This window comes from Streptomyces chlorus (assembly GCF_042655885.1).
In the GTDB taxonomy this organism is placed as follows: domain Bacteria; phylum Actinomycetota; class Actinomycetes; order Streptomycetales; family Streptomycetaceae; genus Streptomyces; species Streptomyces chlorus.
Genome location: NZ_JBHSOA010000061.1, coordinates 1 through 115343, shown reverse-complemented (window position 1 = coordinate 115343; position 115343 = coordinate 1). Strand labels below are relative to the sequence as shown.

Here is a 115343-nt window from a genome sequence, read left to right as displayed (position 1 = left end):
GTGCGGGCCCGGGTGCTCGACGCGGTGGCGCAGGAGATCGGGCTGATGCTCGACGAGGGTGTCGTCGCCGAGGCCCAGGACATCGACCTGTGCCTGATCACCGGCGCCGGCTGGCCCTTCCACCTGGGCGGCATCACGCCGTACCTGGACCGCGAGGGTGTCTCCGAGCGCGTCAACGGCAAGCGGTTCCTGGCCCCGGGTATGGCGAGCGTCCCCGCCTGACCGGCAGGCCCTGAAAGGGGGCGGGCCGCACGGAGACGATCCGTGCGGCCCGCCCCCTTTTCGTTCCGTGGGAGCCTGGCCGCATGGAGAACAACGCCGCCCTCCTCGTGATCGTCGATTCCGCGAACGTCGTCGGATCGGTGCCCGACGGGTGGTGGCGGGACCGCCGGGGCGCCGCGGAGCGGCTGCGGGACCGGCTGGCGGAACGTGGGCTCCCGGGCCGTACGGACCCGGCGGACCCGGCGGACCCGGCGGAGATCGTCCTGGTGGTGGAGGGCGCCGCGCGGGGCGTGGAGTCGGTGCCGGGAGTGCGGGTGGAGTCGGCACCGGGCAGTGGCGACGACCACATGGTCGGCCTGGTGGCCGACGCGGGTGAACGGCCGGTCCTGGTCGTCACCGCCGACCGCGAGCTACGGCGCCGGGTGACCGCCCTCGGCGCGACGGTGGCCGGCCCGCGGACGATCCATCCCTAGCCTTCCGCCTGCGCCCCTCGGCGGGCCCTCGGCGCGACGGTACGGGCCCTCCGCGCGACGGTAACCGCCCCACGGACGATCCCGTCCCCAACCTTCCGCCTGCGCCCCTCGGCGGGCCCTCGGCGGCCCTCTGACCGGGTCCTCTCTCCTCCCTCGTTGGCCCAACCGATCCTCCCCGGCCCCGTGGCCGCGTCGAGGCGGTCGCACGGGGCGGGGGCGGGAGCCAGGAGCGCTACCGGGAAGCCGGGCCCGACGGTTCGGCGGGTTCGGCGGGTTCGGCGGGACCGGCCCCCTCACCGCGGCCCAGGCGGCTGTGGCTTCGGCTGTAAAGGAAGTAGACGACGACGCCGATCACCATCCAGGCACCGAACCGCAGCCAGGTCTCGGCGGGCAGGTTCAGCATCAGCCACAGCGAGGCGGCGACCGACAGGACGGGCAGGAACGGCACCCACGGGGTGCGGAAGGCCCGGGGCAGGTCGGGGCGGGTCCGGCGCAGGATGATCACGCTGAGCGCGACGATGACGAAGGCGAACAGCGTGCCGATGTTCACCAGCTCGGCGAGTTCCGTCAGCGGGGTGAAGCCCGCGACGATCGCGATGATGACGCCGAGCAGGATGGTCGGCCGGTGCGGGGTCCTGAACCGGGGGTGGACGCGGGAGAAGAAGCGCGGCAGCAGTCCGTCCCGGCTCATCGCGAAGAACACCCGGGTCTGGCCGAGCAGCAGGATCATGCAGACCGTGGTCAGGCCGACGGCGGCGCCGAAGCTGATGAAGCCCGCGTACCAGGGATGCCCGGTGGCCTTGAACGCGTCCGCGAGCGGGGCGTCCACGGACAGGTCTCTGTAGTTCTGCATACCGGTGACGACGATCGACACGGCGACGTACAGCGCGGTGCAGATGAACAGGGAGGCGAGGATGCCGCGTGGCATGTCCCGCTGCGGGTTCCTGGTCTCCTCGGCGGCCGTGGCGACGATGTCGAAGCCGATGAAGGCGAAGAAGACCACCGAGGCCGCGGTGAAGATGCCCATCACGCCGAAGTTGGACGGCGCCCAGCCGAAGATCAGCTGGATGAGCGGTGAGTGGAGCCCCTCACCGGCGGCGACGGGCTGCGCCTTGGGGACGAACGGGTCGTAGTTGTCGGCGGTGATGAAGAAGGCGCCGGCGATGATGACGACGAGGACGACGGCCAGTTTGATGGCGACGACGACCGTGGTGACCCGGGCGGACAGCTTCATGCCGAGGACGAGGATGCCGGTGAGGATCAGCACCAGGGCGGCGGCGAGGATGTCGAACCCGAAGACCTTGGCCCCGTCCCGGATGCCGAGTTCGGCAGGCAGGTGCCAGCCCGCGTTGTCCAGCAGCGAGTGGATGTACCCGGACCAGCCGACGGCCACCACCGCCGTGCCGAGCGCGAACTCCAGGATCAGGTCCCAGCCGATGATCCACGCGGGCAGTTCGCCCAGGGACGCGTACGAGAAGGTGTAGGCGGAGCCCGCCACCGGGACGGTGGAGGCGAACTCGGCGTAGCAGAGCGCGGCGAGCGCGCAGACGACACCGGCCACCACGAAGGCCAGGGCCACCGAGGGCCCGGCGTTGTCCTTGGCGACCGTACCGGTGAGGACGAAGATGCCGGTGCCGATGATGACGCCGACGCCGAAGACGGTCAGGTCCAGCGCGGACAAGGACTTCTTGAGCGCGTGCTCCGGTTCCTCGGTGTCACGGATGGACTGCTCGACCTTCTTCGTCCGGAAGAGGGTGTTGCTCACGGATACCTCCCACGCTGTGTCGTCCTCGACATGGTCGAGAGGGGGCCAGGGCCTGCCGTTCGGATCATGCCGGGCTCGCGGGCCCTGGCACCGCAGTCCGCTTGCTGATCCGTCATGATCCAAACGGAAGACCCTAGACCGTGTGCCCCGGCGCGGGCGCCCTCACGCGAACGGGTCGCCCGTACCACTCTTCACAGTGGTACGGGCGACCCGTTCGGGCGTATCGGCGGGAGGTGTCGGTTCAGTCGCGGACCGGTTCCACCGAGTCGGCGGCGGAGCGCGCGTATCCGCCGTCCAACTTCGAGACCAGGCCGGTGACCTGGCGGGCGATGTCGGGGGCGGTGAGGCCGATCTCCGCCATCACCTCGGCGCGCGAGGCGTGGTCGAGGAAGCGCGGCGGAATGCCGAAGTCGCGCAGCGGCACGTCGACGCCCGCGTCGCGCAGGGCCTGCGCGATCGTCGAGCCGACCCCGCCGACGCGGGAGTTGTCCTCGACGGTGACGACGACGCGGTGCTTCTCGGCGAGCGGGGCCATGGCCTCGTCGACGGGCTTGACCCAGCGCGGGTCGACGACGGTGGTGGAGATGCCCTGCCGGTCGAGCAGGGCGGCGATCTCCAGGCACATCGGCGCGAGGGCGCCCACGGAGACCAGCAGCACGTCCGGGGTGTCGGTGCCGGGCTCGCGCAGGACGTCCATGCCGCCCACGCGGCCCACGGCCGGTACGGCGGGCCCGACGGCGCCCTTGGAGAAGCGGACCACGGTCGGCGCGTCGGTGACCTGCACGGCCTCGCGGAGCTGGGCGCGGACCTGGTCGGCGTCGCGCGGGGCGGCCAGCCGCAGTCCGGGGACGACCTGGAGGATCGACATGTCCCACATGCCGTTGTGGGAGGCACCGTCGGTGCCGGTGATGCCGGCCCGGTCCAGGACGAAGGTGACGCCGCACTTGTGCAGGGCCACGTCCATCAGCACCTGGTCGAAGGCGCGGTTGAGGAAGGTGGCGTACACGGCGAAGACGGGGTGGACCCCGCCGTGGGCCAGGCCCGCCGCGGAGACGGCGCCGTGCTGCTCGGCGATGCCGACGTCGTAGACCCGGTCGGGGAACCGCTTGGCGAACCGGTCGAGGCCGACGGGCTGGAGCATGGCCGCGGTGATGGCGACGACGTCCTCGCGCTCCTCGCCGATCCTGAGCATCTCCTCGCCGAAGACGGACGTCCAGTCGGCGCCGGAGGAGGCGATCGGCAGGCCCGTGTCGGGGTGGATCTTGCCGACGGCGTGGAAGCGGTCGGCCTCGTCCGCCAGGGCGGGCTGGTAGCCGCGGCCCTTCTCGGTGAGGCAGTGCACGATCACGGGGCCGCCGAAGCCCTTGGCACGGGTGAGGGCGGACTCCAGGGCCTCGATGTCGTGGCCGTCGATGGGGCCGACGTACTTCAGGCCCAGGTCCTCGAACATGCCCTGCGGGGCGATGAAATCCTTCAGGCCCTTCTTGGCGCCGTGCAGGGTGTCGTAGAGCGGCCGGCCGACGACCGGGGTGCGCTCCAGGAGCTCCTTGGTGCGGGCCAGGAAGCGCTCGTAGCCGTCGGTGGTGCGCAGGGTCGCGAGATGGCTGGCGAGGCCGCCGATGGTGGGCGCGTAGGAGCGCTCGTTGTCGTTGACGACGATGACGAGCGGGCGGTCCCTGGCGTCGGCGATGTTGTTCAGCGCCTCCCAGGCCATACCGCCGGTGAGGGCGCCGTCACCGATGACGGCGACGACGTGGTCGCCGGTCTTCCTGAGCTGGTTGGCCTTGGCGAGGCCGTCGGCCCAGCCGAGGACGGTGGAGGCGTGGCTGTTCTCGATGACATCGTGCTCGGACTCGGCCTGCGAGGGGTAGCCGGAGAGGCCGCCCTTCATCTTCAGTTTGGAGAAGTCCTGCCGGCCGGTCAGCAGTTTGTGCACGTAGGACTGGTGTCCGGTGTCCCAGAGCACCTTGTCCTTGGGGGATTCGAAGACGCGGTGCAGGGCGAGGGTGAGTTCCACCACGCCCAGGTTGGGGCCGAGGTGGCCACCGGTCTTGGAGACCGCCTCGACGAGGAAGGTCCGGATCTCCTCGGCCAGCCGGTCCAGCTCCTCCAGGGTGAGCCGGTCCAGATCACGCGGTCCCCTGATACGGGTCAGCAGCGGCACCCGTGCCTCCTTGCAGTAGAGCTGATCGAGCTGTTGCCGGGCTCGACGAGTCTAATGTTCCGGTCCGGCGCCCTGCGTCCGGGCGGTGCGTCGTATGTCACGCCATCGGCCTTACCCATGATCGGACCGGGCCGGGGCCTGTCCGGCACAGGCCCGTCGTCCGTCCGGAGGGCGGGCTCAGCGTGCGTGCCGGACGCCGCTGAGCAGGCGGGGATGTGTCGGACAGGCCCTACGACACGGCTGTGCCCGGTACCGCGCGGGTACCGGGCACAGAGTTTCGCGGACGGTGCCGCGAGGGGGTGGTGCTAGGCGCGGCCCGCGGTCTTCTGGGTCTTGCGGGTGATGGCGTCGATGACGACGGTCGCCAGCAGGACACCACCGGTGATCATGTACTGGACCGGCGAGGCGATGCCCTCGAGGGCGAGGCCGTACTGGATCGAGACGATCACCAGGACACCGAGGAGCGCATTCCAGGTGCGGCCACGGCCACCGAAGAGGGACGTACCGCCGATCACGGCCGCGGCGATGACGTTCATCAGGAACTCACCGGTGCCCGCGCCCTGGTTGGCGGAGGCGATCTTCGAGGCGACGAAGAGGCCGCCGATCGCGGCGAAGGTGCCGGCGATCGCGAAGACCGAGATCCGGACCATCTCCACGTTGATACCGGCACGGCGGGACGCCTCGACGCTGCCGCCGAGCGCGAAGACCTTGCGGCCGTAGGCGGTGCGGCGGAGCAGGAAGTCGGTGAGCACCAGCACCGCGAGGAAGATCACCACAGCGAGCGGCAGGCCCTTGTGCTGGTTGTAGACGAGCGCCACCACGAAGGCGACGACGGCCAGCAGCACGGTGCGCACGATGATGTCGTTCAGCGGGCGCGAGGGGATCCCGGCCGCCTCGCGGCGGCGGTTGCCCAGGAACGAGGTGAGGAAGTACGCGACGACGGCCACGACGGCGAGGCCGTAGGCGGCCGCGACATCGGTGAAGTAGTAGCTGGTGAACTTCCCGACGATGCCTTCGCTGTCCAGGTTGATGGTGCCGTTGCTGCCCAGGATCTGCAGCATGAAGCCCTGCCAGAACAGCAGGCCGGCCAGGGTCACGGCGAAGGCGGGGACGCCGATGCGGGCGAAGACGAAGCCGTGGATGATGCCGGCGACCGTGCCGGTGAGGATGGCCAGCACCAGGGCCAGCAGCTCGTTCATCCCGTGCGTGACGTTCATGACCGCGAAGGCCGCGCCCGCGACACCGCTGACCGAGCCGACCGACAGGTCGATCTCGCCGAGCAGCAACACGAAGACGACGCCGACGGCGATCATGCCGGTGCCGACCATGGCGACGGACATGTCGGAGAAGTTGCCGGCGGTGAGGAAGTTGGAGTTCAGGCCGGTGAAGATGGCCCAGATGATCACCAGGCCGATGACGACGGGGACGGACCCGAGGTCGCCGGCCTTCATCTTGCGCTTGAACTCGCCGAGGTAGCCGGCGAAGCCCTGTTCGCGCACCAGCAGCCGGGGGTCGACGGCGGTGACCGCCGCGGCGGCCGCCTCGGTGTTCTCGACCGTGCCGTTCGCGGGCCTCGAGGTCTTTTCGGTGCTCACTTGCCGGCCTCCCCATTGGTGCGCGCCGCACGACGGGTCACGGCGTTCTCCGTGGCGCCGGTGATGGCGGAGATGATCTCTTCCTGCGAGGTCGACTTGACCTCGAAGATGCCGTTGTTGCGCCCGAGGCGCAGGACGGCGACCTTGTCCGCCACGGCCTTGACGTCGGCCATGTTGTGGCTGATGAGGATGACCGCGTGACCGCGCTCGCGCAGCCGCTCGACCAGGTCGAGGACCTGTGCGGTCTGCTCGACGCCGAGGGCGGCGGTGGGCTCGTCAAGGATCACCAGCTTGGGCTCGCCGAGCATGGACCGGGCGATCGCCACGACCTGGCGCTGACCGCCGGAGAGCGAGGCGATCGGGATGCGGACGCTGGGTATGCGGATCGACAGGGTGTCGAGGAGCTCGAGGGAGCGGCGCTCCATCTCCACCTCGTCCAGGACGCCGCGCTTGCGGATCTCCCGGCCCAGGTAGAGGTTGCCGACGACGTCGATGTTGTCGCACAGCGCGAGGTCCTGGTAGACCGTCGCGATGCCCAGGTTCTGGGCGTCGTACGGCCTGTTGATCTGGACGGCCTTGCCGTCCCACTCGATGACGCCCTCATCGATGGGGTGCACGCCGGCGATCGTCTTGACCAGCGTGGACTTTCCGGCGCCGTTGTCGCCCACCAGGGCGACCACTTCACCGGCACGGACCTCAAGCTCTACGTCGGTGAGCGCCTGGACGGCACCGAATCGCTTGGAGACCCCGCGCAACGCCAGCACGGGCGTAGCGGACACGTGAACCATCTCCTTCGCCGCCTGACCCGGCGGGAGGTTGTGCAGAAGTATGGGGGGTGTTCCGACCGGCGCCCCGCGCAGCTTGCGGGGCTGGTGTGTGCGGGGCGCCGGCGGAGCTCATGGCAGTCGGTCCCTTACGGGAGCCCGGTGCGGACTCCCGTTCAGCTCGGGGGACCGGTGACTGCGGACCGCGAAGCGGTCTACTTGAGACCGATCTTGTCGCAGGCGGCCTTGTACTTGGCCGTGCAGATCTCCTCGACGGTGTAGATGCCGTCCTTGATCACGGTGTCGTTGATGTTGTCCTGAGTCAGCGACACGACCGGGACGAGCACCGAGGGGATGCCCTTGGTGGTGGCGCTGTCGGCCGTGTCCTTGGCGATGGAGTCCAGCGACTTGCCCTGGGCGAGCAGGACGGCCATCTCCGCGGCGACGTTCGCCTCCTGCGGGTACGACTTGTAGACGCTCATGTGCTGCTCACCGGTCACGATGCGCTGCACACCCGCGAGTTCGGCGTCCTGGCCGGTGACCGGGATGTCGTCGATGCCGGCGGCCTTCAGGGCGGTGATGATGCCGCCCGCCATGCCGTCGTTGGCGGAGTAGACGCCGACGATCTTGTCCTTGCCGAGAGCGGAGATGGCGCCCTCCATGTTGGCGTTGGCGTTCTCCGGCTTCCACTCCTTGGTGTCGTACTCGCGGCCGACCTTCACCTTGCCGTCGAGGACGGAGTGCGCGCCCTCCTTGAACTGGGCGGCGTTCGGGTCCGTGGAGGCCCCGTTCATCATGACGATCTGGCCGCCCTTGGCCTTGTCGCCCAGGGCCTCGAGGAGGGCCTCGCCCTGGGTCTTGCCGACGGTCACGTTGTCGAACGAGGTGTAGGCGTCGATCGGACCCTCGGCCAGGCGGTCGAAGGCCACGACCGGGATGCCGGCCTCCTTGGCCTTCTTCACCGAGCCGGCGATGGCCTTGAAGTCCACCGCGCCCACGATGAGCGCGTCGACCTTGTTGGTCACCATCGTGTCGACCTGCTGGCTCTGCAGGCTGGCGTCCTGCTTGGCGTTGGCGTAGACGACCTCGCCCTTGTTGTTCGTGAGCTCCTTGACCTTCTTCTCGATCAAGGGCTTGTCGAACTTCTCGTACCGCGCGGTCTGGTTCTCCGGCAGGAGCAGACCGATCTTGATGTTGTCGCCCTTGGCGGCGGAGTCGCCCGAGTCGCTGTCCTTCTTGTCACCGGACTCGGCGGCACTGCCGCAGGCGGCGAGAGAGACGGCCAGTGCACCAGCGGCAACGGCAACGGCGGTACGACGCATACGCGTGTTCACTTCAGAAACCTCCCTGACGAGGCCGCGACGTTGCGGCCGAGGTGGCTGGAAGTCAACTCGGCCACACGTGCGACGTCAAGAAGTAAATCCTTAACGAGATGGCAACGGTGCCATCCGTTCTCTAAGTGAAGGCATGCGAGACCGCGGCGAGGGTGCCGTTCGCCGTGCCGTCCAACAGGGTCGAATCGCCCATCTCGCTCAACGCGAGGGCGAGCGCGCCGAGTACCTCCGCACGGCCCCCAAGTGCCCCGGGGAGCACGGACAGCTGGCGTGCGGCGCTGGGGATCGCGTAACGGCCCACGGACTCCCTTATGGGCCCGAGGACCAGCTCACCGGCCTCGGCGAGATCACCGCCGAGGACCACCCGGCTCGGGTTCAACAAGTTACAGAGATTGGCGACTCCACTGCCGATGTGACGGCCTACGTCGGCGATCACCCTACGGCAGCCCGGATCGCCGTCGCGCGCCAGCCGTACGACGTCTTCCATCGTCAGATCCGTGCCGTGGCTGGGCTGGAGCAGGGGCAGCACATAGCGGGCCGCCGTGAAGGTCTCCAGGCAGCCACGGTTGCCGCAGCGGCAGACGGGGCCGGACTCGTCGAGCGTGATGTGCCCGATCTCCCCCGCGGTACCGCCCGGCCCGCGGTAGATCTTCCCGCTGATCACCAGACCGGCGCCGACACCGCTGGCGACCTTGATGTACGCCAGGTCGCGCACGCCCCGGCCGCTGCCCCACACCATCTCGCCGAGGGCGCCCAGGTTCGCGTCGTTGTCCACGTGCACGGGCACGCCGAGCCGCCCCCGCAGCTCCTCGGCGGGCTTGGTGCCGGTCCAGCCGGGCAGGATCGCGGTCGAGCCCAGGGTGCCGGACTCCACGTCGATGGGTCCGGGCACGCCGAGGCCGACCCCGGCGACCTTGGCCCGGTCCACGCCGGTAGCCTCGATCAGCCGGTTGACCAGTTGTTCCGCCCGGTCGAAGCCCTGGGCCGCGGAGGCGTCCACGTCCAGCGGCTCGGACTCCTCGGCGAGCACCTGGTGGGCCAGGTTCCCGACCGCGACCCGCAGATGGGTGTGCCCGAAGTCCACTCCCACGACGATCCCGGCGTCCCCGCTGAGCGATACGCTGCGGGCCCGGCGGCCGCCCGAGGAGGTGGGCGTGACCTCGACGGTCCCGCTCCCCTTCAACTCCCGGACGATATTGGACACCGTCGCCGCGGACAGGCCCGTGGTCCTCGCGATCTCGGCCTGGGTGAGAGAGCCCGCCAGACGTACTGCTCGAACGACCCGCTCAAGATTGGCTCGGTGCAGCGACGACTGCGACCCCGGAGTCTCCACGACGACCTCCTGCGCGCGGGGCCGCTTCGGTGAGACCCCGTTCCGTGTCCAACTAGTGAACTCTAAGATGAGCTGTTCCGGTTGCCTCCCGTCAAGAGGTTGAACCGTTTCGGGGTCCTTGGACACAGCTGCACCCTCCGCTCCCTGGGGCGGGAGCTGCGGGTGCGCGAGGCAATCCGGAGGGTGACTTCAGAGGGTCCGGGGACGGCCGCCCGGAGAAGGGCCGGAAGCTACTTCAGGGCGCCCGCGGTGAGGCCCTGCACGACCTGGCGCTGGAAGACGATGTACGCGGCGAGCACGGGGAGCATCGCCATCACGAGGCCGGCGAAGAGGCCGGACCAGTCCCCCTTGTAGCCTTGGCTGACGGCCAGCTGCACCAGGCCCTGGGTGAGTACGTGCTTGTCCTCGTCGGTGTTGAGCACGGTGGGCAGCATGTACTGGTTCCACTGGCCCAGGAAGTTGAAGATCCCCACGCTGATCAGGCCCGGTTTGGCCATCGGGAGCATGATCTGGAAGAACGTCCTGCTGTGCGAGGCGCCGTCCACGCACGCGGCCTCCGCCACGCTGCTGGGCAGGGTCCGGAAGAACGCGGTCAGGAAGAACACCGTGAAGGGCAGCGAGTACGCGATGTAGACCAGGATCAGCCCGTGGATCGTGTTCAGCAGGCCCATGTTGTTGACGACGTAGAACAGCGGGACCAGCGCGAGCATGATCGGGAAGCTCATGCCGCCGACGAACAGGTAGTAGATGAACCGGTTGCCCGGGAACTCGAAGCGGGCCAGCACATAGGCGGCCATCGAACCCAGCACCAGGGTGCCGATGAGCGAGCCGCCCACCACCAGGATGGTGTTGAGGAAGTAGTCGCTCATATGGGCCTGGGTCCAGGCCCGTGACCAGTTCTCGAAGTGGAGCTCGTCCGGCAGCGACCAGGGCGAGCCGAAGATGGAGGCGTCGTCCTTGAAGGACGTCATCACCGCCCACAGCAGCGGCAGGGCCACCATGATCGCCCAGATCACCAGGATTCCGTGCGAGAAGACGTTGAGGACGCCGCCCTCCCGCTTCGCCTTGGGCTCTTTGGCGGGCGCGCCGGGCGGCGGACCGTCCTTGGTGAGGGTGACACCGGACTCGGCCGGTACGGGAGCGGGGGGCTCGGTGGTCTTCATCGATCAGTACTCCAGCCGCTCGCGCCGCCCCAGCTTCATCACGACGGCGGCGAACGCCAGCGTGACGAGGAGGAGGGCGACACCGATGGTGGTGGCGTAGGCGGCCTGTCCGTCGCGGAACGCCTTCTGGTACACGTACAGGACCATGACGGTGGTCGAGTAGTCGGGGCCGCCGGGACCGGTCGTCATGATGTGTACGACCGCGAACGATTCGGCGCCCAGGGCGAGGATGCCCATGTAGACCCAGCCGGACTGCACGGTGTCCCAGAGCAGCGGCAGGGTGATACGGAAGAAGGTCGTGAACCGGCCGGCACCGTCCAGCAGCGCCGCCTCGTAGAGGTCCATCGGGATGGACGCCATACCGGCGGAGAAGAGGACCACGAAGAAACCCACCGTGGACCAGACGATCACCGCCATGACGGCCCACAGGGCGAGGTTCGGATCGCCCAGCCAGAGCGGCTGGACGCCGTCGAGCCCGACCGTCCGCAGGAACGAGTTGATCGCACCGCTGTCGGGGTTGTACGCGAACGCGAACAGCAGGGCGACGATCGCGATCGAGAGCACCTGCGGGAAGAAGTAGACGATCTTGTAGAAGGCGGAGCCCCGGACCCCCGAGATCACCGGTCCGCCGCGGCGCCGCCGGCCGCCCACATTGATCATGAAGGAGAGGAACAGCGCCAGCCCGATCGTCACCACCGGTACCAGCAGGGCGAACAGCAGGCTGTGCTGCAACGACTTCCAGAAGATGTCGTCGTCCAGCATGCGTGCGTAGTTGGCGAACCCGACCATCTCGAAGTCGGGGCTCAGACCGGTCCAGTCCGTGAACGAGTAGTAGATCGACTGGACGAACGGCCAGACGACGAAGAGCGCGTACAGCCCCAGGGGAACCGCCAGGAACCCCACGATGAACCGGTACTTGCCGTGCTGCATTGCTACGACCCCGATCTGCGCGCGGGCGGCCGTCGGGGCCTGCCCGGCAACGGTGCGCCGGACAGGCCCTGGTGACGGAAGCTCACTGATTGCTCATTGACCGCTCACTGGTGCTTGTAGTGCTTGATCGACGAGTCCTTGGCCGCCTCGTCCGCGAAGGCCTGGATCTTCTTGACGGTCTCGGCCGGGGTCGCGCGGCCGGCCATCATCTCGCCGAGGCCGGAGACGCCGATCTTCTCCTTCTGGAGCTGCACGTACCAGTCCTGGAGGCGCGGGTTCACCACGTTCTCCCCGGCCACGTCCAGCGCTGCGACACCGGACTTCAGGCCCGGGGTCAGTTCGATGCCGTCGGTGCCGCCGTTGTACGCGGTCAGTGACTTCACCTTGCCGGTGAAGTTCTTCGAGGACGCCTCGCTCAGCATGATGCGCAGCTGCTCCATGCCGCCGGCGGTGTTCGCCGCCTTGGCGGGAACGACGAAGGGTTCGCCGCCGGAGGCCCAGAGGGTGCCGAAGGGCAGCTTGTCGGAGGAGTCCAGACCGGTGGGCGCGGAGACGGCGAGGCCGAAGTCGTCGGGCATGACGTTCGCCGACTCGTTCTCCACCCAGGAGCCGTTCGGGATGAACAGCGCGTCGCCCTTGGCCCAGGCGGTCTGGGACTGGATGTGGTCCAGGCCTGGGGTGCCCTTGAGGACGTAGCCCTTCTGCTGGAGCTCGTAGTAGGCCTCGAAGCACGCCTTGACGGCAGGGTGCTTCCAGGCGTTCGGCTCCAGGTTGTCGATGGCGTCGAGCACCTCGCGCCCGCCGACCTTGCCGATCATCGGGTACAGCGAGAAGGGGAGGTAGTACGGGTACTTGCCGGCGTAGGTCCAGCCGGCCATGCCCTTCTTCTTGGCCTTCGCGCAGACCGCGAGCATCTGGTCCCAGGTCTCGGGGTACTGCTCGTCGAGCGAGTCCAGCGCCTTCTGGGAGTACCAGACGCCGTAGACCGTGTAGGCGTAGTAGAGGATCCACACCTGCTCGCCGTCGAACTGGCCCATCTCGACGATGCCGGGCCGCAGCGTGTCGCGGACCTTGGTGCCCGGGTCGTCGTAGGAGGGGGCGTCCAGCAGCGGGGTGAGGTCGGTGAGCTGCTTCTTGCCGACCAGGGTGCCCATGTCCATCTGTTCGGCGCCGGAGTTGTCGATGAGGTCGGGCGGGGTGCCCTGGTTGAAGCGCGGCTGCAGGGTGGACTGGATCTTCTGGGTGGCGGAGAATTCCACCTTCGTCCCGGGGAAGGCTTTTTGGTACACCTTGACCGCGTCCTCGGCGTACTCCTTGCCGAAACCGCCGTCGAACAGGACGAATTCCAGCTTCGCGGTGTCATTGACGCCGAGCGGGTTCTTCGCGGTCTTCTTGCCCTCCTCGGCCTTCTCCTGATCGTTCCCGCCGCCGCTGGCACATGCGGACAGGAAGCCCATCGTGGGGACGGAGATCAGGCCGAGCGCCGCGGACCGCTTGATCAGGTCGCGGCGGCCCACTCCCGTGGCGCCGTGGCCGGTTCGGTCGCGGGTGCTGTGCTCGCGGGTGCCGTCGTACTCGGCGGAGTTGGATCCCATGCTCAAGTCCTCGCCTTCTCCAGGACTCAGGCGGTGAACCGGATCCTTCCCGGCACCGCGTTCGGGTCACGCTGGGTCGTGCAGGAAGTGCAGGAAGTGCAGGAAGTGCGGCTGGTGCCGGCGGCACCAGTGGTACGGGACGTGGCGGCGCTTGCCGTTCGGGAGCGGTGAAGAAGCCCCGGAGTGCCCGACAGGTATAGTCCACTTTCCGCCGACGGAGCAAGATCGAACACAAGGTTCGCCGGTGGTCTTTTCCGAGTTGAGACCTGGCGGAAATATGAGCGGTTGTCGCGTTCCACTACGGAAGAATCATTGCCTCCGGGCCCGAATGCCGCATTCAACACCCTTGACACCGCTCATCACTTGACCCACTACTGGTGCTTGCGCAGCAATTCTGACAACGTTGTCCAAGCCAGGGAGGGTGCTCGCGCATGCAGCACGGAGTTCGGCACAGAATGCGGCACAGATGGGGCCCGGCGGTCGTCGCGACGACCGCCTTTGCCGTGGCGGCGGCCTCCCCGGGCGTCGCGGTCGCACTGCCCGGGGCACCCGCGAAGGCGGACCGGGAGTTCGCTTCGTCGTTCGAGGCCGGGGAGCCGGCCCCCGACTGGCTGAACACCGTCGACACCCCACGGGGCGGCAAGAAGCGCGCCTCGGGCGTCGACGGCGGCTACAGCAGCGGCATACCGGGCAATGTCACCGACCATGTCACGGACGTGCGCGCCAGCTCGGAGAACGCGGGTGCCGGGGAGGTGAAGGAGAACCTCGTCGACGGCGAGCCCAGCAGCAAGTGGCTGGCCTTCACGTCCACCGGCTGGGCCGAGTTCGACCTGGACGCACCGGTCGAGGTGGTCCGGTACGCGCTCACCTCGGCCAACGACTTCGCCCCGCGCGACCCACGGGACTGGACCCTGAAGGGTTCGGCCGACGGGGAGAACTGGACGACCCTCGACACCCGTTCGGGCGAGACGTTCGCGGAGCGGTTCCAGACCAAGGGCTACGACCTGGACGCGTCGGCCGTCGCCGGGTACCGGCACTTCCGGCTGGAGATCACGAAGAACGGCGGGGCGGACGCGCTCCAGCTCGCCGACGTCCAGTTCTCCACCGGCGACACCGAGAAGCCCATCCCGCAGGACATGCTCTCGCTGGTCGACCGCGGCCCGAGCGGCTCCCCGACGGCGAAGTCGGGCGCCGGGTTCACCGGAAAGCGTGCACTCCGTTACGCCGGTCGGCACACGGCCGAGAAGCGGGCCTACTCGTACAACAAGGTCTTCGACGTCAATGTGAAGGTCGACCGCCGTACGGAGCTGTCGTACAAGATCTTCCCGTCGATGGCGGACGGCGACCTCGACTACGACGCCACGAACGTCTCCGTCGACCTGGCCTTCACCGACGGCACCTACCTGAGCGACCTGCGCGCCACCGACCAGCACGGCTTCCCGCTGACCCCGCGCGGGCAGGGCGACGCCAAGGTGCTGTACGTCAACCAGTGGAACAGCGTCGCGTCGGGGATCGGCTCGGTCGCGGCGGGCAAGACCGTCGACCGGATCCTGGTCGCGTACGACTCCGCCAAGGGCCCGGCGAAGTTCCGGGGCTGGCTGGACGACGTGTCGCTGAAGCAGGTGAAGCCCGAGCGGCCGAAGGCCCATCTGTCCGACCACGCGGTGACGACCCGGGGCACCAACTCCAGCGGCGGTTTCTCGCGCGGCAACAACTTCCCGGCGACCGCCGTGCCGCACGGCTTCAACTTCTGGACGCCGGTGACCAACGCCGGTTCCCTGAGCTGGCTGTACGACTACGCGCGCGGCAACAACGCGGACAACCTGCCGACGATCCAGGCGTTCAGCGCGAGCCATGAGCCGAGCCCCTGGATGGGTGAGCGGCAGACCTTCCAGGTGCTGCCGTCCGCCGCCTCCGGCACCCCGCAACTGGGCCGTGATGAACGGGAGCTGGCCTTCCGGCACGAGAACGAGACCGCGCGGCCGTACTACTACGGGGTGCGGTTCGAGAACGGCCAGAAGGCGGAGATCGCGCCGACGGACCACGCGGCGGTCATGCGCTTCACCTACCCGGGTGACGACGCGAGTGTCCTGTTCGACAACGTCACCGACCAGGCCGGCCTGACTCTCGACGAGGAGAACGGCACCTTCACCGGCTACTCGGACGTGAAGTCCGGGCTGTCCACGGGCGCCACCCGGCTGTTCGTGTACGGCGCGTTCGACAAGCCGGTGACGGGCGGCTCCACCGCGGGCGTCAAGGGCCATCTGCGGTTCGACGCGGGCAAGGACCGGACGGTCACCCTGCGCCTGGCCACCTCGCTGATCAGCCTCGACCAGGCGAAGGACAACCTGCGCCAGGAGATCCCCGCGGGCCGGTCCTTCGAGTCGGTCGAGCAGAGCGCCCAGCGGCAGTGGGACAAGCTGCTCGGCAAGGTCGAGGTCGAGGGTGCCACGCCGGACCAGCTGACCACGCTCTACTCGAGCCTCTACCGGCTGTACCTGTACCCGAACTCGGGCTTCGAGAAGGTCGGCGGCACGTACAAGTACGCCTCCCCGTTCTCGAAGATGCCCGGGCCCGACACTCCGACGCACACCGGCGCCAAGATCGTCGACGGCAAGGTGTACGTCAACAACGGTTTCTGGGACACCTACCGGACCACCTGGCCGGCGTACTCCTTCCTGACCCCCTCCAAGGCGGGTGAGCTGGTCGACGGGTTCGTGCAGCACTACAAGGACGGCGGCTGGACCTCCCGCTGGTCCTCCCCCGGCTACGCCGACCTGATGACCGGCACCTCCTCGGACGTCGCGTTCGCCGACGCGTACGTCAAGGGCGTGGACTTCGACGCGGAGGCGGCGTACGACGCGGCGGTGAAGAACGCCACCGTCGTGCCCCCGTCGTCGGGCGTCGGCCGCAAGGGCATGGCGACCTCGCCCTTCCTCGGCTACACCGGCGCCGAGACGCACGAGGGCCTGTCGTGGGCCCTGGAGGGCTACCTCAACGACTACGGCATCGCCCAGATGGGCAAGGCCCTCCACAAGAAGACCGGCGACAGGCGCTACCAGGAGGAGTCCGCCTACTTCCTCGACCGGGCCCAGGAGTACGTCAACCTGTTCGACTCCAAGGCCGGGTTCTTCCAGGGGAAGAGCACGAAGGGCGACTGGCGCGTCGAGTCCTCGACGTACGACCCGCGGGTGTGGGGCTACGACTACACCGAGACGAACGGCTGGGGCTACGCCTTCACCGCCCCGCAGGACAGCCGGGGCCTGGCCAACCTGTACGGCGGGCGCGACGGTCTCGCGGACAAGCTCGACGAGTACCTCGCCACCCCGGAGACGGCCTCCGCCGAGTTCGTCGGCTCCTACGGCGGGGTCATCCACGAGATGACCGAGGCGCGGGACGTCCGGATGGGTATGTACGGGCACTCCAACCAGGTGGCCCACCACGCCCTGTACATGTACGACGCGGCCGGACAGCCCTGGAAGACCCAGAAGAACGTCCGTGAGGTGCTGTCGCGGCTCTACACCGGCAGCGAGATCGGGCAGGGCTACCACGGGGACGAGGACAACGGCGAGCAGTCGGCCTGGTACCTGTTCTCCTCGCTCGGCTTCTACCCGCTGGTGATGGGCAGCGGCGAGTACGCCATCGGCTCCCCGCTGTTCAAGAAGGTGACCGTGCACCTGGAGAACGGCCGCGAGCTGGTCGTCAAGGCGCCGAAGAACAGCGCGAAGAACGTGTACGTGCAGGGCCTGAAGGTCAACGGCCGGAGCTGGGACAAGACCTCGCTGCCGCACTCGGTGCTCGCCAAGGGCGGGGTCCTGGAGTTCGACATGGGCTCGCGGCCGTCGTCGTGGGGCACCGGCAAGAAGGCGGCACCCGCGTCGATCACCCAGGACGACACGGTGCCCACGCCCCGCGAGGACGTGCTGAAGAGCGAGGGCGCCCTGTTCGACAACTCCTCGGCGACCGGTGCCACGGTGTCCACGGTCGACCTGCCGGTGACCGGCGGGACGAAGGCGGTGCAGTACACGCTGACGTCCGCGGACCACACCAAGGCGCCCACGGGATGGGTCCTGCAGGGGTCGTCCGACGGCACGACGTGGAAGACCCTCGACAAGCGGGACAAGCGGGCGGACGACCCGGACGCCTTCCGCTGGGACCGGCAGACGCGGGCCTTCTCGGTGGACAGGCCGGGGAAGTACGGCCACTACCGGCTGGTCCTCAGTGGTGAGGCGACGCTGACGGAGGTGGAACTGCTGAGCTGAGCCGGCCGCGCGTCGCAAGCGGGTCCGGGCCGTGGTGGCCCGGACCCGCTTCGTCGTGTCACCGGCACGTCGTGTCACCTGAACGTCGTGTCACCGCCGCGCGCGGCGCGGGTTCAGCCGTTCAGCCGACCCGGCAGGGCAGGCTCGTCGTGCTGTCACCGCCGGAGCCGGAGACGACATAGCCGAAGGTGGCACTCTGTCCCGGATTCAGCGCGCCGTTGTAGTCGGCGTTGTGGACCATGACGGCCTGGCCCTGGTAGGTGGCGTTGCCGCTCCACAGGCTGTCGACCCGCTGGCCGGCCGGGAGGGTCCAGTCGACCATCCAGCCGAGCATGGGGACGTCACCGCTGTTGGTGACGGTCACCTGGGACTGGTAGCCGCCGTTCCAGCTGCCCGTCGTGCTGCGGGTGGCGGTGCACCGGCCGGGAACGGGCTCGGTCGGGGGGTTGCCGGGCTCCTTGATGCCGGTCACCTCGCCGTTGCCGCCGTCGAAGACGACGTCGGAGCAGGAGTAGAAGGTCTCCGCGCTGTCCGAACGCTGCCAGACCATGTAGACGATGTGGCGGCCCGACTTGCCCGCCGGAAGCTGCCCGGTCCAGGAGTAGTTGGCGTCGACGGTGCCCGGGGACCCCTTGAGCGGCGGGTGGTCGACGGAGAGGAACGGCCGCTCCTCCATGTCGTTCCAGGTGAGGGCCCGGGTCGGGTCGAAGCCATCCTTGGTGATGTACACGTAGAACCAACCCGGGTGCGCGGCCCAGGCGTTGTAGGAGAAGTCGACGGTCGCACCCGAGGTGAGGTGGGTGAGCGGCCAGTCGTTACGCGGCTGGTTGAAGCCGGTGAAGCTGGTGTTGCCGCCGCTGCACAGCTGCCCGTCCGGCACGAAACCGCGGGTGCGGCCTGCGCCGTCGGAGCGCAGCACGGAGAACCAGTTGTAGAACGGCGTGGTGCCGCTGACCTGTGCGGCGGCCTTGCACGCCGGGTTGACCGGCTTGATCTCACCGGTGGCGGTCAGTCCGTCCTGCCAGCACAGGAAGGTCCGGCTGGCGGGCTTCATCGGCGTCCCGTGCGCCTCCGCCTCGCCGCCCGCGGTCATGACCAGGCCGACGGCCGGGATGGTGGCGAGCAGGGAGACGAGGACCAGGAAGAGGGCTCTGGTGCGGGTGGGGAGCGTGGGCCGGGGAGCGGTGCCGCCCCTCGCCCTTGTTCTCATTACTGTCGGGATCATGACACACCTGTCCGTCGCTGCGGGTGCTACGGGTCACGGGTCGTGCACATGGGTGCGTGTGCATGCGCGTGCGCTGCACGCGTGGGGCCGAGCGAGACAGGAGCATCCCTGCGGCGGGTTCCGGTCCGACGAAGGATGGGAGCGCTCCCATCTCACTCGTACGGGGAAGGTAGCGCCGGAGGCTCCGCTTGTAAACGGGTGGCGCAACGGGGGCGGCTCCAGCGTCGGTTACGCGCCGTTCAGGACGGCTCGTCGAGGATCCTTTCGACGGTGGCGGCCGCCTGCGCTCCTTCGAGGAGCCTGACCACGCTCGCCAACCCGCGGTCCCCGTACGGGGCGTTCAGCGCCGCCCGGACCATCACCACCACGTCCTCGCGGAGCCGGGTCCCGCGCAGGTCGACCGGGCGGTCCAGTTGCTCCCCCAGGACGGACGCGAACTGCGCCCGGCCCTGTGGGTCCGCCATGCACGACAACGTGCTCAACTCTCCGGTGAGGCGCAGGAACAGCGTCACCTTCCGGGAACGGCGCGCAGGCCGTGCGCGTCCCGGACGGGTGAACGGAGCTGTCCCAGCGCATGGTTGTCGTAGCGGCCGGTGGCGACGAGCAGGGCGAAGCGGCCTGTGGACACGGTCGCCCCCTCAGCCCTCCGGCCCGGCATCGGGAGCGCCGGGGCTGTCGTCCGCGTCCCGGCCGCCGTCCTCGCCGGTCGCGGTGCGGGCGGCCAGGAAGGCCTCGATGAGGCGCTGTTGGTCGGCGGCGGAGACGGCCTCCAGCTCCAGGCTTTCGTCGCCCAGCGCGATGCTGACGGTGCGCACCGGCCGGTTCTCGATCCAGGTCTGGACGAGGCCCAGCACCGATCGGAGCGCGATGGGGGCCAGGGTCACCGCGAGGGCGCCGACGGCGATCGCGTCCACCGGTTTGGCACCGGCGGGGAGATGGCCGGAACGGTCCAGCTCGACCCGGTCGACGTCCAGCTCGAGCAGGCGCTCGCGCAGGTGCCGGGTCAGTTCGTCGAGCTCTTCCCGGTCACTGTCCGGACCTCCGGTCAGTACGAGTTGCATGCGCTCACTGCCGCGGCTCACCGCCACCCCCGTCGCCTGGTGATGCTCCAGCGCACAACGGGGGCCGGGAGGCGGCCGGGATGGGGAAGGGGCGGGGGCAGGGACGGGGGCAGGGACGGACGGGAGTGGGACAACGGCGAGGGCCGCACCCCGTCGGACGGGATGCGGCCCTCAACTGCCCTGCGGTGCCGCTTACTTGCTGATCAGGTCACTTGTTGATCAGGCTGCGCAGCACGTACTGCAGGATGCCGCCGTTGCGGTAGTAGTCCGCCTCGCCGGGGGTGTCGATGCGGACGACCGCGTCGAACTCACGGCGTACATTGTCGGCTTCGCCGGGGGCCGTGTCGGTGGTGACCTTCACCGTGCCCGGGATGGTGCCGTTGTTCAGCTCGGTGACGCCGGTGAAGGAGAAGGTCTCCTCGCCGGTGAGGCCGAGCGTCTCGGCGGTGTGGCCCTCCGGGAACTGGAGCGGCAGGACGCCCATGCCGATGAGGTTCGAGCGGTGGATGCGCTCGTACGACTCGGCGATGACGGCCTTGACGCCGAGCAGCGCGGTGCCCTTGGCGGCCCAGTCGCGGGACGAGCCGGAGCCGTACTCCTTGCCGGCCAGGACGACCAGCGGGATGCCCTGGTCGATGTAGTTGCGCGAGGCGTCGTAGATGAACGAGACCGGGGCTCCTCCATCACCTTCGGCGGCCCGCGTGAAGTCGCGCGTGTAGCCGCCCTCGGTGCCCGGCGCGATCTGGTTGCGCAGGCGGATGTTGGCGAACGTACCGCGGATCATGACCTCGTGGTTGCCGCGGCGGGAGCCGTAGCTGTTGAAGTCGCGGCGCTCGACGCCGTGCTCCGTGAGGTACTTGCCGGCCGGGGTGTCGGCCTTGATGGCACCGGCCGGGGAGATGTGGTCGGTGGTGACCGAGTCGCCCAGCTTGGCGAGGACGCGGGCGCCGGTGATGTCCTCGACCGGCTCCGGGTCCATGGCCATGCCCTCGAAGTACGGGGGCTTGCGGACGTAGGTGGACTCGGCGTCCCACTCGAAGGTGTTGCCGGTCGGGATCGGCAGCGCCTGCCACTGGGCGTCACCGGCGAAGACGTCGGCGTAGGACTTGGTGAACATGTCCTCGCCGATGGTGTTGGCGACGACGTCGTTGACCTCGGCCTCGGTCGGCCAGATGTCCTTCAGGAAGACCGGGTTGCCGTCCTGGTCCAGGCCGAGGGACTCGCGGGTGATGTCCACCTTCATCGAACCGGCGAGGGCGTAGGCCACGACCAGCGGCGGGGACGCCAGGTAGTTCATCTTGACGTCGGGGTTGATCCGGCCCTCGAAGTTGCGGTTGCCGGAGAGCACCGAGGTGACGGCGAGGTCGTGCTCGTTGACGGCCTGGGAGACCTCGTCCGGCAGCGGGCCGGAGTTGCCGATGCAGGTGGTGCAGCCGTAGCCGACCAGGTTGAAGCCGACCTTGTCGAGGTACGGGGTCAGGCCCGCCTTGTCGAAGTAGTCGGTGACGACCTTGGAGCCCGGGGCGAGGGTGGTCTTGACCCACGGCTTGCGGGTCAGGCCCTTCTCGACCGCCTTCTTCGCCACCAGGGCGGCGGCGACCATGACGTACGGGTTCGACGTGTTGGTGCAGGAGGTGATGGCGGCGACGGTGACGGCGCCGTGGTCCAGGTCGTACTCGGTGCCGTCGGCGGCGGTGACCTTCACCTTGTGGCTGGGGGCGCCGTTGGAGATGGCCGGCGAGTCGGAGGCCGGGAAGGACTCCTTGCTGGCCTCGTCGACGTCGCCGCCGTCCTTGACGTAGTTGCGTACGTCCTGGGCGAACTGGGCCTTCGCGTCGGCGAGGACGATGCGGTCCTGCGGGCGCTTCGGGCCGGCGATGGAGGGCACGACGGTGGACAGGTCCAGCTCGAGCTTCTCGGAGAAGTCCGGCTCGGCCTTCGGGTCCAGCCAGAGACCCTGCTCCTTGGCGTACGCCTCGACGAGCGCGACCTGCTGGTCGCTGCGGCCGGTCAGGCGCAGGTAGTTCAGCGTCTCGTCGTCGATCGGGAAGATCGCGGCGGTGGAGCCGAACTCCGGCGACATGTTGCCGATGGTGGCGCGGTTGGCCAGGCTCGTGGCGGCGACGCCCTCGCCGTAGAACTCGACGAACTTGCCGACGACGCCGTGCTTGCGCAGCATCTCGGTGATGGTCAGCACCAGGTCGGTGGCGGTGGTGCCGGGCTGCAGCTCGCCGGTCAGCTTGAAGCCGACGACGCGCGGGATCAGCATGGAGACCGGCTGGCCGAGCATGGCGGCCTCGGCCTCGATGCCGCCGACGCCCCAGCCGAGGACGCCGAGGCCGTTGACCATGGTGGTGTGCGAGTCGGTGCCGACCAGGGTGTCGGGGTAGGCCTTGCCGTCACGGATCATGACGACGCGGGCCAGGTGCTCGATGTTCACCTGGTGGACGATGCCGGTGCCGGGCGGGACGACCTTGAACTCGTCGAAGGCGGTCTGGCCCCAGCGCAGGAACTGGTAGCGCTCCTTGTTGCGGCCGTACTCCAGGTCGACGTTCTGCTTGAAGGCGTCGTTGGTGCCGAACTTGTCGGCGATGACGGAGTGGTCGATGACCAGCTCGGCCGGCGCCAGCGGGTTGATCTTCGCCGGGTCACCGCCCAGCTCCTTGACGGCCTCGCGCATGGTGGCGAGGTCCACGACGCAGGGGACACCGGTGAAGTCCTGCATGATCACACGGGCCGGGGTGAACTGGATCTCCTCCGACGGCTGGGCCTGGGAGTTCCAGGAGCCGAGCGCGCGGATGTGGTCGGCGGTGATGTTCGCGCCGTCCTCGGTACGGAGCAGGTTCTCCAGCAGCACCTTCAGGCTGTAGGGAAGGCGTGCGGCGCCCTCGACCTTGTCCAGCCGGAAGATCTCGTACGACTCGTCGCCCACCTGCAGCGTGCTGCGGGCGTCGAAGCTGTTCGCCGACACGACAGTCTCCTTCATTGATGTACGCGTACCACCACACCGCAACCCATGTGCGGCTACCGCCGCGTGGTGCCGCCACTGCGTCTCGACCGATCCGCTGAGGTAAGGCTAAGTTAGGTATCCCTTACCGGGCTGTGGCGACTGCGGTGCACCTCGGCTGATATCTCGATGTCGAGATAACTCTAATACACGACGGCCGACAGGTCATGCGCAGGCCCGTCTGACCGCTCTCATCCAATCGAGGCGTTTACTCAGCGAACCCAGTCGTTTCGCCTTCTGTCTCAGCAAACCTAGTCGTGCGGGTGATCGCACTGGGGGTGCTGAGTGGCTGTACCGGCTGGGATGGATCTTGCGGGGCCGTACGTCGAGCTGTCGTACGTGGACGCTCTGCGCGAGCGACAGCGGCGTCCGCTGTTGGACTGTGTCACGGCCCGTTTCGAGAACGTGGCGCCGGTGCGGCCATTCCGGTGGTCGCGGGGTGAGCGTCACTTCGCGGGCTGGTACTGGTCGGCGACGACCGGGCAACACGTCGGCTTCGAGTCGTGGCTGGAGCGGGACCGGCTTCTGCTCATGGACTTCGATCCCGAGGTGGTGGGGATCGCCTCGCAGCCCTTCTGGCTGCACTGACACGATGGCGAGCGGGAGCGTCAGCACGCTCCGGACTACTTCGTACGCCACGCGGACGGCTCGGCGGCGGTGATCGATGTCCGCGCGGATGAGCGGATCGAGCCGAAGGACGCGGAGGCGTTCGAGGTGACCCGCCTGGCCTGCGCTCAGGCTGGATGGAGGTTCGCGCGGGTCGGGACGCCGGAGGCGGTATTACTGGCGAATATCCGGTGGCTGTCGCGCTATCGGCACCCACGGTGCCTGCACCGCCCGGCTGCGGACCGGCTGCGGGAGGTCTTCGCGGCACCGGGGCCGCTACTGCCCGGAGCCGACGCAGCGGGTGACCGGCTCGCGACTCTGCCCGCGCTGTTTCATCTGCTCTGGCTCCAAGTGCTGACCGCCGAGGATCTGTTGGTCGAACTGATGGGGCCGTTCACGGTGGTGGCCATGACCAGCGGGGACGCCCGGTGAATGGGAGGGGGCAGAAGGTCCCGCCTACGGCCCGGCTCTCGGAGTTTCCCGAGACGGCGGCTGAACAGGCCCGTTGGTGGGAGGGGCACATCCTGGAGGTGTTGCACGGCCTGCCGCCGGACGCCTCCGAAGGGGCGGTGCCTCGACAGGAGTTCGATCCGAAGCGGCACTCGCTGGCGGAGCGTGAGCGGGCCAAGGCCGCCGAGCTGACGGCGGCCGGGCACCTGGTGACGGCCAGCGGGATCAAGCAGCGGCGCCAGCGCTATCAGCGCGACGGACTGATCGGGCTGGCGGACGGCCGGTCGGCCAAGCAGATGCCGGCCTTCGGCAAGGCCGATGCGGTGGTAGTCGAAGCGATGCGGCAGGCGATCGGCGAGACAGCCGAGGACTCGTCGAAGACGATCGGGTTCATCGTCTGGCGGGTCAAGGAGATCCTGGCCGGTCGCGAGGACGCTGCTGCCGTCGAGGTTCCTTCCCGGGCCACCCTCTACCGGCTCTACAGCAAGCTGGCCACCGGCACTCACGCGACGGGCTCGGCCCGCACACGCCGGTCGGTCAACGCCCGGCCGCCCGGCCCGTTCGGGGAGGTCCCGGCCAGTGCGCCGGGCGAACTGATGCAGATCGACTCGACCCCGCTGGACGTGCTGGTGCGCCTGGACGACGGCATCGCGGAGAAGGTCGAGCTGACCGCGATGGTCGATATCGCGACGAGGTCGATCACGGCTGCGGTGCTGGGGCCGACGACGAAGGCCGCAGATGCTTCCGCGCTGCTGGCCCGCAGTGTCACTCCGGAGGCGATGCGACCGGGCTGGTCAGAGGCTCTGCGGATGTCCCGTTCGGTCCTGCCGCACCGGCGGTTGCTGAGCTTGGACGAGCGCCTGGAGCACGCGGCGGCACGGCCGGTGATCGTTCCCGAGACGATCGTCTGCGACTACGGCAAGGTGTTCATCTCGAACAACTTCCGTGCCTCCTGCCGGTATCTGGGCATCAACCTGCAACCGGCCCACAAGGCAACGCCGACCGACAAGGGCACGATCGAGAAGACGCTGGGCTCAGTGGCCACAGTGTTCGCCCAGTTCGTCGCGGGTTACACCGGATCGAACCCGGACCGCCGCGGCCGGAAGCTGGAGGACGGGCCCCTGTGGTCAGTGCTCGAACTCCAGAATCTTCTCGACGAGTGGATCACCGCTGTCTGGCAGACCAGGCCCCATGACGGGCTCCGCGACCCGGACGCCCCGAAGCGGGCGTTCTCGCCGAACGAGAAGTACGCGATGCTGCTCCAGTCCTGCGGCTACGTTCCGGTCCCACTGAACGGCGAGGACTACATCGAGCTGCTGCCCGAGCGATGGCAGGCGATCAACACCTACGGCATCCGGATCAAGCACCGCACCTACGACGACCGCGAGTTGGGTCCTCTGCGCCGTCAGCACTCCGGGGTGATGGAGAAGAAGGGTCTGTGGGAGATCCACCATGACCCCTACGACATCTCCCGGATCTGGGTACGCGACCGCAAGGGCGACCGCTGGATCACCGTGTTCTGGAAGCACCTGCGGCGCGTCGGCGCCCCGTTCGGGGAGCTGGCCTGGGACCACGCCTGCGAACAGGTTCCCGGCGGCACGGAGGAACAGATCGCGGATGCCGCCGCGGCGCTGCTGCGACGGGCCCACGACGGCCCTGCCCCGCAGAAGGGCCCGGCGGCCAAGCGGTCTCGCCGCGTCGCTGCCCGCACCAGGGCCACCGCCTCGGACCGGCCGATCCCGGACCCGCCTGCCGCTGAAGCCACGCTGGAGGACGAGGCGGACACCGAGCTGGCCAAGGTCATCCCGTTGGGTCTGTTTGACCCGCTCGCGAACCCTTGGAGGCGCTCGTGACCATCTACGAACTGGCAGGCCGGCACAACGTTCCGGAGAAGGCGGATGCCGATGCCAACCGGCAGCTCACCACCCTGGACGGATGGCGGAGGTTCACTGCCGGCCCGCCCGAGCCCCCGGTCCTGTTGTCTCCCGACCAGCTGCGAAAGTTGTCCCCGACTGATCGGGCTGTCTATGACGAGGACCGGCTCGACCATCACGCCCGGATGCTTGTGGTCGCCACCTCGTTCGTCGAGAAGACTGTCGTCTGCGGCCGCCGGCTGGTCCTGCTCAACCGGCACGCGATCAGCGCTCGCCGCGGCCTGATGGTCTCGGGACTGCCCGGCACAGGCAAGACCAGCGCGATCACCCAACTCGGGCTCGCCCATGAACTCCTTGACCGGGCCCGCCACCCGAACGTTGCCGACCGCATCCCGGTGCTCTACATCACCGTCCCGCCTGCGGCGACCGCACGCATGATCGCCACCGAGTTCGCATGCTTCCTGGGCCTGCCGGTCCGAGGCAGGTCGAACATGACGGACATCATCGAGGCCGTGGTCGGCGTCTGCACAGACACCCGCACCGGCCTGGTTCTCGTCGACGAGATCCACAACGTCTCGCAGGTCACACGGACCGGAGCCGAGGTCTCCGACACCTTGAAGTACTTCTCCGAGCGCATCCCCGCGACGTTCGTCTACGCGGGCATCAACCTTGAAACCAGTGAGCTCCTGGCCGGCGCCCGGGGCGCCCAGATCGCGGGCCGCTTCACCCTGGTCCCCACGCGTCCGTTTCCCTACGGCGCTGAGTGGAAAGCCCTGGTCGCGACCATGGAAGGGACCCTGCTGCTGCACGATCACCCACCAGGCAGCTTGGTCAAGTTGGACCGTTACCTCCACAACCGGGCCGACGGCATGATCGGCGCGTTGTCCCACGCCATCCGAGGGGCGGCGATCGACGCGATCCTGAGCGGCACCGAACGCGTGACGAAGGAAGGGATCGACGCGATCCCCCTGGACCATGCGGCGGAGACCACAGCGAAGCCGTTGAAAGGGGCGGCCACACGATGACCGGGGATCTGCCTGGGCGACTGGCCCGGCTCCCCGTCCAGGTCGCACCACGACTCGGTGAGGAGACCGACTCCTTCATCCGGCGTCTCGCCCGCGCCAACCACCTCAAGCCCAGCTACCTGCACGGATATCTCTGCGGACCGCCGTTCTGGTTCGGCAAACCCCTCCTGGACCGGCTCGCGGACGCCGCTGGGCGGTCTCCTCAGGTGCTGGAGCGGGCGCTCGCGGACGCCAGCTCGCCTCGGAGACGCGTCAAGCCCAACCCCCGTTACCCCGACAAGGACCTTTTTCCGGGGCGCGGCGAACTGTCCTTCCTCATCTCCGATGACGCGCGTGACGGGACAATGACCATCCGCGCGCTGGCTGAACGCTACGAGGTCCGGCAGTGGGCAGTCCGGCTCGTTCTGGACACCGCACGGCCCGCTCATCGCGATGTGAAGTTCCGTAAGGACCCGGTCATGGTCCCCGTCATCCGCCTGGTTGACGACATGCTCGCCCGAGGAGTTCGCGGCAGAGCCATCTGGGCCGAGCTGATGGACGAGCACGACTACTCCGTGTCCTACTCGTCCCTGCTCTACTACGTCCACCGCGGCCGTCACATGAAGCGCGGTCAACAGCCATGAGAAGGCAAGCTCACCCATACGCCCGGCCGGCCATCGTCGACCGCGTCACCTTCGGCGGCACCATCATCGAGACCGGCACCGACGCCTACCGCCTCGCCACCACCCGCGCCCGAGCCGAACAGCAGCCCCTGGGCTGACTCCGACCTGGGCAGCTCGGCTGATAGGAGTCTTGAACGCGGTCAGCGATAGTCGTTGAGCCAGTCACCCGGGATCAGGTCACGAACACGGTCGAGGTCTTCTGCCGTCCGACCACGGGCCAAAATGGCCATGCCGTCGTCGCGCAGCAGGGCGTCATGGCCCAGGAACCAGCGCGTCGCGTGGTCTTCCTCGCCGAGGGGATAGGCCGGGAACGGCAGCTGGATGCAGTTCTCCTCAAGCCGTTCGATGCTGTCGTCATCGGGGTCAAGGAAGTCGCACGACTCTCCATCGGCCTGGACGGACTCCGACAGAACGATCTCGACGAAGGAGAGGGAAAGACGCTCCAGCCAGCATTCCCATCGCTCGGCGGTCTTGTCGGCCAGGTCAAGCCGGATGAACACCGCAGGGTCGTCGTCCTGGAGGCTGTCGAGAAGGATGCCCCAGGATGCGGCTCCCTGATTCTCGTGCCGGAAGACCAGGGCCTCCTCGGCGTCATCCACATACAGCTCCGCCGGGCCGAGCAGCACATCGTGGTTGCTGGTCAGATCCCGGCGGCGGCCGAACAGCAGATACGCCTCGCGCAACGCCGCCGGCAGCCGAACACCCAGCCTCCCCTCGGCCGCGGCCAGATCGGCCTCCGTCCACCCGTCGCCGCTCTCCAGGGCGCTGGCCCAATGGGCAGCGAACCCCTGGATGAAGCCCCATGCACCACTGCGTCCTTCGACGCCGCCGACGAGAGACGCGGCAAGATCGAACTCTTGTTTCATGCCGAGACGATATCCGTCCCGCTCATCAGCCCTCTCCATGCCCCGACACGCGAACCTGGTGTTCTCGGAACTCAGCAACATTCCGATTGATCAACATCTGTTGCCCGAACTCGGCATCAACCGTTCTCGCCTCACACCGACGAAGCCACCCGAGCACGCGCCGAACAGCAGCAGGCGGTCGGCTGCCCCCCGCCCCGCCACCCGATCAGGCCCTCGATCCACCTTGTCGGACGCGTGCGGCAGGATGGCGCCATGACTCAGCAAATCTTGCCCTCGTCGGAGTCATGGCGCCGGATCGATTCCTGGTTGGCGACGCACTCACCTTCAGACCTCGCGTTGCTCAACGCACCGGCGACACCGGACGAGGCTCGGGACGCGGAACGGATCCTCGGCATCCCGTTGCCCGATGATCTCGCAGAGTCACTGCAATGCCACAACGGGCTGAGCACCTGGGCGACCCTCCTGCCCGAGCAGTCTCCCCTCTCGGTGAGCGGCATCGTGGACCGCTGGCAGACCTGCATGGACGTCGCGACGGAAAACGACGGCCTGACCACCCGCCTCTGGGACGACGAGCCCTGGTGGCACCCGCTCTGGGTGCCCTGGGCCGAGAGCGCCGACGGCGCGGCGCAGGTAATCGACCAGCGTCCCGGCCCGGACGCGGGCCGTCTCGGCTGGGCTGGCCACAGCAGCAGCGGCGACTTCACCGACTCCTGGGCCAGCCTGGCGAGCCTCCTCCACGCCGTCGCGCAAGCGCTTCTCGAAGGCGGAGGCGTCCGCGGGCTGCACCCTTACCTCACCGCGCAAGGCGAGCTGTGGTGGGACGAGGAGGGCTGCCGCGAGCTGAACAGTCAGCCGCTGAGGCTGGCCCCGATCGGACTGTCCTGACGATCAGCCGCAAACGCGAAGTCATCAGACCGCTCTTCTGTCTCAACGAACCGAGCCCATGCGTCTCACCCAATCCAGTCCATGCAGGTCAGCGGCGCCCCGGACGACTACCTTCGTTGAGACAGGACACCGTCCGACCTGTCGCAGCGAAGGTAAGCGATCCTCACCGGAAACAGGTACGGAGCGCCCGTCGAAGCCGATCCATGGCGAGCAGGGCCGAGTCCCCGCACCGAACTCCCGCACCGAACTCCCGGCCCGGCCTCCGGAGAGGCCCGCCCCACGAGCCCGCCCGAGCTCACCCGCCCCGCCGAGTACAGCTACCCCTGACTTTTCGCCCCGGCGCCCTCCAACGACGGCTCGCCGAACCGTGCGAGCGTCAGCGACCCGGCCACCGCCACCGCACAACCCGCGAACGCCAGCCCCTGCAGACCCTCGCGAGGCCGGTCGCCGAGCCACGCCACGCCCACCAGGGCGGGGCCGATCGTCTCGCCGAGCACCATGCCCGCCGTCGCCACCGTGACCGAACCACGCTGGAACGCCGAGGTGAGGAAGAGGAATCCGGTCGCTCCGCCCACCAGCAGCGCGTACGGCGCCGGGCCGATGAGGACTGCGGGGACGGCCAGGGAGTCGATCAGCCGGACGGCGACCTGGACCGTGCCGAACCCCAGACCCGCGCCGAGACCCAGGAGCAGGGCGCGCGGCCCGGCGGGGAGACGGCCCAGCAGTGGGCCGGAGAGGAGGACCACGGCGACGGTGGCCAGCAGCGACCAGCCCAGGGCCGCGGGCGCGGCGCGGTTGCCGTCCGGGCCGGACGCGAGGCCGATCATCGTCAGCCCCGCGCAGACCGCCGCGACCGCGCCCCACTGGGTCCGGCTCAGCCGGATGCCGAGCAGCCGGGAGGCGGCCACGGCGGTGACCGCGAGGCTGGCGGCGAGCGCCGAGCCCACCGCGTAGAGCGGGATGGAGCGCAGCGCGACGATCTGGAAGAGGAAACCGATCCCGTCGAGGGCGAGGCCGGCGAGATAGCGCCACTGGCGCAGGGCGCGCGACAGCAGCGCGGGGTCGAGGCCGGAGCCGGTTCCGGGTTCCGCGGCGCGGGCGGCGACGGCCTGCAGGACGGAGGCCGTTCCGTAGCAGACCGCCGAGGCGAGGGCGCAGATCATCCCGAGGAGCACGAAGGCACTGTAGAGCGGCGCAACTCACCGACAACGCCGTGGAGCGCGCATACAGCTCTTTCAGCTCCTATCGTCATATCCATGGGGCGTGCTCGGCCGGATCGGCAGGCGGGGAGTGACCGGGAGAGCCGGTCGCGGCGCTGCTACCTATCGGCGGTCTGGTATCTGCGGGCCGTGGCGTTCGTCAACTTCCTGGCCGCGGTATGGGTCTCGTTCGGCAACGACATCCGGCGGCACAACGACAACGAGTTCTTCACGCCCTATCTGCTGACGGCGGGATTCTTCTCCGGCTCCATCTCGCTCTTCCTGGCCGTCACCATGCGGCGTCGCAAGCGCGCGGCGTGGATCCTCAACCTCGTGCTCGCCGGTCTGATTCTGGTCCTGACCGCCCTGGCGATGGGACTGCCGGTCTACCGGCAGCACGCCCAGAACTGGATCTCGGTGTTCCTCACCGCGCTCTTCGTCGCCGCTCTGCTCGGCGGGCGGCGCGAGTTCCGCGCGAAGGGCGACCGGTCCAATCCGAAGCTGGCGGCTTCGGTCGCCGTGGGGGGATTCCTGGCGTGTTCGCTGCTTGCCGCCGCGCTGGTCACGGTGACCAACACCGACCGGGACGCCGTGCGCTCCACCTTCCTGCAGCGCTGGCACTACGGGGTGCTCCGCATGATCTCCCTCGCCTACGAGGACGTTCACTTCGGGGCCATCACCACTCCCAGGTGGGCCAATGTACTGATCAACATCATGAGCACGACGCTGGTCCTGCTGGTCCTGTACGCGGCGTTCCGCTCCCGACGGGCCGTCGACGCCATGACCGGGGAAGACTGGCGAGGTCTGCGCGCGCTGCTGGAGCGGCACGGGGAACGCGACTCCCTGGGGTACTTCGCGCTGCGACGCGACAAGAGCGTCGTCTGGTCCCCGTCGCGCAAGTCCGCCGTCACCTACCGGGTGGTGAGCGGGGTGTCACTGGCGTCCGGCGACCCGATCGGCGACCCGGAGGCGTGGCCGGGGGCGATCGACCGCTGGCTCGCCCAGGCCCGGGAGCACGGGTGGACCCCGGCCGTGATCGGCGCGAGCGAGGAGGGCGGCACGGTCTACACCCGGCATGGCCTGAACGCCCTGGAACTGGGCGACGAGGCGATTGTCGACCTCGGTGAGTTCACCCTCGAAGGCCGCGCCATGCGCGGTGTGCGCCAGGCTTACCACCGTATCGAGCGGGCGGGTTATGCCGTCCGGGTCCGCCGTCACGAGGACATTCCGCCGCAGGAGATGGCCGAGCTGATCCGGCTCGCGGACGACTGGCGCGACGGCGAGACGGAACGCGGCTTCTCCATGGCGCTGGGCCGCCTCGGCGACCCGCAGGACGGCCGCTGCGTGATGGTGCTCTGCTGCGACGGGGAACGTCCGCGCGGCCTGCTCAGCTTCGTGCCCTGGGGCGACGAAGGGCTGTCCCTGGACCTGATGCGCCGGGACCGCGACTCCGAGAACGGCCTCTTCGAATTCATGGTGCTGAAGCTGATCCAGCACGCCGGGGAGTTCGGAATCCGTCAGGTCTCCCTGAACTTCGCGATGTTCCGCTCCGTCTTCGAGCGCGGCTCCCGGCTCGGTGCCGGACCGGTGCTGCGCCTGTGGCGCTCGTTGCTCAGCTTCTTCTCCCGCTGGTGGCAGATCGAGTCGCTGTACCGCGCCAACGCCAAGTACCGGCCCATCTGGGAACCGCGGTACCTGCTCTTCGAGAAGAGCGCCGACCTGCTGCGCATCACCGTGGCGAGCGCCCGCGCCGAGGGTTTCCTCGAAGCACCGGGGCTGCCGAAATGGCTCAACCGGCAGCGCATGAGGAGTACGGACCCCGGGCCGTAGCCGGTTCCGGGCCCCGGACGCCGGTTCCGGACGCCGGTTTTGGACGCCGGTTCCGGACGCCGGTTTTGGACGCCGGTTCCGGACGCCGGTTCCGGACGCCGGTTTTGGACGCCGGTTCCGGACGCCGGTTTTGGACGCCGGTTTTGGGCCGACGCGACGGGGATTCGGAGTGTGTATCCGGTGCCGTGGTGCCACGCTGACCTGGTGATCAGCGAACGTGTCCCACGGGCGGACGAGGGAGACGTCCCCCAGGCCCCGTCGGCACTCGGTCTGTTCCGGCCGGACACCGGGCCCAATTCCCCGCACTGCGGGAGGACGGCCCTCGCTCTGCGCCGCGCGGCGCACGCTTCCCTTCCGCGCCCACGGGGGACCGAGCGGCTGCCGTCGGGCCGTGCGCAGCGGTCGCCCAAAGCCCCCGGCCCGTCGCACAGCGGCCTTCGAGGAACCGTCCGGTGAGAACCGCAGCCATCCTCGTACGCCGGGAGTGGGGCCTGATGTGGGCGGCCGTACGCGCCGGGCTCGCCGGCCGAGGGTGGCGGGCGATTCCACTGACACTCACCGCTCTCTGCCTCATCGCCCTCTTCCAGGTGGCGCAGCAGCAGCGGAACCGGTACTGGGGCTACGGGCTCGTTCAGGACATCGGCTTCGTACGGGCGGCCGACCCCTGGTGGCTCGAGCTGGCGCGTACCCCCCTGTCGCTGTTCCTGCCGGCCGCCGACCTACCGGTGTGGGGCGCACTGGCACAGGTACTGCTGGTCTTCGGGATCGCGGAGATCGCACTGGGCCGACGACGGACACTGCTCATCGCCTACGTCTGCACGCTGGCCGGCGTCCTGTACGCCCGGATCGGCGTCGCGATCGGCCCGGACGGGGCGCTCGGACTTCCGGCAGCCGACGCCCAGGCCGTCGACACCGGCCCGTCGGGCGCGGTGGTCGGTCTCGCGATCTGCCTCTGCCTGCGCTTCCGCGCCTGGTTCACCGGGACCCTGGTCATCGTGGCCATGGTTGTCGAGGCGGTCGTCAAGCCCAATCTCGCGGGCAGGGAGCACCTGGTGGCGATCGTGGCAGCGTTGGCGGTGTCCGCGTTCTCGGGGTTCTCGGCGCTGCGGCGTCGGCGCCTGTCCGTCGGCGGTGGGGACGGCGACGCGGGCCGGTCCGGGGCGCCACCGGCCGGGACCTGAGTCCCCTGCCGGACGGCGCCCGGCCCGGCCACGCCGGGCCGGGAGAGCCGCGAGCCCCACGCCTGTCGGGACTCCGTTCGGAGCAAGTTCTGCCGTGCCGGAGTACTCGGGCGGGTGCCGGGAAAGGGAGAAGGGGGTCAGCGGGATGCGCCGGAACGACTGCGCGTCCTGTCCTCACCGGAGCGAGGTCGCGTGTCAGATGCCGACGTCCGCCACGCCTGAGGCGTTTCGGAAGCCGGGTCTCCGGCGAGACATCGGGCTGATCGGACTCATCTGGACCTCCGTGGGGTCCATCATCGGCTCCGGCTGGCTGTTCGGCGCGTTGTTCGCCGCGCAGGCGGCCGGGACCGCCGCCCTCGTCTCCTGGGGGATCGGGGCACTGGCGATCACTGTTCTGGCGTTCGTCCACGCGGAACTGGGGGCCATGTATCCGGTCGCGGGAGGCACCGCGCGCTTCCCGCACTACGCCTTCGGCAGCGTGGCCGGGGCCTCCTTCGGCTGGTTCTCCTGGCTGCAGGCCGTCGCCACGGCTCCGATCGAGGTCATGGCGTCGCTCAACTACCTCAGCGTCCACGCCGACTGGGTACAGACGGGAAAGAACCAGCTCACTGCCGCCGGATACGGGCTGGCCGTCGCCTTCATGGCCTTCTTCGTCCTCGTCAACTTCTTCGGCATCCGCTGGCTCGCCCACACCAACAGCCTGGCCACCTGGTGGAAGATCGCCGTCCCCGTGCTCACCATCGGCGTCCTGGCGGGGACCACCTTTCACGGGAGTAATTTCGGCCACCAGGGCTTCGCCCCGTTCGGCGTCCAGGGTGTGCTCTCCGCCGTCAGTACCGGCGGGATCATCTTCGCGTTCCTCGGCTTCGAACAGGCGGACCAACTGGCGGGGGAGAGCCGCAACCCGGCACGGGACATTCCTCGGGCGGTGATCGGCTCGATCGTCGTCGGCTCTCTCCTCTACCTGGCGCTCCAGGCAGTCTTCATCGGGGCGCTGCCGCAGGACTCCTTCGCCCACGGCTGGGCCGATCTGTCCTTCACCGACAAGGCGGGGCCGTTCGCCGGACTGGCTCTGTCCGCCGGGCTGGGCTGGCTCGCCGCGCTGATCTACATCGACGCGGTCGTCTCACCGACCGGCACGGGCCTGATCTACACCACCGCCGCCTCCCGGGTCTCGTACGGCCTCTCCCGCAACGGCTATGTGCCCGCGGTCTTCGAACGGACCACCGCGCGCGGGGTTCCCTGGTTCGGTCTGCTCTTCGCCTTCGCCGCCGGGCTCATCATCTTCCTGCCGTTCCCCACCTGGCAGAAGCTGGTCGGCTTCGTCACCTCCGCCAGCGTGCTGATGTACGCGGGCGCGCCGCTCGCCTTCGGGTGTCTGCGCAGACAGGACCCCGACCGGCGCCGTCCGTACCGCCTTGCGGGCGGTATGTTCTGGGCACCCGTCGCCTTCATCGTGTCCAACCTGATCATCTACTGGGCGGGCTGGGACACCCTGTGGCGGCTCGGCCTGGCGATCGTGCTCGGCTATCTGCTGCTGGGCGCCTCGGCGCTGCTCGGGCTGAACCCGAGGGTTCCGCATCCGGACTGGCGCTCCGCTCAGTGGCTGCCGGTGTATCTGGTGGGCCTGGGCCTGATCTCCTGGCAAGGTGGCTACTGCAGCGGCGGGCCTGCCTCGTCGGTGTCCTGCGGCGCGACCGGAGCCCTGCCCCTGTGGTGGGACATGGCGATCATCGCGGTGTTCAGTCTGCTGATCTACTTCTGGGCGCTGTCGGTCCGTCTCCCCGACGAGGAGACCCAGGAGTACATCGGGTCGGTCGACGCACTGCCCGGCCGCTGACCCGAGGCCGCGGACGGCCCCGGCATCCCCGTACGGGTGTGCCCCGCGTGGTCGCCGGCCTGCCCCCGGCTCTTCGCCACGCCCTGGCCTACAGTCCTTCCCGTGTCCTTACACGATTCGGCGGCGCGGCGACCGAGGGCACGAGACGGCCATGAGCCGCCGACACGGAGGCGGCACCCCGCAGACGCGGGTGGGGGCGGTGTCCGCCCCCACCCGCGTCTGCGCCAGTAGGGTGCTGTCACGTTGTTGGGTTTACAGGTGCCTGACGGTGCGTCGTGGCACGGTGGAGCCCGCGGTCCGGGCCTGGGCTCAGGCCATGGTGGGCCGGGCCGGCCGCTGCCGACGGTGGGGTGCGGTCAGCGGAAGACGCCGGTGTGGCCGAGCGAGTAGCGGCCGGGCTGCGGGTAGACGGCCAGCCCGTGAGGTCCGCTGCCGACCGGGATCCTGGCCAGCTGCTTGCCGCTGGTGGTGTCGATCGCGTACACCTCGGCGTCGTAACGCCCGGACAGCCACAGCACCTTGCCGTCCGCGGACACTCCGCCCATGTCGGGGCTGCCGCCGTCGGGCAGGTGCCACTTCTCGGTCAGCTTGTCGGCTGCGAAGTCGAAGACGGAGACCGATCCCTCGCCCCGGTTGGTGATGTACATCCGCCTGGAGTCGCGGCTGATGTAGAGCCCGTGGCAGCCCTTGCCGGTGGGCAGCAGTTTCGGGGTGGTGAACTTCTCGGCGTCGAGCACCCACATGCCGTGCGCCATCATGTCGGCGATGTAGAAGGTCTTGCCGTCCGGCGAGAGTTTGACGTCCTGCGGCATCGCGCCCTGCATCGGCAACTTCTGCTGCCCTACGACCTTCATCTTCTCCGTGTCGACCTTGAGGAGTTCGCCGGAGAACTCGCAGGAGACGATGAAGTACCGTCCGTCCGCCGTGAAGTCGGCGTGGTTGACGCCCGCGCAGCTCACCGGGACGGCCTTGGCCCGGTCCATGGTCTTCGGGTCACGGAAGACCAGTTCACGGTCCATCGAGGCCATGACGACGGCGTACTTGCCGTTCGGGGTGAAGTAGAGGTTGTACGGGTCGGAGACCTCCACGGTGCGGCCGGTCTTCCCGGTGGCCGGGTCGATGGCCGTGAGGCTGTCGCCGAGGTCGTTGTTGACCCAGAGGGTCTTCATATCCCAGGACGGGACGACATGCTGCGGCTGGTTGCCGACGGGGATGGTCTCGATGACCTTGTACGTCGACGGGTCGATCACCGACACCGTGTGGGAGCCGGTGTTGGGGACGTACACCCGGGACGGGAAGTCTTTGACCGCCGGTGCGAGCTTTCCCGCCCGGTCGGCCGCGTAGATGTCCTTCGGGTCGAGCACGGGCGGCATCCCGGGCAGTCCCGGCGAGGGCTCGGCCCGCCCGGGCTCGGTCGGCGCCGCGGCCTCGGTGCGGGACTGCGCGGGCCGGCCTTCGCCACCGGCGCAGGCGGTCAGTGCAGCGACGAGCACGCCCGCGAGCAGGGCGGCGGTGGTGGTGCGCGGGGAGGGAAGCATCAGGTCAGCAGCTCCGTGGTCGTCACCGCGTGCAGTCGGCGCCGGCTGATTTCGGTGAGCAGGAGGGGCAGTGCGGCAACCGTGTCCGGGTAGCCGAAGTGCAGGCTGACCACGGACCCGTTACGCAGTTCGCCGGCGACCTTGCGGGTGACGGCGGCGACGCCCGGAGAGGTGAAGTCGAGGGAGTCCACGTCGTAGGAGAGGACGTGCGGGTAGCCGGCCCGGCCGGCGAGGCGCTGGACGAGCGGGGTGGCGTACCGGGTGCGCGACGGGCGGAACCAGGTGCCGATGGAGCCGGTGAGGCGGCGCAGGCGTTCGGCACAGCCGGTGATCTCGGCGTACGCCTGCGTCTCGTCCATCGTGGAGATGTCAAGGTGGCTCTGGGTGTGGTTGCCGAGGTCGTGGCCGCCGTCGAGGATCCGGCGGGCCATGGCGGGGTGGTCGTCGAGCCAGCTGCCGACGGCCAGGACGGTGAGCCGGGCTCCGGTCCGTTCGGCTTCGGCGAGGACGGTGCGGGCGAGGGCGGGGTCGCCCTGGCCGTGGAAGGTGAGGGCGACGCGGGCGCGGTTGCGGGGGCCGTACTCGATCTGGACCGGGCGGCCGGGGAAGCGGTGGGGACCCGGTGCGGGGCGTACGGCGCCCGGGACCTTCCGCGCGGGGGGAGGCGGGTCATCGTGGGTAGGGGGAGCATGAGCGGTGCCACGGTTGTCCGTACAGCCTGCGGTGAGTACGCCTGCCAGGAGCGCCCCGGCGCCCGAGCGCAGGGCGCTGCGGCGGTGCACCGGTGTCTCGCGACCGTTCATGTGCACACCGTAAGACGGAATGATCGGAATGTACGTATTGAAGCTTTCACTACAGGGTCAGTGAAACATCCAATGAGACCCATGGTTGCGCACCGAAAACCAGGTAGGTGACACGCCGTGCCTAAGATTCATTTCCCATGCGGGTATGAATGGAAACAATTGCAGCTTTGCTGCTTTGGCGTGGAGGTCCCCCATCTGCCCTAGTCGGTGGCACGACCCCCATCGACCCGGGCCAGGTCTCCACACGCGGCCGTGAATACGCCCCTATATTTCCGCTGTGCTGCCAGGCTGACCTGGTGATCAGCGAACGTGTCCCACGGGCGGACGAGGGAGACGTCCCCCAGGCCCCGCCGGCACTCGGTCTGTTCCGGCCGGACACCGGGCCCGGTTCCCCGCACTGCGGGAGGACGGCCCTCGCTCTGCGCCGCGCGGCGCACGCTTCCCTTCCGCGCCCACGGGGGACCGAGCGGCTGCCGTCGGGCCGTGCGCAGCGGTCGCCCAAAGCCCCCGGCCCGTCGCACAGCGGCCTTCGAGGAACCGTCCGGTGAGAACCGCAGCCATCCTCGTACGCCGGGAGTGGGGCCTGATGTGGGCGGCCGTACGCGCCGGTCCATTCGTCGGTCTTCCCCGCCCCGGTCCCGTGGTGTGCGGATGGTGCTCGGGTTGCAGAGCGAGCCGCGGGCGGCACCCGCAGGGCTCACCAGTGCCACACCACCTCCGGCCGGTACGGGGTACAGGCACTCATGTGCAGGCGGGGCGTGGTCCGCGCCATGTCGTCCTGGGTCAGACAGCGGCCTCCGGCCGCCATGCGGCCTTGCCCGTCCCGCCGCCAGGTCTGCTGCGCCCCGCCGGAACAGGCACCGAGTCCGATCCCGGGACCGCTGGTGAGGCATCTCGTGGAGCCGGTCGGCCGGACGGCCCCGCCCGGCGCGAACTCCCAGCTCTGGCCCGCGGAACCGTCGCACGGGTGCACACTCACCCCGGAGGCGTCACGGGCAAAGTCCAGGCACAGCTCGGTCGCACCGCGCGAGGGCGCTTTGCCGATGTCCGAGATGATTTCCCCTCGTTTCGGGGCACGGTGGCGCCTTGGGTACTCCCGGGCGAGCCATTTCTGGTAGGTGTCGATGATGATGTCCGGGCGCGGGCAGTGCAGCGGCGAACATGTCACCGTTTCCACATAGGTGACGAGTCCGGTGGCCTTGGTTCTGCGTTGCCCGGCATCCAGATTGGCCGGTAGAAGAGAAATGTCGTAACCCCGGTACGGAATGACCCGTGGCCTGACCCGCATCGCGTATGCGGCGCTGCGGAAATATCGCGCGGAAATGCCGTGATCGCTGTGATCCGCATCCTTCACCCTCGGCCCGCCGAATTTCACGTTGTCGAAATCGAGCGTCAGTACATCCTCCGCTTTCCACTGCTCCATGAGCTTCGTCAGTGTGGCGACCAGGTGTTTTTCGTCGTAACTGCGGGAGGATTCCAGGACGTCGATGGAAGTGATCTCCCCTCGGAACAGGCGGAGAAGGCTCTGGTGTCTGTCGAGTACAGCGCCGCCGCCCCGCGGAAGGCCGTCCGGCAGCCGGAGGAAGGTCAGGCGGATCTCTCCGCCGGGGCTGCGGAGGGTGTAGGAAGTAATCCGTTCCGGGCCCACCCGCAGGGGATCCGACGTCCAGCCCTTCGCCCCCCGGACCAGCCGCGCGTAGGCATGTTGCGCACCCACCTCGCGACGGGCGGCGAAACTGCCGACACCGGCGGAGCGTCTGTCGTTGCCGGCCGTCACGTAGACCACCTGCACCGGGCATTTCCGCTCCACCAGCTGTACGACGCGCGGGCTGATGAAGAGAAGATCATCGTCCTCGTGGGCGACTCCGACCACGGTGCGGTGGCAGCCCGTCCCTTCGGCGACGTCGTCGAGGCCCGCGGCCATCGGATTCCCGGCCCTGCCGGCGGGCGGTGACGAGCCGCCCGCCGGCGTGAGGGCCAACACCCCGCACAGGGCCACGAGGGCTGCCCGGGGCCATCGGCGCCCGCTGTTCCGGGGCGCATCCACGTGATTCATCGGATTCCTTTCGTGGATACCCCCGCCTTCAGGCAGGGGAGCATGTCAATCCTCCGCCGTTCCCTCCACCACCCGGTTTCACTTCGTCCGACGGTGACCCGCGTCCGGTGGCGCCGCCGCCGTCACCACCGCAGCGTTCCGCCGGTCCGGTCCGACGCGTGTCTTCCCCGCAGACGGCGACGCCATGTCCACCGGACCGCCCAACGAGGCCAAATGGGTCATTCGTAAGCGCGTAGACGCGTGATTCCGCCCCTCGGCCGGCGAATAAAGGTCGAATGCCCCTGAATTCTGTCCCTGACGACACCAGGGACAACTACCCCACCTCCGTGCGGCGGACAGCGCCGCCCTGGTGTGCCCGGTCAGGAGACAGGTTTGGCGACTCCTCAGCTTTCCGTAGTCGTACCGTGCTTCAACGAGGCTGCCGTCATCGAGAGGTTCCACGCGGCTGTCGGGGATGTTCTCGGCCCGTCCGGGCTCGACTACGAGATCTGTTACGTGGACGACGGCAGTACCGACCGCACGCGGGACATCATCGGCGGACTCGGTGTCGCGGACCGGCGTGTCAGGTACGCCGTGCTCAGCAGGAACTTCGGCAAGGAGGCCGCGATGCTCGCCGGCCTGCGCATGTCCCGGGGGCAGGCGGTGGTCCTCATGGACGCGGATCTGCAGCACCCCCCGGAGCTCATCCCGCGGATGCTCGAACTCCACGGGCGGGGGTACGACCAGGTGATCCCCCGGCGGAACCGCGACGGGGAGGGCATGGCGCGCACCGTGCTGAGCCGCGGCTACTACGCTCTGGTGCGCCGCCTCATGGATGTGGAGGTGCTCGACGGCGCAGGGGATTTCAGGCTGCTGTCACGCCAGGCGGTGGACACGGTGCTGTCACTGCCGGAGACCAACCGGTTCTCGAAGGGGATCTTCTCCTGGATCGGTTTCACGACGGCCAGCTTCACCTACCAGAACGCCCAGCGACTCGCGGGCAGCTCTAAGTGGGGAAGTCGCCATCTGCTCAACTACGGCATCGACGGGCTGCTGTCCTTCAACAACCGGCCCCTGCGGCTGGCCATCTACGCGGGCTTCTGGTGCTTCCTCTCCGCACTCGTCTACGCGGCGTGGGTGGCCTTCGACGTGGCACTCCACGGGGCCGCCGTCCCGGGCTACGCCACACTTCTGATGGCGGTGGTGGGGCTGGGGGGAATCCAGCTGATCACCCTGGGGATCATCGGTGAATACGTCGGCCGCATCTATCACGAGGTGAAACGCCGTCCTTCCTTCGTGGTCCGGGAAACCGACGAGCGTCCCGCCCTGAGGCCCCGCCCTCCGCAGCACGGATCGGCCACTTGCCCGAAAGGCCGTCCCGCGACAACACGGCAGTTCACGACCTTCGTGATGATCGGATTCGTCAATACCGCCGTATACCTGGCCGTCTACGCCACCCTGAACCAATGGATCCCGTATCTCGCGGCGCATGTCATCGGATATTCGGTCAGTACCGTCGGCTCCTTCTTGCTCAATTCCTACCTCACCTACCGGACCCGTCCGAGGTGGCGCGCGTTTCTCCGGTATCCGCTGTCCAGCGGCTTCAACCTGGTGGCCTCCGGCGCGCTTCTCTACGTAGCTGTCAGCCGACTCGAAATGGACAAAAATGTCGCCGCCCTTGTCGCCGGGGTCCTCGTCACGCCGGTCACCTTCCTGCTCGCCCGCTGGGCCATCAACTCCGGTCGGCGGCCGGCGGACGCTGCGGGCACGACTCCGAACGGTCCTGCCGAGGCGGAACAGGAAGATCCCGCCCTCAATTGACGCCGTTCACTCGGACGTCGGGGGCCGCCCGGCGCCCGCGCGGCCCGCGCGGCCCGCCGGGAAGACCGGTACGGACGTGAGCGGGCACGGGAGCGAGCACGGGAGCGGGGGGAACCCGGCCCTCTCCTCCCCGCACCTCGTCCCGGCGGGTATGGCCTTGCTGCCCCTCGTTCCGCTGACGCTTCTGGGCGGGGCCTCGTGGTTCGCACGCTGGGTACGCCCGAGTGCCGACGAGTGGTGCTTCCTGCCTCTCGTACGTGACGAAGGCTTCATGGCGCTGGTGAACCAGTTCTATTCCACGGGCAACGGACGGATCGCCAACGGCATGCTCGTCGCCTCCTACGCCTCGTTCGGCGTGGCAGGCCAGCAGTGGTACGCGGGGATCAGCGCGGCCGTGATGCTGGTCCTCCTGTGGACGTGGGCGGCGACACTGCTGCGGCGCACCGGGTGGCGGCTGCCCCGGGGCGTCCCGCTGTTCTCCGCGGCCACGGTCCTGGCCGTCTTCTGCTTCGCCTCCACGAACACGTACAAGACCTTCTTCTGGCCGGCCTCGTCGGTTTCCCACACCTTCCCGCCCGTACTCGCGGCCGCCGCCACGATCCCGGCCCTGCTCGCGACCTCACGGCGCGGAAAGGCCCTCGCCGTCGCGTTCGCGTGCGTCGTCGGAGCCGTCCTGGGCACGCTGTCGGAGGAGACCTCCGTGGTCGCCCTGGTGCTCCTCGCCCTGGTCCTGCTGCTGGGCCGCCGGCTCTTCCCGGCCGGGCAGCTCGCCTTCGTACGGGCCTGGTGCGCCGCTGCCGGGGCGGGCATCCTCATCGGCACCGCCGTGCTCCTCACCTCACCCGGCTCGCGGAACCGCCGCGCACATCACCACGCGGATTCCATGTTCACGCCCGAATCGCTCTACGCTTCGCTGCGGGGATATGCGCAGGTCCTCCATATCCTGGCGACGACCTGGCAGTACGTCGGCGCGATCGCCGTGGGCGTGCTGATCGGCATCCTCGCCCGCCGCGCGGACGGGAGCATCCCCCGCCCCGACCGCAGGGCGCCCCTGCTCCTGGGATCCGGGGCAGCTGCTCTGCTGTTCTCCGGATACGTATGCACGGTCATCGCCTATCCGGCGTTCGGCCCCTCGGTCGCGACCGCCAACAGGCTGTGGAACGACTACCTGTTCCCGCTGCTCCTCCTGCTCGTCGGCGCGGGCGCCCTCCTCGGCAACCTGACGGTACGGCGGTACCGCCGTGGCACGTGGCCGGTAGCCGCGGGCGCCGCGCTCCTGTGCGTGTGCGTCACGGCCGTACTCGCCATGCCCCTGCGCGACCTGGGGTCGGACATGCGGGTGCGGGCCACGGCCTGGGACAGCCAGGACCGCCTGCTCCGGGAGCGGGCCGCGGCGGGGGCGACGGTGCTGCCCTACAAGCCGCTCGCCATCAGCAGCATGCTGGAACCGTTCAGCAGCGATAAGCGGCCGTGGCCTGCCTCCTGTGTCGCTGTCTACTACCAGGTGAAGAAGGTCACGGACGGAACGGAACACCGAGGGTGAGGCGTTGCCCGAGCAGGCCCGCCACAACCTGGCCCGCAAGTTGCTCCTCGACACCGACAGCGACAAACCCCCGGCCACCGACCTGAATTCGTGACCCTCGAAGTCCGGACCCGGAGTCCTTTTCCCCGTCGTTGCCGTGTGCCGGCCACAGGCCATGGCCCGCCTCCTCGCGAACCGACCCCCCACTCCTGAGCAGCCCCCGACAGGCAGTGCGGTGGGCCGCGCGGTGGGCTGCCGCACCGGACAGGGCCCATCCCCGGACTCCGGGCACCCGTTCCGGACACACCGATCCGGACAAACCAGCCTCAGACCCTCACTCCGGGCACCCCACCCTGGTATGCCCCCCGAGGGGCATACCGGAACACTTCCCCCCTATCCCTCACGCTCCCGAAACTCGCCCTCACCGGCTGCCATCACCGCACCCGGACGGGGTAACCGCACGGAGACGAAGCCAGTTCGCGCGGAGCCCGGCCCGGACGCCGCGTTTCCACTGTCACAGAGGGAGGCAGGGATGCCACTCACGTTCCGCAAGAGCTTCAGGATTTTTCCGGGGGTACGGCTGAACATCAACAAGCGCTCCCTGTCCCTCACCACCGGCGGCAGGCGCGGCCCGCGGCACACCACGAGCACCACCGGACGTCGTACGACATCAATGGATTTGCCCGGACCTTTCGGATGGCGGCGCACGCGCAGCACCCGGCGCGACAGGGGACACTGACCCCACATCACCCGAACGGCCCACCCAAGAGACCCCCAAGGGGTGCCATCTCATATCTGAGATAGCCTCAGTCTCATGTCAGACGACTACCTCGTACGCATCGGCAAGCTCATCCGTGACGCCCGGCAACACCGCGGCTGGACACAGGCACAGCTGGCGGAAGCACTCGCCACGAGCCAGAGCGCCGTCAACCGCATAGAACGCGGCAACCAGAACATCAGCCTTGAGATGATCGCCCGCATAGGCGAGGCGCTCGACAGCGAGATCGTCTCCCTCGGCTACGCCGGCCCCATGCACCTGCGGGTCGTCGGCGGCCGCCGCCTCTCGGGCGCCATCGACGTGAAGACGAGCAAGAACGCGTGCGTGGCACTGCTGTGCGCCTCACTGCTCAACAAGGGCCGCACAGTGCTGCGCCGCGTCGCCCGCATCGAGGAGGTGTACCGCCTCCTGGAGGTGCTGGGCTCGATCGGCGTCCGCACCCGGTGGATCAACGAGGGCGTCGACCTGGAGATCGTGCCGCCCGCCACGCTGGACCTCGAGTCCATCGACGCGGACGCGGCCCGCCGCACCCGCTCCATCATCATGTTCCTCGGCCCGCTGCTGCACCGCATGGACCGCTTCATGCTGCCGTACGCCGGCGGCTGCGACCTCGGTACGCGCACCGTCGAGCCGCACATGATCGCGCTGCGCCGGTTCGGCCTGGAGATCGCCGCGACGGAGGGCCAGTACCACGCGGTGGTAAATCGTTCCGTCAGCCCCGACCGCCCGATCGTGCTGACCGAACGCGGGGACACGGTCACCGAGAACGCGCTGCTGGCCGCCGCCCGTCACGACGGCGTCACCGTCATCCGCAACGCCTCGTCCAACTACATGGTCCAGGACCTGTGCTTCTTCCTGGAGGCCCTGGGCGTCAAGGTCGAGGGCATCGGCACCACCACCCTCACCGTGCACGGCAGGGGGACCATAGACGTCGACGTGGACTACTCCCCCTCCGAGGACCCGGTCGAGGCGATGAGCCTGCTCGCCGCCGCCGTCGTCACGGAGTCCGAGCTGACGGTGCGCCGGGTGCCGATCGAGTTCCTGGAGATCGAACTCGCGGTCCTGGAGGAGATGGGCCTCGACCACGACCGCACCGCCGAGTACGTCGCGGACAACGGCCGCACCCGGCTGGTCGACCTCACGGTCCGGCCCTCCAAGCTGGAGGCGCCGATCGACAAGATCCACCCGATGCCGTTCCCCGGCCTGAACATCGACAACGTCCCGTTCTTCGCGGCGATCGCGGCGGTGGCGCAGGGCCAGACCCTCATCCACGACTGGGTCTACGACAACCGCGCCATCTACCTGACCGACCTCAACCGTCTCGGCGGACGCCTCCAACTCCTGGACCCCCACCGCGTCCTGGTCGAGGGCCCCACCCGCTGGCGCGCCGCCGAGATGATGTGCCCCCCGGCCCTGCGCCCGGCCGTGGTCGTCCTCCTGGCGATGATGGCCGCGGAGGGCACGTCGGTGCTCCGCAACGTCTACGTCATCAACCGGGGGTACGAGGACCTGGCGGAGCGCCTCAACTCGGTCGGGGCGCAGATCGAGATCTTCCGGGACATCTGAACGGCAGATGCCGCCGCATCCCTCTGACCTGCGCTGATGCGGGTCGGGAGGGGGTGCGGCGGCACCTCTGGGACTTCTCTGGGACTTTGGGCCAGGAGCGGGCTGTCCCCGGCCGCCCGGAGTTATGGCTACGCGAAGACCGCGTCGATGGCGGAGCTGCCTCGTGCGCCCGCGCGGGGCAGGAAGTGCGCGTACTTCCGGAGCGTGAACCCGGGGTCCGAGTGGCCGAGCCACCGAGCCAGGGAGACGACCGACTCGCCGGCCTCCAACTGCTCGGAGGCGTAGAAGTGACGCAGGGCGTGGTAGCCATGCTCCCGGGAGGGCTCCCAGACACGGGATCCGTCTGGAGCGCTCTCCTCCAGCGCGGCGATCACGTCGGCCTCGGAAAGGGCGGGATCGGCCGGTAGTCCATGGACGGTTCTCCTCGACGGGGGCCTGCCGGAGCACCGTACCGTCGGAGACGGGACTCATCGGCGTCTGCTGGGCTGCGGCGAGCGCGGGGCAGGCAGCCGCGCCACCTGCTGTGAGGATACGAGCTCGGCGCGGGCCTGTTCCCGTTCGAGCGGCAGTTCGGTCGCGATGCGCGCCAGGGCCGCGTTGCGTTGGCACCGCCCGTATCGCACTCCTGGACGACCCGAGTGGCGGCGTCACCGGCCGCCGGCTGGCCTGACCGTGCTCTCCCACCGCGGAGCGCCGCCGTGACGCCGCCTCCGGCATATCCGGCATGACACCTCGGCGGTGCGGTCCCGCCGTTGAGGGCCGCGTCGACGTACCGCTCGCGTTGCCCGGCTGCGCAATAGGCTCCAGCGGGCAGGACCCCTCCGAGACCCGGACGCAGTGGCCGGCCGTCCTCAGGGCGTGCCGTGGCCGGCTTACCGAGCAGCAGGTCCTCAAAGCGGTCCATCCCATACAGCAGCAGGCCCAGCGCGGGCAGTAGAAGAACAGCGACGGCGATCACCTCACCGCTCCCTCCCGACCGACAACATGCGCCGAGTGCCCACCGCCGCGTAGGTCACCGCCGGGCCCATGTGAAGGTGCGGTGACCAACGCCCACGCACGTCAGTGACCGGTAGCCGCCGGTCCAGGTCGCGAACGGCGACGGTCACCCGCACCGAGTCCGCGTCACCTCTGCGGGGGGACCCGCACGCCGACCGTTGCGACATTCAGGGGGAATGCCGCAACGCCTACGGCTGATCCATGCGCATTCAGTGCGACTCACCCGGTGGCGAGTTCCTCCAGTGGCACGTCTGGGTCGGCCAGCCGGTCCCGGTTGACCTGCGTGCCGGAGCGGACCAGGCGCTGGATCGCTTCGTTGACGTCCCAGGTGTTGACGTTCATGCCGGCCAGCACACGGCCCTGGGCCGTCCAGAAGGCGATGAACTGCCTGCTCGTCAGATCGCCGCGGACGACCACATCGTCGTAGCTGTCGGGTTCGGCGTAGCCGGCGTACTCCATGCCCAGGTCGTACTGGTCGGTGAAGAAGTACGGGACGCGGTCGTAGGAGGCGGCCTCGCCCAGCATCGACCGGGCCGCTGTCTCGGGTTGATGGAGGGCGTTGGCCCAGTGCTCCACCCGGATGTGCTTGCCGAGCATCGGGTGGAAGGCATTGGCCACGTCGCCCGCCGCGTGGATGTCGGGGTCGGAGGTCCGCAGGGACGCCTCGACGATGATGCCGTTGTCGACGTGCAGGCCCGCTTCGGCGGCGAGTTGGGTGTTGGGGACGGCACCGATACCGACCACGACCGCGTCCGCGTCGATGCGGGTGCCGTCGGCCAGGCGGACACCGGCGACCGTACCGTTCTCGCCGATGATCTCTGTGACCTGTGCGGTCAGGCGCAGGTCCACGCCGTGCTCTCGGTGGAGGTCGGCGAAGACGGGGGCGATCTGCCGGCCCATGACGCGCAGCAGCGGCAGTTCGCCCGCTTCCAGGACGGTCACGTCCACGTCGGCCTCGCGGGCGGCGGCGGCCACTTCCAGACCGATCCAGCCTCCGCCGACGAAGACGATGCGGGAGGCGGACTGGAAGGTCCGCTGGATGCGTTCGCAGTCGCCGACGCGGCGCAGGTAGAGCACGCCGTCGAGGTCCGCGCCGGGTACCGGGAGGCGTCGCGGGGAGGCGCCCGTGGCCAGGAGCAGTTTGTCGTAGCCGATCCTCTCGCCGCCGGAGAGGGTGACCGTGCGCCGGTCGCGGTCGAGTTCGGTGACGGTGGTGTCCACTCGCAGATCGATGGCCTGCTCGGCGTACCACTGTTCCGGGTGGACGAAGATCGTCTCACGGTCCTGTTTGCCCTGCAGGTAGCCCTTGGACAGTGGTGGCCGCTCGTAGGGGTGGTCCGGCTCGTCCCCGATGAGCAGGATCCGTCCGTCGAAGCCGTGCCCGCGCAGTGCTTCGGCGGCCTTGGCACCGGCCAGGCTCGCTCCCACGATCACGAACGTCGCTGATGCCATCACGCGTGCTCCCTGCTGTCGTCGGTGCGGTCGGGCGGGTCGCCGGCGGAGGCGTCAAGGCGGGCCGTGAGTTTCCCGGCCAGCTCGTCCCAGCTGGCGTCGAACTTCTCCACGCCCTGGTCCTCCAGCATCTGGACGACATCTGCGTAGTCGACGCCGAGCCCGGCGAGTTCGTCCAGCACCTGGTGTGCCTCGCCGTAGGTGTCACGGATGTGGCTGGCCGGCAGCACTCCGTGGTCCGCGACTGCGTCGAGGGTGGCCTCCGGCATGGTGTTGACCACGTCGGGGGCGATCAGGCCGACGACGTAGCGGGTGTCCTCGTAGGCCGGGTCCTTCACGCCGGTGGACGCCCACAGCAGCCGCTGCGGCCGGGCACCGGCCTGCGCAAGCCGCTTCCAGCGGTCCGTCGCAAGGGCCTGCTCGTAGTGCTCGTAGGCGATCCGGGCGTTGGCGAGGGCGGCACGTCCGCGCAGGGCCGCGGCCTTCTCCCCGCCCAGCCGGTCGAGACGCCGGTCGATCTCGGTGTCCACCCGGGAGACGAAGAACGACGCCACCGACGCGATGCCGGACAGGTCCTTCCCGGCGTCCCGGGCGCGTTCCATGCCCGTGAGGAACGCCTCCGTCACGGCGTCGTAGCGTTCCAGGGAGAACAGCAGCGTGACGTTGATGCTGATGCCTTCGGCCAGACAGGCGCTGATCGCCTCAAGGCCCTGCTTGGCCGCGGGGATCTTCACGAACAGGTTCGGGCGGTCCACCAGCCACCACAGCGCCCGTGCCTCGGCGACCGTGCGCGCCGTGTCGTGCGCCAGACGGGGATCGACCTCGATCGAGACTCGCCCGTCCACACCCCCGCTGGAGTCGTAAGCCGGCCGCAGCACGTCGCAGGCCCAGCGCACGTCGGACGTGGTCAGCGCGCGCAACGCCTCCTCCACCCCCGCACGGCGCAGCGCGAGATCGGCGAGTTGGCCCTCGTAGCAGTCGCTGTGCTCGATGGCCTTGGCGAAGATCGTCGGGTTGGTGGTCACCCCCACGACGTGCCGCTCCGCGACCAGCCTGGTCAGACTGCCGTCGACGAGCCGCTGCCGGCTCAGGTCGTCCAGCCAGATCGATACCCCGGACGCGGACAGCTGAGCGAGCGTGTCGGTCACCCTATGCCTCCTCTGCCCGGCCCGGGCGTCATGAGCTGCGAAGGGCTCCCTGGGGTCAAGACTCACCCAGCACACGCGGTGCCGCAGGTCGACATGGGGCCCGTGCTGCGTGCTCCTGGGTCGCGTAGCCCGTGCAGGCACTCCTCAAATGCGCATCGGAGGCGAGGACGTCCCAGAGTGCATCGTCACCGCCCTGGCTGCATGATCAAGGAGTCGTAGGGCGGCGCACACGCGGTCGACTCGGGACCGGCCGCGAGGAGCGCGCCCAGGCCCGGGTCTGCAGGGTCGCGGCGAACAGACGTCCACAGGAAAGTAATGACAGGTGAGTGACCGACAGCAACCACCGAGTGGGGCGCCCAAGGTCGGCGGCCTGGCCGGCGACGACATCGGATACGACAGTGAGGAATGGGCTGCCGTCCGCCCCCGGCGCATCACCCCCGAGCAGTGGCAGCAGTTCGAGGGCTACATGCGGGAGATCTTCACGGCGCTGGGGATGCCTGTCGGCTCTCCCCCGACCGTCGACACCCCGCGCCGCTTCCTGCGCGCGCTGTTCGAGGCGACCAGCGGATACGAGGGTGATGAGAAGCTGGTCACCGCGTTCCCCACCGAGTGCCGCGGTGGCCCGGACTGCCGCATCAGCCAGGTGGTGGAGGGGCCGATCCCGTTCTTCGCCCTCTGCGAGCACCACAGCCTGCCGTTCTTCGGCGCCGCCTACGTCGGCTACGTCGCCCACGAGCACATCCTCGGCCTATCCAAACTGACCCGGCTGCTACGGCTGTTCGCCCGCCGCTTCTCGGTACAGGAACGCATCGGCCAGCAACTCGCCGACGCACTGGTACGCATCCTTGAACCGCATGGCGTCGCCGTGCACCTGGAGGCGGTGCACCTGTGCACGCAGATGCGCGGCGTCCGCGAGATCGAGTCCAGCACCCGCACCACCTACTGGCGCGGCAGTTACGAAACCGAGGACCAGCTGAGAATGGAGTTCTTCGACCTGTGCGGCCCCAGGAGCACCGGCCGTGGCCGGACCTGACAGCGCCTTCACGGCTCCAGTGCCTCACGCCGAGCCGTTGGTGCGGCTGTACGAGGAGCCCGGACTGCACCGCTGGAGCCTGCCGCCGGCGCTGGCCGCGCTCTACGGCGGCGGCCTCGGCTTCCCCGAACCGTGCCTGTACGCCAACTTCGTCGCCTCGCTCGACGGAGTGGTGGCGCTCGGCCCGGAATACCCCTCATCCGGCTCGACGATCAGTGGACGCGAGCCCGCCGACCGGTTCGTCATGGGGCTGCTGCGGGCCTGCGCCGACGCCGTCCTCATCGGAGCGGGCACGCTGCGCGCCTCACCCCGCCACCGGTGGACACCAGAGCACGTCTACCCGGCCGCCGCTGCCGACTTCGCCCTCCTCCGCCGGCAGCGGCGCCGTGCCGCCGCGCCGGAACTCGTCGTCGTCACCGCAAGCGGCAACCTGCCGGCCGAGCACCCGGCCCTGCAGACGGGCGCACTCATCGCCACCACCACCCAAGGCGCAGGCCGCCTCACCCGAAACCTCCCGCCGACCTGCGCCATCCTTGCCCTCGGCGACGGCCCGACACTGAGCATCCCCCAGGTGCTGGGCATCATCCGCGCCCGCGGACACGCCACGATCCTCTCCGAGGCAGGCCCGCACCTGGTCGGGGAACTCGTCGGCACCGGCATCCTGAACGAGCTGTTCCTGACCCTCTCCCCCGTACTGGCCGGCCGCGCCGGCACCATCCGACACGGGCTGATCGCCGGGCTTGAACTGCTCCCGACGCGGCACGAGACAGTCGGCCTGATCAGCGTCCGGCGGCGGGCGTCCTATCTGTTCCTGCGCTACCGACTGCCCCGCCGGCACCCCTGGGCCGGCGACCGGCGTCCGGGACACACCGGAGTCGCACGGCGCGCCGAGCCGCGTGCGCCGTGACACCCAACGGCGTCAACGGGTAGTCGGCAGTCATGCCCGAGCAATTCCAGATCGAGCCGATGGGCGAGCACGATTATCTGGTGCGCGTCCGGTACAGCGGGGGCGTGATCGAGTCGCGGTTCCAGGCGAGCCCGGCCGTCGTCGACGAACTCGATGCGGCAGAGGCCGACGAGCAGCGCGTGATCGAGGAGACCGCCCTCTACCTCGCCGAGCGGCAGCCGGTCATCGACCTTCCCCCGATGGTCGACCTCGACGATGTCGCGGCCGCCTACGGGGACCACTACATCAACGAAATGACCCGGCGCCTGAAAGACTCATGAGGCGCCGCCTGTCACCGTGATCCCGCGGGATCAGGCCATCGTCACCCGGCGCGGTTGCGGATCCCACCAGCCAGGAGACGCTGAGATGAGCGATCGACACTCCACAACGGGGACCCACGCAGGAGGCTTCATGTACAGCAAAGCCGCCATCGCCGGTCACCCCATCCACCCCATGTTGATCGGCTTCCCGGTCGCCTGCTACACCGGAACCCTGGTGGGCTTCGCCGTGTACGCGGCCACCGGGCACCAGTTCTGGCTCAACCTGGCGATCGCCCTGAACGTCGTGGGCGTCGGCAGCGCGCTGCTCGCCGCACTCCCCGGCCTCGTCGACTGGGCCTTCGGTATCCCGCGCGGCTCGGCCGCCAAGACCGTCGGTCTGGCCCACGCCGGCCTCAACGTCACCGCGCTCGTGCTGTTCGCCGTCAGCCTGGGAACGTACGTCACCCACTGGAACGGCCCGGCCACCGGAACCACCCTCGGTCTCGCGCTCACCTCGGCCGGTGTCGCCTGCACCCTCGCCGCCGGCTTCCTCGGCTGGATGCTGGTTCAGGACTACCACATCGGCATCCGTCTCACCCCGACACAGGAACGGGACGAACTCGCGGTGCAGAACGTGCATCGGATCGGCGCCCACAGGAGTCACGCGGCCTGAGTTCCGGCCCGGCTCTCGCAGCCGTGGAGAGGAAACGACATGCCACCGGATACGGCTTCCCAGGGGCAGGGGCAGGGGCCGCCGTCGGCGATCCGATGGAACGGGCAACTCCCCACGCCTGGGATCAGAAAGCAGCCAGTGTCAGCATGGCGCGCGGGCCTCAAGGGCGCCGCCGTTCCCGGGCAGCCCGGCGATGATGGCGCCCCGGTGCAGCACGTCGCGGAGCATGGCGGGGGTCAGGGTCCGGGTGGACATGTTGCGCCGGCTGGGGTGGTATCCGCCGACCAGGTGCACCTGCCGTTCACCGCTCCCGTCGGTGAGGAGGGCTTCGGCGCCGTGCCCGAAGGCCGGGCGGGGGCGGGGCAGCTGCCAGCCTGCGCTTGTGAGCACGGGCAGCAGCGCCTGCCAGGCGAAGCCGCCGAGCACCACGATGGCCCGCAGGGTCGGCCGCAAGAGTTCCAGTTCACGGGCGAGCCACGGGCGGCAGGTGTCGCGCTCGGTGGTGGTGGGCCGGTTGTCGGGCGGGGTGCAGTGCACCGGGACCGTGATCCGCACCCCGTACAACTCCAGCCCGTCGCCCCGGTGGGTGGCGGTGGGCTGGGAGGCCAGGTCGAGGTCGTAGAGGGCGGCGTACAGCGCGTCGCCGGACGGGTCACCGGTGAAGATCCGCCCGGTGCGGTTGCCGCCGTGCGCGGCCGGCGCCAGACCGACGATCGCCAGCGGTGCGTCCGGCGGGCCGAAGCCGGGCACGGGACGCGCCCAGTAGTCCCAGTCCCGAAACGCCCTGCGTTTGACCCTGGCGGCCTCCTCCCGCCAGGCCACCAGGCGCGGGCAGGCCCGGCAGGTGGCCACCCGCCGCGTCCAGTTCGCTCGGGGAGCTCACCCGGCAAGCCGTCCGCGCGGGAAAATCGGGTGACGCGGGCAGGGGACGTCTGCTGGCCACATCGTCTCCTCGTCCATACGCCGTACCGGACGCCGTCACTTTGCACCCGGGCGACGGTCGTGGTGGCCGACCCGGCAGGATCCCGACGGGTTCGCATGAGCCGTCCCCGATAAAATGGGCGAGTCGGAACCATCCGCTTCGCAGCAGGGCACGGAGCTGTCCACCCATCAAGGCCGAGGCGGCCGACCGATCTGGAAGGGCACCATTATGGCCAAACAGATCACCTATCGCAGAGTCTACGAGGAGACCGCGCCGAAGGACGGCAAGCGTGTGCTGGTCGACCGGGTCTGGCCCCGGGGCATGCGCAAGGGGGACGCGCACCTGGACGAGTGGCTACGTGACGTCGCCCCCTCCAGCGAACTGCGCAAATGGTACGGCCACGAGCCCAGCCGCTTCACCGAATTCCGCCACCGCTACCTGGCAGAACTGCGCGACGCCGGACACCGCGAGGCGGCCGAACACCTGCGGGACCTGGCAGCCCACGACAAGCTCATGCTGCTGACCGCCACCAAGGACGTGGACCACAGCCAGGCCGCTGTCCTCGCCGAGTGGCTGAACAAGAGCCGGTGACCAGCATGTGAGACGCCGGGGGTGGCAGCCACCATCGTTCACGCGAACGCGCCCCTACGCAGGCCGCGAGCGCCGTACGGGCCGGCCGTCTCCGCCACACCATGCCGGGCGTCTCGCGCCGCCCGAAGACGTGAAGAGGGATGGCAATGCGAACGAACATCATCCGGCACGAGAGCATGATGGTGAGCTACGACGGGGTCAACGGCTGGACCGTCGTCGAGGTCGACGGTGAGGTGGACGCCCACACCGCCCCCATGATCCGGGAAGGAGCGATCAAGCTCATCGACGAGGGACACCGACACTTCGTCCTGGACCTGGGCTTTGTCACCTTCATGGATTCGATGGGGCTGGGCGTGATCGCGGCCATCACCAAACGCATCCGTGAACACGAAGGCTCACTGCGTATCGCGTCCGTCTCCGCCCGGATGCTCAGGATCTTCGACCTGAGCGGCATGCGCGAGAGCTACGAAATCTACCCCTCATCAGCGGAAGCGACGCAATCCGCTCCCTCGCCCGGCAGCCTGACCCACTGGCCCCACCCGTCAAGCTGAGGAACGCGCACCGGCTTTCATGCTGCCGCCGGCCCGCGTGCTGGAGGGCGCAGTGATCATCTGCCTCGGCGTGGGCACCGCCTCCCGCTGGCTCGGCACCCGCGTGCCGGTCCGAGGGCGTACGGGATCGCGACCGGTTCGCGGCGATGCTCCGCAAGAGAGCTGACGGGGCGATGTCGCCTGGCGCATCTGTCGGGTCCTGCTGTCATGGGTGGGAGTGCGGTGAGGTGTCCTTCATCGCGTGCAGCGCGAGGGTGGAGTGTGCGTAGGCGCCGCCGGCGCGCATCTCGGCGGCGACCCAGATGGCTTCCATGATCTCCTCTGGGCTGTTGCCTTTGCGCTGCGCCAGGCGGGTGTGTCCCTGGATGCAGTACGGGCACTGCGTGACATGCGCGACCGCGACGGCGATCAGCTGTTTGGTCTTCTCCGGCAGCGCCCCGTCGGCGAACACGGCGCGGCTGAAGTTCTCGAACGCCTCGTTGACGGCCGGGGCGAGCTGCGCCCGCCGGGCGCCGATCTCGGTGGTGGCCGGGTGATAGACGGGCTCGGTCATTGATCGATGCCTCCGTACGGTTAGAGGTCGGCCTGCGAAGGCCGTTGACAGGGTGTCGGCTGAACAGGGTGCGGGCGACGGTGCTGATGCGGTGCGGTGATACCGGCAGCGCCCATGACCTCATGCGGGGTACCTGGGCAGGACACGCGGACGGCGAGGTTGAGCGACTCGTGGAACGCGCCGATGTTGGTGGTGCCGTCGCCGAGCAGGCACATCACCGCCTCGCTGTCAGCTGAGGGCCGCCCGCGGTAGGCGATCGCCAGTGCCGCGCCGGTGGCCGGGGGCAGCTGGCCGCCGACGATTCCGTAGCCGCCCAGCAGCCGCAGCTCGGTGTCGAACAGGTGCATGGAGCCGCCGCGCCCGCCGGACAGGCCGGTGGTGCGGCCGAACAGCTCCGCCATCACCCGGCCCGGGTCAGCGCCGCGGGCGAGTGCGTAGCCGTGTTCCCGGTAGGTGGTGAACAGGTAGTCGGTGGGCCGCAGTGCGGCCATCAGGCCGACGCAGGTGGCCTCCTCGCCAAGGTTGAGATGGCAGTAGCCGCTGATCTTCGCCCGGGTATACATCTCCGCGGCCCGCAGCTCGAAGACTCTGATCAGCGCCATCTGCCGGTAGTAGCCGCGCAGCACCTCGGCTTCGCTGTCGGAGACCGCGCCGATGGGTGGGGGGCCGGCTGTTCCGGCGGCGTCGGCGGGATCGGGGCCCGGTGTCGGTGAGGAGGTCATCGTTCGCAGGGTTTCCCTCGGGTCGGTGCGGCTCTTGGCTCAGCTGCCGGGCGGTGCTTCCTGGACGGCGAAGCGGTTGGCGGCGGCGTGGCACTTGGGGCAGCGTTCGGGCGGCTGGTCACCGCGGGCGGTTTCGCCGCACACGGTGCAGGCCCACTCGGTGGTCAGCAGCGCGACGACATCGGAGCGGCTGATGATCCCGGCCAGGCGGCCGGCGGCCAGCACGGGGACGCGGCGGATACGCCGCTCGACCAGCAGGTGGCGGACGTCGTCGACGTCGGTGTCCTCGGTGACGCTGATCACCGTCGCCGTCATCACCTCGGCCGCGGTGACACCGGGCCGGGCCAGCAGGTCGTACTCGCTGACCAGGCCCAAGACCGCGCCCGCGGCATCCAGCACGGGGACGGCGCTGATCCGGCCGCCGTGCAGCACGGCCGCGACCTCCGACACCGGTGTGCCCTCGGTGACGGTGACCACCGGCGCCGTCATGATCTCCTTTGCCTTCATCACGATCCTCTCGGCGGCTGAGCGAGGCGGCCCCGCACCAGGTCGGGGGCGGTGGCGAAGGCACTCACGGGGACGGGCTGACGCCCAGGACGGACAGGGCTTCGCGGACCATCTGATGGGTGAAGCCCCACTCGTTGTCGTACCAACTCATGATCTTGACAAGGGTGCCGTCCACCACCCGGGTCATCGCGGCATCGATGACCGAGGCTCTGGGGTCGCCGATGATGTCGGTGGAGACCAGCGGCTCCGCAGAGACGGCCAGGACATCGCGGTAGCGGTCGGTGCCGGCCTCCTGGCGGAAGACGTCGTTGACCTCCTCGGCGGTGGTGGGCCGGGCGGTGACGGCCACGATGTCCGCGACCGAGCCGACCGGCACCGGAACCCGGATTGCCACCCCGTCGAAGCGCCCGGCCAGTGCGGGCAGCGCCCGGGTGGTGGCCAGCGCCGCCCCGGTGGACGCGGGAACCATGTTGACCCCAGCGGCTCGGCCGCGGCGCACGTCCCGGCTGGGTCCGTCAACGAGCTGCTGGGTGGAGGTGTAGGCGTGGACGGTGGACATGATCGCCCGTTCGACCCCGATCCGGCGGTCCAGTACCTCGACCACCGGGGTGATGCAGTTGGTGGTGCAGCTCGCACAGGAGATGACCTGCACGCCGTCCGGGGCCTGGTTCACGCCGTGCACCACGGTGGCCACCGTCTCCGTCCGGGCCGGCGCGGACAGGATGACGAAGCGCGCCCCCGCCTGAAGGTGACGCCGCAGCTCCTCCTCGTGGCGGAAGGCTCCGGTGCACTCCAGGACCAGGTCGATGCCCAGTTCCTTCCACGGCAGCCGGGCCGGATCGCGTTCGGCGTACACCGGCACGTTGTGCCCGTCGATGCTCAGCGCGCCGTCGGTCGCCGTGACCGTGTTGCCGTAGCGGCCGTAGACGCTGTCGTGTGCCAGCAGGTAGGCGAGGTTGTCCACCTCGATGAGGTCGTTGACGGCCGCGAGCTCAACACCGTCCACGTCGTGGAGGATCTTCAGCGCGGCACGGCCGATGCGGCCGAGCCCGTTGATGGCGACCTTCGGCATCCCAGGCGTCCTTCCGGTGTTCGCTGGTGCTCTCTTGCTCGTGGTATCACCGCGTGAGTGCCCCGGCTGGCGGGCCTACGCCATCCGCGTGCGGGTATCCGCACGGCTCGCCCTGTCATACGGCACGGAGAAGTTGCCCTGAGATCGCACGCTCTGCCCTTTTCCGGCAGGCTTGAGCGGAGAAGGCTCCCGGTGAGCGGATCGGCAGCCCCGGCACCGGCGAAGGGAGGCCAGGCCGTGGAAACAGCAGACGGTGCCCCGGCGGGGATCCATTCTCCCGGGCGGGCCGCGATCACCGCGCGGACGCTGCGCAGGGACCGCTGGTGGGTCTACCCGCTGATCACGTTCACCGTCCTGGCCCTCTTCGTGGCCTACGCGACCTATGCGGCGCTGGCAAACCGGGACTACTACGCCGACCCCTATCTGTCACCGTTCTACTCGCCGTGCCTGTCCACCCACTGCGGGGCGGTGCCCGGCTCCCACGGAGCACCGCACCTGGGCTGGTTCGGCACCTGGTGGATCATCACCCCGGCTGTGATCATCCTGATCTTTCCGCTCGGGTTCCGCCTGACCTGCTACTACTACCGCAAGGCGTACTACCGCTCCTGGTGGGCGGCACCCCCGGCGTGCGCGGTTCCGGAGCCGCACCGCCGCTACAGCGGGGAAACCCGCTTTCCGCTGCTGCTGCAGAACGTCCACCGGTACTTCCTCTACGCGGCCCTCGTCTTCAACGTCATCCTGACCTGGGACGCGGTCATCGCCTTCGACTTCCGCGGGCGCCTCGGTATGGGGCTGGGCAGCCTGGTCCTGGTCGTCAACGCCGTTCTGCTGTGGCTGTACACCCTCTCGTGCCACTCGTGCCGCCACGCGGTCGGCGGCCGCCTGAACAACTTCGCCCGGCACCCCGTCCGCTACCGGGCGTGGACCTGGGTGTCGCGGATCAATCCGTACCACGGCAGGTTCGCCTGGGCCTCGCTGATCTGGGTCGCGCTCGCCGACGGCTACGTGCGGCTGGTGGCCGGCGGTGTGATCCACGACCCGCGGTTCTTCTGACCTCGAATCAGCCCGCGGAAAGGGGGCATCGGCCATGGGGCGCGATCTGCTGCTCCGCGTCTGGCGCGGCGACACCTCCGGGGGCTCGCTCGTGGAGTACACCGTGCCGGTCGAGGACGGTGAGGTGGTCCTGGACGCTGTCCTGCGGCTGCAGGCCACGCAGGCCGGCGACCTCGCGGTGCGCTGGAACTGCAAGGCCGGCAAGTGCGGCTCGTGCAGCGCCGAGATCGAGGGCCGCCCGAAACTGATGTGCATGGCGCGGCTGTCGACACTGCCCTCCCACAGCATCACGATCACGCCGCTGCGGACCTTCCCCGTTATCCGCGACCTGGTCACCGACATTGGCTTCAACTACGCCAGAGCCCGGCAGGTTCTCTCCTTCACCCCGCCGCCTCATCTGCGGCCCGGCGAATACCGGATGCGGCAGGAGGAGGTGGAGCGGGCGCAGGAGTTCCGCAAGTGCATCGAATGCTGGCTGTGCCAGGACGTGTGCCATGTCATCCGCGACCACGAGGACAACAAACCCGCCTTCGCCGGCCCGCGGTTCTTCATCCGCCACGCCGAACTCGACATGCACCCCCTGGACACCCTCGACCGGCGCCGGATGCTGCGCGAACAGCACGGGCTGGGGCTGTGCAACATCACCAAGTGCTGCACCGAGGTCTGCCCCGCCGGCATCAAAATCACCGACAACGCGATCATTCCGATGAAGGAACGCGTCGTCGACCACCGCTATGACCCGCTCGGGCGCCTGATCCGCAGCTGGCGCCGCCGCCCGGGACGTACGGGCGAAGAGACCTGAGCCACGCCCGGGGCCGACGCCACGGGCATCGCCCCCGGGCCGTCCGCTCATCCGCGCAGACGAACGCCGCAAGGAGGAAGCCGATCATGCGTGTTGACTACCGCAAGCTGTTCCCGCACGGCGTCGGGGCGATGCTCAGGCTGGAACAGGCCGTGGCCGGCAGCGGCCTGGAGCCGGAGCTACTGGAACTGGTCCGCATCCGGGCCTCCCAGATCAACGGCTGCGCCTACTGCCTGGCCATGCACCACCGCGACGCCCGCGGTCGCGGCGAGCACCAGACACGACTGGACGTGGTGGCGGCCTGGCGTGAAGCGCAGGAGGTATTCACTCCTCGGGAGCGTGCCGCGCTGGCCTGGTGCGAGGCGCTGACCGAACTGCCCCGCGCCGGCGCCCCGGACGGGGACTACGAGCCGGTCTCCTCCGCCTTCACGCCGGAGGAGACCGCGGCGCTCACCTTCGCCATCGTGGCGATCAACGGCTGGAACCGGCTCGCCGTGGGCCTGCGCACCCCGGTCACCAGCCTCGACGGTCTCGACCTTCCCACCACCCCGTCCACGCCCGCCGACCCCGCGTAAGGAGTCCTCGCCGTGCCGATCGACACGTTCGCCGCCCAAAAGACACTCAGCGCCGCCGGATCCTCCTTCACGATCTTCCGGCTCGACGCACTGCCCGGCACCGCCCGTCTCCCGTACAGCCTGAAGGTTCTGCTGGAGAACCTGCTGCGCAACGAGGACGGCCGCGCGGTGACCGCCGATCAGATCACCGCGCTGGTCGGCTGGGCCCCGGCCACCGAGCCGGCCACGGAGATCCAGTTCACCCCGGCGCGGGTACCGAACACGGCGTGGCGCCACGGGACTTCAACTCCTACGGCTCCAGGCGCGGCAACCACGAGGTGATGATCCGCGGTACGTTCGCCGACATCCGGCTGCGCAACCTGCTCGCCCCCGGCACCGAGGGCGGCGTCACCCGCCACCTGCCCGACGGGGAGCAGACCACCATCTTCGACGCCGCCATGCGCTACGCAGACGAGTGCGTCCCGTTGCTGGTGATCGCCGGGAAGGAGTACGGCTCGGGCTCCTCGCGCGACTGGGCCGCCAAGGGCACCGCCCTGCTGGGCGTGAAGGCTGTACTCGCCGAATCCTACGAGCGCATCCACCGCTCCAACCTCATCGGCCTGGGTGTCCTGCTCCTGCAATTCCAACCGGGGCAGACCCGCGAATTCTCGGTCTGACCGGCGAGGAGACCTACACCATCCGTGGCCTGACAGGCACCGAGGCCGAGGGACTGCCGCCCGAGGTCACCCTCACCGCCGACGGCCCCGCCGGCACCATCCGATTTCGCTGCCCGGGTACGCATCGACACCCCCACCGAGGCCGACTACTACCGCCACGGCGGCATCCTGCCCTACACCCTGCGCACCCTGCTGCCACCCCGACCGCCTCCCGTCAGGGCGACCGCCCGCGAACCCCGGCACGCCGAGCGGCCAGGGTGTGTGTCTCACCGGGCCGGGCCGTCCGAGGGGATGCGCAGGGCGAGCAGAGCGACGTCGTCGTCGAACACCTGTCGGCTCCGGCTGATCAGAGCGTCGCACAGCTCCTCCAGCGGGGCCGTGGCCAGGCGGGCGGCCTGCTCGGCCAACTCGGCCAGTCCCGTGTCGATGTCCTGATCGCGGCGCTCGACAAGCCCGTCGGTGAACAGCAGCAGGGTGCTGCCGGGCGGGAGGGGGAGTTCGTGGCTGAACCGGGGGACGGACGCCTCGATCCCCACCGGGATTCCGTGACGGGCGGGTGCCAGGTAGCGGGTGCCGCCGTCCGCGCCGACCAGCAGCGGCGGCAGATGCCCCGCGTTGCTCCAGCCGAACGTGTACCCCCCGCCCGCTCCACCAGTGCGCTCGATGCGGCCGAACACCAGGGTGGCCGTCGGCGGGTCCTCGAACATCGTCAGGGCGTGGTCCAGCCGGGACACGACCAGGCCGGGCGGCCCACCCCGGTCGAAGGCAAGCGCCCGCAGCATGTTGCGGATCTGCCCCATCAGCGGGGCGGCCTCCACGTCGTGGCCGGTCACGTCGCCCACCACGACACAGGTGGCGCCGTCCGGCAGGGCCATGGCGTCGTACCAGTCCCCGCCCAGCCTGGGCAGCTCGGATGCGGGCTCGTAGCGGGCGGCGGCCGTGAGCGGCGCAAGGTCGGGAATCACGGGCAGCATGCGGCGCTGGAAGTGCTCGGCGGCGCGTCTGAGCTGCTCGTACAGACGGGCGTTCTCGAGACTGACGCCCGCGGCACTGGCCAGGGCCGTCAGCAGGCCCTCGTCGTTGTCATCGAAAGGCGTACCGTCCCTCTTGTCGGCGACGTAGAGATCGCCGTAGACCGTGCCGCGCACCATCAGCGGAACGCCCAGCAGAGTCCGCATGACCGGATGCCCGGGCGGAAAACCGGCCGCACGAGGGTGCCCTGCCACATCCGCCACTCGCAACGGCTCCCGGTCGTCCACCATGGTGTGCAGCAGGCCATGGCCCTGCGGCAGGCCCATCGCAGCGCACGGCTGCGGGTCGTCGATGCCCACGGTGATCAGGTCGATGACCTTGCCGCTCTCGTTGAGCACACCCAGTGCCCCATAGCGCGCGGCGACAAGGTCGGTGGCCGCTTCCACGATGCGGCGCAGCACGGTGCGCGTCTCCATGTCGGTGCTGACCGCCCCGACCGCGTCCAGCAGATGCCGCAACCGGTGCCGGCCCAGAGCACGCTGCGGGGGCCGCGCGACCACGCCGCCCCCGGACCGGCCCCGCCCCCATCGCTGCCACGGATTGTGCGCCATGGTGCTTCCTCCCGGCGCTTGTGGGCGCCGTCATCATGTCGCCCTGCTTTGTCACACTACGCGCGCACCTGGTCGGAAGCAGGCCGCAACGGCGCGTCAGCCACTCACGACCGAGAAGGTCGCCGCGCCCGGCGCCCCCGCCCCGCCATACCGACCACACGTGGAGCAGGGTCAGGGCACGATGACGACGGGGCGGTACGCATGGCGGGCCATCCACGCCGACACCGACCCGATGAGGTGGTCCAGCCGGAGCGTCGAGCACCGGTCTGGTGCTCATCCGCCGGACGGGCCGGCTCACGGGCCGCATCCCCGGTGCAGGCGACGAGCAGCGGTCGACCGGTCCGGCGGGCCAGTCCGGCCACCCACGCCAGCGCGCGGCGGCCGGCCGTGGGTCCGTCGTAGCCCACCACCACAGGATGCGCCGGAGCGGCGGGTGCTCGGGGGCCTGCTCAGCTTCATCGCTCACGGCTGCGTTCACACACTCGATGGCGGCACACCCGGCATCATACCGATCGCACCGGTTTGGGCGCTGGGCGCTCCAGGGAGCCGCCACGTGCACATTCGCGGCGGTCCGTGCCGCGCCTGCCTGCGTATCGGGCGCTCGCTGACGAGGTGTCAAGACAGCGGCGCAGGAGGGTTCCGCAGCGTCGACTGCGGGCGGCGACGGAATGGTGCGAGGCAAACCGGTGACCTGGAAGCCGAGATGGAGGTGGGGGCGTGGATGCGGTATCCAGCAGGCCCGGTACGTGGCGGGGTGCGGTCGTCGGTGCGGCGGAGGACCTCAGCCCCGGGGCGTTCGCCTTCGTCATGGCCACGGGCATCGTGTCGACCGCGCTGGCCGAGCGCGGCGCGTCGGCCTCCTCGGCGGTCCTGCTGTGGATCGCGGCCGCGGGATACGTGGTGCTGTGGGTCGGCTATCTGTGGCGCACGGTGTTCCGGTGGCAGCGTGTGTGCACCGACCTGGCCGGGCCACGCGGCTTCGCCTTTCTCACCCTGGTCGCGGCCTCCGACGTGCTGGCCGGCCGACTGGCCCTCGATGGGCACTACGGCGCCGCCACCGCACTGACGGTGATCGGTGGGGCCGGGTGGCTGGTGCTCGGCTACGGTGTGCCGCTGCTGCTGATCTGCTCCCCACGCATCCTGTCGCTGCGTCAGGTAAATGGCACCTGGTTCATCTGGGTGGTGGGCACGCAGTCCGTCGCGGTCGCCACCGCTGCCCTCGCCCCGCACACCGGCGGCCGGGCCCTGGGCATCCTGGCCTCGGCGTGCGGGGCCGTCGGACTGCTGCAGTATCTGCTGGTGGCCGCGCTGGCACTGGCCCGCCTGCTGCTGGAACCCGTCGAGCCGAAGGAACTAGCCCCGCCCTACCGGGTATTCATGGGCGCCGCCGCGATCAGCGTGCTGGCCGGTGCGAGGCCCTTTCGCCTCCCGCCCACAAACGCTCTGCTGCCCGGAGCCCTCGTACTGGGCGTGTCCGCGGTGGTGTGGTCGTTCTGCACCTGGCTGATCCCGCTCCTGCTCGCCCTGGGCGTGTGGCGGCACGTACTGCACCGCGTGCCACTGCGGTACGAGACGAGCCTGTGAAGCATGGTCTTCCCCATCGGCATGTACGGGGTGGCGACCCGGGAACTGGGCGAGGCGGCAGGCTGGGAATCGACAAGATTATCGTCCAGGACCTCGCCTGGGTCGTCTCCGCGCTGCTCCAGCTCCTCGAACTCCGCCGCGGCGTCCCCGCCGAGGGCCACCTGGCCGCACTGCCCGCCATGATCAAATACGGGGTCGGCGGCCCCGCCGCCTGCTACTCCTCCAGCATCGGCATCCACGACCGCGCCACCGCGACCACTCTCGCCGCCGACTGCCCCCTACTCCGAGCCGGCCTTCCGGCAGTTCCTCGACTGGCTCAGCCAGCTCACCACCGACGAGATCACCACGCTCACCGACCCCGATACCGCCCGCCTCCTCATCCGCAGCACCGAACGCCGAAGCCCTCGCGCAACCCAGGCCGCGATCCTCAGCGGCACCGGGACCTTCACCTGCCCCCTGCGCGGCGTCCGCCACAGCGGCAACGACGACCACCTCGCCCAGCTACCGGCCGACACCCTCCTCGACCTCGTCCGCGACCCCGGCAACGAGGCCGACCCGAACGCCATCCAAGTCCAGCAGCAGGGCGTCTTCCTCGGATGGATCGCCCGGGAGATCGCTCGCCCGCTCTCCCTCGCCCTCGACGAGGACCCCACCCCCGACATTCGGGCGCTGCTCGCCACCGACGCCCGCTCGATCGCACAGCAGAGCGGAGCCGACCAGCTTCACGTCCACAACGCAGTCACGCTGACCATCGTGCTCGCCCCCAAGATGACCGCCCCCGCCGCCCGACGTAAGTTCGGCTCCGGGTGACGACGAATGCGGCATCACTTGACTGCGTGAGTGCACGACACCCTCAGCACCCTGCCTCCGTCCCGCATAGCCGTCGCAAGGCCGCAGTGCACGCGTCCGCACGGCCCGCACAAGGCGGAAAGAGTGTCCGCTGGCGCTGGGAGATCCCTGGGACTTTTCTGGGACTTCCGGCTGCATCAACGGGCAACAGCGTGAAACAACCGAAAGACCATTCGCTCAGGTCAGCGGCACCTTTCCGTCCATCGCTGCAGGTCCCAACGCTGGCTGGTCTCTTCCGGGACATCTGAAGGTCCTCGGAAAAGACGCCGTCATACCCCTTCTGACCTGCGTGAACGCGAGGCAGGAGGGGGCGTGGCGGTGCCTCTGGGACTTTTCTGGGACTTTTGGCCGGGACTGAAAGCGTCATCTTGTGGGCCGGAGCGAGTCCGGGAAAAGGGCCAGGTCAGGACCTTTTCTTGGCTCGCTGCCCCGCGGGCGGGCGCCCAGAGCGTCAGACGAGCGTCATGACCGACAGTCCATGGCTCTTGCTCGGGGCAGAACACGCTGCCACAACCATGCTCACCCGGCACGGGTCCGCGCTGTTCACTCCGGACACCGGCTCGCACATCATGGCCCGCACCACATCCCGGCCGTCATAATGGAGTCATGTCCTCCAGCCCACAGCCCCCCGTCCCCGCGCCGATGGGCCTCTCTGGCGCGGACGTTGAGGACCTCGCGCTGTACCGCGAGAAATTCCGGCGGCGTCTGCCGGAGTCACTGGACGAGTTGCGCGGCCCGACCCAGGGGGTCGTGGAGCTACCGCTGCACATGGCCTGGTCCGGGATGACGTCGTACGACCTGGGCAAGCCGCGCCGGCGCATGGGCCTGTACCGCACCGTCCTGCACGAGGGCCTGCGCGACGACCTGCCCCGCTACCTCGACCAGGACCTGCTCCTCCAGCTGTGGCCGGTGCTGCGCACGCTCATCGGTCGCACCGTGCGCGCCGTATGGGAAGACGCCTTCCCCCAGCTCGCCTCCCGCACCCGGGCAGCCGCGTGACGGACATGCCGGAGCTGCACACGCGGCTCCTGGCGGATGTGATCGCACTCGGCTCCCCGTATCCCCTGGTACTCACCGGAGGGTATGCCGTGCGGGCGCACCGCCTCGTGAACCGCCCCAGCCAGGACCTCGTTGTCGCCACCGAGAACCCGGCCGCCCATGGCCGACATCGCCGCCATGCTCCGCGCCGGCCTGGAAGCCCGCGGCTGGAAGGTGCACGCGCTGGAGACCGCCCCGCTGTCCGCCCGCTTCACTGTGACCGACCCAGCCACCGGCCAGGACTGCGAAGTCGACGTCCTCAAGGAGATCTTCTGGCGGCCGGCCGCCCAGACCCCGTACGGGCCCGTCCTCGCGGAGGAGGACGTGATCGGGACCAGGGTCCGCGCCCTCGCCGACCGCGGAGCGCCCCGTGATCTGATCGACGTGTTCGCGGCCTTCCGCCGCTGGAGCAATGCCGATCTGGAGGAGTTCGGCCGTCGGCACGCTCGTGGCCGCTTCGAGCGCGAGGATCTGCAGTCGAACCTCACGGGCGCCGAGTGGACCGACGACGAAGCCTTCGCCGCCTACGGGATCGACGACGCCGCCGTCACCGCTCTTCGCATCCGGGCCGTGGAGTGGGCCGACGACCTCGCGACCCGTCTCCTCGAAGAGGCTGATATTCCGGACATTGACTGATCACACCCGGATGGGACCGCATCTGCCGGCGATCAGAGCAAGAGCCAAGGAACAAGTACGTGGGAAGGCAGTCGATCGCGGGCTCGAGTGAGCGGTCAGGGGGCAATCTGATCATCCCCATCGACAAGCGCAAGGGCCAGGCGCCCAGCGTCGCCGGCCTCTACCGCGCACTCGGCCGCACTCCTGGCCGTGGGACCGCCGGCCTCCCCGTCAGGCCGAACGCCACTGGTCGCCGGAGCGGCGCGGTGCTGTCATGGGTAGGGAAGACGGCGTGGACGAGCCGGCAAGGGCGCGGCCGCCCCGTCGCAAAGCGGAGGAGGCCGATGCCATGATGCTGTACCGCCGCACGGTCGGTGACGTGATGACCGATGAGGTCCTCACCTTCCGCCCCACCACACCACTCCAGGAGGTCACCGCCCTGCTGGACGCGAACGACATCGTCGCGGCCCCGGTCATCGACGAGGACGGCGCTCCCGTCGGCGTCGTGTCCGCGTCCGACGTGCTGCGGCACGAGACCGGCATGCCCGATCCGCAGGGTCAGGACGGGAACGACGAGCACGCCTGGAGCAAGGCCCAGGCACGGACCGCGGGCGCGCTCATGAGCAGCCCCGTCTTCACCGCCCGCGCCGACTGGACGATCCCCCGGGCCGCGCGGGAACTCCGCAGGCGACACGTCAAGCAGCTGCCGGTGGTCGGCGACGACGGGCTCCTCACCGGCATCGTCACCCGCAGCGACCTGCTCGACGCCTTCATCCGCTCCGACGACGAGATCCGCGGCGAGGTCGAGCAGGACGTCCTGGGGCGCATCCTCGGCCTGGACGAGGGCACCGTCGCGGTCGAGGTCCGGGACGGGGTCGTCACCCTTCGGGGACACGTCCCGGAACCGCGTCTCGTCCCGGTGGTCGTGGGCCTCTGCCAGGGCGTCGCCGGTGTCGTCGCCGTGGACGCCCACCTCGCCGCCGCCCGGGCGGGCTGAGTGTTCTGCCCCGGGAGGGCCGACATCAGGTGCAGTCGAGCAGATCCCGGCACGAGACCGTCCCCACCCACGATCACTCTCCGTCTATCGCATCTGATGCGAGAATTTCGCATCAGATGCGAACCTGGGGGTGTCTTCGCAGGTCAATCGCCCGAGGGAGTGACGCACCCGTAAAGGCGCCGCCGCGACGGCTGCCGTGGTTCCGCGCGATGCCGAGGTCAACGTCCCTGGTGGGACCGCTCTCCCGCGGTTCGGGGGTGACCTCCAGGTCGGGTGTCGCCTCTTCGCATCCGATGCGATTGGCGTCGGTAGGATCAATCGAACCGTGGCCGGCGCTGAGATTGATCACGGCTCGGTGGTGGCCACAAGGGCGTTGACGCGGTTCGCGTATTCGCGGCGGGCCTTGCGCTGTCCAGGAGCTGGTACGTCCACGACGCCGGCGTGTGGGCGCCTGGCCAACTCCTGTGGTGGGTTGGACGCAAACCGGCGCGCCGGCCGGCCGCTGCCCACGTGGTTGCTGCTCGGCTTGCTCGGGCTCGTGACGATTCCCGCAGGGCTTGCCCACGAACGGCCCTGGTTGTGCGTGGCCGTTGTCGGCACCGGGTTTCTCGCCGCGCCGACCCTTTCCGCGGTGGCCGACGCGGTGAGCCGACTGGCGCCCGCCGGCGTGCGGGGTGAGGCGACAAGTCTGCAATCCTCGGCGCAGAGTGCGGGTTTCGCGTTCGGATCCCCGATCGTCGGGGTGGCGATCGACGTCTCCGTGCCGGCGGGCGGCTTCGCGGCGGCCGGGCTGGCCGGTCTCGGCGCCGCGCTGACTGGATGCCTGCTGTCCCGCCGCTGTCCGTCGCCTCGGCCGCCCACTTCGGCTCGTCGCGAGTCGGCGAGAAGAACAGATGCAACCCATGTGCAGTGATCAGCCGCTTGAACCGCGGGGCACCGAGCCAAGCGGGTGACGGTCTCGGCCCTTCACAGCCTCGAAATCAACTCATCGCCTTTGGGTGCGGATCCTTTCGATGGACGGTTGAGCTGGGGTTTTCCTGATCGGGGTGTGGGCGGGTGGTGTCGTCTCCACGGTGGCGGTGAGGAGGCGGTGCCGGATGGGTTCGTTGTTCGGGGAACTCGAGGTACGACAGGCGGCGGTCCGTGCCAGGGGGGAGGAAACCGCCGCGAGGGCGTACACGCGCAGCCGCAAGCCGTTCGACCCGCTCACAGACAGGTCAACAACACGTTGCACTGCGAGCCTTGGACTACGGACCGCTGTCCGCATGTGCCTGATGATTCCTGTGCCTAGACTGGCCTTTAGCGCAAATCACCTCAATTTTGACAAATGGTGCCAAGGAGGCGATTCGTGATGGCGAAGGTACTTTTCGTGGTCACCGGAGCTACGTACCTGGTCCTGAAGGACGGCACGAGGTACGCCACCGGCTACTGGGCGGAGGAATTCGCGCAGCCGTACAAGGCGATCACGGAGGCGGGCCACGAGGTCGTCGTCGCGACGCCCAACGGCGTGACGCCGACCGTCGACATGATGAGCCTGCGCCCCGCCATGGCCGGCGGTGAGGAGGGAGCGCTCGAACTGGAAGCCATCATCCGTTCCGCGGAGGTCATGCGCCGGCCGATCAAACTCTCGGACGTGCGGCTGCAGGACTACGACGCGGTGTACCTGCCCGGAGGCCACGGCCCGATGCAGGACCTGTCGGTGGACGCCGACGCGGGACGGATACTGACCGGACAACTCGCCTCGGGCAAACCACTCGCAATCGTGTGCCACGCCCCTGCCTCGATGCTGGCCACCAGGATCCACGGCGAGTCGCCCTTCAAGGGCTACCGGGTCACGGGCTTCACCAATGAAGAGGAGGAGGCTGTCGGACTGGCCGACAAGGCGCAGTGGCTGCTTGAGGACGAACTCAAGGAGAAAGTCGGCGTCGAGTACAGCCGGGGCGAGGTGTGGAAGCCGTACATGGTCGAGGACCGCAACCTGATCACCGGGCAGAATCCCCACTCCGCCGAAGTGCTCGCAGAACGGCTGCTGAAAACCCTCGCGTGAGAGCGCTCATGGTGTGCGGCGGCATGTCTGTCGAGTGCCGGCGCGGGGATTTCGGGAGAGGATTCTCGCCGCACCGGCTCGCCGTCGGCGTGAGCAGTGCGCTCGGGTCTGTGAACGCGCTGCGGGTACGCGGTTGTCGGCGTCGGTCTTCGTCGGCCCCCACTGCTTCGGCCGGAAGACGCCTTCTCACGTGCTCACGTGCCCATTGGTCTGGAGCACGATGCAACGCTGCGGGCCGCAGTACTTCCGCGTCTTCGTCGCTGGAACAGGTCGCTGCCTTCCGGCGGTACCGAGCGCGCGAGGCGTTGTGCAAGGTGCGGACGCGCAAAGCCCCGTGGCACCGTCAGAGGCGGCCCGGGGGCAGCGGCGTGGGCAACAGGCGTACCCCCGGGCCCGCGTTCGGGCGCCTTGGACGCCAGGAGGCCACGCCTCCCACGAGAGAGGAAACCGGTTGTGGCGCGGATCGTCGGGCCGGACGGACATTCAAGGGTCATCGCGGAGTGGAGTTCCCGTAGCGGTCGGGCGGCGTCCGACCTGATCGCGGCTCCGCTCGGGGGAGACGGATGACCACCGGCGAACTCGCCCTTCCCATCGTCGCCGGGACCTTTACCGAACGGAGCGAAACCGATGCAGGAGTTCCTCGTCGAAATCACCACGACGGTCCCCGAGGGGACCAGCCAGGACGAGGTCGACAGGCGGAGGGCGGCCGAGGCGGTCCGCGCGGGGGAGCTCTCCGCGACCGGCAACCTGGCCCGATTGTGGCGTCCGGTCGGCGAGTTGCGCAGCATCGGGGTCTGGCGGGCCGCGGACGAGAAGGAGCTCCGCGAGAAGGTGCTCGACACACTGCCACTGCGCCCCTGGATGACCCTCACCGTCACCCCGCTCGAACCCCACCCCAACGACCCCGGGCGGGCCACCGACGGCACGGAGTGATGGCGGAGCTCCCCCGGCCACAATGCCGGTGACTTTGCCACCTTCCAGACCGTGTTGCCAGCAACATCGCAGCAGGTCAGCGGCGTGCGAGCTCCGCTAGGCAAGTGACATTGCCCCTAACCATGGACCGCGGCCGGTCGCAGCCGCCGGCCGTCGCCGGCGACTCCTGGCGTCCTGGCAAGCGGTTTGCGCCCCCGTCGCGGGGCCGCCGTCCCTACCCGGCGTCGCGCGCGAAGCAGTCGGTCGCACCTGTACGACGTCCTGGTCGATGTCCCCGGTCCGCGTGCGGGGGGCGCCGCAGCCCGCCCGCCACCGGGCTCGCCCCGGGCATGCGCAGGACACGATGAAGCCCGCCATGTTCCGCGCGCAGTGCCCGGCGGCCGGCAGAGCTGTCCGCGCCCGAACCCCGGCGGCTCGTTGTCGGTGCCCGCGGGCTCGGAGCGGGGGGCCGCACTACCGTCCGTGTCGGCGCGGTGAGGGCGCCGCTCATCACAGGTCCAGGACGATCTCCTCGGTGGGCTTGGAGCAGCAGATGAGGATGTTGCCGTCGGCGGGGGGCTCGACCGGGTCGGGGGCGTACTGCACTGCCCCGGACATGAGGGCGAGTTCGCAGGTGTGGCAGACGCCGGTCCGGCACGACCATCTGACGGGGACGTCGCAGGCCTCGGCGAGTTCGAGCAGGGACTCCCGGGCATCGCTCCAGGGGACCTCGAGACCGCTGCGGGCGAAGACGACTGTGGGACCGGTGCCCGCCCGCCCGGCGGGCTGGTGGGGTGCGGCTGTCGCCGCGCCGTCGATCCCAGGAGTGAGGGACGGACCCGCGCCGAAGATCTCGGTATGGACGCGGGATGCCTCCAGGCCCGCGTCGACGAGGGCGGTGGTGACGCTGTCCATGAAGGCCCCGGGGCCGCACAGGTAGGCGTCGGCGTCGATGGGCAGCCCCAGGCCGAGAATACGGTCGCCCGACAGGTGGCCGATGTCCGTGTAGTCGACGTCCCGGCGGTCTTCGGCGGCCGGTTTGCTGTAGTAGATCCTCAACCGGGCCCGCGGAAGCATGCCGACCAGTTCCCGGCTCTCCCGGGCGAAGGGGTGCTCCGTGCCGTCATGGGCCCCGTGCAGCCACCACACCTGGCGACTGGAGCGGTCGCGGGCGAGGGCGTGCAGCATCGCCAGCACGGGAGTGACCCCGACGCCGGCCGACAGCAGGACCACCGGGTTGTCCCCGGTGGTCAGGCAGAAGGTACCGCGGGGCGCCGCGACGTCGAGGTGGTCGCCGGTGCGTACGTGGCTGCGCAGGCGGTTGCCGGCCGCGCCGTGGATTTCGGCCTTCACGCTGATCCGGTACGTTCCGGTGCCCGGTTCGCCGGACAGCGAGTAACTGCGGATCAGCGGCGGCGCGTCCCCCTCGGGCGGGACCTTGACCGTGACGAACTGCCCCGGCAGTGCGGTCGGCAGTTCCGAACCGTCGGGTGCGGCCAGCGACAGGGAGAACACGCTATGGCTCTCGGGCTGGACGCGGGTGACGACCAGCGGGCGGAAGCCCGGCCAGGCGGGGCGCGGGGCGGTGGCCGCGGCATTCAGCCCGGCGCTGCCGGACGTTCCGGCGGCCTCGTTGTCCCCCTGATCCAGCAGTGCCTCCATGGACGCCTGCCAGCCGGGGCTGAGCGCGGGGATCCGCAGGGCACGTTCGACCTGCCGGCGGGTGTGCCCGGGCAGGTAGAGCACCCGGTCGATCTCCTCGACGGTCATCGCCTCGGGTCCGGTGGAAACCTTGACGATCTGCTGCCCGGCTTCGACCTCGCCTTCCTCGAGTACGCGCAGATAGAAGCCGGGCCGGTGGTGTGCCACCAACAGGGCCGCCATCCGCGGCTCGCCCATCCGCAGGCCGACTCGGTAGCAGGTCACCCGCGGCTGGGTGACCTCGAAGAGCGCGTCGCCGATGCGGTAGCGGTCACCGATACAGACCTCGTTGTCCGGCAGGCCGTCGACGGTGAAATTCTCCCCGAACCGACCTGGTCGGAGATCGTCGCGGCCGAGTTCGCGAGCCCAGAAACGGTAGGAATCGGTCTGGTACACGAGCACGGCCCGCTGCTCGCCTCCGTGACCGCCCAGATCGCCCTGGCCGTCGCCGTCGATGTTCAGCCGCCGCACCATCCGAGGCCCGTGCACGGGCCTCTTGTAGACGCCGGTGTGCACGGTCCTGCCGTGCCAGGGGACGTCCTTCGGCATCCCGACGCTCAAGGCTCTCAATGTGGCCACCCTGCCACCTCCCTTGCGGGGGATCCGCTCCGGGAACTTCGCCGGAGAACCCCTGCGGGTCTCGCCCGGGCGCCCACCGGCCCCAGGCTCTCGCCCGCACCGGCCGCCGAACCCATGTCCTTCGAGGAGACAGCACGACCATGTGGTCCGACGCCACGATGACAACGCGGCAAGCATCCCCAACCGGCTGCACACGGGCCCACGGGCAAGCGTACCCACGCGAACCGGCACGCCGCATCAGACAGACGAGGCACGCGGAACCTGGCAAAGCGATCAAGGCAGGGTAGAGAGGAGTGTCATGAATGAGGCTCCGTCTCACATGTGGTGGTGACGGTAAGTAGTTGCCGTGGCCGGCGGTAACACTCCCGGACCAGCACGGGTGACGCGGCCGTCGGCACCGTGTCTGTCCTGCTCGACGGCGCGTCCGAGACTGCTCTCCCTGGAGCTCGGACCAGGCACATCAGCGATGACGCTCCGTCACCACTGCATGTGAGGCAGAGCCGTTGACCCGTACAGCCCGCTGGGGACGCGCATGGATCCATGCCGGCTTCAAGTGGCGCATCCACATCCGTGGCCAGTACGTCACGTCCGACAGGTACGGACACGGTGAATACGGGAGTTACCGCTTCCACGGCGCCTGGTGTTCCAACAACTACTCGAAGGGGCGAGGTTGATACAAGTGCTACATATGGAACTGCCGGTTTGACGCCGGCGACTCCGTGATGTTCTCCGCGTGGGGCAAGGCGACACGCAACGGGCGTCAGTACGTTTGGAGCGCGGGGCAGAACTTCAGCGGCGGAGGCCGGTACTCCTGACACACCACGGGGCCCGCGTGAGGGACATCATGCACAAGGGGCGCCAGAACTCGAGCGGTTCCGCTGCCCCGGACGACGGGCCCTTCCGGTCGTGGCTCCGCGCGCTTTCCGAGGAACTCGGCACGGAGCTGGAAGGCTTCCTGGATTCCGATGGCCCATGGGAGCAGACAGCGATCTCCCTGCATGACGTGTAAGGGGGTCCTTCGTTCCACAGGAGGCCCTTGTGCACGCCACCGACGCATCCAGCGCGCCCCAGAACTGGGAGCTCTACCGCCACGCGGTCGTGGACATCCACTTCCAGGACCGGACCGTACGGGTCGAACCGCGTTCGTCGGGCACGGCCGAGGGATCCTTCCCGGAACAGGCCGGCAACGCCGCCCTTCATGTGATCACGGCCTGGAATCCACATGGCCGTACCGCCTCCGCCGAGCACAACGCCCGCGTCCAGGGCCTGCTGCTCGACGAGCTCGACCGGCAGCGGCTCACCTGGTGGCCCGCGGCAGGAGGCGACGCGTGCGGCACGCACGTCGAGGAGAGCGTCGCCGTCGCCGGCCTGAGCGACGGCACCGCACGGGAACTGGGGCGGCGCTTCGGGCAGGAGACTCTTTGGCAACGCCGGAGAGGCAACCGGCGGATCGGAATGCGCTGCCCGGCTGCCCAGAGCGCGACCCAAAGCCTCACCGAATCCCATGTCATTCCGTTGACACCATCAACGGGATGATGCAATCCTCGTCAACTAGGTGAAGGTGTACACTCCCTGCGGGACGTACCGCCTTGCACGCAACGGGTGAACGGGGAGGGGCCAGTGGGCCTGGAGACGGTCGATGGACGGTTCCGGATCACGGGGGTCGTAGGGCGCGGGAACATGGGCGAGGTGCACCGGGCCGAAGATCTCCAGGCGGCCCCGGACTCCCCGCACCGCCAGGTCGCGGTCAAGACCGTGCTGCGAGGCCGGACCGGGGTCGCGGTCGACACCTCGGGGTCCGGCAAGGAGATCGACCGCTTCCGCCGCGAAGTGCGGATCATGCGCATGCTCTCCCAGGGCCACCCCAACCTCACCCTGCTGATCGACGGCGGTGTGGACGATGCCCCGGGCGCCAGCGGCCTGCCCTACCTGGCCATGGAGCTGCTGGACGGTCATCCGCTCGCGGACCTCATCGACGAGGAACCCCAGCTCCCGGTCTCCTGGGTCGCCGCGATCGGGGCGCAGATCGCCGCCGGACTCACCGCCGCGCACACCGCCGGGGTCGTCCACCGCGATCTGAAGCCGGCCAATGTGATGCTGACCGGCGACGGCACCGTCAAGATCCTCGACTTCGGCATGGGCTCGATCGTCGACGACCCCGACCAGACGCGGTTGACCAGCACCGGCGTCAGCCTCGGCACGGCCCGCTACATGGCACCCGAGCAGTTCCGCGCCGAACGGGTCTCCGCCCCGGCCGACCTCTACGCGCTCGGCTGCATCCTGTACGAACTGCTGATCGGACGGCCGCCGTTCTCCGCCAGGACCCACTACGAACTCTCCGACCAGCACCTGCACGAGCAGCCGCCGCAGTTGACCCTGGTGCGCCCGGACCTGCCCGCCGGGCTGGTCCGGCTGGTGGACCGCCTGTTGGAGAAGGACGCCGAACTGCGGCCCGACAACGCCGCCGTGGTCCGTGAGGTGCTGGTCCCGCTCGCGCTCGCGCCGGACGACACGGCCGCCCTGCTGGCTCCGCACTGGCGGGTGATGGACCCGGTGGCGCGGCTGCGCGCCCTGCTCCCGGAGCGTGCCCCGGCCGCGCCGGCGCCCGTGCCCCGCCGGGAGCCGCGCCTGCCCGACGCGATGGACGTCTTCGGCATCCACGCCGACCTGATCGGCGAGTACGAGAGCTTCACCAAGAGCGGGACGGTGATCCGGGACGCCCGGATCACCGGCTTCGTCGAGGACGACCTGGCGGCGAAGTCCCAGTGGCCCGACCCGTGGCTGTCCCTGAACCCGTTCTTCGCCGACGGCGGCCAGGTGACCGACCTCGTGCGGGACGGGATGCTGCACCCCAGGTGCGCGGAGATCTTCCAGGCCGACAAGAAGGAGACGTCGCCGCGCCCGGACGGCCGGCCGCTGACCTTCCACCTCCACCAGCGGCAGGCGATCGAGGCCGCGCAGGCGGGCGACTCCTACGTGCTCACCACCGGCACCGGTTCCGGCAAGTCGCTGGCGTACATCGTGCCGATCGTGGACCGGGTGCTGAAGGAGCGTCAGGAAGCGGGTCCGGACGCGGGGGGCCGGGTCCGCGCGATCGTCGTCTACCCGATGAACGCGCTGGCCAACTCGCAGCTCGGGGAGCTGGAGAAGTACCTGCGCCACGGTTTCGGCAAGGGCCGCGAGCCGGTCACCTTCGCCCGCTACACCGGCCAGGAGTCCACCGAGGAGCGCCGTGAGCTGCGCAGGAACCCTCCGGACATCCTGCTGACCAACTACGTGATGCTGGAGCTGATGCTGACCCGGCCGGACGACCGGTCCAGCCTGATCCGCATGGCCGAGGGGCTGCAGTTCCTCGTCTTCGACGAGCTGCACACCTACCGGGGCCGGCAGGGCGCGGACGTGGCGTTCCTGATCCGCCGGGTCCGCGAGGCCTGCCGGGCCTCGGCCTCCCTCCAGTGCATCGGCACCTCGGCGACCATGTCCACCGAAGGTTCCTGGGAGGACCAGCGGCGCGAGGTGGCCAAGGTCGCGGGGCGGCTGTTCGGTACGACGGTGCTGCCGAAGCGGGTCATCGGCGAGACCCTGGTCCGGGCGACCGACGAGGCACCGGAGACCGTGCCCGCCGAGCGGCTGCGGGTGCCGGCGGCGCCCCGCGCGTACGAGGCGCTGACGAAGGACCCGCTGGCCCGCTGGGTGGAGTCCCGGTTCGGGCTGGAGCACGAGGAGGGTACGGGGCGGCTGCGCCGCTGTGCCCCGGGCACCGTCGAGGAGGCGGCGGCCGAGCTGGCCGCCGAGTCCGGGGTGGCCGAGGAGAGCGTGCGCGAGGCGATCCGCACGACCCTGGAGGCGGGGGCACAGGCCAAGAACCCGAGGACGGAACGGCCGCTGTTCGCGTTCCGGCTGCACCAGTTCCTCTCCAAGGGCGACACCGTCTACACGACGCTGGAGGATCCGCTCACCCGGCCGCTGACCCGCACCTACCAGCTGGAGCAGCCGGGCAGCGGCGGCAAGCCGCTGTTCCCGCTGGCGTTCTGCCGCGAGTGCGGCCAGGAGTACCTGACCGTCTGGCGCACCGAGGAGGGCGGCGCGTTCCGCTACGAGCCGCGCCGGGACACCTCCGCCTCCGGGGGCCGTGACGGCGAGGGCTACCTGTATCTGGGCATGCCCGGGCAGGACTACGAGTGGCCGGCCGATCCGCAGAAGGCCGTGGACGACCGGCGGCTGCCGGAGTCGTGGCTGGAGCCGGACGCGCAGGGCGTGATGGTCGTCAAGAAGTCCTACCGGCCCCGGGTGCCCAAGCGCGTCGTCGTGGACGCCCACGGCGACGAGTCCGGCGAGGGGCTGGTGGCGGCGTTCGTCCCGGCGCCGTTCCTGTTCTGCGCGCACTGCCAGGTCTCCTACGAGCAGACCCGCGGCCGGGACTTCGCCAAGCTGGCCACCCTGGACCAGGAGGGCCGCTCCTCGGCGACCTCGCTGATCTCCGCGTCGATCATGAAGTCCCTGCGGGCGGTGCCCGAGGAGAGTCTGGGCAAGGAGGCGCGCAAGCTCCTCACCTTCGTCGACAACCGGCAGGACGCCTCGCTGCAGGCCGGGCACTTCAACGACTTCGCCCAGGTGACCCAGTTGCGCGGCGCCCTCCACCAGGCCGCGGTGCGGGCGGGCGAGGAGGGGCTGCGCCACGACGACCTCGCCGAGGCCGTCACCGGGGTGATGGGTCTCGCGCCCCGTGAGTACGCGGTGGGTGCGGACCTGCCCCCGTCCATGGAGCGCCGGGCGACGAAGGTCTTCCGGGATGTCGTCGGCTACCGCCTCTACCGCGACCTGGAGCGCGGCTGGCGCATCACGATGCCGAACCTGGAGCAGACGGGGCTGCTGCGCATCGACTACGAGGACCTGGACTGGCTCGCCGCCCGGCCCGAGCGCTGGCAGTCGGCCCACGCCGTGCTGCGCGACGCCGACCCGGCGCTGCGCGAGGAGATCGCCCGTACGCTGCTCGACTTCATGCGGCGCGCTCTCGCCATCGACGTGCAGTACTTCCGCGACGACTTCGACACCCTGCAGCGGGCGAGCGAGGAGCGCCTCACCGGGCCGTGGGTGCTGGGTGACAGCGACCGGCCGGACGTCGGGACCGCCTACCCGTACGGCTCACGGCCGGGCATGGAGCGTTCCGCGCTGTTCCTGTCGGCGCGCGGCAAGTTCGGCAAGTACCTGCGACGGAACATGCCCGAGCTGCGTGAGGCCTCCGTTTCCCTGGACGACGTCCAGGGCGTCATCGAGGACCTGCTGAAGGTGCTGCTGGACGCGGATCTGGTGCGCGAGGTGGAGGCGGTCCCCGAGCACTCCGGTCCGGCCTTCCGCCGCCGCGCGGCGCAGAAGCGCACCGGTTACCGGGTGTCGGCCGCCGCCCTGATCTGGCGGGCCGGGAACGGTGAGCGGGGCGCGGTCGATCCGCTGGCGCGCACCTACAGCAGCGGCGAGGGCCCGCGCGTCAACCCGTTCTTCCGCGACCTGTACCGCACCGCGGCCGCCGAGCTGGCCGGCCTGTTCGCGCGGGAGCACACCGCGCAGGTCACCCCGGAGGACCGGCTGGAGCGCGAGCGGCAGTTCCGCAGGGCCGAACTGCCCCTGCTGTACTGCTCGCCGACGATGGAACTGGGCGTGGACATCTCCTCGCTCAACGCGGTGATGATGCGCAACGTGCCGCCGACCCCGGCGAACTACGCGCAGCGCTCGGGCCGGGCGGGCCGCTCGGGCCAGCCCGCGCTGGTGACCACGTACTGCGCGACGGGCAACAGCCACGATCAGTACTACTTCCGCCGCTCCCAGGACATGGTGTCGGGGCAGGTGGCCCCGCCGCGCCTGGACCTGGCCAACGAGGACTTGGTCCGCTCCCACCTGCAGGGCATCTGGCTGGCGGAGACCGAGATGAAGCTCGGCACCTCGATCCCGGACGTCATCGACGTCGCCTACGACCCCGAGGGCGAGGACCGCCCCGATCCGCAGATGTCGCTGCCGCTCCTCTCCGACATCAGCGACAGGTCCTGGGACGAGGACGCCCGCAGGCGCGCGGCCGCCGCCGCCCGTACCGTCCTCGCGCCGCTGATCGCGGACTTCGAGTCGACCACCTGGTGGTACGACGAGTGGATCGAGGACCGGATCGAGCGGGCCCCGAAGGAGTTCGACGCCTCCTTCGACCGGTGGCGCGAGCTGTTCCGGGCGGCCGTCATCGACCAGTACGAGCAGAACAAGCGGGTCGTCGACCACACCCTCTCCCCGGGTGAGCAGGTCCGGGCGCGCACCCGCCGCCGGGAGGCCGAGACGCAGACGAACCTGCTGCTGAACCGCTCCGCCGACAACAAGTCGGTGATGAGCGACTTCAATCCGTACCGCTATCTGGCGTCCGAGGGGTTCCTGCCCGGCTACAGCTTCCCGCGCCTGCCGCTGGCCGCGTACATCCCGCGCTCCGGCAACCGCCGCAACGCCGACGGGGACTACCTGCAGCGTCCCCGGTTCCTCGCGATCCGCGAGTTCGGCCCCGGCGCGCTCATCTACCACGAGGGCGCCCGCTACCAGGTCACCCGCGTGCAGCTGCCGCCGGACACCTCGGGCGACCTGGCGACGGCGGAGGCCAGGCGCTGCGACGGCTGCGGCTACCACTACGACGTCAAGGTCGGCTCCGACGTCTGCGCGATGTGCGGCGAGCAGTTGAGGGGCAAGCGCACCGGCCTGCTCCACCTGCACACCGTGTACACCACGCCGCGCGAGCGGATCTCCTCCGACGAGGAGGAGCGCCGCCGGGCCGGTTTCCGCCTGGAGACCTCGTACGCGTTCCAGGACCACGGCGCCCGCAAGGGACGCCTCACCTCGCACGTCGCCGACACCGACGGCGCGCCCGTCCTCGACCTGGACTACGGCGACTCGGCGACCGTCCGCATCACCAACCTGGGCCGGGTCCGCGACAAGGAGGGCGAGCCGGACGGCTACTGGCTCGACCTGGGCGACGGCCGCTGGCTCAACGACCGGGCCGCCGCGGACGCCATCGAGGGCACCGGCATGCCGGTGGTCGACGAGGACGGCAACGAGAAGCGCCGCAAGAAGCGGGTCCTGCCCTACGTGGAGGACCGCCGCAACATCCTCGTGGTCACCCTGGACGAGCCGGAGCCCGAGCCGGTGGCGCTGTCGTTCCTGTACGCGCTGGAGCGGGGCATCGAGGCGGCGTTCGAGCTGGAGGACTCCGAGCTGACCGCGGAGCTGCTGCCCCCGGACGACGGCCCGCGCCGCCGCGTGCTGTTCACGGAGGCCGCCGAGGGCGGCGCCGGTGTGCTGCGCCGGATCCAGCACGACAAGGACGCCCTGGCCAAGGCGGCCCGGACCGCCCTGGAGATCTGCCACTTCGACCCGGACACCGGCGAGGACGAGGGCGGCCCGGCAGGCGGCGAGAAGTGCGCCCGCGGCTGCTACGCCTGCCTGCTGACGTACGCCAACCAGGGGCACCACCGCCAGTTGAGCCGGCACGCCGCCCGCCCGCTGCTGCTGCGGCTGGCCGGCGCCCGCACCGAGCGGGAGGACCGCGGCGAGTCCCGCAGCGAGCGGTTCCGCAGGCTCACCCCGCCGGCCGGCAGCGCCACCGCCATCGCCTCCGAGAGCGTCCCGGCGTCCGCGCCCACCCCGGTGGAGGCGGATCTGGCGGCCCTCGTCGCACAGGGCGACCTGCTCGGCTGGCTCAAGGCGAAGGGCTACCGGCTGCCGGACGAGGTCGACGCCCTCGTCGCCGGGGCGGCAGCCCGCCCCGACCTGGTCTTCCGCCTGGACGGCGCCGACCTCGCCGTGTTCGTCGACGTCCCCGGCCGTCCGGCCGACTCCACCCGTGACGTCGAGGCCGGCTACCGCCTGGAGGAGGCCGGCTGGGACGTCGTGCGCTTCCCGGCGGACGCGGACTGGGACGCCGTCGTCGACCACAACGCCTCCTACTTCCAGCTTCGTTGACCGCTTCCGTTGACCGCCTCCGTTGACCGCCTCTGTTGACCTCGCCCCTTCTCGACTTCTCGACCTTCAGGAACTGAGAGATCTCATGAGCCCCACGTACACAGCCGGCTCGCTGGTCGCCGCCCGTGGCCGGGAATGGGTGGTGCTGCCCGAGAGCGCCGCCGACATGCTGGTGCTGCGCCCGCTGGGCGGGAGCGAGGACGACATCGCGGCCGTCTTCCCCGCGTTCGAGGACGTGCGCTCCGCCGAGTTCGCGCCGCCGAGCGCGGCCGACCTGGGCGACCAGCGCGCCGCCGGTCTGCTGCGCACGGCGCTGCGCATCGGGTTCCGGTCGGGTGCGGGCCCGTTCCGCTCGCTGGCGTCGATCGCCGTGGAACCGCGCGCCTACCAGCTGGTGCCGCTGCTGATGGCGCTGCGGCAGCGCACCGTGCGGCTGCTGATCTCGGACGACGTCGGCATCGGCAAGACGGTCGAGGCGGGCCTGATCGCCAAGGAGCTGCTGGCGCAGGGCGAGGCGACCCGGCTGGCGGTGCTGTGCGCCCCGGCGCTGGCCGAGCAGTGGCAGGGCGAACTGCGGGAGAAGTTCGGCATCGACGCCGAACTGGTGCTGGCCTCCACGGTGTCACGCCTGGAACGCAACCTGGAGCTGGGCCAGTCCCTGTTCGACAAGCACCCGTTCACGATCATCTCGACGGACTTCATCAAGTCGACCCGCCACCGCGAGGACTTCGTACGGCACTGCCCCGACCTGGTGATCGTCGACGAGGCGCACACCTGCGTCGCCGCCGACGACCCCGCCCAGGGCGCCGCGTCGTCCGCCTCGAGCCAGCTCCGCTACGAGCTGCTGCGCAAGGTCTCCGCCGACGCCGACCGCCACCTGCTGCTGCTGACCGCGACCCCGCACTCCGGCAAGGAGTCCGCGTTCCGCAACCTGCTCGGCCTGGTGCGGCCCGAACTGGCGACACTGGACCTGGAGACGCCGGCGGGGCGGGCCAAGCTGGCCGAGCACTTCGTGGCCCGCAAGCGCGCCGACGTCCGCGACTACCTCACCAAGGAGGACGGCCTCGCCGACGACTCCCTGGCCGAGCGGACCGCCTTCCCGTCCGACCGCTGGACCAAGGACGAGCCGTACAAGCTGACCCCCGCCTACCGGGCGCTGCTCGACGACGCCATCGCCTACTCCCGCGACCGCGTCGAGGCGGCCGGGGAGCAGGGCAAGCGGGAGGCCCGTATCGCCTGGTGGTCGGTGATCGCGCTGCTCCGCTCGATGGTCTCCTCGCCGGCGGCCGCCGCGCAGACCCTGAAGACCCGCTCCGAGTCCGCCACCGCCCGCACCGCGCACGAGGCGGACGTGCTGGGCGCCCCGGTGGCCGCCGACTCCGCGGACAACGACCGGCTGGAGGGCATGGACGTCGCGCCGGGCGCGGCGGAATCGGAGGAGGCGGGCGCCCGGCTGCTCGAACTCGCCCAGCGCGCCGAGCAGTTGGTCGGTCCGGCCGAGGACGCGAAGCTGAAGGCGCTCACCCGGCACCTGAAGGGCCTGATCGCCGAGGGCTACCACCCGATCGTCTTCTGCCGCTACATCCCCACCGCCGACTACCTCGCCGAGCAGCTCGACGGCAAGCTCGGCAAGAAGACGAAGATCGCCGCCGTGACCGGCACCCTCTCCCCGCAGCAGCGCCTGGAGCGTATCGAGCAGCTCGCCGCCGAGGCCGCCGAGGCGGGCGACGACCCGGCCGTGCGCCGCGTGCTGATCGCCACCGACTGCCTCTCCGAGGGCGTCAACCTCCAGCACCACTTCGACGCCGTCGTCCACTACGACCTGGCCTGGAACCCGACCCGCCACGACCAGCGCGAGGGCCGCGTCGACCGCTACGGCCAGAAGCGCGACCAGGTCCGCGTCATCACCATGTACGGCGAGGACAACGGCATCGACGGCAAGGTCCTGGAGGTGCTGTTCAAGAAGCACCGGCAGATCAAGAAGGACCTGGGCATCTCCGTCTCCGTCCCCGACGAGACCGCCTCCGGCGTCACCGACGCCGTGGTGGAGTGGCTGCTGCTGCACGGACGGCAGGGCAGCCAGGAGAGCCTGTTCGACATGGACGGCCACCAGGAGTCCTTCGACCGCATCGACCGCGAGTGGAGCTCGGCCGCTGAGCGGGAGAAGACCTCCCGCTCCAAGTACGCCCAGCGCGCCATCCACCCGGAGGAGGTGGCCCGCGAGGTCGCCGCCGTACGGGCCGCGCTCGGCGGTGCGGAGGAGGTGCGCGAGTTCGCCCTGGAGGCGCTGCGCGACCTGGACGCCCTGGTCCGCGACCCTCGCGACGGCACCGGCGACTTCACCGCCCAGGTCGGCGGCACCCCGGCCGGCCTGCGCGACACGCTCGCCGCCACCCTGGGCAACCGGCTCGTCGAACAGGACCGCGAGATCCCGTTCCGCACCACCCCGGCGATCGCCCGCGGCGAGGCCGCCCTGGTCCGCACCGACCCGGCGATCGGCGCCGTCGCCTCGTACGTCCTGGACTCGGCGCTGGACGCGAACGCGCTCGGTCCCCGCCCGGCCCGCCGCTGCGGTGTGGTCACCACGGACGCGGTCACCACCCGCACCACGCTCCTCCTGGTCCGCTACCGCTTCCACCTCACCCTGCCGTCCCGCACCGGCGAGCGGCAGGTGGTCGCCGAGGACGCCCGCCTGCTCGCCTACGAGGGCCTGCCGCAGCGTGCCCGCTGGCTGGACGACGACGCGGCCACCGCCCTCCTCGCGGCCCGCGCCACCGCCAACACCCACGAGCAGCGGGCCCGCAACCAGATCACCCGCGACCTGGACGCCCTCCCGGACCTCGCCGCCCACCTCACCGAGTACGGCACCCGCCTGGCCGCCGAACTCGACGCCTCGCACCGCCGGGTGCGCAAGGCCAACGAGGAGATCGTCCGCGGCCTGAAGGTCGTCCCGCAGGAGCCCGCCGACGTCCTCGGCGTGTACGTGTACGTGCCGCAGCAGCAGCCTGCCGCGCCCGTCTCCCCCGCCGCGTCCGCCTCTACCGTGTCCGGAGCCGAAGCCTGATGTCCGCCGCCACCCGCACCGCCCTGGCCTTCACCGCCGTCACCACGGTCGGCGGTCTGCTCCCCGCCGACATGCTGCTGCGCATCGCCGAGGCGCGGAACCTGCCGGGCACCAAGTCCGCCGACTACGGCCTGCCCGCCTCGGTGCCCGTGCGCGACGAGGCCGAGCGCGCCTGGGAGTACCTCAAGCCGCTCTGGCGCGACCTGCGCTCCGCCCTGCCCTCGGACCCGGTCACGGGTGCGCCCTCCGCCGACCCGACCGGCCGTGCCGGCACCGACTGGCTCGCCCAGCTCTTCCGCAAGCTGGACTTCGGCGCGCTGACGGAGGTCGGCGCGGCGGGCATCCCGGCCGACTCCGACCCGGAGAAGCGGTTCCCGGTCTCCCACCGGCACGGCCCGGCCCTGGTCCACCTCATCCCCTGGAACCAGGAGCTGGACAAGCGCCCGGCCGCCGGCCAGGTCCCGGCCCAGTCCATGCTCCAGGACTGCCTCAACCGCACCGAGGCCCACCTGTGGGCGGCCCTCACCAATGGCCGTCGCCTGCGTCTGCTGCGCGACTCGTCGTCCTTCGCGACGGCTGCCTACGTCGAGTTCGATCTTGAGGCGATCTTCGACGGCGAGCTGTTCAGCGAGTTCGTGCTGCTGTACTGCGTGCTGCACGCGTCCCGGTTCGCGGTGGCGGAGGGGGCGGCTCCTTCGGGGTGCTGGCTGGAGAAGTGGCGTGCGGAGGCCGTCACTTCGGGGGCCCGGGCGCTGGATCAGCTGCGGCTGGGCGTGCAGAACGCCCTGACCGTGCTCGGGACCGGGTTCCTGCGGCATCCGGACAATGTCCGACTGCGGGAGGACATCGATCCGAAGGCTCTCCGGGATGCCCTGCTGCGGCTGGTCTACCGCCTGCTCTTCGTCTTCGTCGCCGAGGACCGCGAGGCTCTGCTCGACCCGAAGGCCGACGAGCGGCAGCGGAAGGCATACGAGCGGTACTTCTCCTCTGCCCGGCTGCGTGAGCGGGCCCGTCGACGTCAGGGCACGGCACACGGCGACCAGTACGAGGCGCTGCGCATCGTCCTCGACGCGCTCGGTGCTGAGGGCGGTCGCCCCGAGCTCGGCCTGCCCGGCCTCGGCGGCCTGTTCTCCCCCACGGAGACCGACGCCCCGCTGGACGGCCTGAAGCTGTCCAACGAGTCCCTGCTCGCCGCCGTCCGCCACCTCGCCCAGGTCCGCGACCCGGGTGCGCGTCGCTGGCGCTCCGTCGACTACCGCCACCTGGACGCCGAGGAGCTGGGCTCGGTCTACGAGTCCCTGCTGGAGCTGGAGCCCAAGCACTCCGCCACGGACCGCTCCTTCGAGCTGATTGAGGTCGCGGGCAACAGCCGTAAGACGACGGGCAGTTACTACACCCCGTCCTCGCTCATCGAGTGCCTGCTGGACACGACGCTCGACCCGGTCATAGACGACGCCGTCAAGCGCGGCGAACAGCGCGCCACCGAGGCCGGCCGCCCCGACCCGGCCGACGACATCGTCGACGAGCTGCTCTCCCTGACGGTCTGTGACCCAGCTTGTGGCTCCGGGCACTTCCTGGTCGCCTCGGCCCGCCGCATCGCCAAGCGCGTGGCGTCGGTGCGTGAGCGCAACCCGGAGCCGACGGTCGACGCTGTGCGCCATGCGCTGCACGAGGTCGTCGCGCGATGCATCTACGGGGTCGACCTCAACCCCATGGCAGTGGAACTGGCGAAGGTGTCCCTGTGGTTGGAGGCCATGGAACCAGGCAAGGCTCTCGGCTTCCTGGACGCCCACGTCAAGCGCGGCAACGGTCTGCTCGGTGCGACGCCGAAGCTGCTGGCGGACGGCGTCCCGGACGACGCGTTCAAGCCGATCGAGGGCGACGACCGCAAGTACGCGGCGGGCCTCGTCAAGCGCAACAAGATTCAGCGCGGCGGTCAGGACGAGCTGATCTTCGACACGGACACCCTGCCCGGCAACGGACGCTATGCCGCCGAACTCGCGCGCATCACCACGGCCCCCTCCGATCTGCTGGAGCAGGTGCGGGCGCAGGAGTCCGCCTACCGTGCCCACAGGGAGTCGTCCGCCTACGCTGACGACCTGCACGCCGCCGACGCGTGGTGCGCCGCGTTCGTCTGGCCCAAGCACGACGGCGCCCCCGAGGCCCCGACCGACCAGGTGTTCCGCGCGCTGCGGAGCCGAAACCGGTCCGGGGCTCCGGAGGCCACCCACACCAAGATCCGGGAGCTGCGGAAGCAGTACCGCTTCTTCCACTGGCACCTGGAGTTCCCTGAGGTCTTCTCTGTCCCGGAGTCGGGTGGTGGCGCCCAGCCGGGGACAGGCTGGGTCGGCGGATTCGACGCGGTGGTGGGTAACCCGCCGTGGGAGCGCGTCAAGCTCCAGGAACAGGAGTTCTTCGCCCAGCGCGACCCGCGTATCGCCGAAGCCAAGAACGCCGCCGCCCGCAAGCGCCTCATCGCGGACCTGCGCGACGACCGTGACGGCGAGCACCTGTACGCCGAGTTCGAGGCTGCCAAGCGCCGCGCGGAGGGAGAGAGCCACTTCCTGCGCGTCAGCGCCCGCTTCCCGCTGACGGGGCGGGGTGACATCAACACGTACGCCGTCTTCACGGAGACGGACCGCACGCTGACGGGACCGCGCGGGCGGACGGGCGTGATCGTGCCGACAGGGATTGCGACGGACGCGACGACGCAGTTCTTCTTCAAGGACTTGGTCACCAAGGGGCATCTTGTCGCTCTGTACGGCTTCGAGAACGAGGAGAAGGTCTTCCCCGGCGTCCACCACAGCGTGAACTTCGCCCTGTTCTGCATGGCGGGTTCCGGCTCCCCCGAGGCTCCGATCTCCATCGCCTTCCGGATCCGTCAGACCGAGCAGATCGTCGACCGCTCCTACACCCTGACGGGTCGCGACATCCAGCTCCTCAACCCGAACACGGGCACGTGCCCCGTCTTCCGCAGCCGCCGTGACGCCGAGATCACGCTGGATATCTACCGCCGCGTCCCGGTCCTGATCGACGAGACCAAGGCGGCGGGCGGGAACCCCTGGGACATCTCATTCATGACCATGTTCCACATGTCGAACGACTCGCACCTGTTTCGCCCCTCCGCCCAGCACGGCGAGACCTTCGACGATCTCCTCAAATCAGGCTGGACCCTCGACGGCAACGTACTCATCCGCGATGAGGAGCGCCTGCTCCCGCTGTACGAGGCGAAAATGCTGCACCACTACGACCACCGCTTCTCCACGTACGAGGGCGCCACCGAGAAGCAACTCGCCGTGGGCACGCTTCCTCGTTTCACCGTGGAACAGCACCAGGACGCCTTCGCCGCACCGATGCCTCGCTACTGGGTGCCGGAACAAGACGTGCCGACGGGCGAACTCGACAAGGACGGCAAGCCCGTCATGGCCCCGGGCGTGCGGAGCCGCTTGGCTGCCAAGGGCTGGGACCGGCAGTGGCTCCTCGGCTGGCGTGACATCTGCCGAGCGAGCGACGAGCGCACGATGATCGCCGCATCAGCCCCGGCCTATGGCTTCGGTCACCCCTACCCCCTAGTGCTCCCAGCCTCGCCGGACCATGCGCCACTGCTTTCCGCTGTCTGGTCGTCCATGGCCTGTGACTATGTGGTCCGCCAGAAGATCGGCGGCACCCACCTCACCTACGGCTATGTCCACCAGGTACCAGTGCCCAACCCCGATCAGCTCGCGCCCCACGCAGCGTTCATCACATCTCGCGTCGTCGAACTCACCTACACCGCAATCGACATGAGCGCGTTCGCCCGCGACCTCGGCGACACCGGCGCCCCCTTCCGCTGGGACCTCGATCGCCGTGCAGTGATCCGCGCGGAACTGAACGCTCTCTTTCTCCACCTTTACGGCATCTCCCGCGACCACACCGCCTACATCCTGGACACCTTCAACGTCACCCGCGACAACGACATGAAGGCGCACGGCGAGTACCGCACCAAGAACCTGATCCTCGCCGAGTACGACCGCATGGCCGCCGCCGGTCTGACCCTCGAGACCCCGCTCGCCGAGGGCGAGTCCGGTACCTACCGCTCCACCCTCACCCCGCCCCCCGGCCAGGGCCCCCGCCACGACTGACGTGCCCCCGGGGTGGCCCCATCCGGTGGCCACCCCAGGGCATGCCCCACCGCTCAGCCAAGGAACAACGCACGTGGTACGTCGAAGCCAGAGCAGCAATCCTCGTTCGGTCGTCGTCCTGACCTCGGGTACGGACTGGGGTACCCGTGCCGCCGGGCAGCGGCGGAGCAGTGGGGCCGAGTCCCCCATACCCAAGCGGCAGCCCGCGAAGATCAAGGCCTTGCAGCAGACCATCAGGGTGGCCCGCCTGGCAATCAACACGAAGCACTGGAACGAGGCGCGTTACGCACTCAGCCGGGCTCGGGCCCTCACCAACGCCCTCTCCACCAACGTGGCCCTGCAAGAACGTGAGCAACTCTCAGCGCTCCGGAAGAAGTACGCGGCGCGCAACACGCCGGCCGCAAAGAACGCCAAGCAGGGGAAGTCGGCACCGGCCAAGCGTGCGGGCGACAAGAAGCCTGCCCCGAAGAAGTCCACGGCGAAGAGCGCCGCCCAGCAGCCGAAGCCCGCGCCTGTGCGCGACCTCGGTGACCGTTTCATCAACCGCGCGGCCCTCGGCTACGGCCCCACGGGCGAGACCCAGGGCTCCCGAACGCGGTGAGGGCGTGCCGTCCGCCACTCCAGCGGACGGCACGCCCTCAAGCCGCTCAGCGCTCCGACGCGAACCGCACGAACTGTCCCCAGCCTTCACAGCCGACGACGAAGGCCGGGCGGGTCACGTCCTTGGAGTCCCGTACGTGGATGGCCTGCTCGGTGACGGCGACCTCCACACAGTCGTCGCCCGAGCTACCGCTATAGCTTGACTTGAACCAGGCGAGTTCCGTCGTGCTCATGTCTCTCCTCGCAGTCGCTCCAGCAAGGCCCTGGAATCTTTGGGGTGCAGGGCCTGCGACCGCAGTGTGTCATAGCGCTGCTGGAGAACTCTCACCTCTTTCGAGTCACCAATCAGCCGCCCGCTCTCCTGGCCCTCCGAGTATGCGAGTCGACGCCCTTCTGGGGTCTCCAGTAGGCGCAGAGGCCCATCCATGCACGAGTGGTACTCGGCTTCCAACGGCATGATTTGCAACGTCACATTGCGAGGCAACGTGTGCTCCAGAACGTGGTTCAGCTGCTCGCGCTGCACCCCGGCACCGCCCAGTCTCCGTCGCAGGACCGCTTCCTCAACGATGAAGTGGAACGGAACTGTCGGACGCTCATACAGCATCCGCTGCCGCTCCATCCTCGCCGCAACCTGAGCCTCCAACTGCTCATCCGTCAGCAGCGGAATCCGGTTCTCGAAGAGTGCCCGCGCGTACCCCTCCGACTGCAACAACCCCGGCACCAACCGGCACTCGTACGTGCACAGGCTCACCGCCTCCCGCTCCAGCCGCGCCCACCGCCGGAACCACGCCGCGAGCCCCGCCTCGCCCCGCGTGAGATGGCGGGCGGCCTTCCGCAGCGCGCCGGTGTTGCCCAGCGCCTCCTCCGCCCGCTCCACGAACGCCTCGTCCGGCATCCGGCGCCCCAACTCCACCGACTCCACGGTGTGTTTGGAGTACTGGACGCGGGCACCGAGGTCGACCCGACTGAGCCCCGCGTGTTCGCGCAGCGCCTGGACGAAGGCGCCGAACGTGCGCAGGCTGTCCGACGGATGCGGCTCCCGCTCCCACTCCCCCGCCGGAACCGCCCGCGCACCAGCGCCGCCGCCGGCCGCCTCCCCCTCGACTTCGACAATGTCCATGCGCCGCCCCTTTCCTCCGTACCGCACCGCGACGGCTCCTCACGCCGCCCCGCGTTCACCGTCCAGCGTGACGGAAAATCAGACGTACCGTCCACTCTTCGTGTCCGTACGCTGACTCAGCGTACGGGGTGCCACACTCGTCCCCGCCCTCGTCCGACCGCCACTCTGAGGTCACGGAGAGCCAGGAGAAACCGTCCGCGTCCACCGCTCACCTGCGGAAACACCCGGGCGGTCGTCTCCCCTCCCGTGAACTCCCGCCCACCACGGGCGGCGGCGGCCGGACCTGGCCGCGTCAGACGAGCTGGAAGGTGCAGTCATGCAGAACGGAACCAACCTGTACGCGCTCGACATCGGCGGGGCCTCGTTCACGAAAGCGTGCGGCGGACCCTGCACCGAGGGGTGCGTGACGCTGGCCCGGATCGGTGAGGACGCCTGGGCCCTCGGCGACAGCAAGCGGCCGGACGCGCAGCCGCTGCGGTTCACCACGCAGGAGCTGGACGCCGCCGGTATCGACCCGGCGCGCTTCGGCCTAGGCGCCTGACCCTCCCCCCTCCCCTCCCACCGCCGGCCGGACCGGGCCCCTCCCCGCGTCCGGCCGGCGCTCCTCGAGACGGGAACGGCTCGTGCACCACCACGCCTACCTCTGGACCGGCCCGAGGGCGCGCTTCGACGACGAGGCCCTGCGTCGACCCCCGCATCCCGAGCCGCCCCCGGCCGGGAGCAAGCCGGAACTGGTCGAGCGCTACCGCCAGGTGGCCGCGGAGTTCCGGACGTCGGAGCTCCCGCCCCTGGAGACGGCGTACTGGCTCGTCAAGCCCCGCTCACTGGTGCGGGGCACCTGGGACGAGGCGAAGGAGGCGGCGGCCTGGCTCGGCGAACGGCTGGCCGAGTACACCCCGCGATTCGCGTCGGAGAGCGACCGGGACACCGCGCGCCTGGCCCGGCTGGTGGACGCCGCCGCCGAACGCCTGCACTCGGGCGCCGACGTGTCGTACGGCCACTACCTCGAACGCCCCTCGTACCTCTCCCTGGCCGTGGTCACGTGCTCCCCCAACCGCGCGGCCCCCGGACTGGCCTGCCCGTGCGCGTAGAGCAGGCTCGGCACTCGCCCCCGCCCTGACCGCACGCCTCGGCGTCGACCCCGGAGACTTCCACCAAACGGGTGATCACACCTCAAAAGCCAACGAATGTTCTTGCTTCGCGCATAGTTTCACGTCATGCCCAACGTCAGTCACGACACCCTGCACGGCTTCCTGCCGGGACGTCCGAAAGCACTGAACCGTGCGCTGGACCTCCTGGACCTCGGAATCCCGCCCGGTGTCACCACCGAGACTCTCCCGACGGACGCATCCGGCGCCCCGAAGATGTTCACCCGGAGCATGGACTCCGTGCTGAGGGTGGTCCGTCCCGACGGGCGCGATCCGTTCATCCTGCTGGTCGAGGCGCAGAGCGGCATCGAGACGAAGAAGGAGACCTCGTGGCCGTACTACGTCGCGTACTTGCGTGACCGGTACAAACTTGAGGTCGTCCTGCTGGTCCTGTGCGTGGACACGGCAACAGCGGCATGGGCGGCCAGACCTCTGCGCACCGGCCTGGGGCGCCCCACCCAGGTGACAGTGCCTCACGTGCTGGGCCCGGCCAACGTTCCGCGTGTCAGCCGGATCCAGGATGCCTCAGCCGACCTGGACTTCGCCGCCTTCTGTCTGTGGATCCACAGCAACGACCCGGACATCGAGGGCATACTGACGGTAATGGGCGAGGCGTTGGCCCAGGACACGGACCGCGAAGCGCGGGACGACCTGGCGGGACTGATCGAGGACGGCTTGGGCAGCGAACACGCCCGGAAAATCTGGAGGAACCTGATGGAATCCCTCTTCACCCCCAGGCGAGGCACCATCGTGGGCGACGCCCGCCTCGCAGGACAGGAAGAAGGACGCGAGGAAGGACGCGTGGCCGGAATGGCCGAGCGACTGCTGCGCCTGATGGAGCGCCGCGGCTTCTCGATGACGGAAGAGACCCGACAGCGCGTCATCACCTGCACGGACATGCCGCTCCTGGATCTCTGGTTCGACCGCGCCATCGACGCCACCACCCTCGACGAGATCTTCGCCAGGCCCTCCGCCACGGACCGCGTCCCCGCCCCCGCCCAGAGCCCGGAGCACACCGCAGTCCCCAGCCAAGAGCCGAGGAACCCCGGGTCCTCGGCCACCTGACACCAGAAGCGCACACCCGGCCGCACCCCACTCCGGGGTGCGGCCCGCTCGGTTCACGGCCCGGTCCCCAACGCCTCGTACATGCCCGTTCCGCAAGCGCGCCGACTCCTCTCCGCCGCCGTACGGTCACCCTGCGTACGGGGCGCGGCACTCGCCCCCGCCCTCACCCGACCGCCAGTCTGACGGCATGAACCACGCGACATCCCCAGTGGGCGCCCCCGTCGGCACCTTCACCCAGCTGCTGTCGTCCACGCGGCGCGGCGCCCGTCTCGCCCGGCTCCTCGCCGTGACCGAACTGCGCTCCCGGGGCGCCTCGCAGGACCTCACGGAACGTGCCGAACTCGTCGTCGCGGAACTCGCCGCCAACGCCGTCCTGCACGGCCGCGTGCCCGGCCGCTGCTTCCGGCTGACCCTCGCCCTCGACCCGGCGGCCGGCCGTCTGCGCGTCGAGGTCACGGACGCCCGCGGGGACCTGTGGCCATGGCCGGCCCCGGCGGAGGACGGGCCCGACGCGCTCCCCCTCGGTGGACGCGGCCTGGCACTCGTCACCGCCCTCGCCGACCACTGGGACTGCGTCCCCCACCCGCCCGGCGGCAAGACCGTCCGGGCGGTGCTGACGACACCGGCCGACGGGTGAGGGCGTCGCCCGAGGAGAGCGGAAGCCCGCGCGCCTACGCCTCCGCGGGCAACGCGGGGAACACGACCACCGAGCCGTCCCTTTCGCGGGCGATCTCGATCGCCACATCCGTCGGGCGGCCGTTGACCGCGACGCCGTCGCCCAGCCCACGGATCTGGTACGCCGTGCGCATCAGCCGGTCGACCTCACCGGTCGTCAAGACGGGACGCACACTCTTCGGGCGGGCCAGCTCCAACGCCGACAGGCGCAGCAGGACACCGGCAAGGCCCTTCTCCAGCTCGTCGAGGCGCTGCTCGTCGCTCCTCAGCGCGCGGGTGAAGTTCTCGAACAGGTTGTCGGGCTCGCTCTGGGCCTGCTCGACCGCCTGGAGGACGTTGACACGCCGCTTCAACGCGATGGCCAGGGCCGCCAGTTCGAGGTAGGTGCGGAACGTGCCACCCTGGTCGTCCACGCCGGGGAACGACTCGGTCAGCGTGCCGATCTCGACGGGCTCACCGTCGGGAAGCCGGTCGAGCGCGCTCGTCCACCGGGCCAGGCGGATGTCAGCCTTGCTCAGTGCCGTGTCGATGGCGTGCACCGCCGAGTCGAGTCCCAGCGAGACACCGAGCCTGCCCTGGTCGAGCAGGATGGCCGTGGCCTTGTCGATGGCGGGACGGCAGCCGTTGAGCGCGCTGTGCTCGTCGTCGAGCTTGTCGGCCTGAAGCTGCTCCAGCAGTTCCGTGATGTGCGCGATGGCCTCCTGCCGCTTGGCGTCGGCATGCGCGCTCACCCCGACCGCCACGGCCATGAGCACGAGTGGAGCGGCCACGGTGAGCAGCGTGCCCCCGGCGGCCGCGGCACCGGCGGTCGCACCGGCCCCGCCGACCGTGCCCGCCGCTGCCGCTCCTTCGACCCGCACGAACGTCGGGTTGGCGACGATCTTGCCCGTCGTCGAATTCACGAAGGTGCCGTAGAAGCAACCGGTCGCACCCTTCGGCACCATGGGGCGAACAATGCCCTGCCCCAACTGCTTGGCGACCTTCGCCGGAACCACCATGCGGTACAGCCCCTCGCCGGCAGCCGTCGTCTTGGCCGCCGCGGCGGAACCGCGCGCCGACTGCGTGACCAGCTGCGACAGGTGCTGTGCCAGCGGACTCGCGGCATCGAGCGAGATGCCCCGGCCGCGGTCGAGCTTGTCCGGCAGCGGATGCACCTCGAGCGTGGCGATCGGCCGGTCGGCCAACGCGGCCAGCACACCGCGCAGTTCGGCCAGGCGCTCAGCCGTCATCGGCCCGCCCCCGGCCACCGCCGGCACCTGGACGTCACCTGTCGCCAGCGTCCAGACCGGAACGGTTGCCTTCTTGCGGTAGTCGATCATCGTCCCCCCTGACTCATCCCCACGTCAGCCCACAACTGACGTTCCAGCAGAACCGTATAGCCGAATCACAGCACCCGGGTGTCACTCGATCCACATCGGACCGTCCCGGAACCAGGCCGGCTTCCTCGCACGCCTGCGACTTCCGTCGCGTCGTCACCGCGTCTGCGCCCCGTGCGACCCCTTCAGCCGACGGGTGACGCACACCGCTTCGCCCCACCCCGTCACGAACGTCGGAACCCCGGCCAGCTCACCGCCGGTATCGCCAGAGCTGCCGCAACCGCAGGGCCTCCATGGCCCGGTGGGTTTCGAGCTCCGTATCGGGGACGGGTTCCCGGCCGAGGCCCACGCGCACCTGGCGGTAGAGCCGGTGTGGGGCGGCGACGGAGCTGTCGACCAGCGTGGACAGAAGCGGCTCGTCGGCCGGTGTGTCCCGGTCCACCGCGACGAGCAACGCGACCTGGTCGTCGGGGTGCAGGGACGGAAACTGCCCACCCGCCCTGAGACGGAGGTCGCCCCAGTTCAAAGGGGTGCCGTCGGCGCGGGCCAGTTCCTCGAGGATGCCGCGGACCGTGACGGCCGACTTGTCGATCCTCTCGGCCGGCAGGCGGTCGTCCTGCGGTGGCTCGACGGTGCGGCCTGCCCCCGACGACGTGTTCCGCGAGGCGGCCACGGCCTGGGCGGACCGTTCGGCGGACACCCGGTCCTCCACCCTGCGCCGCCACCGCCTGAGCTGCTTGGCGTCCGCGACCGGCAGCGGCTGGGCGAACTGATCGCAGTGCTTCCCGATCTCGTCAAGCAGCCGCACCAGATCCTGGGTGGACCGGTTTTCATGGGTCTGACTCAGTTCACCGAGCAGGCGACGAATCTTCCTGAGGTGCGGATCCTTCTTCTCGACCGGCTTCGCTTCGAGGACCTTGACCCGTTTCGGTTCGGGAGAGACGGTCCGAGGCTCCGTCTTGGCAGAGGTGACTCGGCCCGGACCGCCCACGAGGAACCGCTTCCCTCGACGACGTCCGTGACCAGCAACCGGACCGAGCCCGCGAGACGGTAGACGTACTGGTCCGTGGGAGCCTGCACCGTGTCGGGCAGGGACAGACAGGCCCGGACGATGCGGCTTCCCGTCGGCTTGACGAAGCCGGGAATCAGGCGCCTGCCCGGCACGTCCAACGGCGACGAGGACAGGGGTGCCGCTTCCGTGTCCACCGCGAACACGACCTGTCCACTGGGCAGGGGAACACTGCTGGGAAGCGGCTCGCAGCCGATACCGTCGTCGCGGACCGCTCCCTTGGCGCGCAGCTCCTCGAGTGCGGGCGTGACGAGGCCGCTCTCGGTCATCCGGCAGTGCTCCAGAGGAGCCCAGTCCGTCCTCTTTCCGTCGGTCACGGTGCCGATGGACACACGACGGTCATTGCCCTCGGTCTCGCACCGTACGAGCAGCGCGTACCCTCGGCGCGCCACCATGTCGTCCGTGAGCGCGCCGGTCCGGCCGAAGACCCACTCGATACGGCCCTCCTTCGCGCCCAGGCTGTCCGCCGCCTTGCGCCAGCTCCGGTAGTCCTCCGGGTGGAGCTCGAACCGCCGGAAGTGGCCGCCGAGGCATGGCCCGGGCTCTCCCGGTGAGGGCGATGGGCCCCTGGCTGCCTTCGCGCGAGCCCTTCGTGAGCTCCGGGAAAGGGCGGGCGGAACAGTCGACGTCCCAGGCGTTCACCGGATTCGATCCCCTTGCGGGCGATGCGGACGCCGATGCGCTTACCCCACAGCCGTTTTCGCAGGTGGGAGCGGGCCGGCGCGAGGCGTCCGCCCGCGCCGCCCGCCGGGCCACCGATCTGGCTCAGGAATACACAGGCCTCCTGACCACCGGCCCGACGGCGGGCGCACTGCTCCCGCCGGACACGGCACCGCTCTGAACGGCCCCTCGGGTCAGGCCCTGTCGGGCCAGGGGAACCCGAGTTCCTCGGCGCGCTCACGGCTGCCGCCGCACACCTTCGCATAGGACTTCGGGTCCTCTTCGGCCAACCGGCGCAGGGCGGCTGCGGCCTGTGCCTCGGGCGGGGTGCCGTCGTCCCGGATGTCCCAGCGGAACTGGAGGGGGCTGTCGGCTCGTTCGGGACTGCCGGGCGTCGGCCCTGGCCTGTACCAGAAGGTCACCACGGCGGTGTCGGGGTCGTCGAAGCCACTGCTGATCCAGCCTCGGTCCGCGTCCCATCGGCTCAGCAGATCCGGCTCCTCGATCAACCCCGACTTGATCAGGCGGGCGACGGTGCGAGTCCGCCAGGACCAGGAGCAGTCGGTCTCCGCCCTGGCGATCTCCGTGTCATAGGCGGAGGCGTCGAACCGGTACGCGGGCAGCTCGGACGCGGGCTCACGGGAGCCCGGCATGGTCTGCCGCCAGTTCTCCCACACCACCTGGTCCGCGTCTCGCCGGATGGTGACGTAGAGCGCGCCACAGCACCCCTCGGTGCAGTAGGCCTCCGCGAGTTGCACCTCGCGGGGCTCCGCCCCGGCCCTCAGCCGGCCCTCGTCCAACAGGTGATCGGGGCTGTGGGCGGACCCACGGCCGAACACCGCCGGAACCACCGGACGGCCGTCGATGAGCACACGCGCCTCGACGGGGTCCCGGTCCGCGGGGTCGCCGGCCACCACCTCGACGCGGAATCCGTCGGGCGTGGCCGGGCGCCTGAACGGCTGCCGTCCAGTGCGACGGATCCAGTCGGCTCGCCGCCGCTGGTCCGCCGCGCTTGCGGTGGCGCCCGCCACCGCCCATCGGGGCTCGGCCAGCAGCCGCCCGAGCGATTCCAGCAGTACCGCGCGCCGTCCGGGCGGCCAGTCCAGCAGCACGCCGGTGCCACTGCTCAGATCCAGGGCGAGCGACAGCAGCATGGCCGCGTTGTCGAGGGTGGGCGGCAGCAGACCGGCTCGGCCGACGACGCCGTCGTACACGCGGAGCGCGTCCCGGTAGGCGAGGAGGTCGGTGGGGTCGTCGCGTGAGCATCCCATCCGGACGAGCAACCTGCCCGCGCGGGCGAGCAGGTCGGTGTCGGAGGGGTGGCGGTCGAGGAGGTCGGGCAACTGGGAGGCCTCCGCGATCCGGCGGGCGACCGTGCTGCTGACGAAGCGGGGTGAGGCAGGAAGCGCGACCAGTTCCGGGCGGACGGCCTGCCGGGCATCTGCCCACAGGGCGTGGACGAATGGCCGCAGTTCGTCACTGCGAGCGTAGACCGCGAGCCACACGACGGCTGCGGATCGGCGATCGAGGATGTCGAGCGCGTTGATCACTGGGCCGGTGAGATCTCGGAGCAGACCGAGAACGGAGAGATACGGAACGTCCTCGGGCTCGCCGAGGCGGCCCAGCAGGGCGATGCCTGCGGTGACGGTGGACGCGGTCGTACCGGTCCGTATCAGCCTCCGTCCCAGAGTGCGGGCCGCATCCACCTGGTCGGCCGGCAGCGGCAGCCCGGCGACGGTGAATCCGATCAGGTATCGGTGGCGGTCCTGGATACCGAGTCGTTCGAAGCGGCGATGCAGGGTGGCGGGGTCGTCCGGGAGTGGACTGAGCGCTTCCCGGATGGCGCTCTTCGCCTCTTCCCGAGGGAGCGGATCCTTGCCCGTAGCGGTTTTCCGAGACCGGGAGTAACCGCGCCGGGGCGGGACTCCATCGGGGGACTCGCGCAGCAGATGCAGGGCTTGGTCGTACAGAGCGGTCGGGGCGGTGAGCGCGTCGCGCTCTTCCTGGGCGCTCACCGGGTGAAGTGGGACTCGATTCCGTAGGTCATGTCCGCAGCTTGCCAGCCGGTCAGCACCGTGTCGAAGGAATTGTCGTCCCACCCATGTATCCGGTGCCGTCGGCGGGAGGCGGTGGCAGGGCGGACACGGGACTCTCCCACCCCATGCACGGGCCAGGCGCCGGAGACGCAGCGCCCGGGCTACCAGGTCAGTACTGACGGGGCGATCACTCGGTACGTCGAGGTTGAAGCACCTGGCAAGGCCATCCAGCCCAGACCGTTCCTCACCATGACCGGCTGACCCCACACTCTTCCGCTCCCCATCCTCGCCGCACAAAAGGAGGCCGGCCGATGGCCACCGTGCTGTTCAAAGACACCACCCACCAGGTAGCTGACTTGATCACCGACATCCGACGCGGTGAAATCGCTCTGCCCGACCTGCAACGACCCTATGTGTGGGAACCGGCCAAGGCGCGTGAGTTGTTCGACTCCATGAGCTGTTTCCAACCTCATTTTGAGGCGTTGAGGTGGAGGGTGAGGACGGCCTGGACGAGGGCGGTGATGCGGGTGGTGCTGCACCGCAGCTTGCGCAGCAGCCGCCAGGTCTTCAGGGTGGCCACGGCCTGCTCGCCGAGCGCGCGGATCCTCGCATGGGAGACGTTGACGGCTCGCTGACCTGCGGACAGCCGCTCCCAGCGGCCGCGGTAAGGCACACGTACCGTACCGTCGGCTCCCTGGTAGCCCTGGTCGGCCCAGCAACAAATGCCGGCCTCGGCCAGGGCGTCGATGACGCCGCAGGTACGGGCCGCGCGGACGTCGTGCACCGCGCCGGGCAGAGCCGGCGAGGCCCACAGCAGGTGGCCTGGGGGCACCCCCGGCCGAAGGCTGGGGGAGGGTCGGCGAGGGCCTGCACGTTCATCCCGTGTTTCCGGTGCTTCCGGAGTAGTACGGCCGGTCGGCGGCGATGCGGTCGATGGGCAGCACCGTGCCGTCGAGGATCACGAACGCTTTGCGCGCCGCTGTCCGGTTGGCAGCGGCAAGGTCCGGGGCGAGCTCCGCGAGGATCTCGACGGCCTCCGCCACATAGCGGTACACCGTGGCAACACCGACGCCGAAACCTGCCGCGAGCTGGGGGGATGTGTGTCCACAGCGCAGATGGGCCAGCACGAGCAGGGCCTGGCGATCCGCCGGAAGCCGCCGCCACCGCGTGCCGCGTTCGCGGCGCCGGACGCTCAGCAGACCGGACAGGAACCGCAGGGTGGAACTGGACAGATCGAGTCCCGATGGGTAGACAAGCACACGAAGCTCCGGGCGGACAGGTTGCTCTTGGTCGACAACCCATCTACCAGGAGCTTCACCTCTTCCCACCTCCGGCCCCCACGCCAACTCAGCCTGACATCAGCCAGGTTGGAAACAGCTCGCTGTATTCGACCAAGGCTGCCCTTGGAAGTGGTCGTTGCGTTCTGCGCGGCTCACGGAGGCCAGGGTTCTTGAGCGGGCCGCGCCGATGCCGAGGCGATTGCGGAGGGTCTTCGCAGGGCTGCGGCTCGATCCCCACCCCTCACACACAAGCCATCCGGCACGGCTCACGGCACGCTCCCATGGCCCACGGCGCACTCCCCCTGGCCCCGGCAACCGGCAACCGACATCCCCCAGTTGTGCCCACCCCATGGATACGGTTCAGGGGCCCGCAGCGAGAGCTGCTGGGCCCCTGAACCGTAGTGGGGTCCGCCCCCGACCTCGGGGAGTTACGCCGCCAGGCCGCGCTCAGCGTTCTGCGGAGTCTTGGCGGGGTCCTCGGCGAGGTAGCGCTCGATCGAGTCGTCGAGTTCTTCGAGCCACGGTGTGTGGTGCTCGGCGGCCAGGGTTCCCGTCATGACCGAGCGGTAAACACGGTCGCGGTAGCCCATGATGTCGGCCTTCTTGTCGCGCTTCCACGCGAGGAAGATCTCGACGACCCGGTCGAGGTCGAACTCGGGGTAGTCCGTCTGTCGCAGCAGATCACGCACGTAGTCGGCCTGGAAGCGGATCTCTTCGGCGTCCGAGGAAAGCTTCTCGAAACGTTCCCGCCACTCGGCGATGGACGCGGAGCGTTCGGTCTCCGACGGCAGCTCGGTGCGGCCCAGGATGAGGTCGCGTACGTACCAGGCCTGCGCGTCGAACATGTTGAAGGTGAACCACTGGTCCTGCGCGCCGAGGTAGGCCAGACGCGGGTTGTCCTGCCACACGACACCGCGGTAAAGGCCGTCCGGGTACACGTTGTTCGGGGAGGTCAGCGCGAGCTCGTCGGGCAGGAACGGGTACTTGTGCAGGTAGCCGGTGCACAGGATGACGGCGTCGATGTGCTTCGAGGTGTCGTCGGCGAAGTGGACCGTGTTGCCCTCGATGCGCTTGATGACGGGGCGTTCCTCGAAGCCCTCGGGCCAGTCGTAGCCCATCGGCGCGGAACGATAGCTCGCCGTCACCGAGCGTGCGCCCATCTTGAACGCCTGGCTGCCGATGTCCTCGGCCGAGTAGCTGGAGCCGACGACGAGGACGTCCTGCCCCTTGAAGTCTTCCGCGCCGCGGAAGTCGTGCGCGTGGGCGATCTGCCCGGGGAAGGTCTCGATGCCAGGGAATTGCGGCACGTTGGGGAAAGCGAAGTGGCCGCTGGCGACGACCACATGGTCGAACTCCTCGGTCGTCGTTTCTCCGGTGGGGAGATTCTCGACCGTGAGCGTGAAGACCTCACGCTCGGCGTCGTATTCCGTCCAGCGCACGACGGTCTGGAAACGGATGAAATCGCGCACGTTCGTCTTCTTCAGCCGGGCGGCGATGTAGTCCCACAGAACCGGGCGCGGCGGGTATGAGGAGACGGCGCGACCGAAGTGCTCGTCGAAGGTGTAATCAGCGAACTCCAGCGCTTCCTTCGGCGCATTCGACCACAGATTGCGGTACATGCTCGAGTGCACGGGCTCGCCGTACTCGTCGAGTCCGGTGCGCCAGGTGAAGTTCCACTGGCCACCCCAGTCAGCCTGTTTCTCAAAACAGACAATCTCGGGGATGTCCGCCCCCGCGCGCGCTGCGGTCTCAAAGGCCCGCAGCTGAGCCATGCCCGAGGGGCCGGCACCGACAATCGCTACTCTTTTTCCGTTCGTCACGTATGTCCCTTTATTTTCGCCATGCGGCCCTGCACCCACCCTCACGGGCAGGACGGAGCCATCCGGTCGCCAGAATCCGCACGTATCGACCGGCTCAGAGAGACGGATTTCTTTTGACCGTAGCAGGATTGGCCCAGTTGCGCTAATTTGCTGTCGCAATCAACGGTGTCAACCCGTCGGAGGTGCGGGCCGCGACAGCCGGTCCGGCCGTGCGGCTACAGGTCGACATCAAGCCCCACTCTCGGCGGATGAACTGCAGCTTCGTCACCTCGTCGGGTGCGACGGGACCGCCCCTCGGGCTGGCCACGAAGGTCGTCGCCCTGCATGCCTTCACCCTTTGAACTTCACATCAGCAATGCAGTAGAAAGGGTGGATGGCGCCCTGGCGGAAATGTGCCCGACCGCAGCTCCTTCCCGGTCTGCGCAATCTCATTCCTCCGAGATGCAGAAGGAAGCGGATCCGTAATCTGGCTTCTCCGTCTTGTCCGAGTGAAGGTGTGTCAGGGGCGCCTCAGCCTGGATCCACCGATGACCATGGAGGGAAGACTGTGTCCTCCCAGGTCAACCAGTCCTTCGGGTGGTAGTCGATCTTCACCTGAGAGGTGAAGGCGCGGAACGGCTCAATCGGGCCGCTGACCTGGGCGAAGGCTGCTCGGGTCCGGTTTTCTTCGGTGGATTCAGGCTCAGGGATCGGCCTGCCTGCCTCGGGCCGTCGCCTGCCGGAGGCGGGTGGTGGCGAGGTCGATGAGGGTGCGGGTGGCCCGGCTGAGGGTGGTGTTGCGGCGGTGCACGATGGCGAAGTGGTCGTAGAGTCTCGGCCGCAGCGGGGCGGAGTGGAGCCGGTGGGGAAGCTGGCCGGCGAGACGGTGGACGACGCCGCGTGCCGCGATCGTGTCGGCGTGTCCGCGGGCGGCGATCTCCAGCGCGGTCTCGACGTTCTCGACCTCAATGTGCGGCCGCAGTGTGCGGTGCGCCGTCTGTACGGCACGGGTGAGCTGCTGACGGGTGTAGTCCCGTTCGCCCCACGTGGCCTCGGAGAGGACCAGTCTGGCGTCCGCGAGGCGGGCGGGCGTGACGGGACGCCGGGCACGCTCGGGGTCGGAGCTGAGATACACGATCTCGTCGCGGGCCACGGAGCGGACGGTGAGCTGGTGGTCGTCCAGGATCGGGAGCGCCACCAGGCTTGAGGGACCCCGAAGATCCCGGACAGGGACCCAATAGGGTTGTCCTGTAAGGAATCGAGGGAAGAAGCAAGTGGCACGTCCAAGTCCGTACTCGCCGGAGTTCCGCGAAGAAGCGGTCCAGTTGGCATTGAAATCCAGCAAGCCGATCGCTCATGTCGCCCGGGAACTCGAGATGAATTCCGAGACGCTGCGCACGTGGGTGCGCCAGTGAGCTGTTGGACGCCGGCCCGATCAATGCGGGTACCGTCCTCACCCCTGCATGGGAGGAGTACGACCACGTAGCCGCCATCGACGACCAGGGACGCATCGTTCTCGACGGCCAGATTCACGACACGCCCTCTGGAACCGCTAATGCGGCCGGAGCCGGGACCAACGGCTGGACTTTCTGGCTTGCCGACACCCCGGAAGGGCAGGTCTCCCTGGCCGACCTGCGAGCTGCTTCGTCCGAAGAGAGCTGAACGCCGAGCCACGCTTCGGCTGAATGGCGGCGGTGCTTATGAAAGAAGTCGGCCCGGCTGTCGCCGGCCCGGTCGCCCTCGGCGAGTGTTCCGTCGAGCAGGACGTACTCGGGGGCGGTCTCCCGCAGGACCCGCTCTGGCGCACGGACCCGGCAAAGGACCGTGAGTGTCCTCGCCCCGAGCACGCGTCCCACCCCTCTCATCCGATGCGTCGGCGGACCTGGAGGCCGCTCACACCACGTGCTCGTTGACAACGTCAACGTGTAGCCTGTGCGGTGTTCGCGCAGGCCTCGCCTCCCTCGGAAGGTCACCCATGCCGCAGCCCGACCGCCTCCCCGGCACGCCCGAGTTCCGCATCAAGCTGCCCAAGGACGGCGCCGAGGCGCGCGGACATCTGCTCACCGAGTTCGGCGGCAACGGCACGTACAAGTTCCTGCTGCGGGAGGGTTCGGTCGTGACCGCCGAGGCCTGGCCGGGGCTCGGCGACCACGCACGCCGGTTCCGCAAGGAGTTGCACGCCGGCGGCACACTCGTCGACGCCCCCACCGGTCCCGGCCTTCCCAAGGACGCACCGCCGCGCTGGACGGTGACCCGGGGCATCGAGTGCAACTCCTCCTCGGCCGCCGCCGCGCTGGTGTACGGCTACGACGCCTCCGGCCCGGAGTCCTGGCGCACCGCGGAGGGCCATCCGCTCGCCGACTACCTGTCCACCAACTGGCGTGCCCCGCACAAGGCGTGGCTGGTGCGCGGGTCCAATGTCTCGGGGCACAACCTGGTGCGGCGGCTGTGGCTGGAGGAGGGGTTCGTCTCGCTCGCGGGCGCGCATCTGCCGCCCCTGGAGGAGGCCGATCCGACCAAGAGCGCGCTGCGCCGCTTCGTCGAGGAGGGGTACGAGGGGGCGGCCTCGTACCACCAGAAGCAGGGCCTGGTCGACGAGTTGCACGCCTTCCTGACCCAGATGCGCGTCGGCGACACCGTGGCCACCATCGGCGACGGCCGACTCCACGTCGGGCGGATCACCGGGGAGGCCGTGCAGAGCGCGTCGCCGGGCGGGCTGTCCAATCTGCGCCGGACCGTGGCCTGGCAGGCGGCCAGCCACGCGTACGAGGAGCTGCCGGAGGAGGTGCAGCAGAAACTGTCCGTGCAGCACGACGTCGTCGACCTGACCGGTGTCCTGGACGCGCTGGACGGGCTCACCGGACGTACGGAGCCTGTGGACCCGGCGGTGACCGACGGCACCGGCGATCACCCCGTCGTGGAACGGCCGGCGCAACGGGAGCTGAACCTGCCGGACATCACCGAAGCGCTCGCCGCCGCCCTCCTGGTCCACGACCGGGCCTGGCTGGAGGAGATGCGCGAACTCCTCCTCGACGAGAAGCAGATGGTGCTCTACGGCCCGCCGGGTACGGGCAAGACGTACCTGGCGATGAAGCTGGCCGAGTACTTCGGCGGCGGCCCGGAGCAGGTCAAGATCGTGCAGTTCCACCCGTCGTACGCGTACGAGGACTTCTTCGAGGGGTTCCGGCCCGTGGAGGACCCGGAGACGAGGGAGGTGGCGTTCCGGCTGACGGCGGGCCCGCTGCGGGAGCTGGCCGACCTCGCCTCCCGCGAAGGCAACCGTCACATCCCGCACTTCCTGATCATCGACGAGATCAACCGCGCCAATCTGGCGAAAGTGTTCGGCGAGCTGTACTTCCTCCTGGAGTACCGGGACCGGTCCGTCCGTCTCACCTACTCCGGCGACGACTTCCCCCTGCCGCCCAACCTCTTCGTGATCGGCACGATGAACACCGCCGACCGGTCGATCGCCCTGGTCGACGCGGCGATGCGGCGCCGTTTCGCGTTCGTGGAGCTGTCCCCGCGCACCGAACCGACCGCCGGGCTGCTCGCGCGCTGGCTCGAGCGCGAAGGGAGGGACCAGGAGCCCGCCCGCCTCCTCGATGCCCTCAACGCCCGTATCGACGACGCCGACTTCGCCATCGGCCCCTCGTACCTGATGAAGCCGGGCGTGTACCGCGACGGCGGCCTCGAACGGACCTGGCGCACGAAGATCCTGCCGCTGCTCGAGGAGTACCACTACGGCGAAGGAATCGACGTCGCCGCCCGCTACGGCCTCGACGCGCTGCGCGAGCAGCACCCGTGACCGTGCCTGTGCCTGTGTCCGGGCCCGTGCCCGTGCCCGTGTCCGAGGTGGCGCTGCGCGAGTACGGGCCCGCCGTCTCCGTACCGCTGGGTGCCGAGGCCGGGCGGGCCCTTGCCGCCTCCGGCATCCTGGAGAGCGCGACCCCGGATCCCGGCCGGGAAGGGAACTGGTTGCTGCGGGCGGGCAGCCGGGTCGGCGCCGTGCGCACGCCCGGCGGTCCGGTCGTACGGATCATGCCCAAGACCCCGGTGAGCCGGCTGTTCTTCCTGCTCGGGTTCAGTCTCGACCCGGCACGCGCCTGGCGTGACAGCCGGGAGGGCACCGTCGACACCGGTGCGTACGACGACGTCGTCCCCGCGCTCGCGCACGCCGTGGAACGGCAGATCGACGCGGCGCTGCGGCAGGGGGTTCTCCAGGGCTACCGGGAGGTGCAGGAGTCCGCGCTGGTCGTACGCGGGCGGCTGCGCGAGGCCGAGCAGATCCGGCGGCACTTCGGCCGCACCCCGCCCGTGGAGATCTCCTACGACGCGTACACCGCCGACACCGCCGAGAACCGCATCCTGCGCGCCGCCGCCGAGCGGTTGCTGCGGCTGCCGGGCGTTCCCGGTCCCGTCCGGCGGCGCCTGGCCCATCAGCGCGTCCGTCTCGCCGACGCCCTTCCGCTGATACGGGGGCAGGAACTGCCGCGCTGGCAGCCGTCGCGCCTCAACTCCCGCTACCAGCCGGCGCTGCGGCTCGCCGAGGCCGTCCTGCGCGGCTCCTCGCCGGAACACCGGGCCCCCGGGCCCGAACCGCTCGCCGTGGACGGCTTCCTGCTCGACATGAACAAGCTGTTCGAGGACTTCGTCACCGTCGCCCTGCGCGAGGCCCTCCGGGAGCACGGCCTGACCGCGCACCTCCAGGACCCCCACCACCTCGACACCGCGGGTCTCGTACGGATGCGCCCCGACCTCGTCGTCCGCACCGGCGACGGACGTACCCCGCTCGCCGTCGTCGACGCCAAGTACAAGGTCGAGAAGGCCGACGGACTCCTCAACGCCGACCTGTACCAGGCGCTCGCGTACGCCACCGTGCTCGGTCTGCGCGAGGCGCATCTGGTGTACGCGGCCGGACGGCAGCCCGAGCGCTTCCACGAGGTGCGCGGCACTGCGGCGGGGCCGGGCGGACGCGGAGTGCGGCTGTATCAGCACAGCCTCGACCTCTCCCGTCAACCGGACCGGATCCTGTCGCACCTCCGGGAAATCGCAGGACGGCTGGCCGCGGCCGCTCCCCCTTCGCGCTCATGATCGACGCTCGCTCAACGCCGTCCGACGGAAAGGAAGTGCCCCATGCCCCGGCTCGCCTTCGCCCAGAGCTTCTGGGACGGCTACGACACCCTGGAGAAGCCGGTCCGAGCCGGAGTGCGCAAGGCCATGGCGAAATTCCAGGCCATGAGCGTCGCCGAACTCAACGCGGACAAGGGACTGCACCTGGAGTCCGTCCAGAACGCCAGTGACCCGCGGATGCGCACCATACGCATCACCGACTTCTGGCGGGGCGTCGTCCTCGCCCCCGACGACGGCAGCGACATGTTCCTGCTGGTCAACGTCCTGCCGCACGACGACGCCTACACCTGGGCGGCGAAGCGCCTGTACAGCGCGAACTCCGCGACCCGGGCCCTGGAGGTACGCAACGCCGTCGCCCTGGACGAACTGACACCGCTGTACGAGACGGCCTCACGCACGGCTCCCCGGCTGCTGTTCGCGGACGTCTCCGACGGCACGCTGCGCGAACTCGGCATCGACGGCCAGGTGCTGCGCGCCGCACGTTCCCTGGTGGACAAGGCCCAACTGGAGGCCTTCTCCACGCTTCTGCCGGAGGATCAACTGGAGGTGCTGCAGTACCTCGCCGAAGGCTTCGGCCCGGAAGAGGTCTACCGGGATGTCGTGGCCGTCCGCCGGCCGGCCGACGCGCCCGCCGAGCCGGTCGAGGACCTGGCCACGGTGATCGCCAACACTTCCGCACGCATCCGCCTGGTCACCGGGCCGCAGGAGCTGGAGGAGGTCCTGGAGAAGCCGTTCGCGGCCTGGCGGGTCTTCCTCCATCCCTCCCAGCGGCGCGTCGCCCACCGCACCTCGTACGGGGGTCCCGTCCAGGTCACCGGCGGACCCGGGACGGGCAAGACGGTGGCCGCCCTGCACCGGGTCAAGCACCTGCTCGGCCGTTCCGAGGACGGCCGCGTCCTGCTCACCACGTACACGAACGCGCTCGCCGCCGGACTGCGCGAGATGCTCGGCCTGCTCCTCGACGAGGACGAGAAGCTGCTGGCGCGGGTCGACGTGACGACGGTCGACGCCTACGCGCACGGCGTCGTGCGCGCGAAGTCGGCGGCGGCGCCCAAGCCGATCGGGGACCGGGAGCAACGGCAGTTGTGGGAGAAGGCCGTCAAGCAACTCGGTCTGCCGTTCACCGACCGGTTCCTGGCCCAGGAGTACCGGCACGTCGTGCTCGGCCAGGACCTGCGCGATCTCGACGCCTACCTCGGCGCGAGCCGCCGCGGCCGCGGCACCGGCCTCGGCCCCACGCGCCGCCGGGAGGTGTGGAGCGGCGTGGAGCGGTTCGAGCAGTTCCTGCGCGACCGCGGCGAGACCACACACCTGCGGGTCTGCGCCCGCGCGGCGGAGTTCATCGCCGGTGAGCCGGCTCCGTACGCCCATGTCGTCGTCGACGAGGCACAGGACCTGCACCCCGCGCAGTGGCGTGTGCTGCGCGCCGCCGTACCTCCCGGCCCCGACGACCTGTTCGTCACGGGCGACCCCCATCAGCGGATCTACGACTCGCGGGTGTCGCTCGGCTCCCTGGGCATCGCCACGGCCGGCCGCAGCTTCCGGCTGCGCGTCAACTACCGCTCCACCGAGGAGATCCTCGCCTGGTCGGCGCGGCTCCTCGCGCCCGTCACCATCGACGCGCTCGAAGGTGAGGGAACGGACTCGCTGGCGGGGTACCGCTCCCTGCTGCACGGGCGCCATCCCCAGGCGCAGGGGTACGCGACCCGGCAGGAGGAGACCGAGGTCCTGGTGAACCGGGTCCGGGCGCTGCTCGACGAGGGCCTCGCACCGCACGAGATCGGCGTGTGCGCACGCTTCAACCTCTCCCTGGACGCGGCCGAGGAGAAACTGAAGGCCGCCGGCATCCCGGTGCTGCGGGTCAAAGGACAGACCGCGCGGGGGACCGAAGGGGTACGGCTGGCGACGATGCACGCGATGAAGGGGCTGGAGTTCCGGGCGGTGTCCGTCCTCGGCGTCAACGAGGGCTCCGTCCCGTTCGCCCGGGAGATCACCCCACGCGAGGCGGACTCGCTGCAACACGACGCCGACCTGCTCCGGGAACGCTGCCTCCTCTTCGTCGCCTGCACGCGCGCCCGCGAAGCGCTGAGTGTGACGTGGAGCGGAGCTCCGAGCCCGTTTCTGCCACCCGCCGCTTGATCGGCCGGCCGACGCACGCGCCGATGCGGACGGGTGCGGGCCGGTGCGGGGCGCCCACCAGGGGTGCCCCACGCCGTCCTCACTCCTCCGGTACCAGGGCACCCGCGGCAAGGCCGTCACGGGCGACTTCGGCGAGCTGCCGACTCAGCTCGTCGACCTTGCGCATGCCTTCCTCGAACGCGGACAGGGCCCGGAAGGCAGTGCCGTACCGACGCTGTTCGTCGATGCCCATGCGGGGGATACGGGAGCCCCTGCCGTCAAGGCGGTAGGTACCGCTGGCGCTTGTGGACCGGCGGGCGTTGGCGGAGCTGCGCAGGAATCCCTGCAGATAGTCCGTGTCGAGCTGCTCGCTGGTCGAGACCGGCTCCGGACCGTCGTACGTGACGAGTCCGGCGCGGGCGAGATCCGCGACGCTGGTGGTGGCACCGTCCAGTGAGCCCGGTTCGCCGCCCGGCACAAGGTCGGGCAGAAGTGTGGCGAGTCGACGGACCTGGTCCTCCAGTTCCTCGCGCAGGGCTGCGTATTCGCCGGGATAGTCGCGGTGCCGGGACCGGAGATGGTTGCCGGGGGTCAGGTCGACGGTCTCGTCGAGGAGTTCGATCAGCGGCACGTCGGCGACCTGGTCGGGGCGTGGTTCCAGGCTCCCGTCGGGGCTGTCGCCGGTCAAGTCGACCATGCGCACGGTCTGGTTCGTATCCGCAGCTCCCGCGTTCTCGGGGCGCCTCAGACACCACAGATGAACGGGCAGGGCGTGAGAGGTCGCCGTCCCTGGCGGCAGGGCGACCACTTGGCGCACGATCCCCCGGCGTACGAGCTCTGCCCGGATGCGGCGGCCTGCCTTGCGGTAGGCGACCGAGGCGGGCATGACCATGAGAACCTGGCCGCCGGGCGCGGTGTGCGCATAGGCGTGCTGGAGCCACGCCAGCTCCCCTTCGGCCTTGGACGGGGTACCGAGTTCCCAGCGGGAGTCGAGCAGCAATTCCTCTCGCCCCCACTCGGTCACGCCGGTCGGCGGGTCGCAGACGACCAGGTCCGCCTTGAGATCCGGCCATTGGTCCGCGCGCAGGGAATCACCTGCCGCGATGCGCACGCCCGATCGGCCCAGGAGGTCGGCGCGGAGCTGCGCGAAGCGGGCACTGTCGGCATCCGTCTCCTGGCCGCAGCAGCGCATTCCCGCTTCGGAGGCGACGGACAGGAGCAGTACCCCGATGCCGCAGGCGGGATCGAAAACCGTGGCGTCGGCCTGCAGTTCGGGAGCGAAGTGACACATGGCACGCACCACGCGCTCGGAAGTCACCTGGTCCGATCCCGCACGCCGAGCGGAGTCGATGAATCGTTCCGTCAGTGCCTTCACAAGGTCGACGGGCGCTTCGGTCCGGGCGAGCTCTTGCACACGGGTGGCGACGTCATCCGGCAGGCCCTGCTCACTTTCTCCGGCCAGCACCGAGGCCACCTCTGCCAGACCCGCGACCATCTGTTCCCCGTAGGCGGTTCGCATGGCCTGCCACAGCTCGACCTCGGGCGACACCTCTTGGCCTTTGCGCTGCTTGTCCAGCCATTCCTGGACCTCGGCGAGCGCGTAGAGCGGACTGTTCGCAGCGCCTCCCGCCGCAGCGGGGAAGTCGTCATACCGCCGCCGCCAGTTGGAGACAGCGGCCCGAGTGACCCCGGCCAACCGGGCGATCTCGGAGCCAGTGACAAGAGGGCCTACCGGTGGGACGGTATTGTCCTTCATACCCCCAGCGTACACGGATCGCAAACCTCCCTCCCGCGTGAAACCTGTTGACAGAGGAAACACTGAATTCTCTCGTGCCTGACGTGCACTGGTTTCGCCTGAGTTCAGTACGACGCACCCAGCTCACACCCCACACCCCACACCCGGGCAGCCGCGTAACGGACATGCCGGAGCCGCACACGCGGCTCCTGGCGGATGTGATCGCGCTCGGTTCCCCGTACCCCTGGCCCTCACCGGCAGGTATGCCGTGCGAGCGCACCACCTCGTGAACCGTCCCAGCCAGGACCTCGATGCCGCCACCGAGAACCCCGCACCCGTGGCCGACATCGCCGCCGCAGGGGGTTCCCCCCCATCCCTGGGTGATCGGCTTGAGGGCATGGAAGTAGCGGAAGATGCTGCGGTAGCTGCGGCCCGCGTGCTCCCACGTGCCCTCGCCGCGCACGACCTTGATCCAGGCCCTCAGCTCCTGCGCGATCGTCTGGGGCAGAGCGGCGAGCTCCTCTTCCAGCCTCATCTGGTGCGTGTCGCGGCGGAACTCCGGGTCCGGGGTCAGCAGCCCTCGGGCTTCGAGGAACTGGGTGACGCGCATGCCGTTGCGTCGGCAGCGGCAACGGCGAGCAGTGGGGCTGTTCGCCCGGCCGCCCTGTGGTTCATCGGCTGGTTCGCCGGCTCCGGGGCAACCAAGATCGTCCGACCGTCCTGCCCACGCCGCCACGAGAGGAAGGCCCCGGCCGGAATCGGGGTCAAGGCCCGGCTTCCGAGGCCGGGCGAAGCACCGGTACGGGTTGGGGTTTGTCGGCCGTCAGCGGTGAAGGGATGCCGAGCCGCTGTTCGGTGCTGTTCCGGCGGGGCGGCCTGTTACGCCCGAGGCGTTCGTGAGCGTCGGCGAAGTGCCCGGCAACGGCCGCGGAGACCGTCGAGAGGTCCAGGGCCAAGGCGAAGCCGACGATGATCTCCGCCAGCCGGACGGCGCTTCCCCGGCCGGTACACCCCATCGCTTTCAAGAGTTCGTGCTGCGTGGGCAGGTGGGTGCCGCCCCCGACCGTGCCGAGTGCCAGGCCGGGCAGGGTCATACTCGCGTAGATGCCGTCCCGCGTGCGTTCGAGGATGAACTGCCCCACACTCGACTCGTGAACGCAGGCGATGTCCTGGCCCGTCGCCGTGAAGATCGCCGCCACGATATTGGCGGTGTTCGCGTTGGACCCCAGGACCCCGCTGTGGACTGCTCCGGCCGTGATGTGCTGGTACCCCGTGACCAGCTCGTCGGGGGTGGTCCTCAGGACCCGTTGGACGACCCCCGCCGGCAGAAGGCAGTCGGCCGCCACCCTGATTCCACGGCCTTCTGCCACAGCCTGGGCTGACGCCTTCTTGTCTCCGGATGTGTTCCCTTCGATGATGAAGGATTCAAGCTCCTCGTCCGCGACCAGGTGCGGCTGTTGCAGGATCCACTGACACGCGTGCCAGGTGCAGGCAGTCGTCATGTTCTGCCCTGCCGCGTCCCCGGTGGTGTACCTGAACCTCAGGTGAACGGTCCTGCCCAGGACCACGGGCTCGATCGAGATGAGCGCGGCGTGGTGGGACACCTGCCGGATGATCGTGCGGAGGTCGCCGAGGTGCTGGAGGATCGCCGAGGCGAAGCGGCCGGCGCCGGCCAGTCGGGAGAACGCGAAGACAGGAGCACGCGTCATCGCTTGCAGGGCGGCGCGTGTGCTGACGCCGCCCGCCATGGTGGCGGCCAGGGCTCCCCGCGTCGCCGACGAGACCAGGGCTCCTTCCGTGGTGGCCATGGGAGCGTAGACCTCACCCTGGACGTTCGTCCCGCAGAACAGCAAGGGTCCGGCCACGCCGACCGGGATTTCGACGGTGCCGACGAGCCCCTCGATATTGCCGGTCAGCTTGTCGGCGTCAAGCCGTGTGTGTTGCAGGGAGTCCAGCGCCGACCGGGTCATGGAGCGGAGCCAGTTCAGCCGCTGAAGTCGCGCCGCCTCCGTGTAGAGCCCCCGGGCAGGCACGTACCGTCCTGGGGGCCGTGACGGACGGGGCAGGCCCGGGCTTTCTCCAGAACTCATACGACATCGCTTTCCTCTGTGGCGGGCGTCGGCCCGATGGGTTGCTTCGGGGATGACGGTCCCCGGTCGTGCCGGGGGGACGAGCACGACCTCAGTGGCGGTCGGCAGGACGGCCGGGGCGACTGCATCAGCGCCCGGCCCGTGCCGACCCGGCCCGTTGTTCGCAGGTGTCGTCGCGGTACGCGGGGGCACCGGTTCAACGTGGTCACCGACCCCACGAAGCCTGGCACACGTGGTCCCGCAACCGGGCCTGGCGGACGGTGTGCCGAGTCGGCCCTTCGGTGACGGCCGCGACGGGCACCCCACTGACGACTCCTGCCCGATGCCTTGTCCTGGCCACGCTCGAACCACTCCCCCATTCCCACCCCGACGCGCGGTGGCAGCCCCGGCACCGGCTCAACGACACCTTGACCCCATTGGTTACGCACACAGGACGGCGCCGAGGTGTCCCGGTTCCCGTCGAGTCGTCCCGTTCCCGGCCAAGCCCCTGACCACCGGGGGAGAGTGCCACAGGGGCCGCCGGGTGGATCGGGCTCCGCGGCGGGGAAGCTCAGAAGGCGCTGTCACGTTGTTGAGAGTGTGAGTGCCTGACGGTGTGTGGGGTGTGGTGAGGCCGGGTTCCGGCTCCCTGCTCAGGCCGCGGCAGGCAGGCCGGCGACGCCGGTGACCTGATCCCAGATGGCAAAGCGGGTGGTCATCTCGGCGCGGTATTCGGTGGCGGTCATCAGGTGGTGGCGGGGTCGGAAGTGGGGTGAGATGCCGCTGAACGCGGCCAGGAACTGCTGGGCTCCGCCGACCGAGCGGAAGCCTTTCATCGCGCGTTCACGCTGCCTCGTCGGCTGATGACTGTTCTCGGCCCGGTTGTTCAGGCCCTTGTGGGAACGGTGCTCGACCGAGGGCATGACCTCTCGGTGGGCCGCGCCGTAGGAGCGCAGCTTGTCCGTGACGATCACCCGTGGCACCGTGCGGGTCGTCTTCAGCAGGCGGCGGAAGAACCGCCGGGCCGCGGCGGTGTCCCGCCGGTTCTGGAGAAGGATGTCCAGGACGGTGCCGTCGGCGTCCACGGCCCGCCACAGGTACTTCTGCTCGCCGTTGATCTTCACGAAGACCTCGTCCAGGTGCCACTTGTCGCCCGGCTGCACACGCCGGCGGCGCAGGCCGTTGGCGTAGGCCGTTGGCGTAGGCCTGCCCGAACTTCGCACACCAGCGGCGGACCGTCTCGTGGGAGACGAGCACACCGCGCTCGAGCATCAGCTCTTCGACCTCGCGGAACGACAGCGGGAAGCGGTGGTACAGCCACACACAGTACGCGATGATCTCCACCGGGTACCGGTGCCCCTTGTACGACGGCGACGCGGACGACACGAGCGATCCCCCTGTCCAGCACGATCAACTCCAAGATCATCCCAGGCCGGTCAGCCAACGTGACAACGCCTTCCGCCTCTATCACCAGCCCGCCCGGCTCGCCCACCACGCGCGCCGCCATCACCTCCGCCTGGACCCGTCCTGGCGCTGGACCAGCGCATTCGTCCTGGCCTGGAAGCGGCTGACCGACCTGCCCGCCGTCACCTGACCACAGGGCCACCCATCCGGACGAAGACCAGAACGGAGAGACAAAGCAGTCTCCGGCCCGTGGAACCCGGCGCACCCGCAGCGACACGCGATGGCCCACCCTCAACCAGCGAGGGACATTACGGGCGAACCACCGAGCCGATCAGCGACACGGACCCGCTGAAGAATCGAGGCTGGTGTCACCACTACAGAAACCAGTGACATTGAGATGCAGATTCGCACGCGGGTCCGGTTCCCCAATTCCAGAGCATCAGTCCGTGTCGTAGCAGAGCAAGAGGCTCAGATAGTGGCCTCTCGGACTGAGCGCGCCGATGGCAAAATGCTGATACACCCAATACGTGCCGAACGATTGATCAAACGAAAGCCAATGCCACCGGGCGGCGAGTTCGTTGACCCGTACTACGGGAGTGTCTAGGGGTGCGCGTATCAGACCCGCGATGGACTGCCAGACGGCGGCTCGGCCGTACGCTCCTTTCATTCCCTGCGTGTAGGAGCCACGCCGGTAGGTTACGTGTAGCAGCATCTCATACACATCCGAAAAGCTAATGTGCATTCCCTTTTCTATCTCGCGCCAGCTTCCGTCGGGCAGATAGCGGTTCGCGCCAACCGGGACGAGCTCCTCCAAGGCCAAAGGCTCGGCCGCTTGCAGGAGCAGCACCTTGGGAGACCCATTCCAGTGCTCCACGAAGGCGCCGATAGCTTGCCTCTGCTCACGGGTTGCGGTATCACGGCAAGTCACAAACTTCGCGGAGCCGCGACCGCAGGACTCGGTCTGCGGATCTGGAATGTAATAATTATTGGGCAGCGGGCCGTCCGTCCAATACGATGAGCCGATGGACTCCCGATTCAGACCGTCCGTCCAGTGCAACGAGCCGGTGGACTGCCAATTCCGACTGTCCCTCCAGTGCGATGGGTTGACGGACTCCCGATAATTAGTGGCTGTCTGACGTTCCGCCCTCGTAAGCTTCATCGGCAGAAACGCCAAGGGGTGCTCGAGCTGCTGCAATGACCGTAGGCAGTCGTTCACAGCCAGGTTGTTCCTCAAGCAGGCCCCGCGGAGTAGCAGCTCCTGGGTTAAACATGCGAGGAATTCAGCCCAGGAGTCACGCCGCACGGGCACCAGCTCGAAGAGCGGCAGGAGCTGCTGAGGCATCCATCTGTCGGCCAGCTGCACAGCAAGGTCCCGGGCCTCATGTATCTCCCGGTACTCCTGCACGATACTCACCAGTGAATCTATGTCGCTCGGCACACGGGCCGGCTTACGATCGTAGGCCATAACAGCGATCCTACGTCCTGCCACGGTCGTCGAAAAACCCTTATTGCTGCCACCGCGAGGGAATTGAGGTTTTCTCAACGAAATGGTGCCTCATGCACGGCAGCTGTAGTTCGTAACGTGTGAGGTTCCTGATCATGTGGTGGCCGCTGCGGTGATCTCGTTCCAGCGGCGGTGGCAGGCCGTCGCGCGATGCTGATGATGGCGGCGCCACCATGACCAACGCAGGGCGTGTGCCGGATCGGTGTCCTGGCGGAGACGGGGCAAGGCGAAGACCCGGAGCAGGGCGAGGAGTTCACGCGGGCTGACGGGCACCACGGCCATGCCGTCGTCGGGGTCGGTGGGGTTGCGTTGCCGCTCGTGTAGGGCGCCGACGGCGAGGAGTGCGTAGGCGGTTACCGCGGGGGACCTTTCCGGTGCTGAGGCCACCCTTGATCAACTACTCGAACGCTGTCTACGAGTGCTCGGTCCCGACCACCCTGACACGCTGCAGACCCGACACACCTTGGCACGGCACCAAGGGGAGGCAGGGGGCACCGGAGCGAGCAGCAACCAGCTTTCAGGAGTTGTTGGTCGATCGGGTGAGGGTGCTGGGAGCAGACCACCCCGCCACCCTCAGAACCCGGAGCAACCTTGCTCACTGGCGGGGTGAGGCCGGGGACGAGGCAGGCGCCGCGGCAGACTTCGATCGGCTGCTGACTGACCGCAAGCGGGTCCTGGGCGCCGATCACCCTGCCACCCTCACCGCTCGGGAACGCCTCGCCTACTGGCGGGGAAGGGCGGAGGGTGCGGACGTCCATCTATCGACCGATTGACGAGCAAGATCGACAAGCGAGGGCTCACGGCCGGATCGGCACCGGATCATGCCCATAAAACGGTGTCAAAAAGTCGACGTGCCCAAGAACTTGAGGAGCACCCTTTTCTGTACGACCTGGCGGGTGCAGCCACCCCAAGACGACGACACCGCCGATCTGCTCGCCCCCGTACCGGCCGTACGGACCGGCGACCTCGTGGGATACGCACGCGTGTCCACCAAGGGGCAGTTGCTCGACCGGCAGATCCACGCACTTACCGAAGCAGGGTGCATCCGGATCTTCGCCGACAAGAAGTCCGGCAAGAACGCCGAACGCGAGGAACTGTGGAAGGCCCTCGACTACCTACGCGAGGGCGACACCCTCGTCGTCCCGTCGCTGGACCGGCTCGGCCGTTCCATCCAGGACCTCATCGCGATCGTGTCCGGCCTGCGCAAGCGTGGCGTCGGCTTCACCTCGCTGCACGAGGCGCTCGACACGACCACGCCCGCGGACACCTGGTCTTCCACGTGTTCGCGGCCCTGGCGGAGTTCATTCGCGAACTCATCGTGCAGGGAACCAACGAGGGCCTGGACGCCGCTCGCGCCCGCGGCGCCCGACTCGGCCGCCCGCCGGCGATGACGGAGGAGCAGGTACGTCACGCCCGCGACCTGCTCGCCCGCCCGGAGAACACCGTCACCTCGATCGCGAAGCTCCTCGGCGTCTCCAGGAACACGATCTACAACTACGTGCCCGAGCTGAAGGGCGGTCGCCCCGCACTCGCCGAAGCGACGAGCACGCCGAAACTACCCCAACCCACCAGGTCCGAGGACTGATCACTGCCGTTTGCGGCTGGGTCGGGTCGGGCCGGGGCGCGGTACTGGCCTTGCGACCAGCCCGTTTC

Annotated in this window: 87 protein-coding genes and 10 pseudogenes (1 of these 97 running past the window's edge); 54 read left to right on the top strand and 43 right to left on the bottom strand. The window is 69.5% G+C overall.

From position 1 onward, the window contains the following. Both ACFPZI_RS25975 and ACFPZI_RS25970 read left to right on the top strand, forming a co-directional pair. Positions 1-222: the 3' end of a 3-hydroxyacyl-CoA dehydrogenase NAD-binding domain-containing protein gene (locus ACFPZI_RS25975; RefSeq protein ID WP_381367512.1), read on the top strand. It extends 1908 nt beyond the left edge of the window; 222 of the gene's 2130 nt are visible here — the last part of the coding sequence; its start codon lies beyond the left edge, outside the window; it ends in the stop codon at positions 220-222. A gap of 83 nt (positions 223-305) precedes the next feature. Further along, entirely contained in the window at positions 306-695 is a 390-nt protein-coding gene (locus ACFPZI_RS25970; RefSeq protein WP_381367509.1) for a PIN domain-containing protein, read from the top strand. 232 nt (positions 696-927) lie between these two features. Here the strand turns inward: ACFPZI_RS25970 and ACFPZI_RS25965 are convergent, their stop codons facing one another. From ACFPZI_RS25965 to ngcE, 9 genes are all read right to left on the bottom strand, one after another. Next, a complete protein-coding gene (locus ACFPZI_RS25965) occupies positions 928-2460 on the bottom strand; it encodes an amino acid permease (RefSeq protein WP_381367507.1) in 1533 nt (510 codons plus the stop codon). 241 nt (positions 2461-2701) lie between these two features. Beyond that, positions 2702-4624: a 1-deoxy-D-xylulose-5-phosphate synthase gene (gene dxs, locus ACFPZI_RS25960; RefSeq protein WP_381367504.1), complete on the bottom strand. Its 1923-nt coding sequence runs from the start codon at positions 4622-4624 to the stop codon at positions 2702-2704. Between the two features lie 305 nt (positions 4625-4929). Then, complete coding sequence (locus ACFPZI_RS25955) at positions 4930-6219, bottom strand: sugar ABC transporter permease (protein WP_381367502.1); 1290 nt, start codon at positions 6217-6219, stop codon at positions 4930-4932. Further along, positions 6216-7007, bottom strand: a complete 792-nt coding sequence (locus ACFPZI_RS25950) for an ATP-binding cassette domain-containing protein (RefSeq protein ID WP_381367499.1) — start codon at positions 7005-7007, stop codon at positions 6216-6218. The genes ACFPZI_RS25955 and ACFPZI_RS25950 overlap by 4 nt, the downstream gene beginning before the upstream one ends. 191 nt (positions 7008-7198) lie before the next feature. After that, on the bottom strand, positions 7199-8305 hold the full coding sequence (locus tag ACFPZI_RS25945) for an ABC transporter substrate-binding protein (RefSeq protein WP_381368075.1): 1107 nt from the start codon (positions 8303-8305) through the stop codon (positions 7199-7201). Positions 8306-8438: 133 nt separating this feature from the next. Next, positions 8439-9650, bottom strand: a complete 1212-nt coding sequence (locus tag ACFPZI_RS25940) for an ROK family transcriptional regulator (protein ID WP_381367496.1) — start codon at positions 9648-9650, stop codon at positions 8439-8441. Positions 9651-9880: 230 nt separating this feature from the next. Further along, positions 9881-10813: a carbohydrate ABC transporter permease gene (locus tag ACFPZI_RS25935; RefSeq protein ID WP_381367494.1), complete on the bottom strand. Its 933-nt coding sequence runs from the start codon at positions 10811-10813 to the stop codon at positions 9881-9883. Between the two features lie 3 nt (positions 10814-10816). Then, a complete protein-coding gene (locus ACFPZI_RS25930) occupies positions 10817-11743 on the bottom strand; it encodes a carbohydrate ABC transporter permease (protein ID WP_381367491.1) in 927 nt (308 codons plus the stop codon). A gap of 104 nt (positions 11744-11847) precedes the next feature. After that, complete coding sequence (gene ngcE / locus ACFPZI_RS25925) at positions 11848-13338, bottom strand: N-acetylglucosamine/diacetylchitobiose ABC transporter substrate-binding protein (protein ID WP_381367488.1); 1491 nt, start codon at positions 13336-13338, stop codon at positions 11848-11850. A 33-nt stretch (positions 13339-13371) separates the two neighbouring features. Between ngcE and ACFPZI_RS25920 the strand changes: the two genes are divergently transcribed. Both ACFPZI_RS25920 and ACFPZI_RS25915 read left to right on the top strand, forming a co-directional pair. Beyond that, complete coding sequence (locus tag ACFPZI_RS25920; RefSeq protein ID WP_381367486.1) at positions 13372-13509, top strand: hypothetical protein; 138 nt, start codon at positions 13372-13374, stop codon at positions 13507-13509. Positions 13510-13793: 284 nt separating this feature from the next. Next, entirely contained in the window at positions 13794-17600 is a 3807-nt protein-coding gene (locus ACFPZI_RS25915; RefSeq protein ID WP_381367484.1) for a GH92 family glycosyl hydrolase, read from the top strand. Positions 17601-17721: 121 nt separating this feature from the next. Here the strand turns inward: ACFPZI_RS25915 and ACFPZI_RS25910 are convergent, their stop codons facing one another. From ACFPZI_RS25910 to acnA (ACFPZI_RS25895), 4 genes are all read right to left on the bottom strand, one after another. Further along, complete coding sequence (locus tag ACFPZI_RS25910; RefSeq protein ID WP_381367481.1) at positions 17722-18810, bottom strand: lytic polysaccharide monooxygenase; 1089 nt, start codon at positions 18808-18810, stop codon at positions 17722-17724. 254 nt (positions 18811-19064) lie between these two features. After that, positions 19065-19337: an effector-associated domain 2-containing protein gene (locus tag ACFPZI_RS25905; protein ID WP_381367478.1), complete on the bottom strand. Its 273-nt coding sequence runs from the start codon at positions 19335-19337 to the stop codon at positions 19065-19067. A gap of 126 nt (positions 19338-19463) precedes the next feature. Then, positions 19464-19886, bottom strand: a complete 423-nt coding sequence (locus ACFPZI_RS25900) for a hypothetical protein (protein WP_381367476.1) — start codon at positions 19884-19886, stop codon at positions 19464-19466. Positions 19887-20094: 208 nt separating this feature from the next. Next, on the bottom strand, positions 20095-22857 hold the full coding sequence (gene acnA, locus ACFPZI_RS25895; protein ID WP_381367473.1) for an aconitate hydratase AcnA: 2763 nt from the start codon (positions 22855-22857) through the stop codon (positions 20095-20097). A gap of 339 nt (positions 22858-23196) precedes the next feature. Here acnA (ACFPZI_RS25895) and ACFPZI_RS25890 point away from each other — a divergent pair. The 5 genes and pseudogenes from ACFPZI_RS25890 to ACFPZI_RS25870 all read left to right on the top strand — a co-directional run. After that, positions 23197-23931: pseudogene (locus tag ACFPZI_RS25890) on the top strand (TnsA-like heteromeric transposase endonuclease subunit). A gap of 356 nt (positions 23932-24287) precedes the next feature. Further along, positions 24288-25802 carry a Mu transposase C-terminal domain-containing protein gene (locus ACFPZI_RS25885; protein WP_381368072.1) on the top strand — a complete coding sequence of 505 codons (1515 nt, stop codon included), beginning with the start codon at positions 24288-24290 and terminating at the stop codon, positions 25800-25802. After that, positions 25799-26848 carry an ATP-binding protein gene (locus tag ACFPZI_RS25880; RefSeq protein ID WP_381367471.1) on the top strand — a complete coding sequence of 350 codons (1050 nt, stop codon included), beginning with the start codon at positions 25799-25801 and terminating at the stop codon, positions 26846-26848. Before ACFPZI_RS25885 ends, ACFPZI_RS25880 begins: the two co-directional genes overlap by 4 nt. Beyond that, positions 26845-27471, top strand: coding sequence for a hypothetical protein (locus ACFPZI_RS25875; RefSeq protein WP_381367469.1), 627 nt, complete (start codon positions 26845-26847; stop codon positions 27469-27471). Before ACFPZI_RS25880 ends, ACFPZI_RS25875 begins: the two co-directional genes overlap by 4 nt. A gap of 29 nt (positions 27472-27500) precedes the next feature. Next, positions 27501-27608 (top strand): annotated as a pseudogene (locus tag ACFPZI_RS25870) (IS21-like element helper ATPase IstB); the annotation flags it as partial. 42 nt (positions 27609-27650) lie between these two features. Here ACFPZI_RS25870 and ACFPZI_RS25865 read toward each other — a convergent pair. Continuing rightward, the gene (locus tag ACFPZI_RS25865) at positions 27651-28376 is read right to left on the bottom strand and encodes an SMI1/KNR4 family protein (protein WP_381367466.1); all 726 of its coding nucleotides are present in this window, start codon (positions 28374-28376) and stop codon (positions 27651-27653) included. 252 nt (positions 28377-28628) lie between these two features. Between ACFPZI_RS25865 and ACFPZI_RS25860 the strand changes: the two genes are divergently transcribed. Then, positions 28629-29261, top strand: coding sequence for an SMI1/KNR4 family protein (locus tag ACFPZI_RS25860; protein WP_381367463.1), 633 nt, complete (start codon positions 28629-28631; stop codon positions 29259-29261). 317 nt (positions 29262-29578) lie between these two features. On the opposite strand, the gene ACFPZI_RS25855 is transcribed toward ACFPZI_RS25860, so the two are convergent. After that, on the bottom strand, positions 29579-30436 hold the full coding sequence (locus ACFPZI_RS25855) for a DMT family protein (protein WP_381367460.1): 858 nt from the start codon (positions 30434-30436) through the stop codon (positions 29579-29581). A gap of 81 nt (positions 30437-30517) precedes the next feature. On the opposite strand from ACFPZI_RS25855, the gene ACFPZI_RS25850 reads away from it, so the two are divergent. The 3 genes from ACFPZI_RS25850 to ACFPZI_RS25840 all read left to right on the top strand — a co-directional run bounded on the left by ACFPZI_RS25850 (position 30518) and on the right by ACFPZI_RS25840 (position 35311). Then, the gene (locus ACFPZI_RS25850; protein WP_381367457.1) at positions 30518-32290 is read left to right on the top strand and encodes a phosphatidylglycerol lysyltransferase domain-containing protein; all 1773 of its coding nucleotides are present in this window, start codon (positions 30518-30520) and stop codon (positions 32288-32290) included. A 452-nt stretch (positions 32291-32742) separates the two neighbouring features. After that, positions 32743-33471 carry a hypothetical protein gene (locus tag ACFPZI_RS25845; protein ID WP_381367454.1) on the top strand — a complete coding sequence of 243 codons (729 nt, stop codon included), beginning with the start codon at positions 32743-32745 and terminating at the stop codon, positions 33469-33471. A gap of 199 nt (positions 33472-33670) precedes the next feature. Next, positions 33671-35311 carry an APC family permease gene (locus ACFPZI_RS25840; RefSeq protein ID WP_381367452.1) on the top strand — a complete coding sequence of 547 codons (1641 nt, stop codon included), beginning with the start codon at positions 33671-33673 and terminating at the stop codon, positions 35309-35311. A 356-nt stretch (positions 35312-35667) separates the two neighbouring features. Here the strand turns inward: ACFPZI_RS25840 and ACFPZI_RS25835 are convergent, their stop codons facing one another. From ACFPZI_RS25835 to ACFPZI_RS25825, 3 genes are all read right to left on the bottom strand, one after another. Beyond that, positions 35668-36849: a YncE family protein gene (locus ACFPZI_RS25835; RefSeq protein WP_381367449.1), complete on the bottom strand. Its 1182-nt coding sequence runs from the start codon at positions 36847-36849 to the stop codon at positions 35668-35670. Next, on the bottom strand, positions 36849-37652 hold the full coding sequence (locus ACFPZI_RS25830) for a polysaccharide deacetylase family protein (RefSeq protein ID WP_381367446.1): 804 nt from the start codon (positions 37650-37652) through the stop codon (positions 36849-36851). Before ACFPZI_RS25830 ends, ACFPZI_RS25835 begins: the two co-directional genes overlap by 1 nt. 697 nt (positions 37653-38349) lie before the next feature. After that, a complete protein-coding gene (locus tag ACFPZI_RS25825) occupies positions 38350-39576 on the bottom strand; it encodes a ricin-type beta-trefoil lectin domain protein (protein ID WP_381367443.1) in 1227 nt (408 codons plus the stop codon). Between the two features lie 504 nt (positions 39577-40080). Between ACFPZI_RS25825 and ACFPZI_RS25820 the strand changes: the two genes are divergently transcribed. The 4 genes from ACFPZI_RS25820 to ACFPZI_RS25805 all read left to right on the top strand — a co-directional run bounded on the left by ACFPZI_RS25820 (position 40081) and on the right by ACFPZI_RS25805 (position 45374). Further along, a complete protein-coding gene (locus tag ACFPZI_RS25820; RefSeq protein ID WP_381367440.1) occupies positions 40081-41508 on the top strand; it encodes a glycosyltransferase in 1428 nt (475 codons plus the stop codon). A gap of 151 nt (positions 41509-41659) precedes the next feature. Beyond that, positions 41660-43051, top strand: a complete 1392-nt coding sequence (locus ACFPZI_RS25815; RefSeq protein WP_381367437.1) for a DUF6056 family protein — start codon at positions 41660-41662, stop codon at positions 43049-43051. Between the two features lie 511 nt (positions 43052-43562). Continuing rightward, entirely contained in the window at positions 43563-43769 is a 207-nt protein-coding gene (locus ACFPZI_RS25810) for a DUF4236 domain-containing protein (protein ID WP_381367435.1), read from the top strand. A 75-nt stretch (positions 43770-43844) separates the two neighbouring features. Further along, the gene (locus tag ACFPZI_RS25805; protein ID WP_381367432.1) at positions 43845-45374 is read left to right on the top strand and encodes a UDP-N-acetylglucosamine 1-carboxyvinyltransferase; all 1530 of its coding nucleotides are present in this window, start codon (positions 43845-43847) and stop codon (positions 45372-45374) included. Between the two features lie 128 nt (positions 45375-45502). Here the strand turns inward: ACFPZI_RS25805 and ACFPZI_RS25800 are convergent, their stop codons facing one another. The 3 genes from ACFPZI_RS25800 to tal form a co-directional block, all read right to left on the bottom strand. After that, complete coding sequence (locus tag ACFPZI_RS25800) at positions 45503-45748, bottom strand: site-specific integrase (RefSeq protein ID WP_381367430.1); 246 nt, start codon at positions 45746-45748, stop codon at positions 45503-45505. A gap of 841 nt (positions 45749-46589) precedes the next feature. After that, positions 46590-47822 carry an NAD(P)/FAD-dependent oxidoreductase gene (locus tag ACFPZI_RS25795; protein ID WP_381367427.1) on the bottom strand — a complete coding sequence of 411 codons (1233 nt, stop codon included), beginning with the start codon at positions 47820-47822 and terminating at the stop codon, positions 46590-46592. Then, positions 47822-48970, bottom strand: coding sequence for a transaldolase (gene tal, locus ACFPZI_RS25790; protein ID WP_381367424.1), 1149 nt, complete (start codon positions 48968-48970; stop codon positions 47822-47824). The genes ACFPZI_RS25795 and tal overlap by 1 nt, the downstream gene beginning before the upstream one ends. Positions 48971-49292: 322 nt before the next feature. On the opposite strand from tal, the gene folE reads away from it, so the two are divergent. From folE to ACFPZI_RS25770, 4 genes are all read left to right on the top strand, one after another. Continuing rightward, a complete protein-coding gene (folE, locus tag ACFPZI_RS25785; protein ID WP_381367422.1) occupies positions 49293-50003 on the top strand; it encodes a GTP cyclohydrolase I in 711 nt (236 codons plus the stop codon). Next, positions 49990-50910 (top strand): RibD family protein, encoded by a 921-nt coding sequence (locus ACFPZI_RS25780; protein WP_381367419.1) that lies wholly within the window; start codon positions 49990-49992, stop codon positions 50908-50910. Before folE ends, ACFPZI_RS25780 begins: the two co-directional genes overlap by 14 nt. A 32-nt stretch (positions 50911-50942) precedes the next feature. Further along, entirely contained in the window at positions 50943-51230 is a 288-nt protein-coding gene (locus tag ACFPZI_RS25775) for a hypothetical protein (protein ID WP_381367416.1), read from the top strand. Between the two features lie 130 nt (positions 51231-51360). Next, positions 51361-51882, top strand: coding sequence for a DUF2231 domain-containing protein (locus ACFPZI_RS25770; RefSeq protein ID WP_381367413.1), 522 nt, complete (start codon positions 51361-51363; stop codon positions 51880-51882). A 141-nt stretch (positions 51883-52023) separates the two neighbouring features. On the opposite strand, the pseudogene ACFPZI_RS25765 reads toward ACFPZI_RS25770, so the two are convergent. Beyond that, positions 52024-52825: pseudogene (locus tag ACFPZI_RS25765) on the bottom strand (uracil-DNA glycosylase). 207 nt (positions 52826-53032) lie between these two features. Between ACFPZI_RS25765 and ACFPZI_RS25760 the strand changes: the two are divergent. After that, entirely contained in the window at positions 53033-53395 is a 363-nt protein-coding gene (locus tag ACFPZI_RS25760) for a DUF488 domain-containing protein (RefSeq protein WP_381367410.1), read from the top strand. 146 nt (positions 53396-53541) lie between these two features. After that, positions 53542-53946 carry an STAS domain-containing protein gene (locus tag ACFPZI_RS25755; RefSeq protein WP_381367407.1) on the top strand — a complete coding sequence of 135 codons (405 nt, stop codon included), beginning with the start codon at positions 53542-53544 and terminating at the stop codon, positions 53944-53946. A 205-nt stretch (positions 53947-54151) separates the two neighbouring features. On the opposite strand, the gene ACFPZI_RS25750 is transcribed toward ACFPZI_RS25755, so the two are convergent. The 4 genes from ACFPZI_RS25750 to gap form a co-directional block, all read right to left on the bottom strand. Then, positions 54152-54499 carry a carboxymuconolactone decarboxylase family protein gene (locus ACFPZI_RS25750; protein ID WP_111002400.1) on the bottom strand — a complete coding sequence of 116 codons (348 nt, stop codon included), beginning with the start codon at positions 54497-54499 and terminating at the stop codon, positions 54152-54154. Between the two features lie 20 nt (positions 54500-54519). After that, complete coding sequence (locus ACFPZI_RS25745) at positions 54520-55221, bottom strand: thiamine pyrophosphate-dependent enzyme (RefSeq protein WP_381367404.1); 702 nt, start codon at positions 55219-55221, stop codon at positions 54520-54522. 39 nt (positions 55222-55260) lie between these two features. Further along, positions 55261-55728: a CBS domain-containing protein gene (locus ACFPZI_RS25740; protein ID WP_381367401.1), complete on the bottom strand. Its 468-nt coding sequence runs from the start codon at positions 55726-55728 to the stop codon at positions 55261-55263. A gap of 64 nt (positions 55729-55792) precedes the next feature. Beyond that, positions 55793-56800 (bottom strand): type I glyceraldehyde-3-phosphate dehydrogenase, encoded by a 1008-nt coding sequence (gene gap, locus ACFPZI_RS25735; RefSeq protein ID WP_381367398.1) that lies wholly within the window; start codon positions 56798-56800, stop codon positions 55793-55795. A 237-nt stretch (positions 56801-57037) separates the two neighbouring features. Here gap and ACFPZI_RS25730 point away from each other — a divergent pair, with 237 nt between their 5' ends. From ACFPZI_RS25730 to acnA (ACFPZI_RS25710), 5 genes and pseudogenes are all read left to right on the top strand, one after another. Next, on the top strand, positions 57038-57853 hold the full coding sequence (locus ACFPZI_RS25730) for a hypothetical protein (protein ID WP_381367395.1): 816 nt from the start codon (positions 57038-57040) through the stop codon (positions 57851-57853). A gap of 34 nt (positions 57854-57887) precedes the next feature. Then, the gene (locus tag ACFPZI_RS25725; RefSeq protein WP_381367392.1) at positions 57888-58655 is read left to right on the top strand and encodes a succinate dehydrogenase/fumarate reductase iron-sulfur subunit; all 768 of its coding nucleotides are present in this window, start codon (positions 57888-57890) and stop codon (positions 58653-58655) included. An 86-nt stretch (positions 58656-58741) separates the two neighbouring features. Beyond that, positions 58742-59230: a carboxymuconolactone decarboxylase family protein gene (locus ACFPZI_RS25720; RefSeq protein ID WP_381367389.1), complete on the top strand. Its 489-nt coding sequence runs from the start codon at positions 58742-58744 to the stop codon at positions 59228-59230. Between the two features lie 12 nt (positions 59231-59242). After that, entirely contained in the window at positions 59243-59551 is a 309-nt protein-coding gene (locus ACFPZI_RS25715) for a hypothetical protein (protein WP_381368112.1), read from the top strand. After that, positions 59485-60081 (top strand): annotated as a pseudogene (acnA, locus tag ACFPZI_RS25710) (aconitate hydratase); the annotation flags it as partial. The gene ACFPZI_RS25715 and the pseudogene acnA (ACFPZI_RS25710), both read left to right, overlap by 67 nt. Before the next feature lie 71 nt (positions 60082-60152). On the opposite strand, the gene ACFPZI_RS25705 reads toward acnA (ACFPZI_RS25710), so the two are convergent. After that, on the bottom strand, positions 60153-61469 hold the full coding sequence (locus ACFPZI_RS25705) for a PP2C family protein-serine/threonine phosphatase (RefSeq protein ID WP_381367387.1): 1317 nt from the start codon (positions 61467-61469) through the stop codon (positions 60153-60155). 717 nt (positions 61470-62186) lie between these two features. Between ACFPZI_RS25705 and ACFPZI_RS25700 the strand changes: the two genes are divergently transcribed. The 8 genes and pseudogenes from ACFPZI_RS25700 to ACFPZI_RS25665 all read left to right on the top strand — a co-directional run bounded on the left by ACFPZI_RS25700 (position 62187) and on the right by ACFPZI_RS25665 (position 69532). Next, positions 62187-63053 carry a tellurite resistance/C4-dicarboxylate transporter family protein gene (locus ACFPZI_RS25700; protein ID WP_381367384.1) on the top strand — a complete coding sequence of 289 codons (867 nt, stop codon included), beginning with the start codon at positions 62187-62189 and terminating at the stop codon, positions 63051-63053. Positions 63054-63392: 339 nt separating this feature from the next. Continuing rightward, positions 63393-63863 carry an HIRAN domain-containing protein gene (locus tag ACFPZI_RS25695; RefSeq protein WP_381368069.1) on the top strand — a complete coding sequence of 157 codons (471 nt, stop codon included), beginning with the start codon at positions 63393-63395 and terminating at the stop codon, positions 63861-63863. A gap of 645 nt (positions 63864-64508) precedes the next feature. Then, complete coding sequence (locus ACFPZI_RS25690) at positions 64509-64901, top strand: hypothetical protein (protein ID WP_381367381.1); 393 nt, start codon at positions 64509-64511, stop codon at positions 64899-64901. Between the two features lie 5 nt (positions 64902-64906). Further along, positions 64907-65576 (top strand): annotated as a pseudogene (locus ACFPZI_RS25685) (nucleotidyl transferase AbiEii/AbiGii toxin family protein). A gap of 328 nt (positions 65577-65904) precedes the next feature. Further along, positions 65905-66552 (top strand): CBS domain-containing protein, encoded by a 648-nt coding sequence (locus ACFPZI_RS25680; protein WP_381367379.1) that lies wholly within the window; start codon positions 65905-65907, stop codon positions 66550-66552. A 472-nt stretch (positions 66553-67024) separates the two neighbouring features. Next, positions 67025-67465, top strand: a complete 441-nt coding sequence (locus ACFPZI_RS25675; protein ID WP_381367376.1) for an MFS transporter — start codon at positions 67025-67027, stop codon at positions 67463-67465. A gap of 438 nt (positions 67466-67903) precedes the next feature. After that, complete coding sequence (locus tag ACFPZI_RS25670) at positions 67904-68599, top strand: type 1 glutamine amidotransferase domain-containing protein (protein WP_381367373.1); 696 nt, start codon at positions 67904-67906, stop codon at positions 68597-68599. 627 nt (positions 68600-69226) lie between these two features. Further along, the gene (locus ACFPZI_RS25665) at positions 69227-69532 is read left to right on the top strand and encodes a muconolactone Delta-isomerase family protein (protein WP_381367371.1); all 306 of its coding nucleotides are present in this window, start codon (positions 69227-69229) and stop codon (positions 69530-69532) included. A gap of 489 nt (positions 69533-70021) precedes the next feature. Here ACFPZI_RS25665 and ACFPZI_RS25660 read toward each other — a convergent pair whose 3' ends face one another. Further along, on the bottom strand, positions 70022-71773 hold the full coding sequence (locus tag ACFPZI_RS25660) for an MOSC domain-containing protein (protein ID WP_381367368.1): 1752 nt from the start codon (positions 71771-71773) through the stop codon (positions 70022-70024). A 1056-nt stretch (positions 71774-72829) separates the two neighbouring features. On the opposite strand from ACFPZI_RS25660, the gene ACFPZI_RS25655 reads away from it, so the two are divergent. From ACFPZI_RS25655 to ACFPZI_RS25635, 5 genes are all read left to right on the top strand, one after another. Further along, positions 72830-73327 carry a DUF3293 domain-containing protein gene (locus tag ACFPZI_RS25655; RefSeq protein ID WP_381367365.1) on the top strand — a complete coding sequence of 166 codons (498 nt, stop codon included), beginning with the start codon at positions 72830-72832 and terminating at the stop codon, positions 73325-73327. A gap of 84 nt (positions 73328-73411) precedes the next feature. Then, the gene (locus ACFPZI_RS25650) at positions 73412-79777 is read left to right on the top strand and encodes a protein kinase domain-containing protein (protein WP_381367363.1); all 6366 of its coding nucleotides are present in this window, start codon (positions 73412-73414) and stop codon (positions 79775-79777) included. Between the two features lie 85 nt (positions 79778-79862). Further along, on the top strand, positions 79863-82841 hold the full coding sequence (locus ACFPZI_RS25645) for a DEAD/DEAH box helicase (protein WP_381367360.1): 2979 nt from the start codon (positions 79863-79865) through the stop codon (positions 82839-82841). Further along, on the top strand, positions 82841-86962 hold the full coding sequence (locus ACFPZI_RS25640; protein ID WP_381367357.1) for an Eco57I restriction-modification methylase domain-containing protein: 4122 nt from the start codon (positions 82841-82843) through the stop codon (positions 86960-86962). Before ACFPZI_RS25645 ends, ACFPZI_RS25640 begins: the two co-directional genes overlap by 1 nt. Before the next feature lie 73 nt (positions 86963-87035). Beyond that, positions 87036-87563: a hypothetical protein gene (locus ACFPZI_RS25635; RefSeq protein WP_381367354.1), complete on the top strand. Its 528-nt coding sequence runs from the start codon at positions 87036-87038 to the stop codon at positions 87561-87563. Positions 87564-87609: 46 nt separating this feature from the next. Here ACFPZI_RS25635 and ACFPZI_RS25630 read toward each other — a convergent pair whose 3' ends face one another. Next, positions 87610-87795, bottom strand: coding sequence for a DUF397 domain-containing protein (locus tag ACFPZI_RS25630; RefSeq protein WP_381367351.1), 186 nt, complete (start codon positions 87793-87795; stop codon positions 87610-87612). Further along, positions 87792-88682: a helix-turn-helix domain-containing protein gene (locus tag ACFPZI_RS25625; protein ID WP_381367348.1), complete on the bottom strand. Its 891-nt coding sequence runs from the start codon at positions 88680-88682 to the stop codon at positions 87792-87794. Before ACFPZI_RS25625 ends, ACFPZI_RS25630 begins: the two co-directional genes overlap by 4 nt. A gap of 316 nt (positions 88683-88998) precedes the next feature. Between ACFPZI_RS25625 and ACFPZI_RS25620 the strand changes: the two genes are divergently transcribed. The 4 genes from ACFPZI_RS25620 (at position 88999) to ACFPZI_RS25605 (ending at position 91532) form a co-directional block, all read left to right on the top strand. Then, complete coding sequence (locus ACFPZI_RS25620) at positions 88999-89223, top strand: DUF397 domain-containing protein (protein WP_065001541.1); 225 nt, start codon at positions 88999-89001, stop codon at positions 89221-89223. Between the two features lie 82 nt (positions 89224-89305). Beyond that, positions 89306-89773, top strand: coding sequence for a hypothetical protein (locus tag ACFPZI_RS25615; protein ID WP_381367345.1), 468 nt, complete (start codon positions 89306-89308; stop codon positions 89771-89773). A gap of 126 nt (positions 89774-89899) precedes the next feature. Then, positions 89900-90895 (top strand): hypothetical protein, encoded by a 996-nt coding sequence (locus ACFPZI_RS25610; protein ID WP_381367342.1) that lies wholly within the window; start codon positions 89900-89902, stop codon positions 90893-90895. Between the two features lie 187 nt (positions 90896-91082). Further along, the gene (locus ACFPZI_RS25605) at positions 91083-91532 is read left to right on the top strand and encodes an ATP-binding protein (RefSeq protein WP_381367339.1); all 450 of its coding nucleotides are present in this window, start codon (positions 91083-91085) and stop codon (positions 91530-91532) included. Positions 91533-91566: 34 nt separating this feature from the next. Here the strand turns inward: ACFPZI_RS25605 and ACFPZI_RS25600 are convergent, their stop codons facing one another. The 7 genes and pseudogenes from ACFPZI_RS25600 to ACFPZI_RS25570 all read right to left on the bottom strand — a co-directional run bounded on the left by ACFPZI_RS25600 (position 91567) and on the right by ACFPZI_RS25570 (position 100928). Continuing rightward, positions 91567-92889, bottom strand: a complete 1323-nt coding sequence (locus ACFPZI_RS25600) for a hypothetical protein (protein ID WP_381367337.1) — start codon at positions 92887-92889, stop codon at positions 91567-91569. A gap of 247 nt (positions 92890-93136) precedes the next feature. After that, positions 93137-93877, bottom strand: a complete 741-nt coding sequence (locus tag ACFPZI_RS25595) for a hypothetical protein (RefSeq protein ID WP_381367334.1) — start codon at positions 93875-93877, stop codon at positions 93137-93139. 700 nt (positions 93878-94577) lie between these two features. Further along, a pseudogene (locus ACFPZI_RS25590) lies at positions 94578-94670 on the bottom strand (IS5/IS1182 family transposase); the annotation flags it as partial. A gap of 139 nt (positions 94671-94809) precedes the next feature. Further along, complete coding sequence (locus ACFPZI_RS25585) at positions 94810-96630, bottom strand: hypothetical protein (protein WP_381367332.1); 1821 nt, start codon at positions 96628-96630, stop codon at positions 94810-94812. A 490-nt stretch (positions 96631-97120) separates the two neighbouring features. Then, positions 97121-97910 (bottom strand): annotated as a pseudogene (locus tag ACFPZI_RS25580) (transposase family protein). Positions 97911-98359: 449 nt separating this feature from the next. Beyond that, entirely contained in the window at positions 98360-99796 is a 1437-nt protein-coding gene (locus ACFPZI_RS25575) for an NAD(P)-binding domain-containing protein (protein ID WP_381367329.1), read from the bottom strand. 637 nt (positions 99797-100433) lie between these two features. After that, the gene (locus tag ACFPZI_RS25570; protein WP_350847826.1) at positions 100434-100928 is read right to left on the bottom strand and encodes a LysR family transcriptional regulator substrate-binding protein; all 495 of its coding nucleotides are present in this window, start codon (positions 100926-100928) and stop codon (positions 100434-100436) included. Between the two features lie 76 nt (positions 100929-101004). On the opposite strand from ACFPZI_RS25570, the gene ACFPZI_RS25565 reads away from it, so the two are divergent. Next, positions 101005-101145 carry a transposase gene (locus ACFPZI_RS25565; protein WP_326756126.1) on the top strand — a complete coding sequence of 47 codons (141 nt, stop codon included), beginning with the start codon at positions 101005-101007 and terminating at the stop codon, positions 101143-101145. A 4-nt stretch (positions 101146-101149) separates the two neighbouring features. After that, on the top strand, positions 101150-101392 hold the full coding sequence (locus ACFPZI_RS25560; protein WP_055626559.1) for a restriction system modified-DNA reader domain-containing protein: 243 nt from the start codon (positions 101150-101152) through the stop codon (positions 101390-101392). A 23-nt stretch (positions 101393-101415) separates the two neighbouring features. Here ACFPZI_RS25560 and ACFPZI_RS25555 read toward each other — a convergent pair. Continuing rightward, positions 101416-101550: pseudogene (locus tag ACFPZI_RS25555) on the bottom strand (IS5/IS1182 family transposase); the annotation flags it as partial. Positions 101551-101705: 155 nt separating this feature from the next. Between ACFPZI_RS25555 and ACFPZI_RS25550 the strand changes: the two are divergent. Genes ACFPZI_RS25550 through ACFPZI_RS25540 form a run of 3 tightly spaced genes read left to right on the top strand, consistent with a single transcriptional unit; the run spans position 101706 to position 106999 of the window. Continuing rightward, positions 101706-103535 (top strand): AAA family ATPase, encoded by a 1830-nt coding sequence (locus tag ACFPZI_RS25550; protein WP_381367324.1) that lies wholly within the window; start codon positions 101706-101708, stop codon positions 103533-103535. 14 nt (positions 103536-103549) lie between these two features. Then, positions 103550-104821 (top strand): McrC family protein, encoded by a 1272-nt coding sequence (locus ACFPZI_RS25545; protein ID WP_381367321.1) that lies wholly within the window; start codon positions 103550-103552, stop codon positions 104819-104821. A gap of 42 nt (positions 104822-104863) precedes the next feature. Beyond that, positions 104864-106999: a UvrD-helicase domain-containing protein gene (locus ACFPZI_RS25540; protein WP_381367318.1), complete on the top strand. Its 2136-nt coding sequence runs from the start codon at positions 104864-104866 to the stop codon at positions 106997-106999. A gap of 79 nt (positions 107000-107078) precedes the next feature. On the opposite strand, the gene ACFPZI_RS25535 is transcribed toward ACFPZI_RS25540, so the two are convergent. The 3 genes and pseudogenes from ACFPZI_RS25535 to ACFPZI_RS25525 all read right to left on the bottom strand — a co-directional run bounded on the left by ACFPZI_RS25535 (position 107079) and on the right by ACFPZI_RS25525 (position 112168). Next, a complete protein-coding gene (locus ACFPZI_RS25535; RefSeq protein WP_381367315.1) occupies positions 107079-108734 on the bottom strand; it encodes an HsdM family class I SAM-dependent methyltransferase in 1656 nt (551 codons plus the stop codon). Between the two features lie 743 nt (positions 108735-109477). After that, positions 109478-110746, bottom strand: coding sequence for a hydroxymethylglutaryl-CoA reductase (locus ACFPZI_RS25530; protein ID WP_381367312.1), 1269 nt, complete (start codon positions 110744-110746; stop codon positions 109478-109480). A gap of 689 nt (positions 110747-111435) precedes the next feature. Beyond that, positions 111436-112168 (bottom strand): annotated as a pseudogene (locus ACFPZI_RS25525) (IS6 family transposase). Here ACFPZI_RS25525 and ACFPZI_RS25520 point away from each other — a divergent pair. Continuing rightward, positions 112116-112376 (top strand): hypothetical protein, encoded by a 261-nt coding sequence (locus ACFPZI_RS25520; protein WP_381368109.1) that lies wholly within the window; start codon positions 112116-112118, stop codon positions 112374-112376. The pseudogene ACFPZI_RS25525 and the gene ACFPZI_RS25520 sit on opposite strands and share 53 nt — an antisense overlap. 249 nt (positions 112377-112625) lie before the next feature. Here the strand turns inward: ACFPZI_RS25520 and ACFPZI_RS25515 are convergent, their stop codons facing one another. Both ACFPZI_RS25515 and ACFPZI_RS25510 read right to left on the bottom strand, forming a co-directional pair. Further along, on the bottom strand, positions 112626-113651 hold the full coding sequence (locus tag ACFPZI_RS25515; protein WP_381367309.1) for a DUF6183 family protein: 1026 nt from the start codon (positions 113649-113651) through the stop codon (positions 112626-112628). Positions 113652-113783: 132 nt separating this feature from the next. Then, entirely contained in the window at positions 113784-114077 is a 294-nt protein-coding gene (locus ACFPZI_RS25510; protein WP_381367306.1) for a hypothetical protein, read from the bottom strand. A 50-nt stretch (positions 114078-114127) separates the two neighbouring features. Between ACFPZI_RS25510 and ACFPZI_RS25505 the strand changes: the two genes are divergently transcribed. The 3 genes and pseudogenes from ACFPZI_RS25505 (at position 114128) to ACFPZI_RS37310 (ending at position 115275) form a co-directional block, all read left to right on the top strand. After that, the gene (locus ACFPZI_RS25505) at positions 114128-114463 is read left to right on the top strand and encodes a tetratricopeptide repeat protein (RefSeq protein WP_381368066.1); all 336 of its coding nucleotides are present in this window, start codon (positions 114128-114130) and stop codon (positions 114461-114463) included. Positions 114464-114511: 48 nt separating this feature from the next. Beyond that, a pseudogene (locus ACFPZI_RS37315) lies at positions 114512-114996 on the top strand (recombinase family protein); the annotation flags it as partial. Between the two features lie 81 nt (positions 114997-115077). Next, entirely contained in the window at positions 115078-115275 is a 198-nt protein-coding gene (locus ACFPZI_RS37310) for a helix-turn-helix domain-containing protein (RefSeq protein ID WP_461111605.1), read from the top strand. Positions 115276-115343: the final 68 nt, after the last annotated feature.

Coding starts and splice junctions, on each gene's coding strand:
- ACFPZI_RS25970 (WP_381367509.1), top strand. CDS start 306: ATGGAGAACAACGCCGCCCTCCTCGTGATCGTCGATTCCGCGAACGTC.
- ACFPZI_RS25950 (WP_381367499.1), bottom strand. CDS start 7,007: ATGGTTCACGTGTCCGCTACGCCCGTGCTGGCGTTGCGCGGGGTCTCC.
- ACFPZI_RS25945 (WP_381368075.1), bottom strand. CDS start 8,305: ATGCGTCGTACCGCCGTTGCCGTTGCCGCTGGTGCACTGGCCGTCTCT.
- ACFPZI_RS25935 (WP_381367494.1), bottom strand. CDS start 10,813: ATGAAGACCACCGAGCCCCCCGCTCCCGTACCGGCCGAGTCCGGTGTC.
- ACFPZI_RS25930 (WP_381367491.1), bottom strand. CDS start 11,743: ATGCAGCACGGCAAGTACCGGTTCATCGTGGGGTTCCTGGCGGTTCCC.
- ngcE (WP_381367488.1), bottom strand. CDS start 13,338: ATGGGATCCAACTCCGCCGAGTACGACGGCACCCGCGAGCACAGCACC.
- ACFPZI_RS25915 (WP_381367484.1), top strand. CDS start 13,794: ATGCGGCACAGATGGGGCCCGGCGGTCGTCGCGACGACCGCCTTTGCC.
- ACFPZI_RS25910 (WP_381367481.1), bottom strand. CDS start 18,810: ATGAGAACAAGGGCGAGGGGCGGCACCGCTCCCCGGCCCACGCTCCCC.
- ACFPZI_RS25900 (WP_381367476.1), bottom strand. CDS start 19,886: ATGCAACTCGTACTGACCGGAGGTCCGGACAGTGACCGGGAAGAGCTC.
- ACFPZI_RS25885 (WP_381368072.1), top strand. CDS start 24,288: ATGCGGCAGGCGATCGGCGAGACAGCCGAGGACTCGTCGAAGACGATC.
- ACFPZI_RS25875 (WP_381367469.1), top strand. CDS start 26,845: ATGACCGGGGATCTGCCTGGGCGACTGGCCCGGCTCCCCGTCCAGGTC.
- ACFPZI_RS25865 (WP_381367466.1), bottom strand. CDS start 28,376: ATGAAACAAGAGTTCGATCTTGCCGCGTCTCTCGTCGGCGGCGTCGAA.
- ACFPZI_RS25860 (WP_381367463.1), top strand. CDS start 28,629: ATGACTCAGCAAATCTTGCCCTCGTCGGAGTCATGGCGCCGGATCGAT.
- ACFPZI_RS25850 (WP_381367457.1), top strand. CDS start 30,518: ATGGGGCGTGCTCGGCCGGATCGGCAGGCGGGGAGTGACCGGGAGAGC.
- ACFPZI_RS25840 (WP_381367452.1), top strand. CDS start 33,671: ATGCCGACGTCCGCCACGCCTGAGGCGTTTCGGAAGCCGGGTCTCCGG.
- ACFPZI_RS25835 (WP_381367449.1), bottom strand. CDS start 36,849: ATGCTTCCCTCCCCGCGCACCACCACCGCCGCCCTGCTCGCGGGCGTG.
- ACFPZI_RS25830 (WP_381367446.1), bottom strand. CDS start 37,652: ATGAACGGTCGCGAGACACCGGTGCACCGCCGCAGCGCCCTGCGCTCG.
- ACFPZI_RS25825 (WP_381367443.1), bottom strand. CDS start 39,576: ATGGCCGCGGGCCTCGACGACGTCGCCGAAGGGACGGGCTGCCACCGC.
- ACFPZI_RS25815 (WP_381367437.1), top strand. CDS start 41,660: ATGGCCTTGCTGCCCCTCGTTCCGCTGACGCTTCTGGGCGGGGCCTCG.
- ACFPZI_RS25810 (WP_381367435.1), top strand. CDS start 43,563: ATGCCACTCACGTTCCGCAAGAGCTTCAGGATTTTTCCGGGGGTACGG.
- ACFPZI_RS25805 (WP_381367432.1), top strand. CDS start 43,845: ATGTCAGACGACTACCTCGTACGCATCGGCAAGCTCATCCGTGACGCC.
- ACFPZI_RS25795 (WP_381367427.1), bottom strand. CDS start 47,822: ATGGCATCAGCGACGTTCGTGATCGTGGGAGCGAGCCTGGCCGGTGCC.
- ACFPZI_RS25775 (WP_381367416.1), top strand. CDS start 50,943: ATGCCCGAGCAATTCCAGATCGAGCCGATGGGCGAGCACGATTATCTG.
- ACFPZI_RS25770 (WP_381367413.1), top strand. CDS start 51,361: ATGTACAGCAAAGCCGCCATCGCCGGTCACCCCATCCACCCCATGTTG.
- ACFPZI_RS25760 (WP_381367410.1), top strand. CDS start 53,033: ATGGCCAAACAGATCACCTATCGCAGAGTCTACGAGGAGACCGCGCCG.
- ACFPZI_RS25755 (WP_381367407.1), top strand. CDS start 53,542: ATGCGAACGAACATCATCCGGCACGAGAGCATGATGGTGAGCTACGAC.
- ACFPZI_RS25750 (WP_111002400.1), bottom strand. CDS start 54,499: ATGACCGAGCCCGTCTATCACCCGGCCACCACCGAGATCGGCGCCCGG.
- ACFPZI_RS25745 (WP_381367404.1), bottom strand. CDS start 55,221: ATGACCTCCTCACCGACACCGGGCCCCGATCCCGCCGACGCCGCCGGA.
- ACFPZI_RS25740 (WP_381367401.1), bottom strand. CDS start 55,728: ATGAAGGCAAAGGAGATCATGACGGCGCCGGTGGTCACCGTCACCGAG.
- gap (WP_381367398.1), bottom strand. CDS start 56,800: ATGCCGAAGGTCGCCATCAACGGGCTCGGCCGCATCGGCCGTGCCGCG.
- ACFPZI_RS25725 (WP_381367392.1), top strand. CDS start 57,888: ATGGGGCGCGATCTGCTGCTCCGCGTCTGGCGCGGCGACACCTCCGGG.
- ACFPZI_RS25720 (WP_381367389.1), top strand. CDS start 58,742: ATGCGTGTTGACTACCGCAAGCTGTTCCCGCACGGCGTCGGGGCGATG.
- ACFPZI_RS25705 (WP_381367387.1), bottom strand. CDS start 61,469: ATGGCGCACAATCCGTGGCAGCGATGGGGGCGGGGCCGGTCCGGGGGC.
- ACFPZI_RS25690 (WP_381367381.1), top strand. CDS start 64,509: ATGTCCTCCAGCCCACAGCCCCCCGTCCCCGCGCCGATGGGCCTCTCT.
- ACFPZI_RS25680 (WP_381367379.1), top strand. CDS start 65,905: ATGATGCTGTACCGCCGCACGGTCGGTGACGTGATGACCGATGAGGTC.
- ACFPZI_RS25670 (WP_381367373.1), top strand. CDS start 67,904: ATGGCGAAGGTACTTTTCGTGGTCACCGGAGCTACGTACCTGGTCCTG.
- ACFPZI_RS25665 (WP_381367371.1), top strand. CDS start 69,227: ATGCAGGAGTTCCTCGTCGAAATCACCACGACGGTCCCCGAGGGGACC.
- ACFPZI_RS25645 (WP_381367360.1), top strand. CDS start 79,863: ATGAGCCCCACGTACACAGCCGGCTCGCTGGTCGCCGCCCGTGGCCGG.
- ACFPZI_RS25640 (WP_381367357.1), top strand. CDS start 82,841: ATGTCCGCCGCCACCCGCACCGCCCTGGCCTTCACCGCCGTCACCACG.
- ACFPZI_RS25630 (WP_381367351.1), bottom strand. CDS start 87,795: ATGAGCACGACGGAACTCGCCTGGTTCAAGTCAAGCTATAGCGGTAGC.
- ACFPZI_RS25625 (WP_381367348.1), bottom strand. CDS start 88,682: ATGGACATTGTCGAAGTCGAGGGGGAGGCGGCCGGCGGCGGCGCTGGT.
- ACFPZI_RS25620 (WP_065001541.1), top strand. CDS start 88,999: ATGCAGAACGGAACCAACCTGTACGCGCTCGACATCGGCGGGGCCTCG.
- ACFPZI_RS25610 (WP_381367342.1), top strand. CDS start 89,900: ATGCCCAACGTCAGTCACGACACCCTGCACGGCTTCCTGCCGGGACGT.
- ACFPZI_RS25605 (WP_381367339.1), top strand. CDS start 91,083: ATGAACCACGCGACATCCCCAGTGGGCGCCCCCGTCGGCACCTTCACC.
- ACFPZI_RS25600 (WP_381367337.1), bottom strand. CDS start 92,889: ATGATCGACTACCGCAAGAAGGCAACCGTTCCGGTCTGGACGCTGGCG.
- ACFPZI_RS25550 (WP_381367324.1), top strand. CDS start 101,706: ATGCCGCAGCCCGACCGCCTCCCCGGCACGCCCGAGTTCCGCATCAAG.
- ACFPZI_RS25540 (WP_381367318.1), top strand. CDS start 104,864: ATGCCCCGGCTCGCCTTCGCCCAGAGCTTCTGGGACGGCTACGACACC.
- ACFPZI_RS25535 (WP_381367315.1), bottom strand. CDS start 108,734: ATGAAGGACAATACCGTCCCACCGGTAGGCCCTCTTGTCACTGGCTCC.
- ACFPZI_RS25520 (WP_381368109.1), top strand. CDS start 112,116: ATGATCTCCACCGGGTACCGGTGCCCCTTGTACGACGGCGACGCGGAC.
- ACFPZI_RS25515 (WP_381367309.1), bottom strand. CDS start 113,651: ATGGCCTACGATCGTAAGCCGGCCCGTGTGCCGAGCGACATAGATTCA.
- ACFPZI_RS37310 (WP_461111605.1), top strand. CDS start 115,078: ATGACGGAGGAGCAGGTACGTCACGCCCGCGACCTGCTCGCCCGCCCG.